Source organism: Ornithinimicrobium flavum (assembly GCF_004526345.1).
Classification (GTDB): domain Bacteria; phylum Actinomycetota; class Actinomycetes; order Actinomycetales; family Dermatophilaceae; genus Ornithinicoccus; species Ornithinicoccus flavus.
On sequence record NZ_CP038213.1, the window covers coordinates 1,982,796 to 2,093,059 of the forward strand.

113 protein-coding genes, 2 tRNA genes, 9 pseudogenes and 1 riboswitch (2 of these 125 cut by a window edge) are annotated in these 110,264 nt (G+C 72.6%); of the genes and pseudogenes, 26 read left to right on the forward strand and 98 right to left on the reverse strand.

Annotation, left to right across the window (positions count from 1 at the left end):
• Window positions 1–548: the start of a rhodanese-like domain-containing protein gene (locus tag E3Z34_RS09260; protein ID WP_134773358.1), read on the reverse strand. It extends 817 nt beyond the left edge of the window; the window shows 548 of its 1,365 coding nt (coding positions 1–548); its start codon is at window positions 546–548; its stop codon lies off the left edge, out of view.
• Between the two features lie 62 nt (window positions 549–610).
• Between E3Z34_RS09260 and E3Z34_RS09265 the strand changes: the two genes are divergently transcribed.
• Window positions 611–868: a metal-sensitive transcriptional regulator gene (locus E3Z34_RS09265; protein ID WP_134773359.1), complete on the forward strand. Its 258-nt coding sequence runs from the start codon at window positions 611–613 to the stop codon at window positions 866–868.
• A gap of 28 nt (window positions 869–896) precedes the next feature.
• Here E3Z34_RS09265 and E3Z34_RS09270 read toward each other — a convergent pair whose 3' ends face one another.
• From E3Z34_RS09270 to cmk, 22 genes and pseudogenes are all read right to left on the reverse strand, one after another.
• A complete protein-coding gene (locus tag E3Z34_RS09270; RefSeq protein WP_134773360.1) occupies window positions 897–1,517 on the reverse strand; it encodes an L-threonylcarbamoyladenylate synthase in 621 nt (206 codons plus the stop codon).
• A gap of 38 nt (window positions 1,518–1,555) precedes the next feature.
• A complete protein-coding gene (locus E3Z34_RS09275) occupies window positions 1,556–2,356 on the reverse strand; it encodes an alpha/beta fold hydrolase (protein WP_134773361.1) in 801 nt (266 codons plus the stop codon).
• On the reverse strand, window positions 2,353–3,330 hold the full coding sequence (locus E3Z34_RS09280; protein ID WP_134773362.1) for a GNAT family N-acetyltransferase: 978 nt from the start codon (window positions 3,328–3,330) through the stop codon (window positions 2,353–2,355). The genes E3Z34_RS09275 and E3Z34_RS09280 overlap by 4 nt, the downstream gene beginning before the upstream one ends.
• Window positions 3,331–3,344: 14 nt before the next feature.
• Window positions 3,345–4,181: an APC family permease gene (locus tag E3Z34_RS19795; RefSeq protein WP_338043702.1), complete on the reverse strand. Its 837-nt coding sequence runs from the start codon at window positions 4,179–4,181 to the stop codon at window positions 3,345–3,347.
• A 5-nt stretch (window positions 4,182–4,186) separates the two neighbouring features.
• A pseudogene (locus tag E3Z34_RS19800) lies at window positions 4,187–4,639 on the reverse strand (amino acid permease); the annotation flags it as partial.
• Window positions 4,639–5,067 carry an OsmC family protein gene (locus E3Z34_RS09290; RefSeq protein ID WP_134773363.1) on the reverse strand — a complete coding sequence of 143 codons (429 nt, stop codon included), beginning with the start codon at window positions 5,065–5,067 and terminating at the stop codon, window positions 4,639–4,641. The gene E3Z34_RS09290 and the pseudogene E3Z34_RS19800, both read right to left, overlap by 1 nt.
• A gap of 21 nt (window positions 5,068–5,088) precedes the next feature.
• The gene (locus E3Z34_RS09295; RefSeq protein ID WP_338043703.1) at window positions 5,089–6,624 is read right to left on the reverse strand and encodes a glutamate-cysteine ligase family protein; all 1,536 of its coding nucleotides are present in this window, start codon (window positions 6,622–6,624) and stop codon (window positions 5,089–5,091) included.
• Window positions 6,625–6,720: 96 nt separating this feature from the next.
• Window positions 6,721–9,665 (reverse strand): annotated as a pseudogene (gene gcvP / locus E3Z34_RS09300) (aminomethyl-transferring glycine dehydrogenase).
• Window positions 9,666–9,749: 84 nt separating this feature from the next.
• Window positions 9,750–9,845, reverse strand: a riboswitch (glycine riboswitch).
• A 68-nt stretch (window positions 9,846–9,913) separates the two neighbouring features.
• A complete protein-coding gene (locus tag E3Z34_RS09305) occupies window positions 9,914–10,519 on the reverse strand; it encodes a MerR family transcriptional regulator (protein WP_134773365.1) in 606 nt (201 codons plus the stop codon).
• Window positions 10,520–10,616: 97 nt separating this feature from the next.
• Window positions 10,617–11,099: a bifunctional nuclease family protein gene (locus E3Z34_RS09310; RefSeq protein WP_134773366.1), complete on the reverse strand. Its 483-nt coding sequence runs from the start codon at window positions 11,097–11,099 to the stop codon at window positions 10,617–10,619.
• A 40-nt stretch (window positions 11,100–11,139) separates the two neighbouring features.
• A complete protein-coding gene (gene ftsR / locus E3Z34_RS09315) occupies window positions 11,140–11,976 on the reverse strand; it encodes a transcriptional regulator FtsR (protein WP_134773367.1) in 837 nt (278 codons plus the stop codon).
• A complete protein-coding gene (locus E3Z34_RS09320) occupies window positions 11,921–12,382 on the reverse strand; it encodes an FHA domain-containing protein (RefSeq protein ID WP_134773368.1) in 462 nt (153 codons plus the stop codon). Before E3Z34_RS09320 ends, ftsR begins: the two co-directional genes overlap by 56 nt.
• Window positions 12,383–12,497: 115 nt before the next feature.
• On the reverse strand, window positions 12,498–12,887 hold the full coding sequence (gene gcvH / locus E3Z34_RS09325; protein ID WP_134773369.1) for a glycine cleavage system protein GcvH: 390 nt from the start codon (window positions 12,885–12,887) through the stop codon (window positions 12,498–12,500).
• A 76-nt stretch (window positions 12,888–12,963) separates the two neighbouring features.
• Window positions 12,964–13,755 (reverse strand): DUF881 domain-containing protein, encoded by a 792-nt coding sequence (locus tag E3Z34_RS09330; protein WP_238695479.1) that lies wholly within the window; start codon window positions 13,753–13,755, stop codon window positions 12,964–12,966.
• Window positions 13,755–14,087 carry a small basic family protein gene (locus E3Z34_RS09335; protein WP_134773371.1) on the reverse strand — a complete coding sequence of 111 codons (333 nt, stop codon included), beginning with the start codon at window positions 14,085–14,087 and terminating at the stop codon, window positions 13,755–13,757. Before E3Z34_RS09335 ends, E3Z34_RS09330 begins: the two co-directional genes overlap by 1 nt.
• Window positions 14,084–15,028: a DUF881 domain-containing protein gene (locus E3Z34_RS09340; RefSeq protein WP_134773372.1), complete on the reverse strand. Its 945-nt coding sequence runs from the start codon at window positions 15,026–15,028 to the stop codon at window positions 14,084–14,086. The genes E3Z34_RS09335 and E3Z34_RS09340 overlap by 4 nt, the downstream gene beginning before the upstream one ends.
• Window positions 15,025–15,651: a CDP-alcohol phosphatidyltransferase family protein gene (locus E3Z34_RS09345; protein ID WP_134773373.1), complete on the reverse strand. Its 627-nt coding sequence runs from the start codon at window positions 15,649–15,651 to the stop codon at window positions 15,025–15,027. The genes E3Z34_RS09340 and E3Z34_RS09345 overlap by 4 nt, the downstream gene beginning before the upstream one ends.
• Window positions 15,652–15,803: 152 nt before the next feature.
• A tRNA-Pro gene (locus E3Z34_RS09350) sits at window positions 15,804–15,877 on the reverse strand.
• A 77-nt stretch (window positions 15,878–15,954) separates the two neighbouring features.
• The gene (der, locus tag E3Z34_RS09355; protein WP_134773374.1) at window positions 15,955–17,523 is read right to left on the reverse strand and encodes a ribosome biogenesis GTPase Der; all 1,569 of its coding nucleotides are present in this window, start codon (window positions 17,521–17,523) and stop codon (window positions 15,955–15,957) included.
• Window positions 17,520–17,998, reverse strand: a pseudogene (locus tag E3Z34_RS09360) (SufE family protein). Before E3Z34_RS09360 ends, der begins: the two are co-directional and overlap by 4 nt.
• Window positions 17,999–18,001: 3 nt before the next feature.
• The gene (locus tag E3Z34_RS09365) at window positions 18,002–18,859 is read right to left on the reverse strand and encodes a sulfurtransferase (RefSeq protein ID WP_134773375.1); all 858 of its coding nucleotides are present in this window, start codon (window positions 18,857–18,859) and stop codon (window positions 18,002–18,004) included.
• Window positions 18,856–19,623, reverse strand: a complete 768-nt coding sequence (cmk, locus tag E3Z34_RS09370; RefSeq protein WP_134773376.1) for a (d)CMP kinase — start codon at window positions 19,621–19,623, stop codon at window positions 18,856–18,858. Before cmk ends, E3Z34_RS09365 begins: the two co-directional genes overlap by 4 nt.
• Before the next feature lie 136 nt (window positions 19,624–19,759).
• Between cmk and E3Z34_RS09375 the strand changes: the two genes are divergently transcribed.
• Window positions 19,760–21,190 (forward strand): cell wall-binding repeat-containing protein, encoded by a 1,431-nt coding sequence (locus tag E3Z34_RS09375; protein WP_134773377.1) that lies wholly within the window; start codon window positions 19,760–19,762, stop codon window positions 21,188–21,190.
• A gap of 93 nt (window positions 21,191–21,283) precedes the next feature.
• Here E3Z34_RS09375 and E3Z34_RS09380 read toward each other — a convergent pair whose 3' ends face one another.
• The 6 genes from E3Z34_RS09380 to E3Z34_RS09405 form a co-directional block, all read right to left on the reverse strand.
• Window positions 21,284–22,213: a pseudouridine synthase gene (locus E3Z34_RS09380; protein WP_134773378.1), complete on the reverse strand. Its 930-nt coding sequence runs from the start codon at window positions 22,211–22,213 to the stop codon at window positions 21,284–21,286.
• Entirely contained in the window at window positions 22,210–22,887 is a 678-nt protein-coding gene (scpB, locus tag E3Z34_RS09385; RefSeq protein WP_134773379.1) for an SMC-Scp complex subunit ScpB, read from the reverse strand. Before scpB ends, E3Z34_RS09380 begins: the two co-directional genes overlap by 4 nt.
• Entirely contained in the window at window positions 22,884–23,750 is an 867-nt protein-coding gene (locus E3Z34_RS09390; protein WP_134773380.1) for a segregation and condensation protein A, read from the reverse strand. The genes scpB and E3Z34_RS09390 overlap by 4 nt, the downstream gene beginning before the upstream one ends.
• A gap of 2 nt (window positions 23,751–23,752) precedes the next feature.
• Window positions 23,753–24,655: a ParA family protein gene (locus E3Z34_RS09395; protein ID WP_134773381.1), complete on the reverse strand. Its 903-nt coding sequence runs from the start codon at window positions 24,653–24,655 to the stop codon at window positions 23,753–23,755.
• 112 nt (window positions 24,656–24,767) lie between these two features.
• Entirely contained in the window at window positions 24,768–25,763 is a 996-nt protein-coding gene (locus E3Z34_RS09400) for a site-specific tyrosine recombinase XerD (protein WP_134773382.1), read from the reverse strand.
• A complete protein-coding gene (locus E3Z34_RS09405) occupies window positions 25,760–26,413 on the reverse strand; it encodes a hypothetical protein (protein ID WP_134773383.1) in 654 nt (217 codons plus the stop codon). Before E3Z34_RS09405 ends, E3Z34_RS09400 begins: the two co-directional genes overlap by 4 nt.
• 73 nt (window positions 26,414–26,486) lie before the next feature.
• On the opposite strand from E3Z34_RS09405, the gene E3Z34_RS09410 reads away from it, so the two are divergent.
• Window positions 26,487–27,098, forward strand: coding sequence for a hypothetical protein (locus E3Z34_RS09410; protein WP_134773384.1), 612 nt, complete (start codon window positions 26,487–26,489; stop codon window positions 27,096–27,098).
• A 4-nt stretch (window positions 27,099–27,102) separates the two neighbouring features.
• On the opposite strand, the gene hisIE is transcribed toward E3Z34_RS09410, so the two are convergent.
• From hisIE to E3Z34_RS09455, 10 genes are read right to left on the reverse strand one after another with little or no spacing between them, the layout of a single operon-like run.
• On the reverse strand, window positions 27,103–27,738 hold the full coding sequence (hisIE, locus tag E3Z34_RS09415) for a bifunctional phosphoribosyl-AMP cyclohydrolase/phosphoribosyl-ATP diphosphatase HisIE (RefSeq protein WP_134773385.1): 636 nt from the start codon (window positions 27,736–27,738) through the stop codon (window positions 27,103–27,105).
• Window positions 27,735–28,109: a HisA/HisF-related TIM barrel protein gene (locus E3Z34_RS20440; RefSeq protein ID WP_275106655.1), complete on the reverse strand. Its 375-nt coding sequence runs from the start codon at window positions 28,107–28,109 to the stop codon at window positions 27,735–27,737. Before E3Z34_RS20440 ends, hisIE begins: the two co-directional genes overlap by 4 nt.
• Window positions 28,055–28,525, reverse strand: a complete 471-nt coding sequence (gene hisF, locus E3Z34_RS20445) for an imidazole glycerol phosphate synthase subunit HisF (protein ID WP_275106656.1) — start codon at window positions 28,523–28,525, stop codon at window positions 28,055–28,057. Before hisF ends, E3Z34_RS20440 begins: the two co-directional genes overlap by 55 nt.
• A complete protein-coding gene (gene hisA, locus E3Z34_RS09425) occupies window positions 28,522–29,277 on the reverse strand; it encodes a 1-(5-phosphoribosyl)-5-[(5-phosphoribosylamino)methylideneamino]imidazole-4-carboxamide isomerase (protein WP_238695096.1) in 756 nt (251 codons plus the stop codon). Before hisA ends, hisF begins: the two co-directional genes overlap by 4 nt.
• 35 nt (window positions 29,278–29,312) lie before the next feature.
• Window positions 29,313–29,921 (reverse strand): imidazole glycerol phosphate synthase subunit HisH, encoded by a 609-nt coding sequence (hisH, locus tag E3Z34_RS09430; RefSeq protein WP_238695097.1) that lies wholly within the window; start codon window positions 29,919–29,921, stop codon window positions 29,313–29,315.
• Window positions 29,918–31,039 (reverse strand): bifunctional histidinol-phosphatase/imidazoleglycerol-phosphate dehydratase HisB, encoded by a 1,122-nt coding sequence (gene hisB, locus E3Z34_RS09435; protein WP_134773387.1) that lies wholly within the window; start codon window positions 31,037–31,039, stop codon window positions 29,918–29,920. Before hisB ends, hisH begins: the two co-directional genes overlap by 4 nt.
• Window positions 31,036–32,253: a histidinol-phosphate transaminase gene (gene hisC, locus E3Z34_RS09440; protein WP_238695098.1), complete on the reverse strand. Its 1,218-nt coding sequence runs from the start codon at window positions 32,251–32,253 to the stop codon at window positions 31,036–31,038. The genes hisB and hisC overlap by 4 nt, the downstream gene beginning before the upstream one ends.
• Complete coding sequence (hisD, locus tag E3Z34_RS09445) at window positions 32,250–33,560, reverse strand: histidinol dehydrogenase (RefSeq protein WP_134773388.1); 1,311 nt, start codon at window positions 33,558–33,560, stop codon at window positions 32,250–32,252. The genes hisC and hisD overlap by 4 nt, the downstream gene beginning before the upstream one ends.
• Complete coding sequence (hisG, locus tag E3Z34_RS09450) at window positions 33,557–34,462, reverse strand: ATP phosphoribosyltransferase (RefSeq protein ID WP_134773389.1); 906 nt, start codon at window positions 34,460–34,462, stop codon at window positions 33,557–33,559. The genes hisD and hisG overlap by 4 nt, the downstream gene beginning before the upstream one ends.
• A gap of 57 nt (window positions 34,463–34,519) precedes the next feature.
• Window positions 34,520–34,828 carry a YerC/YecD family TrpR-related protein gene (locus tag E3Z34_RS09455; protein ID WP_134773390.1) on the reverse strand — a complete coding sequence of 103 codons (309 nt, stop codon included), beginning with the start codon at window positions 34,826–34,828 and terminating at the stop codon, window positions 34,520–34,522.
• An 87-nt stretch (window positions 34,829–34,915) separates the two neighbouring features.
• Between E3Z34_RS09455 and E3Z34_RS09460 the strand changes: the two genes are divergently transcribed.
• Window positions 34,916–35,620 (forward strand): peptidylprolyl isomerase, encoded by a 705-nt coding sequence (locus E3Z34_RS09460; RefSeq protein WP_134773391.1) that lies wholly within the window; start codon window positions 34,916–34,918, stop codon window positions 35,618–35,620.
• Window positions 35,621–35,626: 6 nt separating this feature from the next.
• Here the strand turns inward: E3Z34_RS09460 and E3Z34_RS18900 are convergent, their stop codons facing one another.
• From E3Z34_RS18900 to E3Z34_RS09470, 3 genes and pseudogenes are all read right to left on the reverse strand, one after another.
• Window positions 35,627–36,007, reverse strand: coding sequence for a His/Gly/Thr/Pro-type tRNA ligase C-terminal domain-containing protein (locus E3Z34_RS18900; protein WP_238695099.1), 381 nt, complete (start codon window positions 36,005–36,007; stop codon window positions 35,627–35,629).
• A gap of 103 nt (window positions 36,008–36,110) precedes the next feature.
• Window positions 36,111–36,722: pseudogene (locus E3Z34_RS20270) on the reverse strand (ATP phosphoribosyltransferase regulatory subunit); the annotation flags it as partial.
• A gap of 346 nt (window positions 36,723–37,068) precedes the next feature.
• A complete protein-coding gene (locus E3Z34_RS09470; protein WP_134773392.1) occupies window positions 37,069–37,767 on the reverse strand; it encodes an MBL fold metallo-hydrolase in 699 nt (232 codons plus the stop codon).
• Between the two features lie 119 nt (window positions 37,768–37,886).
• Here E3Z34_RS09470 and E3Z34_RS09475 point away from each other — a divergent pair, with 119 nt between their 5' ends.
• On the forward strand, window positions 37,887–39,743 hold the full coding sequence (locus E3Z34_RS09475; protein ID WP_238695101.1) for a DUF349 domain-containing protein: 1,857 nt from the start codon (window positions 37,887–37,889) through the stop codon (window positions 39,741–39,743).
• A complete protein-coding gene (locus tag E3Z34_RS09480; RefSeq protein ID WP_134773393.1) occupies window positions 39,743–41,089 on the forward strand; it encodes a M18 family aminopeptidase in 1,347 nt (448 codons plus the stop codon). Before E3Z34_RS09475 ends, E3Z34_RS09480 begins: the two co-directional genes overlap by 1 nt.
• Window positions 41,090–41,099: 10 nt before the next feature.
• Here E3Z34_RS09480 and E3Z34_RS09485 read toward each other — a convergent pair.
• From E3Z34_RS09485 to E3Z34_RS09540, 12 genes and pseudogenes are all read right to left on the reverse strand, one after another.
• Window positions 41,100–43,418, reverse strand: a pseudogene (locus E3Z34_RS09485) (RelA/SpoT family protein).
• Window positions 43,419–43,484: 66 nt separating this feature from the next.
• A complete protein-coding gene (locus E3Z34_RS09490; RefSeq protein WP_338043705.1) occupies window positions 43,485–44,012 on the reverse strand; it encodes an adenine phosphoribosyltransferase in 528 nt (175 codons plus the stop codon).
• Window positions 44,013–44,024: 12 nt separating this feature from the next.
• Entirely contained in the window at window positions 44,025–45,230 is a 1,206-nt protein-coding gene (gene secF, locus E3Z34_RS09495; protein WP_134773395.1) for a protein translocase subunit SecF, read from the reverse strand.
• Entirely contained in the window at window positions 45,230–47,206 is a 1,977-nt protein-coding gene (secD, locus tag E3Z34_RS09500; protein WP_134773396.1) for a protein translocase subunit SecD, read from the reverse strand. Before secD ends, secF begins: the two co-directional genes overlap by 1 nt.
• Complete coding sequence (yajC, locus tag E3Z34_RS09505; protein WP_134773397.1) at window positions 47,203–47,526, reverse strand: preprotein translocase subunit YajC; 324 nt, start codon at window positions 47,524–47,526, stop codon at window positions 47,203–47,205. Before yajC ends, secD begins: the two co-directional genes overlap by 4 nt.
• Window positions 47,527–47,675: 149 nt before the next feature.
• Window positions 47,676–48,770, reverse strand: coding sequence for a Holliday junction branch migration DNA helicase RuvB (ruvB, locus tag E3Z34_RS09510; protein ID WP_238695480.1), 1,095 nt, complete (start codon window positions 48,768–48,770; stop codon window positions 47,676–47,678).
• Between the two features lie 92 nt (window positions 48,771–48,862).
• Window positions 48,863–49,469 (reverse strand): annotated as a pseudogene (gene ruvA / locus E3Z34_RS09515) (Holliday junction branch migration protein RuvA).
• Entirely contained in the window at window positions 49,466–50,143 is a 678-nt protein-coding gene (ruvC, locus tag E3Z34_RS09520; protein WP_134773398.1) for a crossover junction endodeoxyribonuclease RuvC, read from the reverse strand. Before ruvC ends, ruvA begins: the two are co-directional and overlap by 4 nt.
• 188 nt (window positions 50,144–50,331) lie before the next feature.
• Complete coding sequence (locus tag E3Z34_RS09525) at window positions 50,332–51,099, reverse strand: YebC/PmpR family DNA-binding transcriptional regulator (RefSeq protein ID WP_134773399.1); 768 nt, start codon at window positions 51,097–51,099, stop codon at window positions 50,332–50,334.
• A gap of 34 nt (window positions 51,100–51,133) precedes the next feature.
• Entirely contained in the window at window positions 51,134–51,778 is a 645-nt protein-coding gene (gene pdxT, locus E3Z34_RS09530) for a pyridoxal 5'-phosphate synthase glutaminase subunit PdxT (protein WP_134773400.1), read from the reverse strand.
• A 25-nt stretch (window positions 51,779–51,803) separates the two neighbouring features.
• Window positions 51,804–52,709, reverse strand: coding sequence for a pyridoxal 5'-phosphate synthase lyase subunit PdxS (pdxS, locus tag E3Z34_RS09535; protein WP_134773401.1), 906 nt, complete (start codon window positions 52,707–52,709; stop codon window positions 51,804–51,806).
• Window positions 52,710–52,851: 142 nt separating this feature from the next.
• Window positions 52,852–53,388: an HIT family protein gene (locus tag E3Z34_RS09540; protein ID WP_134773402.1), complete on the reverse strand. Its 537-nt coding sequence runs from the start codon at window positions 53,386–53,388 to the stop codon at window positions 52,852–52,854.
• 219 nt (window positions 53,389–53,607) lie between these two features.
• Here E3Z34_RS09540 and E3Z34_RS09545 point away from each other — a divergent pair, with 219 nt between their 5' ends.
• The gene (locus tag E3Z34_RS09545; RefSeq protein ID WP_338043706.1) at window positions 53,608–53,958 is read left to right on the forward strand and encodes a nitroreductase family deazaflavin-dependent oxidoreductase; all 351 of its coding nucleotides are present in this window, start codon (window positions 53,608–53,610) and stop codon (window positions 53,956–53,958) included.
• 12 nt (window positions 53,959–53,970) lie between these two features.
• Here E3Z34_RS09545 and E3Z34_RS09550 read toward each other — a convergent pair whose 3' ends face one another.
• Both E3Z34_RS09550 and thrS read right to left on the reverse strand, forming a co-directional pair.
• The gene (locus E3Z34_RS09550) at window positions 53,971–54,462 is read right to left on the reverse strand and encodes a hypothetical protein (RefSeq protein WP_134773403.1); all 492 of its coding nucleotides are present in this window, start codon (window positions 54,460–54,462) and stop codon (window positions 53,971–53,973) included.
• Window positions 54,463–54,494: 32 nt separating this feature from the next.
• Window positions 54,495–56,486, reverse strand: a complete 1,992-nt coding sequence (gene thrS, locus E3Z34_RS09555; RefSeq protein WP_134773404.1) for a threonine--tRNA ligase — start codon at window positions 56,484–56,486, stop codon at window positions 54,495–54,497.
• 117 nt (window positions 56,487–56,603) lie between these two features.
• Between thrS and E3Z34_RS09560 the strand changes: the two genes are divergently transcribed.
• A complete protein-coding gene (locus E3Z34_RS09560) occupies window positions 56,604–57,104 on the forward strand; it encodes an NUDIX hydrolase (RefSeq protein WP_202976936.1) in 501 nt (166 codons plus the stop codon).
• Window positions 57,105–57,265: 161 nt separating this feature from the next.
• Complete coding sequence (locus E3Z34_RS09565) at window positions 57,266–58,048, forward strand: RecB family exonuclease (protein ID WP_238695481.1); 783 nt, start codon at window positions 57,266–57,268, stop codon at window positions 58,046–58,048.
• 13 nt (window positions 58,049–58,061) lie between these two features.
• On the opposite strand, the gene E3Z34_RS09570 is transcribed toward E3Z34_RS09565, so the two are convergent.
• Window positions 58,062–58,910 carry a PAC2 family protein gene (locus tag E3Z34_RS09570; RefSeq protein ID WP_134773406.1) on the reverse strand — a complete coding sequence of 283 codons (849 nt, stop codon included), beginning with the start codon at window positions 58,908–58,910 and terminating at the stop codon, window positions 58,062–58,064.
• A gap of 85 nt (window positions 58,911–58,995) precedes the next feature.
• Between E3Z34_RS09570 and E3Z34_RS09575 the strand changes: the two genes are divergently transcribed.
• On the forward strand, window positions 58,996–59,685 hold the full coding sequence (locus tag E3Z34_RS09575; RefSeq protein ID WP_420818947.1) for an HAD family hydrolase: 690 nt from the start codon (window positions 58,996–58,998) through the stop codon (window positions 59,683–59,685).
• A gap of 10 nt (window positions 59,686–59,695) precedes the next feature.
• Here the strand turns inward: E3Z34_RS09575 and mshC are convergent, their stop codons facing one another.
• The 6 genes from mshC to E3Z34_RS17690 form a co-directional block, all read right to left on the reverse strand.
• Window positions 59,696–60,967: a cysteine--1-D-myo-inosityl 2-amino-2-deoxy-alpha-D-glucopyranoside ligase gene (gene mshC / locus E3Z34_RS09580; protein ID WP_134773408.1), complete on the reverse strand. Its 1,272-nt coding sequence runs from the start codon at window positions 60,965–60,967 to the stop codon at window positions 59,696–59,698.
• 74 nt (window positions 60,968–61,041) lie between these two features.
• On the reverse strand, window positions 61,042–61,923 hold the full coding sequence (locus E3Z34_RS09585; protein ID WP_170213001.1) for an SCO1664 family protein: 882 nt from the start codon (window positions 61,921–61,923) through the stop codon (window positions 61,042–61,044).
• Window position 61,924: 1 nt separating this feature from the next.
• Window positions 61,925–62,482, reverse strand: a complete 558-nt coding sequence (locus E3Z34_RS09590) for a DUF3090 family protein (RefSeq protein ID WP_134773409.1) — start codon at window positions 62,480–62,482, stop codon at window positions 61,925–61,927.
• Window positions 62,483–62,492: 10 nt separating this feature from the next.
• Window positions 62,493–63,233 carry an MSMEG_4193 family putative phosphomutase gene (locus tag E3Z34_RS09595; RefSeq protein WP_134773410.1) on the reverse strand — a complete coding sequence of 247 codons (741 nt, stop codon included), beginning with the start codon at window positions 63,231–63,233 and terminating at the stop codon, window positions 62,493–62,495.
• Complete coding sequence (locus E3Z34_RS09600) at window positions 63,233–64,291, reverse strand: LLM class F420-dependent oxidoreductase (protein ID WP_134773411.1); 1,059 nt, start codon at window positions 64,289–64,291, stop codon at window positions 63,233–63,235. The genes E3Z34_RS09595 and E3Z34_RS09600 overlap by 1 nt, the downstream gene beginning before the upstream one ends.
• Entirely contained in the window at window positions 64,276–64,713 is a 438-nt protein-coding gene (locus E3Z34_RS17690) for a hypothetical protein (RefSeq protein WP_158288653.1), read from the reverse strand. The genes E3Z34_RS09600 and E3Z34_RS17690 overlap by 16 nt, the downstream gene beginning before the upstream one ends.
• Window positions 64,714–64,794: 81 nt before the next feature.
• Here E3Z34_RS17690 and E3Z34_RS09610 point away from each other — a divergent pair, with 81 nt between their 5' ends.
• Window positions 64,795–64,980, forward strand: a complete 186-nt coding sequence (locus E3Z34_RS09610) for a DUF5703 family protein (RefSeq protein ID WP_134773412.1) — start codon at window positions 64,795–64,797, stop codon at window positions 64,978–64,980.
• 6 nt (window positions 64,981–64,986) lie between these two features.
• Here the strand turns inward: E3Z34_RS09610 and E3Z34_RS09615 are convergent, their stop codons facing one another.
• From E3Z34_RS09615 to E3Z34_RS09660, 13 genes and pseudogenes are all read right to left on the reverse strand, one after another.
• Window positions 64,987–66,330, reverse strand: coding sequence for a M20/M25/M40 family metallo-hydrolase (locus tag E3Z34_RS09615; RefSeq protein ID WP_134773413.1), 1,344 nt, complete (start codon window positions 66,328–66,330; stop codon window positions 64,987–64,989).
• Window positions 66,331–66,428: 98 nt separating this feature from the next.
• Entirely contained in the window at window positions 66,429–66,755 is a 327-nt protein-coding gene (locus E3Z34_RS09620; RefSeq protein WP_134773414.1) for a hypothetical protein, read from the reverse strand.
• The gene (locus E3Z34_RS09625; RefSeq protein WP_238695102.1) at window positions 66,752–67,210 is read right to left on the reverse strand and encodes an SRPBCC family protein; all 459 of its coding nucleotides are present in this window, start codon (window positions 67,208–67,210) and stop codon (window positions 66,752–66,754) included. The genes E3Z34_RS09620 and E3Z34_RS09625 overlap by 4 nt, the downstream gene beginning before the upstream one ends.
• A gap of 5 nt (window positions 67,211–67,215) precedes the next feature.
• On the reverse strand, window positions 67,216–68,076 hold the full coding sequence (locus E3Z34_RS09630) for an FAD binding domain-containing protein (protein WP_134773415.1): 861 nt from the start codon (window positions 68,074–68,076) through the stop codon (window positions 67,216–67,218).
• A complete protein-coding gene (locus E3Z34_RS19805) occupies window positions 68,073–68,759 on the reverse strand; it encodes a molybdopterin cofactor-binding domain-containing protein (RefSeq protein WP_338043708.1) in 687 nt (228 codons plus the stop codon). The genes E3Z34_RS09630 and E3Z34_RS19805 overlap by 4 nt, the downstream gene beginning before the upstream one ends.
• On the reverse strand, window positions 68,660–70,264 hold the full coding sequence (locus E3Z34_RS19810) for a xanthine dehydrogenase family protein molybdopterin-binding subunit (RefSeq protein WP_338043709.1): 1,605 nt from the start codon (window positions 70,262–70,264) through the stop codon (window positions 68,660–68,662). Before E3Z34_RS19810 ends, E3Z34_RS19805 begins: the two co-directional genes overlap by 100 nt.
• Window positions 70,265–70,398: 134 nt before the next feature.
• Window positions 70,399–70,467 (reverse strand): annotated as a pseudogene (locus E3Z34_RS19815) (hypothetical protein); the annotation flags it as partial.
• A gap of 170 nt (window positions 70,468–70,637) precedes the next feature.
• Window positions 70,638–71,117 (reverse strand): (2Fe-2S)-binding protein, encoded by a 480-nt coding sequence (locus E3Z34_RS09640; protein ID WP_134773416.1) that lies wholly within the window; start codon window positions 71,115–71,117, stop codon window positions 70,638–70,640.
• 113 nt (window positions 71,118–71,230) lie between these two features.
• Entirely contained in the window at window positions 71,231–72,370 is a 1,140-nt protein-coding gene (locus tag E3Z34_RS09645; RefSeq protein WP_134773417.1) for an XdhC family protein, read from the reverse strand.
• A gap of 50 nt (window positions 72,371–72,420) precedes the next feature.
• The gene (locus E3Z34_RS09650) at window positions 72,421–73,578 is read right to left on the reverse strand and encodes a vWA domain-containing protein (protein WP_134773418.1); all 1,158 of its coding nucleotides are present in this window, start codon (window positions 73,576–73,578) and stop codon (window positions 72,421–72,423) included.
• Between the two features lie 13 nt (window positions 73,579–73,591).
• Window positions 73,592–74,500: an AAA family ATPase gene (locus E3Z34_RS09655; protein ID WP_134773419.1), complete on the reverse strand. Its 909-nt coding sequence runs from the start codon at window positions 74,498–74,500 to the stop codon at window positions 73,592–73,594.
• A 16-nt stretch (window positions 74,501–74,516) separates the two neighbouring features.
• Window positions 74,517–74,654, reverse strand: coding sequence for a hypothetical protein (locus E3Z34_RS17695; protein ID WP_158288654.1), 138 nt, complete (start codon window positions 74,652–74,654; stop codon window positions 74,517–74,519).
• Window positions 74,655–74,704: 50 nt separating this feature from the next.
• Window positions 74,705–75,352, reverse strand: coding sequence for a nucleotidyltransferase family protein (locus tag E3Z34_RS09660; RefSeq protein ID WP_238695103.1), 648 nt, complete (start codon window positions 75,350–75,352; stop codon window positions 74,705–74,707).
• Window positions 75,353–75,423: 71 nt separating this feature from the next.
• Here E3Z34_RS09660 and E3Z34_RS09665 point away from each other — a divergent pair, with 71 nt between their 5' ends.
• Together E3Z34_RS09665 and E3Z34_RS09670 are read left to right on the forward strand one after the other, a co-directional pair.
• Window positions 75,424–75,792, forward strand: coding sequence for a pyridoxamine 5'-phosphate oxidase family protein (locus E3Z34_RS09665; protein WP_134773420.1), 369 nt, complete (start codon window positions 75,424–75,426; stop codon window positions 75,790–75,792).
• Window positions 75,789–76,400, forward strand: coding sequence for a pentapeptide repeat-containing protein (locus E3Z34_RS09670; RefSeq protein ID WP_134773421.1), 612 nt, complete (start codon window positions 75,789–75,791; stop codon window positions 76,398–76,400). The genes E3Z34_RS09665 and E3Z34_RS09670 overlap by 4 nt, the downstream gene beginning before the upstream one ends.
• On the opposite strand, the gene E3Z34_RS09675 is transcribed toward E3Z34_RS09670, so the two are convergent.
• Window positions 76,393–77,403, reverse strand: coding sequence for a lactonase family protein (locus tag E3Z34_RS09675; protein ID WP_134773422.1), 1,011 nt, complete (start codon window positions 77,401–77,403; stop codon window positions 76,393–76,395). The genes E3Z34_RS09670 and E3Z34_RS09675 overlap by 8 nt on opposite strands.
• Before the next feature lie 90 nt (window positions 77,404–77,493).
• Here E3Z34_RS09675 and E3Z34_RS18915 point away from each other — a divergent pair, with 90 nt between their 5' ends.
• Window positions 77,494–78,600 (forward strand): aromatic acid exporter family protein, encoded by a 1,107-nt coding sequence (locus E3Z34_RS18915; RefSeq protein ID WP_134773423.1) that lies wholly within the window; start codon window positions 77,494–77,496, stop codon window positions 78,598–78,600.
• Between the two features lie 11 nt (window positions 78,601–78,611).
• Window positions 78,612–79,205 (forward strand): annotated as a pseudogene (locus tag E3Z34_RS20450) (DUF4389 domain-containing protein); the annotation flags it as partial.
• 850 nt (window positions 79,206–80,055) lie between these two features.
• Here the strand turns inward: E3Z34_RS20450 and E3Z34_RS09690 are convergent.
• Complete coding sequence (locus tag E3Z34_RS09690; RefSeq protein WP_202976938.1) at window positions 80,056–80,691, reverse strand: alpha/beta hydrolase; 636 nt, start codon at window positions 80,689–80,691, stop codon at window positions 80,056–80,058.
• Window positions 80,688–81,656, reverse strand: coding sequence for a ring-cleaving dioxygenase (locus E3Z34_RS09695; protein ID WP_134773424.1), 969 nt, complete (start codon window positions 81,654–81,656; stop codon window positions 80,688–80,690). Before E3Z34_RS09695 ends, E3Z34_RS09690 begins: the two co-directional genes overlap by 4 nt.
• A gap of 133 nt (window positions 81,657–81,789) precedes the next feature.
• Between E3Z34_RS09695 and E3Z34_RS09700 the strand changes: the two genes are divergently transcribed.
• Complete coding sequence (locus E3Z34_RS09700; protein WP_134773425.1) at window positions 81,790–82,245, forward strand: MarR family winged helix-turn-helix transcriptional regulator; 456 nt, start codon at window positions 81,790–81,792, stop codon at window positions 82,243–82,245.
• Window positions 82,246–83,219: 974 nt separating this feature from the next.
• On the opposite strand, the gene E3Z34_RS09705 is transcribed toward E3Z34_RS09700, so the two are convergent.
• The 4 genes from E3Z34_RS09705 to merA form a co-directional block, all read right to left on the reverse strand.
• Window positions 83,220–84,476, reverse strand: coding sequence for an IS256 family transposase (locus tag E3Z34_RS09705; protein WP_134773426.1), 1,257 nt, complete (start codon window positions 84,474–84,476; stop codon window positions 83,220–83,222).
• A 189-nt stretch (window positions 84,477–84,665) separates the two neighbouring features.
• A complete protein-coding gene (locus E3Z34_RS09710; protein ID WP_134773427.1) occupies window positions 84,666–86,015 on the reverse strand; it encodes a dihydrolipoyl dehydrogenase family protein in 1,350 nt (449 codons plus the stop codon).
• Between the two features lie 76 nt (window positions 86,016–86,091).
• Window positions 86,092–86,598 carry a DUF1440 domain-containing protein gene (locus tag E3Z34_RS09715; protein WP_134773428.1) on the reverse strand — a complete coding sequence of 169 codons (507 nt, stop codon included), beginning with the start codon at window positions 86,596–86,598 and terminating at the stop codon, window positions 86,092–86,094.
• A gap of 215 nt (window positions 86,599–86,813) precedes the next feature.
• Complete coding sequence (gene merA / locus E3Z34_RS09720) at window positions 86,814–88,217, reverse strand: mercury(II) reductase (protein ID WP_134773429.1); 1,404 nt, start codon at window positions 88,215–88,217, stop codon at window positions 86,814–86,816.
• A gap of 104 nt (window positions 88,218–88,321) precedes the next feature.
• On the opposite strand from merA, the gene E3Z34_RS09725 reads away from it, so the two are divergent.
• Together E3Z34_RS09725 and E3Z34_RS09730 are read left to right on the forward strand one after the other, a co-directional pair.
• A complete protein-coding gene (locus tag E3Z34_RS09725) occupies window positions 88,322–88,711 on the forward strand; it encodes a heavy metal-responsive transcriptional regulator (protein ID WP_134773430.1) in 390 nt (129 codons plus the stop codon).
• A 196-nt stretch (window positions 88,712–88,907) separates the two neighbouring features.
• Window positions 88,908–89,390 carry a nucleotidyltransferase domain-containing protein gene (locus tag E3Z34_RS09730; protein WP_134773431.1) on the forward strand — a complete coding sequence of 161 codons (483 nt, stop codon included), beginning with the start codon at window positions 88,908–88,910 and terminating at the stop codon, window positions 89,388–89,390.
• Between the two features lie 33 nt (window positions 89,391–89,423).
• Here the strand turns inward: E3Z34_RS09730 and E3Z34_RS09735 are convergent, their stop codons facing one another.
• From E3Z34_RS09735 to E3Z34_RS09745, 3 genes are all read right to left on the reverse strand, one after another.
• A complete protein-coding gene (locus tag E3Z34_RS09735) occupies window positions 89,424–90,641 on the reverse strand; it encodes a hypothetical protein (RefSeq protein ID WP_134773432.1) in 1,218 nt (405 codons plus the stop codon).
• Window positions 90,642–90,872: 231 nt separating this feature from the next.
• Window positions 90,873–91,493: a hypothetical protein gene (locus E3Z34_RS09740; RefSeq protein ID WP_134773433.1), complete on the reverse strand. Its 621-nt coding sequence runs from the start codon at window positions 91,491–91,493 to the stop codon at window positions 90,873–90,875.
• Between the two features lie 30 nt (window positions 91,494–91,523).
• Complete coding sequence (locus E3Z34_RS09745; RefSeq protein ID WP_134773434.1) at window positions 91,524–92,708, reverse strand: IS110 family RNA-guided transposase; 1,185 nt, start codon at window positions 92,706–92,708, stop codon at window positions 91,524–91,526.
• A gap of 367 nt (window positions 92,709–93,075) precedes the next feature.
• Here E3Z34_RS09745 and E3Z34_RS09750 point away from each other — a divergent pair, with 367 nt between their 5' ends.
• Window positions 93,076–93,276: a DUF6191 domain-containing protein gene (locus E3Z34_RS09750; protein ID WP_134773435.1), complete on the forward strand. Its 201-nt coding sequence runs from the start codon at window positions 93,076–93,078 to the stop codon at window positions 93,274–93,276.
• A gap of 251 nt (window positions 93,277–93,527) precedes the next feature.
• Window positions 93,528–93,998, forward strand: coding sequence for a DUF2500 domain-containing protein (locus E3Z34_RS09755; RefSeq protein WP_202976939.1), 471 nt, complete (start codon window positions 93,528–93,530; stop codon window positions 93,996–93,998).
• 600 nt (window positions 93,999–94,598) lie between these two features.
• Here E3Z34_RS09755 and E3Z34_RS09760 read toward each other — a convergent pair.
• Window positions 94,599–95,528, reverse strand: a complete 930-nt coding sequence (locus tag E3Z34_RS09760) for a transposase (RefSeq protein ID WP_238695104.1) — start codon at window positions 95,526–95,528, stop codon at window positions 94,599–94,601.
• Between the two features lie 766 nt (window positions 95,529–96,294).
• Between E3Z34_RS09760 and E3Z34_RS09765 the strand changes: the two genes are divergently transcribed.
• From E3Z34_RS09765 to E3Z34_RS09775, 3 genes are all read left to right on the forward strand, one after another.
• The gene (locus tag E3Z34_RS09765; RefSeq protein WP_134773436.1) at window positions 96,295–96,816 is read left to right on the forward strand and encodes a SigE family RNA polymerase sigma factor; all 522 of its coding nucleotides are present in this window, start codon (window positions 96,295–96,297) and stop codon (window positions 96,814–96,816) included.
• Window positions 96,806–97,912, forward strand: coding sequence for a hypothetical protein (locus E3Z34_RS09770; protein ID WP_134773437.1), 1,107 nt, complete (start codon window positions 96,806–96,808; stop codon window positions 97,910–97,912). The genes E3Z34_RS09765 and E3Z34_RS09770 overlap by 11 nt, the downstream gene beginning before the upstream one ends.
• Window positions 97,913–98,309: 397 nt before the next feature.
• Window positions 98,310–99,395, forward strand: a complete 1,086-nt coding sequence (locus E3Z34_RS09775) for an IS110 family RNA-guided transposase (protein WP_134773438.1) — start codon at window positions 98,310–98,312, stop codon at window positions 99,393–99,395.
• A 194-nt stretch (window positions 99,396–99,589) separates the two neighbouring features.
• Here the strand turns inward: E3Z34_RS09775 and E3Z34_RS09780 are convergent, their stop codons facing one another.
• The 4 genes from E3Z34_RS09780 to E3Z34_RS09795 form a co-directional block, all read right to left on the reverse strand.
• Entirely contained in the window at window positions 99,590–99,886 is a 297-nt protein-coding gene (locus E3Z34_RS09780) for a hypothetical protein (protein ID WP_134773439.1), read from the reverse strand.
• A gap of 211 nt (window positions 99,887–100,097) precedes the next feature.
• Window positions 100,098–100,340: a YlcI/YnfO family protein gene (locus E3Z34_RS09785; RefSeq protein WP_134773440.1), complete on the reverse strand. Its 243-nt coding sequence runs from the start codon at window positions 100,338–100,340 to the stop codon at window positions 100,098–100,100.
• Window positions 100,330–100,644, reverse strand: coding sequence for a hypothetical protein (locus E3Z34_RS09790; RefSeq protein WP_134773441.1), 315 nt, complete (start codon window positions 100,642–100,644; stop codon window positions 100,330–100,332). Before E3Z34_RS09790 ends, E3Z34_RS09785 begins: the two co-directional genes overlap by 11 nt.
• A gap of 56 nt (window positions 100,645–100,700) precedes the next feature.
• Window positions 100,701–101,591: an alpha/beta fold hydrolase gene (locus E3Z34_RS09795; protein ID WP_202976940.1), complete on the reverse strand. Its 891-nt coding sequence runs from the start codon at window positions 101,589–101,591 to the stop codon at window positions 100,701–100,703.
• A 186-nt stretch (window positions 101,592–101,777) separates the two neighbouring features.
• On the opposite strand from E3Z34_RS09795, the pseudogene E3Z34_RS09800 reads away from it, so the two are divergent.
• Window positions 101,778–103,176: pseudogene (locus tag E3Z34_RS09800) on the forward strand (IS1380 family transposase).
• A gap of 673 nt (window positions 103,177–103,849) precedes the next feature.
• On the opposite strand, the gene E3Z34_RS09805 reads toward E3Z34_RS09800, so the two are convergent.
• Both E3Z34_RS09805 and E3Z34_RS09810 read right to left on the reverse strand, forming a co-directional pair.
• A tRNA-Leu gene (locus E3Z34_RS09805) sits at window positions 103,850–103,933 on the reverse strand.
• 44 nt (window positions 103,934–103,977) lie between these two features.
• The gene (locus E3Z34_RS09810; protein WP_238695105.1) at window positions 103,978–105,387 is read right to left on the reverse strand and encodes a DNA polymerase IV; all 1,410 of its coding nucleotides are present in this window, start codon (window positions 105,385–105,387) and stop codon (window positions 103,978–103,980) included.
• A 101-nt stretch (window positions 105,388–105,488) separates the two neighbouring features.
• Here E3Z34_RS09810 and E3Z34_RS09815 point away from each other — a divergent pair, with 101 nt between their 5' ends.
• Together E3Z34_RS09815 and E3Z34_RS09820 are read left to right on the forward strand one after the other, a co-directional pair.
• Window positions 105,489–106,016, forward strand: a complete 528-nt coding sequence (locus tag E3Z34_RS09815; RefSeq protein ID WP_134773443.1) for a YbhB/YbcL family Raf kinase inhibitor-like protein — start codon at window positions 105,489–105,491, stop codon at window positions 106,014–106,016.
• Window positions 106,013–106,549: a YbaK/EbsC family protein gene (locus E3Z34_RS09820; RefSeq protein WP_238695106.1), complete on the forward strand. Its 537-nt coding sequence runs from the start codon at window positions 106,013–106,015 to the stop codon at window positions 106,547–106,549. The genes E3Z34_RS09815 and E3Z34_RS09820 overlap by 4 nt, the downstream gene beginning before the upstream one ends.
• A 6-nt stretch (window positions 106,550–106,555) precedes the next feature.
• Here E3Z34_RS09820 and E3Z34_RS18260 read toward each other — a convergent pair whose 3' ends face one another.
• The 5 genes from E3Z34_RS18260 to glgA form a co-directional block, all read right to left on the reverse strand.
• Window positions 106,556–107,377 carry a TrmH family RNA methyltransferase gene (locus E3Z34_RS18260; protein ID WP_202977099.1) on the reverse strand — a complete coding sequence of 274 codons (822 nt, stop codon included), beginning with the start codon at window positions 107,375–107,377 and terminating at the stop codon, window positions 106,556–106,558.
• 41 nt (window positions 107,378–107,418) lie between these two features.
• Window positions 107,419–108,180, reverse strand: a complete 762-nt coding sequence (locus E3Z34_RS18265) for a sulfite exporter TauE/SafE family protein (RefSeq protein ID WP_202976941.1) — start codon at window positions 108,178–108,180, stop codon at window positions 107,419–107,421.
• Window positions 108,177–109,013, reverse strand: coding sequence for an ABC transporter ATP-binding protein (locus E3Z34_RS09830; RefSeq protein WP_134773444.1), 837 nt, complete (start codon window positions 109,011–109,013; stop codon window positions 108,177–108,179). The genes E3Z34_RS18265 and E3Z34_RS09830 overlap by 4 nt, the downstream gene beginning before the upstream one ends.
• A gap of 76 nt (window positions 109,014–109,089) precedes the next feature.
• Window positions 109,090–109,866 (reverse strand): hypothetical protein, encoded by a 777-nt coding sequence (locus E3Z34_RS09835; protein WP_134773445.1) that lies wholly within the window; start codon window positions 109,864–109,866, stop codon window positions 109,090–109,092.
• A protein-coding gene (gene glgA, locus E3Z34_RS09840; protein WP_134773446.1) for a glycogen synthase crosses the window boundary here: on the reverse strand, window positions 109,863–110,264 show its end. Its footprint extends 849 nt past the window's final position; only the last 402 of its 1,251 coding nucleotides appear in the window; its start codon lies off the right edge, out of view; its stop codon occupies window positions 109,863–109,865. Before glgA ends, E3Z34_RS09835 begins: the two co-directional genes overlap by 4 nt.

The following is a 110,264-nucleotide window of genomic DNA, read 5'->3' on the forward strand; positions in this document are numbered from 1 at the left end:
CCGTGGGTGGGCATGATGCGGGTCCGGTCGGGCAGCTCCTCGGTGAGCCGGTGGGCGGAGGCGTGCTGGTGGCGTGCCAGGGTCTCCGCGTGGTCCTGGCCCAGCAGGTCGGGCCGGCCGGTGGAGCCGAACAGCAGCGACCCGCCGGTGAAGACGTAGGGGTGCTCCCCCTCGAGGGCGTAGGACAGGTGGGTGAAGGTGTGGCCCGGGGTGTGGATCACCCGCACCCGAAGGGTGTCGGACACCTCGACCCGGTCGCCGTCGCGCACCCCCACCCGGTCGAAGCTGACGTCGTCGTCGGCGTTGACGACGTACTCCGCCCCCGTCTCCTGCGCCAGGGCGTACCCACCGGTGACGTAGTCGTTGTGCAGGTGCGTCTCGAGCACGTGGGTGATCCGCACCCCCGCCCGACGAGCCAGCTCGGTGACCCGGTCGGTGTCGCGCTGAGGGTCCACCACGAAGGCCACGCTCCCGTCGTGGACGAGGTAGCTCCGGTCGCCCAGGGACGTGGTCTGGATGGACAGGACGGTGGGGGCGGTGCCGGTCATGGTTCTCCTTCGTCGCCTCGTCGGACGCGTCCAGACTATCCCCCCGGGGGTACCATGGTGGGGTGGAACTCGCACCCGACGCCGTCAAGCCCGCCATCACCCGTCTGCGCAGGGCGCACGGCCAGCTGGCCGCGGTGATCAGGATGCTCGAGGAGGGGCGGGACTGCAAGGACGTGGTCACCCAGCTCGCCGCCGTCTCCAAGGCCCTGGACCGCGCCGGCTACACCATCATCGCCTCCGGCTTGCGGGAGTGCATGACGCGCGAGGACGGCGACGTCGACGTGGCCAAGATGGAGAAACTCTTCCTCTCCCTCGCCTGACCCCCGGTCCGCCGCGTCAGAGGGCGGCTCAGCCGAACGGCGAGGGGTCCCCCGAGCCCACCCGCACCACCTCGGCATACCCGCTGGAGAGGTCGACGACGGTGGTCGGCTCGCACCCGGTCTGGTCGCCGTCCACGACCACGTCGACCACGTGGTCCAGCCGTTCCTTGACCTCCCACCCGAAGGCGAGGGGCTCCTCGTCGCCGGGGAGCAGCAGCGAGCTGGTCAGCAGCGGCTCTCCCATGGCGGCGAGCAGGGCCTGGCAGAACGGGTGGTCGGGGATGCGCACGCCCACGGTCTTCTTCTTGGGGTGCATCAGCCGGCGCGGCACCTCCCGCGTGGCGGGCAGGATGAAGGTGTAGCGACCGGGCGTGGCCGCCTTCACCGCCCGGAAGACCGCGTTGTCGAGCTGCACCAGCTGCCCGAGCTGGGAGAAGTCCGCGCACATGAGGGTGAAGTGGTGCCGCTCGTCGACGTGCCGGATCTCGCGGATGCGCTCCTTGGCGTCCGGGTCACCCAGACGGGCACCGAGGGTGTAGCAGGCGTCGGTCGGGAAGGCCGCCAGCCCACCCCCGTCCAGCACGTCCACGACCTGCTGGACCAGCCGGGGCTGCGGGTCGACCGGGTGGATGTCGAGGAATCGGGCCACGTCGGCACCCTACGCCCGGGGCGGGCGGTCCCGCCCGCTCACTGGTGCAGGAAGTGCCGGACGGCCGCCGTGAAGGTCTCGGGCTGCTGGGAGTGCACCCAGTGCCCGGCGCCCTTGACCGTCAGCAGCACCGTCCTCGGGAAGAGCCTGCGCATGGTCGGCGACTGCTCCGCGGTGACGTAGGGCGAGTCGGCGCCGGCGACCCAGAGCACCGGACCCTCGAAGGGCACCGTCTCCTCCCCAGCCGCGGAGGGTATGTCGTCGGTGACGGTGCCGAGGTCGCGCAGGAGCAGCTCCAGGTTGGGCTGCCAGCCGAAGGCCCGGGTCGTGCGGTCCCGGCGCAGGTTCTGCAGCAGGAAACCCCGCAGCGAGGGCTGGGGCACGTCCCGGGCCAGCTGCCGGTCGGCCTCGCCGAGGCTGGCCAGGCCCTCCAGGTCGATCCGGCGCAGAGAGGTCAGCAGGTGCTCGAACTCGCTCACCTCGCCGGACCCCGTCGGGCTGATGTCGACGACCACGAGTCGGTCGACGAGGTCGGGGTGGGTGAGGGCGAGCTCCATCGCGATCTTGCCGCCCATGGAGTGGCCCACCACGTGGACCGGACCGTCGGCGGCCACCCCCGCGCGCAGGTGGTCGGCCACGAGACCCGCCGCGGTGGCGTAGTCGAAGCGGTCGGTCCAGACCGACCCGCCGTGGTCGGGCATGTCCAGCAGCAGCGAGCGGAAGTCGGGCCGCAGCGCCTTGGCGATCGAGGAGAAGTTACGGCCTCGCCCGAAGAGGCCGTGGCAGAACACCACGACCGGGCCGTCGTCCCCGACGAGGGTCCCGGAGAGGTCGCTCACCCGCCCGGGACCGTCCGCCGCATGGAGGCGGTCTGGTGCTTGAGAGTGAAGCCCACCTTCTCGTAGAGGCGGGTGGCCCCGGTCGGGCTGTCGCTGTCGACGTCGAGCTCGATGAGGTCGTAGCGGCCCGAGCGGGCCGCCAGGCCCAGGGTCCGCGAGAGCGCCGCAGCCGCGACGCCCCGGCCCCGGGCGTGCGGAACGGTGCCGACGAGGTTGACGTAGGCCTGCCGGTCCACCCACTGGCCGACCATGATGTAGGCCAGCACCTCACCCTCGCGCCAGCCGTCCACCTCACCACCGCGCGCGACGGCGATCGTCGACACCTCGGGGCGGGCGCTGCGGGAGGTCCAGTGGTCGTGCCAGCCCTCGGGCGTCGTGGGTCCGGAGCCGTAGTGGTCCTGGAAGGCGAGGTTGTGCGCCAGCAGCACCGCCTCCTCGTGCTCGGGCCCAGGGCTGATCAGCTCGATCCCGTCGAGGTCGGGGACCGCGGGCTCGTCCCCCACCGGCCGGCTGAGCAGGTTCCAGTACCGGTCCAGGGAGAACCCCCGGTCGGTCAGCAGCTCCCGGGCGGAGGACCCCTCCAGCCCGCCCCCGGCCGAGAGGTAGGCGGACCGACCCGGGTGACGCTCGCCGAGCAGGGCCAGGGCACGGTCCTCCAGGCGGTCGAGCAGCTCCGTGCCCAGCCCCCGGCCCCGGTGGTCCTGGTGCACCCCTCCCCCGAGGTAGCCGCGCCCCTTCCCCTCGTGGTCGGGGGTGACGGGCACGAACGCGGCACCGAAACCGACCATCTGCCCGCCGTCCCAGACCGCCCAGGTGTCGATCGCCGGGTCGTGGTGCGGAGCGGCCAGCTCCTCCGCGAGGTCCTCCGCCGACAGGAACTCCTCCGTGCCGTCCACGACGGCCAGGTGGTTGCACAGGTCGCTCCAGGCGGGGGTGTCCTCGGGGGTCAGCCGGGCCCAGCGGTAGTCGGTCATGGGACTAGCCTGCCTCACCGGGGCGGCTCGCCACGACTCGATTTCCCCGACCGGCTGCCGGGCCCGGTCCGGGAACGCAGGAGGTGGACCGCCAGACCGGCGCCGACCACGCCGAGACCGCTCAGCACCGCACCCGCGGGGAGGCTGGCGGCCAGGGCCAGACAGCCCGCCAGCCCCAGGACGGGGACGACGGGCGCCCCGCCCCAGTCCCCCCGCAGCGTCAGGGCGGCCGCGTTGGCCACCGCGTAGTAGAGGAGGACCCCGAAGCTGGAGAAGCCGATCGCCGACCGCAGGTCCCCCACGAGCACCACCACCAGGACGACGACCCCGACGGTGATCTCGGCCGTGCGGGGCACCGAGGACGGGCCCGCGAGGCTGGCCAGCCGACGGGGCAGATGACCGTCCCGGGCCATCGCCACCCCGGTGCGGGAGATGCCCAGGACCAGGTTGAGCAGGGCGCCGAGCGCGGCCAGCCCCGCCGCCACCCTCACCACCCAGGCCCAGCCCGCGCCCCAAACCGCGGTGGCGGCCTGTGCGACCGGGGCGTCCGAGGCGGCGGTGGCCGCGGGGCCGAGCACCCCGAGGACGACCACCCCCACCACGAGGTAGAGGACCAGCACCGTGCCCAGCGCGAGGACGACCGCCCGGGGGATGGTCCGTCGCGGGTCCCGCACCTCCTCCCCCAGGGTCGCGATCCGCGCGTACCCCGCGAAGGCGAAGAAGAGCAGCCCGGCGGCCTGCAGGACCCCAGGGCGGTGCCGCCTCCGGCCGTCAGCACCTGGTCGGGACGCAGGACCGCGCCACCCGCGCGGGGCCAGACCGCCGCGACGGCCACCCCCAGCAGCGCGCACCCGACCACGGACAGGATGACCCGGGAGGCGGAGACCGAGCGCTGCACGCCGACGACGTTGAGCGCGGTGACCAGGACGACGGCCGCCACCGCACCCACCCGCTCGGCGCCCGGGGTGAGGTAGGCCGCCACCGTCAGCGCCATCGCCGCGCACGACGCGGTCTTCCCCACGACGAAGCACCACCCGGCCAGGTAGCCCCATACCTCGCCCAGCCGTTCCCGGCCGTAGACGTAGGTGCCCCCTGCGGAGGGGTGGCGGGCCGCGAGCGCGGCTGATGACAGCGCGTTGCAGGTGGCCACCACGGCGGCGATCCCCAGGGACAGCAGCACCAGACCTCCGGCGGCACCCGCCGCGGGGGCCCAGACCGCGAAGACGCCCGCCCCCACCATCGCCCCGAGGCCGACGGTGACGGCGTCGCCCAGGCCCAGGACGCGGCGCAGCCGGGCGGGCCCGCCCATCACCCGGTCGTGAAGGAGACCGGGGTGGGCAGCAGGACCGTGCGGGACACGGTGCACAGGCGGTCCCTCGAGAGGTCCACCGCCTCCGGCAGCCGCGTGCGGGCGGCGTCCCCCTCCTCCCCCGGCGGGAAGGTGACGGACACGGTGACCGTCACCGGACCCAGGTGGTTGCCCTGCTCGTCCCGGACCTTGGTCGCGGCCGCCGAGACCTCGAAGGACTCCGGCTCGGCCAGCCGCGAGGTGAGCATGTCCACGTCGATGCCCGAGCACCCGGCGACCGCGGCGAGCAGGAGCTCGACGGGCGAGAAGTGGTTGCTCCCGTCGGTGGGTGACCCCAGGACGAGCTCGCCACCCCGCGCGTTGCGGGCGACGAAGGTCGAGGGGCCGGTGCGGGTCAGGGTCACGCTGCGCAGCGCGTCGTCAGCCATGCGCCGTAGTCTGCCAGCCCCTCAGGCGACGTCGGTGACCTCCACGCCGTCGGCGGGCTCGATGGAGGGGACGTCCCAGGTGTGGACCGGCGTGTTGTCGTCGGACCGCTCCGCGTAGTCGGCCAGCATCCGCCGCAGCGCCTCCTCCCGGGAGTGGCCCGCCGCCTCGTAGGCCTCGGTGACCGCCACCTGCCAGCTGGCCCCGTTGGTGCGGGTCCGGCACCGACCCTCGATGACGGACAGGAAGTGGTTGCGCACCTCCCGACGCAGACCCAGGGCCGCCAGACCGTCGTCGGCGACCGGGAGCAGGTGGTCGGCGATGAGGTCAACGGCCGGGACCCGGCCGACACCCGGCCAGGCCTGGGTGGCCGAGATGCCGAACTTGGCGGCGTCCAGGAAGTTCTTGCTCACGTCCGAGAACGCCATCTTGGTCCAGATGGGTCGCCCGCTGCTCGTGAACGACTCGAGCAGGCCGTAGTAGAAGCAGGCGTTGGCGACCATGTCGACGACGGTGGGACCGGCCGGGAGCACGCGGTTCTCCACCCGCAGGTGAGGCACGCCCTGGCTGGTGTCGTAGATGGGGCGGTTCCACCGCCAGACCGTGCCGTTGTGCAGCTTGAGGTCGCGCAGCTGGGGCACGCCGCGGGCGGCGAGCACGGCCTGGGAGTCCTCCTCCGAGGACTCGGGCAGCAGGGCGGGGAAGGAGCGGACGTTCTCCTCGAAGAGGTCGAAGATCGAGGTGATCCAGGACCGCCCGAAGTAGGCGCGCGGTCGCACGCCCTGGTGCTTGAGCTCGACCGAGCGGGTGTCGGTCATCTGGGTGAAGAGCGGGATCCGCGTCTCGGCCCAGAGCCGGCGGCCGAACAGGTAGGGGGAGTTGGCGCCGATCGCGACCTGGAGGGAGGAGATGACCGTCGCGGCGTTCCAGAAGACGGGGAAGTCCTGGGGGGTGACCTGCTGGTGCAGCTGGACGGAGGTGCAGCCCGACAGCGGACCGATGGTGTCGAAGTACTGGCAGACCCGCTCCCCGGTCGGACCCTCGATGTCCAGCTCGAACCCCTCGCCGCGCTCGCGCATGAGCGAGTCGTTGAGGGCCTTGTAGCGCACGCCGTCCGAGAGCCACGGGCGCTCGAAGAGGTCGGCCTTGAGGGTGGGCAGGATGCCGACGGCCACGACCCTGGCCTGGTGGGGCCGGGCGGCGTCCCCGGCACGACGCAGCGACTGCGCCAGCCAGCGCTCGAGTCGCACCGCCTGGTCCCCGGCCATCGGCCGGGGCGGCACGTTCATCTCGATGTTGTAGCGCCCGACCTCGGTCTGGAAGTCGTCGTCCCCGAGCTCGGCCAGGACGTCGTGGTTGCGCAGGGCCGGCTCGAAGGTCTCGGAGTCAGCGAGGTTCAGCTCGATCTCCAGCCCCATCTGCGGGCGGGTGAAGTCGAACCGGCTGCCCTCGAGCATCTGCTCGAAGACGTCCAGGTCGGTGAGCACCCTCTCCCGGAACGAGAGCCGCTGCTCCCGTGTGAACTCGCTGTGGCTGACCTCTTGACCCATGCTGGGCATCCTCGCACCTCACGGCCCGCATCACCAGGGATGGGAGGGGTATGGCGCCTCCCACCTGCTGGTGATGCGGCCGCGACGTGCGTCGGCCGGCCGGGCTCAGGCCTGCTCGGAGCCTTCCGGCGGCGGGCAGACGGTCACCAGGTTGCGGTCGCCGTAGACCCCGTCGATGCGGCGCACCGGGGGCCAGTACTTGCGTGCGGGGTCCACGCCCTGCGGGTAGGCCGCCGTCATCCGGTCGTAGGGGTGGTCCCAGTCGCCGGCGAGGGACAGGGCGGTGTGCGGGGCGTTGCGCAGCACGCTGCCCTCGACGTCCCCGGCGACCTCGTCCATCTCCCGCCGGATGGCGATCATCGCCTCCACGAAGCGGTCCAGCTCGCCCTTGTCCTCGGACTCGGTCGGCTCCACCATGAGGGTGCCGGCGACCGGGAAGGACATCGTCGGGGCGTGGAAGCCGTAGTCGATGAGCCGCTTGGCCACGTCGTCGACCGTGACGCCCGTCTCCTTGGTGAGCCCGCGCAGGTCCAGGATGCACTCGTGCGCCACCAGGTCGGCGGCGCCGGTGTAGAGCACCGGGAAGAAGTCGTTCAGCCGGGCCGCGACGTAGTTGGCGTTGAGCACCGCGACCTGGGAGGACCGGGTCAGGCCCGCCCCGCCCACCAGCCGGATGTAGGCCCACGAGATCGGCAGGATGCTTGCCGAGCCGAAGGGCGCCGCGGAGATCGCCCCCACCCCGCTGTCCGGGCCCGCACCCTCGACCACCGGGTGGTTGGGGAGGTAGGCGCGAGGTGGGACCGCACGCCGATGGGGCCCACCCCGGGGCCGCCGCCCCCGTGGGGGATGGTGAAGGTCTTGTGCAGGTTGAGGTGCGACACGTCGCTGCCGAACTCGCCCGGCTTGGCGATGCCCATCATCGCGTTGAGGTTGGCGCCGTCCAGGTAGACCTGGCCGCCGGCCTCGTGCACCAGCTCGCACAGCTCGGTGATCGTGTCCTCGTAGACGCCGTGCGTCGAGGGGTAGGTGATCATGATCGCCGCGAGCTCGTCCCGGTGCTGGTCGACCTTGCCCCGCAGGTCCTCCAGGTCGATCTCGCCCTCGGAGGTGCTCTTGACCACCACGACCTTCAGGCCGGCCATGACCGCACTGGCGGCGTTGGTGCCGTGGGCGCTGGAGGGGATGAGACAGACCGTGCGCCGGTCCTCACCCTGGGCCTGGTGGTACTTGCGGATCGCCAGCAGCCCGGCGAACTCGCCCTGGGAGCCCGCGTTGGGCTGGAGGGACACCTCGTCGTAGCCGGTGATCTCGCACAGCCACCCGGTGAGCTGCCGGACCAGCTCGGCGGTCCCCTCGCTCTGGTCGGCGGGCGCGAACGGGTGCAGGGCCCCGAACTCCGGCCACGTGACCGGCTCCATCTCGGTGGTGGCGTTGAGCTTCATCGTGCACGAGCCCAGCGGGATCATGCCCCGGTCGAGCGCGAAGTCCTTGTCGGACAGGCTGCGGATGTAGCGCAGCATCGCCGTCTCGCTGCGGTAGGTGTTGAACACCGGGTGGGTGAGGTAGGCCTGCTCCGGGGTGCGGGTGAGCCCACCCCAGTCGGGGGCGTCCAGGGCCGGCACCTCCTCGGGCGCCGGCACGCCGAAGGCGGCCGCGACCGCCTGCAGGTCCGCGAGGGTCGTCAGCTCGTCGGTCGAGAGCAGCACGGTGTCACCGTCGACCCGCCACAGGTTGATGCCCTTCTCGAGCGCGGCGGCCAGGACCTCGTCCGCCCGCCCCGGGACGGCGACGCTCAGCGTGTCGAAGTACCGGTCGCCCGTGAGCTCCAGCCCCCCGGCGGTGAGGGCACCGGCCAGGGCACGGGCCTTGGCGTGGGTCTCCAGCGCGATGCGGCGCAGCCCGTCCGGGCCGTGCCACACGGCATACATGCCGGCCATCACGGCCAGCAGCACCTGCGCGGTGGTGATGTTCGAGGTCGCCTTCTCGCGCCGGATGTGCTGCTCGCGCGTCTGCAGGGCCAGGCGGTAGGCGGTGTTGCCGTCGGCGTCGCGACTGACCCCGACGAGCCGACCGGGCAGCGACCGCTCCAGGCCGGCCCGGATGCTGAGGTAGCCCGCGTGGGGCCCGCCGAAGCCCATCGGGACGCCGAAGCGCTGGGTGGTGCCCACGGCGACGTCCGCGCCCCACTCCCCGGGGGGTGTCAGCAGCGTCAGGGCCAGCAGGTCGGCGGCGACGGTGACCAGCGCCCCGGCCTCGTGGGCCGCGTCGGCCAGCGGCGCCCAGTCGCGGATCTGACCGTCGGCACCGGGGTACTGCACGAGCACCCCGAAGACCTCCCGGTCACCCGCGGCGGCGCGCAGACCGGCCGCGTCGGAGACCTGCTCCAGGTCGGCGGGCACGACGTCGATGCCCAGGGGGGTGGCGCGGGTGGTCACCACGCCGAGGGTCTGCGGCAGCAGGTGGCGGTCGACGAGCAGGACCGCGTCCTGGGGGGCCTTGCCGTTGCGCCGCATCAGCGCGACGGCCTCCGCCGCCGCCGTGCCCTCGTCCAGCAACGAGGCACCGGCGATGGGCAGGCCGGTGAGGTCGCTGACCATGGTCTGGAAGTTGAGCAGCGCCTCCAGCCGGCCCTGGGAGATCTCGGGCTGGTACGGGGTGTAGGCGGTGTACCAGGCGGGGTTCTCGAGGATGTTGCGCTTGACCACCGGCGGGGTCTGGGTGCCGTAGTAGCCCAGGCCGATCATCGAGGTGAGCACCCGGTTGCGGGACGCGATCTCGCGCAGCTCGGCCAGGACGGCCTGCTCGCTCGGGGAGGCGGGCATGGACAGCGGCGCGGCGGCCCGGATGCCGGGCGGCACGGCCGCGTCGACCAGCGCCTCGAGGCTGTCGTAGCCGAGGGTGGTCAGCATGTCGGCGACGTCGGTCTCCCGCGGCCCGACGTGCCGTGCGACGAAGTCGGACAGCGTCTTGGGCTCCAGGGGGGCGGCGTCGTCGGTCACGACGGCGGCCGACTCCGAGGCGGGGGTGGGGGTGGTATCGCTCGTGCTCATGAGGAGCTCCTTGTCGAAGGGCAGGGGCAGGACGCACCGCTCCCCCTCTGTCCGACCCGGCCGGAGCCGGTCGTTCCAGAGTGCCTCGGTCACGCGGTCCGGGCGCCTGAGAGCTTGACGGGGAAGTTGCCCCTTCGGCGCCTCACCCGAAGATGGTGAGGACTCTCCCGCATGACGTTGACGGCGAGGCCAAATCTAGCAGCCGAGCGACCCGTGCGGGCGCTCGGCGGCCGGCGGGTCCGGGTGCCTCAGGAGGTCTTGCGCGCGCGACGACGGGCGGACAGCTCGTCGGCGGGGTGGTCCCCGGGCAGCTCGTCCGCGCGCTCGCTGGGCAGCTCGGCGAGCTGACCCTCCACCTCGCGCCAGACGCTGCCGACGGCGATGCCGAAGACGCCCTGCCCCCCGCGGACCAGGTCGATCACCTCGTCGTCGCTGGTGCACTCGTAGACGCTCGCGCCGTCGCTCATGAGGGTGATCCGGGCGAGGTCCTGCACCCCCCGCTCGCGCAGCGCGGTCACGGCGACCCGGATCTGCTGCAGCGACACCCCGGTGTCGAGCAGCCGCTTGATGATCTTGAGCACGAGGATGTCTCGGAAGCTGTAGAGCCGCTGGGTGCCCGACCCGGAGGGGTTGCGGACCGAGGGCTGCACCAGGCCGGTGCGTGCCCAGTAGTCGAGCTGGCGGTAGGTGACCCCGGCCGCGCCGCACGCCGTGGGGCCGCGGTAGCCGATCGAGTCGTCCAGGGCCGGCGTGTCCTGCGTGAAGAGCATCCCCTGGGACGGCGGCTGCTCCTGCACCGGCCCGCCAGGTGCGTCTGCGCCAGCGTTCACCGGTCCTCCTCGCTCGTGTGACATCTGTGACTCCTGTGAGTCAGGAGCACACCCTGACGGTAGGCCGACGACGGGGGCAGGTCAACGGCGCCACGCCGGGAGGTGGGCCCGGCCGGACGGCTCATTCCTCGAAGTCCTCGGCGGAGACCGAGTCGAGGAACTCCCGGAAACGCTCCACCTCGTCCTCCTCCTCGACCGCCATGGTGACCCCGACCTCGTCGAGGAGCTCCTCGCTGGCCAGGATGGGGGCGGCCGACCTCAGCGCGAGCGCGATGGCGTCGGAGGGCCGGGAGGACAGGACCGTGCCGCCGTCGAAGACGAGCTCGGCGAAGAAGATGCCTCCCTCACCACCGGGCCGACGCTCCAGGCGGGTGATCCGGACCTGCTCCAGCTGGCGCCCCAGGGCCTGGATCATCGAGACCATGAGGTCGTGGGTGAGGGGACGGGGCGGCTCGACACCCTGCTGGGCGTAGGCGATCGCGGTGGCCTCGGGAGCACCGATCCAGATGGGGACGTAGCGCTGACCGTCCCGCTCCCGCAGGAGCACGATGGGGCTGTTCGTGGGCATCTCGACCCGGACGCCGAGGACGTCGAGCTCTTTCACCCTCCCACGGTACCCCTGCCGACGCCGGGGCGTCAGCCGGTCATCGTCCCTGGGCCAGCCCGGAACGGACCAGGGCGATGTGCAGGGCCAGGCTGTGCGCGAGGAGCTGGGCCTCGACCTCCCCCGGGTCGGGCCCGGCCGCGCCGCGGGCGTGACGTCGGCGCAGGGGCTCCAGGATCTGCTCGGTCAGACCGATCTCCCGGTCGGCGGCCACGCGGAAGAGCCTCAGGTGGCGGGCCTCGAGGCCGTAGCCCGCCAGGGCCGCGGCCGCGGACGCCACGTCCAGGTCGTCGGCGTGGTGGCGGCCCGAGGAGTCGGTCCGGAGCAGGCCGAACGCCTTGAGCTGGCCGTAGGTGCCCTGGTCCAGGCCGGTGCGCTCCCGCAGCTCGGCCGGCGTCAGGCGCACGGTCCGTCGGCGGCGCAGTGCCGCGGCGCTCAGGTCACCCAGGGTCGCGCCGTGCGACGCGCCCTGGTGCGCCTCGGCGGAGGACGGTCCTGCCCCCTCGTCCTCACCCTGCTCCTGCGTCAGACCGGGGACGTCCAGCCCGCGGTCGAGCCGGTCCAGGGCGTCCTTGATGACCTTGTGCGGCCAGAAGCGGTCCCGCTGCGCGGTGAGGATGAAGCGCAGCCGGGCGATGTCGGCCTCGGTGAACAGCCGGTAGCCGGAGGCCCGGCGCTCCGGGCTGATGAGCCCCTCGGTCTCCAGGTAGCGGATCTTGGAGATCGTCAGGTCCGGGAAGTCGGGCTCGAGCCGGCGCAGGACGGCCCCGATCGACAGACCCCCGGCGAGCCGCCGGGGTGCTCCTGCCGTGCGGCCGAGCTCACGCGCGGCCGCGGTAGTAGACCAGCCGGAACTTGCCGATCTGCACCTCGTCACCCTGGGTGAGGACGGCCTCGTCGATGCGCTGCCTGTTGACGTAGGTGCCGTTGAGCGAGCCCACGTCCCTCACGAGGTAGCCGTCGCCCTCCTTGACGAACTGCGCGTGCTTGCGCGAGACGGTCACGTCGTCGAGGAAGATGTCGCTGTGGGGGTGCCGGCCGGAGGTCACCCGGTCCGCGTCGAGCAGGAAGCGTGCCCCCGTGTTCGGGCCCCGGAGCACGATGAGCAGCGCCGTGCCGGGTCGCAGGGCGTCGACGGTCCGCTGGTCCTCCGGGGAGAGCCTGGGCAGCTCGTCGTCGAAGGTGTACTCCGCCGCCGGCAGGTCCGCCCCGTGCGGGATCCGGGCCGTGGTCGGGTCGGTGCCGTAGTCGTGGTGCTCGCGGTCGCGGTCGCTCACGGTCAGACCTTCCTGGAGAGGGGTGGACGGGGGGCGGCGGCCTTCGGACGCGAGGGCCGGGTGCGCACCCCCGGGGTGGTCACCCGGCGCCCACTGTAGATCACGGGAGGGACGGACCTGCTCAGTCGAGCTGGGCCTGGTAGGCCTCCGCGTCCAGCAGGCTCTCCACGACCGAGGAGTCCTCGACCCGCAGCTCGTACATCCAGCCCTCGCCGTAGCTGTCGGTGTTGATGAGCTCGGGCGTGGCGTCCAGCGCCTCGTTGACCGCGGTCACCTCACCGGCGAGCGGGGAGTAGATGTCGCTGACGGACTTCGTGGACTCGATCTCCCCGCTGGAGTCGCCGGCGGCCAGGGTGTCGCCCACCGAGGGGAGCGAGACGTACACCACGTCGCCCATGGCGTCGGCGGCGTAGGCCGTGACCCCGATGCGCACCACACCGTCACCCTGGTCCCGGACCCACTCGTGGTCGTCGGTGTAGCGGAGGTCGTCAGGGTACTGAAGGTTGCTCATCGCTCTCCTCGAGGTCGTCGGCGACGCGGCTCCGCGCGGCCGGTGGACGTGCGTGACCCACCCTATCGACCCCGGCTCACGGCGTCGACGGGGACGGGACGGGCCGGGCGTACCGAGCCTCCCGGGGCTGGTGCAACGCCTCGATCCGGACCACGTCGGACTCCAGGACGGTGACCGTGGCGCCGGTCCCGCGCAGGCTGTCGGTGAAGCCGCCCGGGATCGCTATCGCCCCCGCGAGGGTGTGGGCGTCACCCACGGCCGTGATGGTGTAGGGCTGACGCAGCGGCACCCCGTCCAGGACGACGTCGCCCGCGGCGTCGGTGCCGACGTAGGTGGAGGCCACCACCCGCACGCTGCCGATCTGGATCGCCTCCGCCCCGGCGTCCCGCAGCTCCTGGATCCCGTCCAGCAGCATGGTCTGCGTGATGACCGCCCCCGGGTCGTCGACCCGGACCGTGATGCCGGGGCCCTGGACGGGGACGGTCCCGGCGAGGATCTGGTAGGACTCCAGCCGGTCCTGGGCCGCGGCGGCCGCGGCCTGGTCGCCCTGCCCGCCCTGCAACCGGCTGCGGTCGGCCTCCAGCTGCCGCACCTCCTCCCGCAGCGAGTCCGCGCGGGTGGTGACGTCGTCCAGCAGGGCGACGAGCTCGGTCTCGCGCAGCTCCCGCAGCCCGGCCTCGTCGGTGACCCGGACCTGCGCCATGAGGGCCACGCCGAGTAGGACGGTGAGCAGCGCGGTCAGCACGTGGCCTCGGGTTAGGTGCACGGTGCCCAGCGCCCGCCGGAGCCGGTTGCGGGCCTCCTGCGGGGTGGGCGGCTCCGGCCGCCGTCGTCGCGCGAACCGCGGTCGGGGTGCCTCCGCGGTCATCACGCCCCCAGCAGATGTCGCCTGATCGCGGCGACGTTGGAGAAGATGCGCAGCCCGAGCACCACGACGACACCGGTGGACAGCTGGGCACCGACACCGAGCTGGTTGCCCAGGAAGACGATCAGTGCGGCCACCACCACGTTCGAGGCGATCGAGATGACGAAGACGCGGTCGTTGAAGACGCCCTCCAGGGCCGCCCGGGTCGCGCCGAACACCGCGTCGAGGGCCGCGATCACCGCGATCGGCAGGTAGGGCTGCATCCAGACCGGCACCTCGGGGGTGAACACGAGGCCGATGAGGACGCCGGCCAGCAGGCCGAGGACGGGGATCATGGGGTGTCCTCCGGGGGATCGGTGGGCGTGGGGTCCTGCGTCGTGGGCGGTGCCCCGGGCGTCTGCTCCTGCTCGGGCGGCCCCACGACGGCCTCCCCCACCCGGGTGGCCAGCCGCCCCGCGGCGGGCACGACCAGGTCCGTGCCCTCGACCACAGCGGCCCGCAGACCGACCTGGGTGCCGAGCTCGGTGAGGTAGCTGCCGACGAACCCCGAGCTGGTCTCCCGTGCCAGGGCGACCGGGTCGCCCAGCGCGACGACCTCGTAGGGGGGCGCCAGGCTGCGGAAGTCCACGACGATCGCCTCACCGGCGAACCGGATCGCCGAGATGCTCGTGAGCCGGTGGCCGTTGACGGCCACGGCTTCCGCACCCGCGGCCCACAGGCCGTTGACGACGAGCTGCAGGTCGCGCGCGTTGACCCGCTCGCGGTCGACCGGCTCGCCGGGCGCGATGTCCGAGGGGAGCGGCGCGTCGTCGAGGGTGATGACCACACCGGGGCCGGTGACGGCCGAGGCCCCGGCACGCAGGCCGGCCGCCCCGATCTCGACCGCCGCGGCCGGCTCGTCGGGGCCGATCGCCGCCTGCTCCAGCTCGACGATCTCCGCGCGGAGCTCCTCGACCCGGTCGCGCTGGGCGTCCCCTGCGGACTCGGCCGCCTCGATCCGGGCGATGAGCTGGCTGCGCCCCTCCGCCGCGGCCGGGTCCGGCGCCCGCAGGGTGGTCGCGGCCACGGCGGCCAGCAGCCCGAGCAGGAAGCAGGCCGCGAGCATGAGCCAGGTCCTCGACCCCGACGAGGCCGGATGCCCGGCAGCGAGGCGGCGCTCGGCCGCGGAGTGGTAGCCGGGACCGACCGGCGGGTCCAGCACCTCCTCCAGGAGGGCCATCGAGGCGGCGGGGTCCTTCCCGCTGCCCGGGGGGACGCGCGGTGAGGGCCACCTCATCGGGCGCTCCCCCTGCGCTGGCGGACCATGTCGCGCACCTGCCAGGCGTAGACCACGCCGGCGGCCCAGTACAGCGCGGTCCCCCACCACACCAGGGCCCACCCGGCCGCGAGGCACAGCACCTGGAACGGGCTGTCCACGCTGCCGAGCAGGAGCAGCGGAAAACCTCCGAGCAGGTTGAAGGTGGCCGCCTTGCCGATGAAGTCGACGGGCGGGATGGGCAGCCGGAGCCGGCGGACGGTGGGGTACATCGTGAGGATGAGAGCGTCCCGGGCCACCAGCCCCAGCACCAGCCACCACGGGATGACGTCGACGGCGGCCAGTCCGATGAGGGTGGCCGCGATGTAGAGACGGTCGGCGATCGGGTCGAGCATCTGCCCCAGCCGGGTGACCAGGCCGTAGCGCCGGGCGATCTTGCCGTCGGCGTAGTCCGAGAGTCCGGCGACGACCAGCACCAGGCCGGCCCATCCCAGCTCCCGCGTCACGAGCAGCCAGATGAAGACCGGCACGAGGACCAGGCGCAGCAGGGACAGGACGTTGGGCACGTTCAGCACCTGACCGCCCTCCGGCGGCTCGTCTGACGAAGGACCCGTCACGACGTCCTCCCCCTGCCCGCTGCTCATGGGTGCAGTCTAGGTGGGCGCCCCTGCCGGACCGGCCAGGCACGGGTATGACGTCCCCGCCGGCTTCGGGTGCGGGTCGCTGGTCGAGGATTGGGAAGGGGCCCTGCCGGATCGCTCCGGCAGGGCCCCTTCCGCGGTGTGCCTCTTCTCGGTCGGGCTGACAGGATTTGAACCTGCGACCCCTTGACCCCCAGTCAAGTGCGCTACCAAGCTGCGCCACAGCCCGAGGTGGGTTGCTGCCCGAGGACAGCCCGGCAAGGTTACCTCATCCCGGGGGCAGGCTCCCAACCCGGTACCGGGACCTCAGCGCCGGGAACGCTTCTCGCGGACCCGGACCGAGATCTCGATCGGGCTGCCCTCGAAGCCGAACTCCTCACGCAGCCGCCGCTCCAGGAAGCGGCGGTAGCCGGCCTCGACGAAACCGGAGGCGAAGAGGACGAACTTCGGCGGTCGGGTGTCGGCCTGGGTGGCGAAGAGGATCCGTGGCTGCTTGCCCCCGCGGACGGGGTGCGGATGGGCGGCCGCGACCTCCCCGAGGAAGGCGTTGAGCCGGGCCGTGGGGATCCGCCGGTCCCACGAGGCCAGGGCGGTCTCCAGCGCGGGCACGAGCTTTTGGACGTGCCGCCCGGTCGTGGCGGAGATGTTGACCCGGGGGGCCCAGGTGATCTGCACCAGCTCCCGCTCGATCTCCCGCTCCAGGTAGTACTGCCGCTCCTCGTCCAGGACGTCCCACTTGTTGTAGGCCACGACGAGGGCGCGCCCGGCGTCGACGACCTGCTGCACCACCCGGATGTCCTGCTCGGCGATGGGCTCCGAGACGTCGATGAGGACGACGGCGACCTCAGCCTTCTCCAGGGCCGCCTGCGTGCGCAGCGAGGCGTAGAAGTCCGCACCACGCGTCTGGTGGACGCGACGCCGGATCCCGGCCGTGTCGACGAAGCGCCAGACCTTGCCCCCGAGCTCGATGAGCTCGTCGACCGGGTCGCGCGTGGTGCCGGCGACGTTGTCGACGACGACCCGCTCGCTGCCCGCGAGCTTGTTGAGCAGCGAGGACTTGCCGACGTTGGGCCGGCCCACCAGCGCCACGCGCCGGGGGCCCCCGCGGGGGTAGGCCCCGGCCACGGCGCTCGTGCTCGGCAGGACGTCCAGGAGGGCGTCCAGGGCGTCACCGGACCCGCGCCCGTGCAGGGCGGACACGGGCCACGGCTGCCCGAGGCCCAGACTCCACAGGGCCGCGGCGTCGGACTCCATCCGCTGGTCGTCGACCTTGTTGGCCACCAGCACGACCGGCCGTCCGGAGCGCCGCAGCAGACGCACCACCTGCTCGTCCGTGTCGGTGGCGCCCACAGTGGCGTCGACGACGAAGAGCACCGCGTCGGCGAGCTCCACCGCCACCTCCGCCTGCTCGGCGACCCGCAGGTGGATGCCCGTCGCGTCCACGTCCCAGCCGCCGGTGTCGACGACCGTGAAGCGCCGGCCGGCCCACTCAGCGTCGTAGGCGACGCGGTCCCGGGTGACTCCGGGCACGTCCTCGACCACGGCCTCCCTGCGACCCAGGATCCGGTTGACCAGGCTGGACTTGCCGACGTTGGGGCGACCCACGACGGCCACGACCGGGCGGGAGGCGGCGTCGTCGTCCTCGTCCTCGGCCAGCTCCCCGGTCTCGACGAGCGCGAGGTCCTCCTCGGAGAGCTCGAACTCGGTCAGGCCGGCCCGCAGGGCCGACTCCAGGGCCTCGTCGTCCTCGGAGAGCTGCCCGCTCCCGGCGTCCTCGGGCCCTGGCCCGTCCGGGTCCGGGCCCACGGTCCACTCGACCTCGACACCCTCGTCGTCGGGCCCCTGCGCAGGACCCGTGCCCTGCGGGGTGGTCATGCCGCTCCCCCGGCGTCGGCGGCCTCGGCGCGCAGCCGCACCTGCCGCTTGATCCGGGCCAGCATGCCCACCATGCCGCGCAGCCGCAGCGGTGACACGGCCTCGGCCAGGGCGAAGCGGTAGGGCGCGTCCTCCGGGACGGCCAGCACCTGCGCGGCCGGCAGCCCGTCCAGGCCCTCGTGGAGGATGCCCGCGAATCCGCGGGTCGTGGGCGCCTCGAGGGGCGCGTCGAAGAAGAGGCTCACGGTCCGGTCGGCATCGGGGGCGACCTCCACGGCCAGGAACAGCGGCGACTGGCACTCGTCGACGCGCTCCATCTTCTCCAGGTGCCCGGCGTAGCGCTCGGGGAGCGGGGCAGCTCCTGGGACAGCTCGAGCAGCAGCTGGAGGCGCTCACGCTGGCTCACCGCGTGGAAGTCCTCGGCCAGCTCGGCCAGGGCGTCGGGCAGGTCCGCGCCCGGGGGGGTGGACGTCATACCTCAGCGCTCCACCGGCACGCCCACGGCGTTGCCCCACTCGGTCCAGCTGCCGTCGTAGTTGCGCACCCGCTCGAACCCGAGCAGGTGGGTCAGGACGAACCAGGTGTGGCTCGAGCGCTCGCCGATCCGGCAGTAGGCGACCACGTCGTCGGAGGGCGCCAGGCCCTGCTCCTGCAGGTAGATGGCCTCCAGCTCCTCGCGGCTGCGGAAGGTGCCGTCGTCGTTCGCGGCCCGCGCCCACGGCACCGACCTGGCGCCGGGGATGTGCCCACCGCGCATGGCCCCCTCCTGCGGGTAGTCCGGCATGTGGAGCAGCTCGCCGGAGTACTCCCCCGGGCTGCGGACGTCGACCATCGGTCGTCCCAGGTGCTGCAGCACGTCGTCCTTAAAGGCCCGGACCGCGGAGTCGTCCCGGTCCACCACGGGGTAGTCGACCGGGTCCACCGTGGGGACCTCGGTGGTCATCTCGCGGCCCTCCGCGAGCCACTTGGCCCGGCCGCCGTCGAGCAGCCGCACGTCCTCGTGGCCGAAGAGCGTCATCACCCACAGGGCGTAGGCCGCCCACCAGTTGGACCGGTCGCCGTAGATCACCACGGTGGTGTCCCGCCCGATGCCCCGCTCGCCCATCACCTGGGCGAAGCGCTCCCCGTCCACGTAGTCCCGGGTCAGGGGGTCGTTGAGGTCCGTGTGCCAGTCGAGCTTGAGCGCCCCGGGGACGTGGCCCGTGTCGTAGAGCAGGACGTCCTCGTCGGACTCCAGCACCCGCACGCCGTCGTCGTGGAGGTGCTCGGCCAGCCACTGCGTGGTGACCAGCCGCTCCGGGTGGGCGTAGGCCTGGATCTTGTCGTCTGCGGTCATGAGAGCTCCTCGGGGTCGGCGGTCGGGGGGACGGGGTCGTCGGCGGGCGTCCCGACGGGCACCGGGGCGGGCCGGGTCCCGACCTCACCCCGCACCAGCGCCAGAACGGTCGACACGACCTCGTCGAAGGTCAGGTCGGAGGTGTCGACGGTCACGACACCGTCGGCCGCCTCCAGGAAGGCGCTGACGGTGGAGTCGTCACGGTCCCGTCGCACGATCTGGTCACGGGTCGAGGCCACCGCCTCGGCCGCGGCGGTGCCGTGCAGCTCGAGGGAGCGGCGGGCCAGCCGGGCCTGCTCGGAGGCCGTGAGGAGCAGCCGGTGCTCGGCGTCGGGGGCCACCACCGTCGTGATGTCACGTCCCTCGGCCACGACGCCGCCGTGCGCGGCGCGCTGCTCCTCGATGATCTCCCGCTGGCGGCGGCGCAGCTCGGCACGGACGTCGAGGTTGGTCGCGACCGCGGAGACCTGCTCGCTGATCCGGCTCTCGCGGATGGCCTCGGTCACGTCGGTGCCCCCCACGGACACCGCGGGGGCCTGCGGGTCGGTGGCGATCTCCAGCGGGAGGGTGCGCGCGAGCTCGGCCACGGCGGAGGCGTCCGACAGGTCGGTGCCGGCGTCCAGGCAGGCCCAGGTGAGCGCGCGGTACATCGCGCCGGTGTCGAGGTAGGCGAGGTCCAGCTCGCGGGCCACCGCACGGGAGACCGACGACTTCCCGGACCCGCTGGGTCCGTCGACGGCGACGGTGATCGGGGAGGGAGGCACCCGCTCAGCCTACCTGCCGCAAGATCCTCCCTCCGGCAGCGCAGATCATCCCTCCGACGGTATCCGGCGGCGCCGACCCGTCCTCATACTCGTGTCGCCGCCATCCCGGCGGCACCGACAGACCCGGAGGTCGCTCATGCACGATCGCAGCTCACGACACCCTGTCCCCGGAGGAACGGCGGCCGCCGCCCTCCTGGCCGCCGGCTCCCTCACCGCCCTGGCGGCCCTGCCGGCCGCCGCCGCGACGCTGGAGGACTACGAGATCACGGGGGTGCAGTTCATCAACGAGGACTGCTCCCGCAACGAGTATGTCGTCAACGGCACCGTGACCGGGACGACGGACGACGGAGGTGGCTTCGACCGCCTCTCCTTCCAGGTCTGGGACGACGGGGTGCTGAAGGACTCCCGCGAGCGGGAGGTCGCGGTGGGTTCGACGGTGGACCTGACCGCGTTCCTGTCCTTCGTCGGTCTCTACGGCACCGGGGCGCCCGGGGTCGGCATCATCATCGAGGACATCACCGCCAGCGGGAGCGACGGATACCTCGCCCTGGAGGACCCGTTCTTCCCCGAGGACGTGGACGGCCCGTGCACCTTCGACGTGGAACGGATCGGCGGGGCCGACCGGGTCGCCACCTCGGTGCTGCTGTCGCAGCAGAAGTTCGTCCGGGCCGACACGGTCATGATCGCCACCGCCGCCGACTACCCCGACGCGCTGACCGCCGCCCCCTGGGCGGCGCAGCAGGGTGCGCCGCTGCTGCTGAGCAGGCCCGACGGCCTGCCCGGGTCGGTCGTCACCGAGCTGCAGCGGCTCGCCCCGAGCAGGGTCGTGGTGCTCGGCGGGGCGGGGGCCCTGAGCGAGCAGGTCGTGACGGACGCCGAGGCCGCCCTCCCGTCCGCCACGGTGGACCGCGTCGGCGGGTCGACGCGCTACGCCACCGCCGGTCTCATCGCCCAGGAGGTGGTCCAGGACAGCTCGGCCGAGGTCTACGTGGCCTCGGGCGAGGACTTCCCGGACGCCCTGGTCCTCAGCGCCCTGGCAGCTCGTGAGCAGGCACCGCTGGTCCTGGTCAAGGAGACGGCGGTGCCCTCGGCGACGAGTGCCGCGCTCGCCGCGCTGGACTACGACTCCCTCGTCGCCGCCGGCGGCACGGGCGTCATCAGCGACGCGGTCCTCACCGAGGCCGCCGACGGGGTGCCCGTGACCCGGTACGCCGGGGCTGACCGGTACGCCACGGCCGAGCAGATCCTCGAGCAGTTCCCGGCCGAGGGCACGGTGCTGGTGGCCACCGGGCAGGAGTTCCCCGACTCCCTGACCGCGGTGCCGGTCGCGGCCCGGACCGACGCCGGTGTGGCGCTGACCCGGCCCGACTCCGTGCCCGCGGGGATCCTCGACGAGATCGACCGTCTGATCTCCGGCTCGGCCTTCCCGCTCATCACCATCGTCGGTGGCGAGGCGGCCGTGCACCCCTCGGTCCAGGCCCAGCTGGAGGCGCTCTTCGGCGGTGCCGCCGACCCGGCCGACCGCCCGGCGGGGACCTCGACGGAGAGCAACGTGCCCACCGAGTGACCCGCAGGTCAGGATGACGGCGGCGCGGCGACCCTCACGGTCGCCGCGCCGTCGCCCGTCCTCCTCGCCCCCGGGACGCAGGACGTGGCCCGCTCAGAGCCCGGCGGCGCGGTAGAGCTGGGCGACCTCCTCGGCGGACAGCGAGCGGTAGCGGCCCGGCCGCAGCTCGGCCAGCCGGATCGGTCCCACCTGGGTCCGGGCCAGCTTGACGACGGGATAGCCGACCTCGTCGAGCATCCGCCGCACGATGTGCTTGCGCCCCTCGTGCAGCACCACCTCCACGATGGAGTGCCCGGGGAGGGAGTCGACGACCTTGAACGAGTCGGCCCGGGCCGGGCCGTCCTCCAGCGCCACACCCTCGCGCAGCTGCCGGCCGACGTCCCTGCCCACCACGCCGTCGACCTGGGCCACGTAGGTCTTCGGCACGCCGTAGGCCGGGTGCTGGAGCCGGTGGGCCAGGTCGCCGTCGTTGGTGAGCAGCAGCAGCCCCTCGGTGTCCTGGTCGAGGCGACCCACGTGGAAGAGCCGCTGCGAGAGGTGGCCGACGTAGTCGGCCAGGCACGGGCGACCCTCCTCGTCCTGCATGGTCGAGAGCACCCCGGCCGGCTTGTTGAAGGCCAGGTAGACCTTGCCGGTGTCGACGACCACCCGGTCGCCGTCGACGCGGACGACCTGGCGGGTCGGGTCGACCCGGACCCCGAGCTCGGTCACGACCTGCTCGTCGACCTCGACCCGGCCGTCCTCGATGAGCTTCTCGCACGCTCGCCGGGAGCCGAACCCGGCGGTCGCCAGGAGCTTCTGCAGACGCACGCCGTCCGGGTCGTGGACGTCCACGTCGGGACGGTCCGCCGCAGGTCGCCGGCGGCGCGGAGGGCGTGAGCCCCCGGCCCGGCGCGGTCCCGCGGACCCGCCCTGGCCGGGAACGCTCCCGCGGCGCCGGGGGCCACCCACACCGGGCGCTCCGCGTCCCGACCCGCCGCCGCGTCCTGCGCCGCCCTTGCCGCCGCTCGTGCCGTTGCTCATGCCAGTCCTTCCGCCGCCAGCTCCTCGAGCACCTCTGCCGAGGGCAGGTAGGGCGCGAGGGCCGGCAGATCGTCGAGTGAGTCCAGCCCCATGCGCTGGAGGAAAAGGTCGGTCGTGCCGTAGAGGACGGCCCCGCCGGTCGGGTCCTGCCCGACCTCGGTGACCATGCCGCGGGCGAGCAGGGTGCGCACCACGCCGTCGACGTTGACGCCCCGGATCGCGCCGACGCGCGCCCGGCTGACGGGCTGACGGTAGGCGATGACCGCCAGGGTCTCCAAGGCGGCCTGGCTCAGCCGCGCCTGCTGACCCCCCATCAGGAAGCGCTCCACGACCGGCGCGTGCTCGGGCCGGGTGTAGACCCGCCAGCCCCCGCCCAGGCGCCGGAGCACGAAGCCACGCTCGGCCTCGGCATACTCCCGGGCCAGCTCGTCCAGCACCGCGCCCACGTCCTGGACGGGCAGTCCCAGCGCGTCGGCCAGGGCCTCCTCGGGGACCGGCTCGTCAACGACCATGAGGACCGCCTCGATCGCGGCGCGGGCCCCACCGGGGACGTGGTGGACGTCGTAGGCGACGTCGAGGTCCTGGGTGACATCGCCGTCGGGGGTGGCATCGAGACCCTCGGTGGCATCGCCGTCGGCGTGGCCGTCGTGCTCGTGCGCGGTCTGCTCGCTCATGCGTCGGTCTCCTCGTCCCGGTGGGACCCGTCCGGGTCATCCTCGTCGAACTCGTCCCCGACGTCGACGGTCCCGACCTCGGGGCCCGTCCAGCGCACGGTCAGCTCGGCCAGCGCCTCCGGCTGGTCCAGGGTGACGAGGGCGTCGCGGAAGAGCTCGAGCAGCGCCAGGAACCTCGCCACGACCACCAGCGTCGTCCCGGCGTCGCGCACGAGGTCGCGGAAGGTGGCGCTGCCCTGACCCCTCAGTCGGGCCACGAGGACCGAGGCCTGCTCGCGCACCGAGACGGTCGGTGCGTGCAGGTGGGCCACCCCGACGGTCGGGGGCGGGCGCGGGATCATGGCGCGGCCGGCGATCATCGCCAGCTCCTCGGGGGTCACCCCGAGGACGATCTCCGGCAGCAGGGAGGCGAAGCGCTCCTCCACCCCGACGTCGCGCGCGAAGATGCGGCCCGCCCCCTCCATCCGCAGACGCATCTCCTCCGCGACCTGCTTGAAGGCGCGGTACTGCAGCAGCCGGGCGAAGAGCAGGTCCCGGGCCTCGATGAGGGCGAGGTCCTCCTCGTCGTCCTCCCGGGCGCTGGGGAGCAGCCGGGCGGCCTTGAGGTCGAGCAGGGTGGCTGCCACGAGCACGAACTCGCTGGCCTGCGACAGGTCCCAGTCGACCTCGGCCTCCTGGGCCGTCCGCAGGTGCGCCATGAACTCGTCGGTGACCCTGGCCAGGGCGATCTCGGTGATGTCCAGCCTGTGCTTGGCGATGAGGCCCAGGAGCAGCTCGAAGGGCCCGGAGAAGACGTCGAGGTGAACCTCGAAACCACCCCGGTGGCCGGTGAGGATCCCGCCGGGGGTCGCCGGCCGGCTCACCTCTAGGGGGCGCCGCCGCGGGCGACGAGCTCCCGCGCCAGCTGCCGGTAGGCCTCGGCGCCCGAGTGGGTGCTGGCGTAGGTGGTGATGGGCTCGGCGGCCAGGGTGGCGTCGGGGAACTTCACGGTGCGGCTGATGACCGTGTGGAAGACGGTGTCCCGGAAGTGATCCACCACGCTGCGCACGACCTCGCGCGAGTGCAAGGTGCGCCCGTCGTACATCGTGGGCAGGATGCCGTCGACCTGCAGGCGCGGGTTGAGCCGGTCGGTGATCTTCTCGATGGTCTCGATGAGCAGCGCCACCCCGCGCATGGCGAAGAACTCGGTCTCCAGCGGGATGATGACGCCGTGGGCGGCGGTGAGGGCGTTGACCGTCAGCAGGCCGAGCGAGGGCTGGCAGTCGATGAAGATGACGTCGTAGTCGTCCAGGACCGGCCTCAGCACCCTGGCCAGGACCTGCTCGCGCGCGACCTCCCCGACGAGCTGCACCTCGGCCGCGGCCAGGTCGATGTTGGCCGGGAGGATGTCGATCCCGGGCACCCGGGTCGACTGGATGACGTCCCGGACGTCGTGGCCCCGCTCCACGAGCAGGTTGTAGACGGTGACGTCCAGGTCGTGGGCCCGCACCCCGAACCCGACCGACAGCGCGCCCTGGGGGTCGAAGTCGACCATGAGGATCCGGCGGCCGTACTCCGCCAGGGCCGCACCGAGGTTGATCGTGGTCGTGGTCTTGCCGACCCCGCCCTTCTGGTTGCACATGGCGATGATGCGCGCGGGCCCGTGGCTGCTCAGCGGTGCGGGGACCGGGAAGTCGGGCAGGGGTCGTCCGGTGGGCCCCTCCTGCCCCACCCCGGTCGCCTCGGTGCCGGGCAGCCGGTCGTAGGTGGCCTGTGCCTCACGGTTCACGCGTCGTCTCCAGCCTCGCTCGCTCGGGGTCGGCCTCCCGCCGATCAAGGTCGACCCTAACCGGTGGGCGCCCCGTCCCACCATCCTGCTGAACCTCGACCTGAGGTCGAGGTCAGGGTCGGGCCGGGCCCGGGGTGCGCGCCCGCGGGTGGGACTGGGCGTAGACCTCCCGCAGGTGCTGGGTGGAGACGTGGGTGTAGATCTGCGTGGTCGTCACCGACGCATGGCCGAGCAGCTCCTGCACCACCCGCACGTCGGCACCGCCGTCCAGGAGGTGGGTCGCGAAGGAGTGACGCAGCGTGTGCGGGGAGATCTCCCCCGTGAGCCCGGCCCGGTCGGCGGCACCCTTGATCGCGGTCCAGGCGGACTGGCGGGAGAGCCGGCCACCGCGGGCGTTGACGAACAGGGCGGGGGTGCCGGTGCCGGCCCGGACCATCCCCGGGCGGCCCCTCACCACCCAGGCGTCGACGGCCTCGCGGGCGTAGCGGCCGAGGGGCACGATCCGCTCCTTGCCCCCCTTGCCGAGCAGGCGGACCATCCCCCCTCCCCCACGGTCGTCGTCCGGTGCCGGCTCCAGGTCGTCGAAGTCCAGCCCGATGGCCTCGCTGACCCGGGCGCCGCTGCCGTAGAGAACCTCCAGGAGGGCCCGGTCGCGCAGCGCCGCGGGGGTGTCGCCCAGGGCGGCCGCCTGCAGCAGCCGCTCGACGTCGTGCACCGGGAGAGCCTTGGGCAGGCGCCGCGGTGGCGTGGGCGGGGAGACCTCCTGGGCCGGGTCCGACCCGCTCTCACCCTCCAGGGCCAGGAAGGTGTGCAGCCCCCGGACGGCCACGACGGCCCGGGCCGCCGATGTGGCGGCCAGCGGAGGATGCTCCTCGTCACCGGCCCGCAACGAGGCGAGGAAGCTGGTGACGTGCTCCTCCGTGACCTGGTCCGGGTCCTGGACGCCCCGGGCGGCGAGGAAGTCGAGGTAGCGGCCGGTGTCCCGCCGGTAGGCCCGCAGCGTGTGCTCGCTGCGGCCGCGCTCGACCCGCAGGTGGTCCAGCCAGCCGTCGACAGCGCGTCGTAGCGCGGTGCGCGGCGCGGGCGGTCGGGGGCCGGGGTCGCTCACCCCGGGATCATCGCAGCCCGGGTGGCGCGGGAGGCGTCCGGCTCGCGCGAGGCCCGCCACAGCACGACGAGGAACCAGATGCCCAGGACGATGCCCGCCACGAGAAGGACCACGGCGGGGACGGCCAAGGCCAGGGCGCCACCACCCAGGAGCGTCGAGGTCGGGACCGACAGGGTCGTGTCCTCGACCATGAGCACGGCCACCAGGCCGAGCAGGCCCCCGGCCAGGCTGACGGCGGGCAGCATCCAGCGCAGGACCCGGGCCGGCCCGAGCACCCCGGGGGCGCCGGAGCGGGCGAGCAGGGCCGTGCAGAGGGCGACCACGACCACCGCCTCCAGGACGGTGTCGGCGAGGCTGGTCCAGGGGCTCTCGACCACCGCCCCTGTGGAGGGGTCCACGTGCCGCAGGAGCAGCCCGACCGTCGACGTGACGACCCCGACGAGGGCGGCGCCACGGGCCCAGCCGAAACCCTGGTGCAGCGGCACGAGGGACCGGACCCCCGACGCCAGGACGAGGTAGCCGACCGGGTCCAGGAGCACGTCCAGCCGACCGATGTTCAGGTCGACCGCGACCAGGAGGATCCCGAGGACCACACGCCGCAGCGGAGCGAGCGGTTCCCGGGTCGGCCCGGGCGTCAGGTGGCGAGTCATGCCCTCATCCTGTCGGGCCATGAGTAGGTGTTGCACGCGGCGGGCCGCCGACCCGTCGGAGAGACTGGCACCCATGCACCTGTATGCCTCCTCCCCCGCCCGGCGCGCGCGTCAGGTCACCGCCGACCTCCTCGTCCTCGGGTGGGTCGTGGTGTGGGTCCTCGTCGGCCGCTGGGTCTTCGGGCTCGTGATGACGCTGGCCGCGCCTGCGGAGCCGCTGCGGGACGCGGGCACCGGCCTCAGCAGCCGGATGCGCGACATCGCCGACCGCATCGCCGGGGTCCCGCTCGTCGGCGAGGAGCTGGACGCCCCCTTCGTGGGGACGGCCGCGGTCGGGGACGACCTGGTCGCGGCCGGGGACCAGCTCGAGGCTGCCGTCCGCACCGTGGCCTGGGTCGTGTCGCTGCTGTCCGCGGGCACCCCCGTGCTCCTCGTCCTGCTGCTGTGGCTGCTGGTGCGCGGCACGTGGGTGCGCCGGGCCGCGAGGCTGGGGCGGGAGGTCGGGGACCGCGGGTCGCAGCAGCTGCTGGCCCTGCGCGCCCTGGTGCGTCAGGACCCGCGGCGGCTGCAGCGGCTCTACCCGGACCCGGTGGGCGCCTACGCCTCCGGCGACCCCGAGGTATGGCGTGCCCTCGCCGATCTCGAGCTGGCCGAGGTGGGGCTGCGCACCCGTCCCTCGCGATGACCCGTCAGCCGTGCCGCTCCCGCAGGACGCGCTCGACGTCCCGCAGACCCAGGCCCCGGGAGCGCAGCAGCACCAGCAGGTGGAAGACGAGGTCCGCCGACTCGCCCAGGAGGTCCTCGTCGTCCTGGGCGACCGCGGCGAGCGCCGTCTCCACGCCTTCCTCCCCCACCTTCTGGGCGACCTGGCGCACCCCGCCCTCCAGGAGCCGGGTGGTGTAGGAGCCCTCGGGCCGCTGCTCGTCCCGGTCGCGGACGACCTCGTCCAGCAGCGGCAGGAAGGATCCGCCGAGCGCCTCCGGCCCGAAGCACGTCGGGTCACCGGTGTGGCAGGTCGGCCCGGCCGGGACGGCGTGCAGCAGCAGCGTGTCGCGGTCGCAGTCGACCTCCACCGCCCGCACGGCCAGGGTGTGGCCGCTGCTCTCGCCCTTGGTCCAGCGGGAGGCCCGGGACCGGGACCAGAAGGTCGCCAGCCCGGTGCGCAGGGTGGTGCGCAGCGCGTCCTCGTCGAGGAAGCCCACCATGAGGACCTGCCCGGTCCGGGCGTCCTGCACGACCCCGGGCACCAGCCCGTCGAGCTTGGCGAAGTCCACGTCACCGACGTCCACGCCCGCGGGCAGCAGGGGCACGGGAGGGCTCGTCATGCCGGCACCTCCTCGGGGGCGCGGACCTCCAGGCCCGCCGCGGCGAGCGTGCGCTTGAGGTCCGGGATGGGGATGTGACCGGAGTGGAAGACGGTGGCGGCCAGGGCCCCGTCCACGTCCGCCTCCCGGAAGACCTCGACGAAGTGCTCGGGCTCCCCCGCCCCGCCGCTGGCGACCAGGGGCACCGTGCAGACCTCGCGGACGGCCGCCAGCTGCTCGACGTCATAGCCCTGGCGGACCCCGTCCGACCCCATGCAGTTGAGGACGATCTCGCCCGCGCCCAGCTCCTGCACCCGCCGCACCCAGTCCAGCGTGCTCACGGGCAGCGCCCGGGTGGCCTCGGGGTCACCGGTGAGTGGCGGATCCGCCACACCCCGTCCTCGTCGCGCAGGGAGTCGACGCCCACGACGACGCACTGCACGCCGAAGGCGTCGGCGAGCTCCCCCACCAGCTCGGGCCGCTGGGTCGCCGGGGTGTTGACCGACACCTTGTCGGCGCCGGCGTGGAGCACGTCCCGGGCCGTGGCGACCGACCGGATGCCACCGGCGACGCAGAAGGGGATGTCGATCGCCCGGGCGACCCGCTCCACCCAGCCCACGTCCACGCCGCGCCCCTGCGGGCTCGCCGTGATGTCGTAGAAGACCAGCTCGTCCGCGCCCTCGCGGGCGTACCGGGTGGCCAGCTCGACGATGTCGCCCATGTCGCGGTGGTCGCGGAACCGGGTGCCCTTGACGACCCGGCCCTCACGCACGTCCAGGCAGGGGATGATGCGGCGGGCCAGCGTCATACCGCCTCCTCCCGGACCGCGTCGGCGACGGTGAGCCGGCCCTCGAGGATGGCCTTGCCGAGGATGATGCCTCCGCACCCGGTGCGGCGTGCCGCCCGGACGTCCTCCACCGAGCGCGCACCGCCCGAGGCCTGGATCTCCAGCTCGGGGGCGGACCGGGTGAGCATGGTGTAGAGGTGGAAGTTGGGGCCGGACAGGGTGCCGTCCCGGCCGATGTCGGTGCAGAGCACGTGCCGCAGACCCGAGCCTTCGTAGGAGTGCAGGGTGGTGATGAGGTCCTGCTCCCCCACGGACGTCCAGCCCGCCGTGGGCAGCACCCAGGTGCCGTCGGGACCGATGCGCGTGTCGAGCGCGACCGTGATGCGCTCGGGGCCGAACCGCTCGATCCAGGACCGCACCGTGTGTGGCTCCCGCACCGCCAGGGAGCCGACGACGACCCGGGCCGCCCCCGCCTCCAGCAGCCGGTCGACGTCCTCCTCGCTGCGGACCCCGCCCCCGGTCTGGACCTGCAGGCCGGTGGCGTCCACGATCGCCCGGAGGGTGTCGTGCAGGGTGTAGCCGCCGGCGCGGGCGGCGTCGAGGTCCACCAGGTGCAGCCAGGCCGAGCCGCCGCGCGCGTAGTTCTCGGCCACGGCCAGCGGGTTGTCGGTGTAGCGGGTCTCCTGGTCGTAGTCACCCTTGTGCAGGCGCACGACGGCGCCGCCACGGACGTCGATCGCGGGGTAGACGGTGAACGGTCGGATGGTGTCCACAGGAATCTCTCCGGGTCGGGGGTGGGGGTCGGGCGTCATCGGTCGACCTCCACCACGAAGTTTCGCAGAAGCCGCGCGCCCAGCGACGCCGACCTCTCCGGGTGGAACTGCGCGCCCCAGCGCAGGCCGGAGCGGACCACCGCACTCAGGGGTGTGCCGTGGACCGTCGTGGCCAGCGTCGAGGGCCCCACCGGCGCGGCGTAGGAGTGCACGAAGTAGGCCCGCTGGCCAGGCTCGATCCCGGCCAGCAGCGGGTCGGCCACCAGGTCGGTCAGGGTGTTCCATCCCATGTGCGGCACCCGCACCCCCGGCGCGGCCGGGATGGGGTCGACCGGGCCGTGGATGAGCCCCAGCGTGTCGACGCCGCCATCCTCCGCCGAGCGGTCGAAGAGCAGCTGCATCCCCAGGCACACCCCGAGCAGCGGGGCCTGGACCTCGCGCAGGACGTCGGCGAGGCCGAGCTGGTCCAGCCGGGCCATCGCGGCCCGGGCCGCACCCACGCCCGGCAGGATCACCCGGTCCGCGGCGAGGATGTCCGCCGGGTCGGCCGTCAGGCGGGACGCGGCCCCCAAGCGCTCGAGGGCGTAGCTGACGGACCCGATGTTGGTGCCGCCGGAGTCGACGAGGGCGACCCGCACGCTCACAGGACGCCCTTGGTGGAGGGCAGCTCGGTGGCGTCGCCCTGCCGGGCCAGCGCCATCCGCAGCGCGCGGGCCACGGCCTTGAAGCCCACCTCGATCTGGTGGTGGGCGTTGCTGCCCTCCACCGACAGGTGCAGGGTGCACCGCAGGGCGTCGGCGAAGGAGCGCCAGAAGTGCTCGACCATCTCGGTGGAGAAGTCCCCGACGGTGGGCCGGTCGAAGCTGCCCCGGTAGGCGAAGAAGGGCCGTCCGGACAGGTCGATCGCGGCGCTGGCCTGCGCCTCGTCCATGGGCAGGGTGAAGCCGTAGCGACCGATGCCGCGCTTGTCCCCCAGTGCGGTGCGGATCGCCTCACCCACCGCCAGCGCCACGTCCTCGATCGTGTGGTGGTCGTCGATGTGCAGGTCCCCCCGGCAGCGCACGGTCATCGCGAAGCCGCCGTGCTTGGCCAGCTGGTCGAGCATGTGGTCGTAGAAGCCGATCCCGGTGTCCGCGTCCCCGCCGGGCGTCCCGTCCAGGTCGACGTCGACGGTGATCCGGGTCTCGGCCGTGTTCCGCTCCACCGAGGCGACCCGGGGACGGTCCGCGAGCTCGTGGGCGATCCGGTCCCAGGTCGTCGTCGCGCCGTCGCCGTCGTCGTCGTGGGGGTCGGTCGCGGTCCCGGCGGGGCCCGGGAGCAGGTAGGTCCGCACCCCCAGGTTGTCGCCGAACTCCCGGTCGGTGGGGCGGTCGCCGACCATGACCGAGCGCTCCCAGTCCACGGACCGGTCCTTGAGGAGGTGGACCACCATCCCGATGCCGGGCTTGCGCGTCCACGGCGCGTCCGGGCCGGCGGGGTGCGGGTCGACGAGCACCTCGCGGAAGCGGACCCCCTGGCTGGTGAGGACCTGCAGCACCAGCTGGTGGGGGCCGTCGAAGTCCTCCTGGGGAAAGGCCGCGGTGCCGAGGCCGTCCTGGTTGCTGACCATGACCAGGTCGAAGCCCGCGTCCTGGATGCGCAGCAGGGCGGGGATGACGCCCTCCACGAACCGGACCTTGGACAGGGAGTCGACCTGGAAGTCGTCGGGCTCCTCGATGATCGTGCCGTCGCGGTCGACGAAGCAGATCGGACGGGTGCTCATGCGGGGTTCTCCTCGGCGGGGGCTGACGGGTGGGGTACGGGTGTGGCGCCGCGGGCGGGCCCGGAGGCGGGTCCGGAGGCGGGCCCGGAGGGGGGCGCCGGGGTGCCCTCGGGGGTGGACAGGGCCTGCCGCAGGGCGGCCATCTCCGGCTCGGAGCCGACGGTGATGCGCAGGGCGTCCTCCAGGCCCGGGGAGGCGCGGAAGTCCCGCACGGCGATGCCGGCGGCGTCGAGCACCCGGAGCAGCCGCGCCGGGTCGTCGCTGCGCACGAGGAAGAAGTTGGCCTCCGAGGCGTAGACCGCCCGGACGCCGGGCAGGTCGCGCAGGAACCGGCCGAGCTCGTCGCGCAGCCGCAGGGTCAGGCCCACGCGCTGCCGGGTGGCCTCCAGGGCCCGGGGCGCGAGCGCGGCAAGGGCGAGGTCCCGCACCGGGACCGGCACGGGGTATGGCGCCTGCACCCGCCGCAGCACCGTGGCCAGGTCGGGGTGGGCGAGGGCGAACCCGACCCGTGCCCCGGCGAGGGCGTGCGCCTTGGACAGGGTGCGCAGGACCACGACGTTGGGGTGCTCCTCGAGCAGGGTGGCGGCCGAGCGCTGGGCGGCGAACTCGCCGTAGGCCTCGTCGACGACGAGCACCGCCTGCCGGGCGACGGCGTCCGCCAGCTCGGCGAGCTGCGCCAGCGGCACGACGGACCCCGTGGGGTTGCCCGGGGTCGCGACGAAGACGGCCCGAGACCCCGTGCGCAGGGTCGCCTCGGCCATCGCCCGCGTGTCGACCCGCCAGCGCAGGCCGTCCTCGGCCTGCGGGACGTCGGTGACGGGCACCCCGTGGAGCCGGGCGGACACGGCATACATCCCGAAGGTCGGGGAGGCGACGACGACCCCGTCCTGCCCGGGCCGGCAGACCGAGCGCACGACGAGCTCGATGAGCTCGTCGCTGCCCCGCCCGACCACCACGCGATCCTCGGTGGTGGACCACAGGTCCGCGAGGGCGGTGAGCAGCGGTGGTGGCTGGGGGTCCGGGTAGCGGCGGCTCGACCCCTCCGGGTCGGCGCCGCTGGCTCCGGCGGCCTCGTTGGCGTTGAGCCAGATCCGGGTCGGCGCGGCGGTGGTCGCCGGGGCGGACATCCTGGCCGAGGAGTAGCCGGTGAAGTTCTGCAGGTCGGGTCGCACCAGGCCGCGGGGGAAGTCCGCCGCGGCCGCGTCGGCCCTCACCAGGGCCCCGGAGCGAGGCGGTCCAGCCGGCGGGTCACGGCACGCTGGTGCGCGTGCAGCTGCTCGGCCTCGGCCAAGATGACCGCGCACGGCCCGACCTCCTGCAGCCCGGCCGGGGTGGCGCGCTGCACGGTCATCGCGATCTGGAAGGCCGCGACGTTGACCCCGCCGGTGTAGCGGGCGGCGCCCGCCGTCGGGAGCACGTGGTTGGTCCCCGAGCAGTAGTCGCCGAGCGTCTCCGGCGTGTGGTCGCCGAGGAAGACCGAGCCGGCGCGGTCCACCCGGTCGATCCAGGCCCGGGGGTCCCGCAGCGCCAGGATGAGGTGCTCGGGCGCGTAGTCGTTGGAGACCTCCAGGGCGGTCTCCAGGTCGGGGGTGACGATGAGCCGGGAGGCGGCGAGCGCCTTGCGGGCGATCGCGGCGCGCGGGAGGGTCTCCACCTGCTCCTGCACCTGCGCGGCGACGGCGTCGGCCAGCGCGGGGCTGTCGGTGAGCAGGATGACCTGGCTGTCGGGGCCGTGCTCGGCCTGGGAGAGCAGGTCGGCGGCGACGAACTCGGGGTCCGCCCCGGCGTCGGCGACGACCAGCACCTCGGAGGGGCCGGCGGGCAGGTCGATGCCGGGCCCGCCCTCCGCGGTGGACACCTGCCGCTTGGCCTCGGTGACCCAGGCGTTGCCGGGGCCGAAGATCTTGTCGCAGCGCGGGACGGTCGGCGTCCCGTAGGCCATGGCGGCGACCGCCTGCGCCCCGCCGACGAGGAAGACCTGGGTGATGCCGCACTCGGCCGCGGCGGCCAGCACGGCCGGGTCGGCCGTGCCGTCGGGACGCGGGGGCGTGCACAGGACGACCTCGGGGCACCCGGCGAGCTGGGCGGGGACGCCGAGCATGAGCGCGGTCGAAGGCAGCGGGGCCGAGCCCGCGGGCACGTAGAGACCGACGCGGCGGATGGGCCGCACCACCCGCTCGCACACGACACCGGGGGCCGTCTCCACGGCATACCCCTGCTGCCGGCCCGCCTCGTGGAAGACGCGGATCCGGCCCGCGGCCTCCGTGATCGCGTCGCGGAGGGCCGGGTCCAGGCCGGCGACGGCGGCGGCCCGGGCGTCGGCGGGGACCTCGATCGTCGCCGGCTCCGCCCCGTCCAGGCGTGCGGTGAGCTCGCGGAGCGCGTCGTCGCCGCGGGTCCGCACCTCGCGCAGGATCTCCGCCACGCCAGCGGTGACCTCGGGCCCCGCGGCCGCGGTGCCGCGCCGCAGCGCCTCGGCGCGACCGGCCTCGTCGAGCTCGGTCCAGGTCAGGACGTTCATGCCAGCATCCCCTCGACGGGCAGGACCATGAGGTTGTGCGCGCCGGCCTGCTTGAGCTGCTCGAGCTTGGCCCAGGACACCGACCCGTGCACCAGCACCTGCACCGAGACCTCCGTGCGGTCGTCCACCTGCAGCACGGTCGGCTCGTGACCGGCCGGCAGCAGCGGCAGCAGGTCGGTCAGGGTCTCCCGGGCGGCGCGCAGCATGAGCAGACGGGACTCCTTGAGCTGCACCGCCCCGTCCAGGCGCCGCATCAGCAGGTCGGCGATCTCCTGGCGCCCGTCGTCCAGCGTGGAGTCGGGCCCGGCGATGACCGCCTCGGAGTGCAGGATGGTGGTGACGGGCCGCAGCTGGTTGGCACGCAGGGTCCCGCCGGTGGAGACCAGGTCGCAGACCACGTCGGCCTGGCCCAGGCGCGGGGCGATCTCGACGGAGCCGTTGAGGACCACCGGCTCGGCGCGCACGTCGTGGTCGCGCAGCCAGCGGGTGAGCGTGTGCGGGTAGGAGGTCGCGATCCGCAGCCCGGCCAGCTGCTCGGGGCCGGTCCACTCCTGCCCCTCGTCGATGGCGACGTCCAGCCGGCAGGTGCCCCAGCCCAGCTGCCGCCACTCGGTCAGCCCGGAGGGGCGGCCCTCCTCCTCCCGGCCCAGGCTGTGCTCCACGAGGACGTTGCGGCCCACGATGCCGAGGTCGCACACCCCGTCGGCGATGAGGCCGGGGATGTCGTCGTCGCGGACCAGCAGCAGGTCCACGGGCAGCGACTCGCCGTAGAGGAAGAGCTTGTCCCGGCTCTCACGCCAGGTGAGACCGCAGGAGGCGAGCAGCTCGCGGGCCGGGTCGCCGAGGCGGCCGGACTTCTGGATGGCCACGCGCAGACGGTCGCGCGGCGCGGGCGGGGTCATGACGACCTTCCGGACGAGGAGGGAGAAGGGGACCTGTGGCGCGGCGGGAGCAGGTGGCTACCGCCGCGACGGATGGTGCGGGAGCGCCGCGAGGTATCCCCCGGCCCCGCCGTCCAGGCAGCGGGCGATGCGCCCGACGGTGGTTACGCTGACGCCGGTCACCTCGTGGATGCGACGGTACGGCATCCCGTCGGCGAGCAGCGGCACGACCGACCACCGGTCGGCCAGGGCCTCCACCTCCGCCGGGGTGCACAGGTCGTCGAGGAAGGCATCCACCTCGGCGGGGTCGTCGAGACCGGCGAGCGTGGCGGCGAGCTCGGCGCGCACGAGCCCGGCCCGCTGCGCACCACCCTGTCGCTGCTTCATCCTGGTCCTTCCACGGGAACGCGCCGGCCGTGTGCCAGCGCGCTATTACGCTAGCACGCCTCCGGGGCGGTCCTAGAATCCTGCGTCATGCGTCGTCCCCTGGTCCCCGCCCTCGCCCTGGCCACCACCCTCGCCCTCGCCGCGTGCGGCAGCGGCTCCCCGATGTTCGGGGCCGACGACGCCCCGTCCGCGTCGGGCGACGCGCCGGGGACCGAGGTGGAGTGCGCCGAGCCCCCGGCCCCGCCCTCCTCGCCCCCGCAGTTCTCCCAGGACGACCTTCCGGCACCGCACCCGGGCGACCCGGCCACTGTGACGGCCACCCTGGGGACGAGCTGCGGCGACATCGTCGTGGAGCTCTTCGCCGACCGGGCCCCGCAGACCGTGGCGTCCTTCGTCCTCCTGGCCCAGGAGGGCTACTGGGACGACAGCCCCTGCCACCGGCTCACCACCCAGGGGATCTACGTGCTGCAGTGCGGCGACCCCACCGGGACCGGTCGCGGCAACCCGGGCTACGCCTACGGGATCGAGAACGCCCCGAGCGACGGGATCTACCCGCCGGGCACGCTGGCGATGGCCCGCACCCAGGACCCGAACAGCAACGGCGGCCAGTTCTTCGTGGTCCACGAGACGACCCAGCTCCCCGTCGACGGAGGCGGCTACAGCATCTTCGGGCAGGTGACTGAGGGCCTGGACATCGTCGAGGCGGTCGCCGCCCAGGGCGGGCAGGGCGGCACCCCGGACGGGGCCCCCGCCCAGCCGATCAGCATCCTCACGGTGGACGTCGAGGACTGACGCCGCTCAGACCTGGGGCTGGGCCAGCTCGACCCGCAGGGCGGAGACCACCTCGGCCCGCGGGACGGTGAACTGGTCCTGCCGGCACAGGTCCTTGATGGTGACCGTGTCGTCCGACACCTCCTGCTCGCCGAGCAGGGCGACGAACCGGATGCCGGCGCGGTCGGCATACCGGAGCTGCTTGCCGAGCTTGCCCCCGTCGAGGACGGCCTCGGTGTTGATGCCGCCGTGGCGCAGCTGGGAGGCGAGGGCCAGCTGCTGGTCCAGCAGGTCGGCATCCAGCTGGGGGACGAGGACCTGGACGGTCGACCGGCCGCTGGACTCCTCGAGCAGGCCCGCCTCCCGCAGCTGCCAGAAGAGCCGGGAGAGGCCGATCGAGATCCCCACGCCGGGGAGCCGGGACCGGGTGTACTGCCCCGCGAGGTTGTCGGCGGCCGCCGGAGCAGATGGAGCCGATCTCCGGGTGCTCGTCCAGGGTTGTCTCGTAGACCGTGCCGGTGTAGTAGTCCAGCCCGCGGGCGATCGAGAAGTTGAGGCAGTAGTCGGCCTCGGGGACGCCCATCGCCCGGACCAGGGTCAGCACCTCCCGCAGCTCGGACACGCCGGTGGCCAGGGCCGGGCTGCCGGCCGACCCCGCCTCCACCTCGGCCAACCGGGCCAGGGCGTCGTCGTGGCCGCGGGACCGGACCTGGACGAAGGCGAGGATCCGCTCGACGACCTCCTGGGCGAGGTCGAAGCCGGGGCCGGTGAGGGTCTCGGTGAGGTAGGCCGGTCCCCGCTTGTCCAGCTTGTCCACCTCGCGCAGGACGGCGGCCTGGGAGTCAGGGTCGGTGATGCCCAGGTCATCGTAGAAACCCCGGAGCAGCTTGCGGTTGTTGATCTGGATGGTGAAGGGGCCGATGGCCAGGTCGGTGAAGATGCTGTGGATGATCGCCGGCGCCTCGGCGTCGTGCCGCACGGAGAGCTCGTCCTTGCCGATGATGTCCACGTCGCACTGGTAGAACTCGCGGAACCGGCCCCGCTGCGGGCGCTCGCCGCGGTAGACGCGCTGCATCTGGTAGCGGCGGAAGGGGAAGGTGAGCTGGTGCTCGTGCTCGGCCACGTAGCGCGCCAGGGGGACGGTGAGGTCGAACCGGAGGGCGAGCTCGGGGAGCGTCCCTCCTCCCCCGCGGCCTGCCCCTCCCGCGTCTTCTCCAGGGCCCCGGTCGACTGCACGAAGTAGACCTGACGTTCGGTCTCCCCGCCGGTCTTGGTCAGCAGCACGTCGGAGCGCTCGAAGACGGGGGTCTCCACGGGCAGGAAGCCGAACCGCTCATAGCCGGCACGGATCTGGTCGAGCATCCGCTGGAAGGCCACCTGGTCGGGCGGCAGCAGCTCGAGGACGCCGGAAGGGGTGCGGGGGGTGATCACCGGGCGAGTCTACCGAGGCGGGTATGCCGCTCCGGGCCTCAGCCGGCGACGTCGAGCAGGTAGGGGTTGGTCGCCCGCTCGCGGGCGATCGTGGTGGCCGGCCCGTGGCCGGGCAGGACCAGGGTGGGGTCGGGCTGGGTCAGGACGACCTCGCGCAGGGAGCGCTGCATCGCCGCCGGGTCCCCGCCGGGCAGGTCGGTGCGTCCGATCGAGCCGGCGAAGAGCACGTCACCGGACAGCACGGTGCGCTCGAGCTCGTCGGTCGGGATGCCCTGCGGCACCCCCGCCAGCGAGAACAGGACCGAGCCCTCCGTGTGGCCCGGGGCGTGGGCCACCTCGATGCTGAGCCCCGCGATCCGCAGCACCTCCCGGTCGACGATCTCGACGACCTCCTCCGGCTCGGTCCAGGTCGCCCTCCGGCCGAACTGCTGCTCGAGCGCGGGCAGCAGACCCGGCCCGAGGCTGGCCAGCGGGTCGACCAGGCGGTAGCGGTCGTCGGTGTGGATGTGCGCGGCCACGGTGCCGGCGCAGACCGGGGTGACGGCATATACGTGGTCGAGGTGACCGTGGGTGAGCAGGACCGCGGCGGGCCGCAGCCGGTGCTCGCGGAGGATCTCCTGCACCCGCCCCTCCACCCCGATGCCGGGGTCGACGATGATGCACTCCTCCCCCTCGGCGGGCGCCACGACGTAGCAGTTGGTCCCGAAGGCGTCGGCCACGACGCTGCGCACGAACATGCTGCGAGGTTATCCCTGCGGGCGGCAGGGGGGTCGTTAGGTAGGGTCGGACCACCCACGCCATGTCGTGCACGACCCCGATGGTCGCGCGCGCGGTCCTCACAGATAGGCCACCACCAGTGTCCGAGCAGACCCACCAGCCCGAGCAGGTCCCCGAGTCGGACCCGACCCCCGCGGTCGAGGCGCCGACGACGGAGACGCCCGACAGCGACGTGCCCGTGAGCGAGGACACCGGGGCGGAGGTCTCCGAGCCCGAGTCGGCCGGGGAGTCCGAGCCCGAGACGGTCGAGGCCTCCGAGGTCTCCGAGCCCGAGACGGCCGAGGCCTCCGAGCCCGAGACGGCCGGGGAGTCCGAAGCCACCGAGCCCGAGGCTGCCGAGCCTGAGGCTGCCGAGCCCGAGGCCGCCGAGCCCGACGCTGCCGAGGTCTCTGCGGACGCTACGACCCAGGACGGCCCAGTCGAGGCACCCGTGGAGGAGGCGCCCCCGGGTGCCGAGGTCCCCGCCGAGGAGACGCCGGCCGAGCCGGACGCGCCCTCTCCCGCCCCCGCGCAGGACGCGCCGGTGGCACCGCGGCCCGCTCCCCCGACGCCGGCGATGTTCGCCGCGCGTCGGCCGGCGGCACCCCGCCCCGCACCCGCCGTCCCCGCGGCCTCCGGGGCCGACTCCGGTGCCGCCGACGTGGAGAGCGGGGCCACCAGCCAGCTGCCCCCTACGCCCTCCACCCCCAGCGAGTCGATGAAGCACGGCCGTGTCGGGGACGACGGCACCGTCTACGTCGTCGCCGCCGACGGATCGGAGAGAGCGGTCGGCTCCTACCCCGACGCCACGCCGGAGGAGGCCCTGGCCTACTTCGCCCGCAAGTACGACGAGCTCGCCGCCGCCGCGGACCTGCTACGCGCCCGGCTCGCCGGCACGGAGGTCAGCGCGCACGACGCCCGCCAGTCCCTGGCGCACCTGAAGGAGCAGATCGGGGACGCCCACGTGGTGGGCGACCTGGCCGCCCTGGAGGCCGTGGTGGGCCACCTGGAGGAGGCCGTGGCCACCAAGGCCGCCCAGGAGGCCGAGCTGCGGGCCGCCGCCAAGGCGAAGGCGGCCGTGGAGCGCGAGGCGATCGTGGCCGAGGCCGAGCAGCTGGCGGCGACCGACCCGGCCCGGATGCAGTGGAAGCAGAGCAGCAGCAGGGTGCGGGAGCTGCTGGACGAGTGGAAGTCCCACCAGCGCTCAGGCCCCCGCCTGGACAAGGACGTCGAGGGCGCCCTGTGGCAGCGCTTCAGCGGGGCCCGGTCGAGCTTCGACAAGGCCCGCAAGGCCTGGTTCGCCCAGCTCGACGACCAGCACGCCGAGGCCCGGAGGGCCAAGGAGAAGCTCGTCGCCGAGGCCGAGGCGCTCGCCTCCAGCAAGGACTGGGGGCCCACCGCGAGCGCCTTCAAGCGCCTCATGCAGGACTGGAAGCGGGCCGGTCGGGCCGCCCGGGCCGACGACGACGCGCTGTGGTCCCGGTTCAAGGCGGCCCAGGACTCCTTCTTCAACGCCAAGGACGAGGTGGTGGCCGCCGAGGAGGCGGAGTACGCCGAGAACCTCAAGGTCAAGGAGGCGCTGCTCGCGGAGGCGGAGGCGATCACGGTGGACCTGGCCCACCTGGACCAGGCCAAGGAGCAGCTGCGGCGCATCCAGGACCGGTGGGACGCCGCGGGCAAGGTGCCGCGGGCCGACATCCATCGGGTCGAGGGGCGTCTGCGCGCCGTCGAGCAGGCCGTGCGGGACCTGGAGGAGTCCCAGTGGAAGCGATCGGACCCCGAGCTGACCGCCCGCGCTCGGTCGATGGTCGACCAGCTCGAGCGGCAGGTCCAGGGTCTGGAGTCCGACCTGGCGGCCGCCCGCGCCGCCGGTGACGAGCGACGTGTCGCCGGCATCGAGACCGAGCTGGCCACGAAGAAGGTGTGGCTGGAGTCCGCCCGCGGCGGACTCGGCTGATGGCCGCCGCCGACCTCGCCACCCGCGTCACCGAGGTGGCGGAGGGTCTGTGCCGCTACCTCGACGCCTCCCCGTCCCCGTTCCACGCCGTCGGGTCGGCCGCCGACCTGCTGGCCGAGCAGGGGTTCGTCGAGGTGACCGAGACAGACGTCACGCCCACCCGGCCCGGGTCCTACCTCGTGCGGCGGGGCGGCTCGTTGCTGGCCTGGTCGACCGCCCACCTCGCGGGCCCGGACGGGTATGCCGCGTCCACCCCCTACCGCGTCGTGGGGGCCCACACCGACTCCCCCAACCTGCGCGTCAAGCCGCACCCGGACTGGAGCCGGGCCGGCTGGCAGATGCTGGGGGTCGAGATCTACGGCGGGGCCCTGACCAACTCCTGGCTGGACCGTGACCTGGGCCTGTCCGGACGGGTCACCGTCCGCGACGCGGACGCGCCGGACGGCTTCACCGCCCGGCTGTGGCGCTGCGACGACCCGCTGCTGCGGGTCTCCCAGCTCGCGATCCACCTGGACCGGACGGTCCGCACCGAGGGCCTGCAGCTCAACGACCAGCAGCACCTCGCCCCGCACTGGGCCCTGGGCCACGCCGACGGGAGCCGGACCTTCCGCGGCTGGCTGGCCGACCAGGTCGGGGTGGCCCCCGAGGACGTCCTGGCCTACGACGCCATGACCCACGACCTCACCCCCGCCCGGCGCATCGGGCTCGACGGCGAGCTCCTCGCCTCGGCCCGGCTCGACAACCTGGCGACCTCCTACGCCGCCGTCCTCGCGCTCCTGGAGGCGGTGCAGGAGCCGGCCGCCCGGCCCAGCATCCCGATGATCGTGCTCTTCGACCACGAGGAGGTGGGGAGCATGTCCGAGCGGGGCGCCCAGTCCACCTTCCTGCCCTCGTGGCTGGAGCGTCTGGTCCAGGCCGCCGGCGGCACGCGCGAGGACTACTGGCGGGCGCTCGCCGGGTCGGTCATCGCCTCGGGCGACATGGCGCACGCCACGCACCCCAACTACGCCGAGCGGCACGAGCCCGAGCACCCGATCCTCATGAACGGCGGACCGGTGCTGAAGGTCAACGCCAACCTGCGCTACGCCACGGACTCCCTGGGGGCCAGCGCCTTCGCCCTGGCCTGCGAGCAGGCGGGTGTTCCGATGCAGACCTTCGTCACCCGCACCGACCTGCCGTGCGGCTCCACCGTGGGACCGATGACCTCGGCCCTGACGGGGGCGACGACGGTCGACTTCGGCGCTCCGGTGCTCTCCATGCACTCCACGAGAGAGATCTGCGGCACGCTGGACCAGGCCGGGTATGCCGCGGCCCTGGGCGCGTTCCTGGCCCCCCGGGCCGGTTGAGCCGGGGGCGTCAGGCCGGACGGCGCCGGTGCGGGTCGGTCCGGGCCGTGCCGGTGACCCGGTAGGCGTCGAGGACCGCCGGGATCCGGCGCACCGCCCGGATGACCGAGTCCAGGTGCGAGGGGTCTGCCATCTCGAAGGTGAACTTCGACAGCGCGACCCGGTCGCTGCTGGTCTGGACCGACGCCGACAGGATGTTGACGTGCTGCTCCGACAGGGCGCGGGTGATGTCGGACAGCAGGCCCGCCCGGTCCAGCGCCTCGACCTGGAGGTTGACGAGGAAGAGGCTGGAGGAGGTGGGTGCCCACGCCACGGAGATGAGGCGCTCGGGGTGCCGCTGCAGCTGCTCGGCGTTGGTGCAGTCGGTCCGGTGCACCGACACCCCTTGCCGTGGGTGACGAAGCCCAGGATCGGGTCGCCGGGCACGGGCGTGCAGCACTTGGCGAGCTTGACCCACACGTCGTCGGCCCCGACGACCGTGACCCCCGGGTCGCCCTGCAGCACCCGTCCCCGTCGCGGGCGGACCCCCTCGGCGAGGTCCTCCTCCGCCGCGTCCTCCCCACCCAGGGTCGCGACCAGCTGCCGGACCACGTGCTGCGCCGAGACGTGGCCCTCCCCCACCGCGGCGAAGAGCCCCTCGAGGTCCTTGTAGCTGAGGTCCTGCGCCACCGCCGTCAGGGTGTCGTGGCTCATGAGCCGCTGGACCGGGGCGTTCTGCTTGCGGATGACCTTGGCGATCTCGTCCTTGCCGGACTCGACCATCTCGTCGCGGCGCTCACGGGTGAACCACTGGCGGATCTTGTTGCGGGCCCGGGCGCTCTTGACGAAGCTGAGCCAGTCCCGGCTCGGGCCGGCGTCCTGGGCCTTGCTCGTGATGATCTCGCACACGTCACCGTTGGCGAGCTCGGAGTCCACGCGGGACCAGCTTGCCGTTGACCCGGCCGCCGACGCACCGGTGGCCCACCTCCGTGTGCACGGCGTAGGCGAAGTCGACGGGCGTCGCCCCGGCGGGCAGCGCCATGACGTCGCCGCCCGGGGTGAAGACGTAGACCTCCGCCGCACCGACCTCGAAGCGCAGGGAGTCGAGGAACTCCCCCGGGTCGCTCGTCTCCCGCTGCCACTCCAGCAGCTGGCTGAGCCACTGCATACCCTCCAGCGCCCCGGGGGCGCCGTCGCTGCCGGTGCCGGCCCGGGTGCCGTCGGGCCCACCCTCCTTGTACTTCCAGTGCGCCGCGACGCCGTACTCGGCCCGGCGGTGCATCTGGTACGTGCGGATCTGGATCTCGACCGGCTTGCCCTCGGGGCCGATCACCGTCGTGTGCAACGACTGGTACATGTTGAACTTCGGCATCGCGATGTAGTCCTTGAACCGCCCGGGCACCGGGTTCCAGCGGTTGTGGATCGCGCCGAGCACGGCGTAGCAGTCCTGGATGGAGTCGACCAGGACCCGCACGCCCATGAGGTCGTAGATCTTGTCGAAGTCGGTCCCGCGCACGATCATCTTCTGGTAGACCGAGTAGTAGTGCTTGGGGCGGCCGGTCACGGTGGCCCTGACCTTGGCGTCCTTGAGCTCCTCCTTGATCTGGGCCCGGACCTTGGAGAGCATCTCCTCCCTCGCGGGGGCCCTGTCGGCGACCATGCGGACGATCTCGTCGTAGACCTTGGGGTAGAGCTGGGCGAAGGCCAGGTCCTCGAGCTCCCACTTGATGGTGTTCATCCCCAGCCGGTGGGCGAGGGGGGCGTAGATCTCCAGCGTCTCGGACGCCTTGCGGGCCGCGCTCTCCGGGGAGACGTAGCGCCAGGTGCGGGCGTTGTGCACCCGGTCCGCGAGCTTGATGACCAGCACCCGGATGTCCCGGGCCATGGCCACGACCATCTTGCGGACGGTCTCGGCCTGGGCCGCCTCGCCGTAGGTCACCTTGTCGAGCTTGGTGACCCCGTCGACCAGCATGGCGATCTCCTCGCCGAAGTCCTTGCGCAGCTGCTGGAGCGAGTAGGAGGTGTCCTCCACCGTGTCGTGCAGGAGGGCGGCCGCGATCGTGGACGGCGTCATGCCCAGCTCGGCCAGGATGCTGGCCACCGCGAGGGGGTGGGTGATGTAGGCGTCCCCGCTCTTGCGGGTCTGGCCCCGGTGGGCCTCCTCGGCCGTGGCGTAGGCCCGTTCGATCAGCGACAGGTCGGCCCGCGGGTGGGTGGCCCGGACGGCGCGCAGCAGCGGCTCGAGGGCCGGGTTCGTCGGGGCACGTGTGCCGCCGAGTCGCGCCCAGCGGGGCCGCAGCCCGCCGCCGGAGCGGCTGGCCGGCGCAGAGCTGGGCGGCTGCTCGGTCATGGACCGATCATAGGTCCCGGCAGGGGCGCCCAGCCCCGCCGCCTCCGCGGTGGGCCCACCACCACCTCAGATGGTGACCTGGCAGTGCAGGTCGTAGCCGGAGAGCTTCGCAGCACCCCCGAGAGCGCCGATCTCCAGGACGATCTCGATCGCGGCGACGCTGGCCCCGCACCGCTCGATGAGCTCGCAGGTGGCCGCCAGCGTGCCACCGGTCGCCAGCACGTCGTCCACGACCAGCACGCGCTCGTGGTGGGAGACCGCGTCCTGGTGGATCTCCAGGGTCGCCGTGCCGTACTCCAACGAGTAGGACTCGGAGTGGACGGGGGCCGGGAGCTTGCCCTCCTTGCGGACCGGGACGAAGCCCACGCCGAGCTCGTGGGCGATCATCGACCCCAGGATGAAACCTCGGGCCTCGATGCCGGCCACGACGTCCACCTGTCCCCGGCGCCGCTCGACGGTGTCCCGCACGATGAGGTCACGGAGGTCGGGGTCGAGCAGGATGGGGGTGAAGTCCTTGAAGACCACCCCGGCCTCCGGGAAGTCGGGGATGTCCCGCATGGCCGCCGCCACGCGGGCGGCCAGCTGCTGGTCCACCGGGGCCACCGGTCAGCTCCGGTTCTTGCGCTTGGGCTGGTTGCGCGGCCCGCGCTGGGCGTAGGGGTGGAGCTGGCGCCCCGGCACCGAGACACCCGTGGCCGGGGAGGCCGTGCCGGGGGTCGGAGCGGTCGCGGTCCGACGACCGGCGGGCACCAGGTCATCCTCGCCGTCCGCCAGGTCCTGCTCGGGCTCCAGCTCCGGGACGGCGCTCTCGCCGCGGCCCGAGCGGGCCAGCGCCCGCTGGCGACGCTTGGTGACCTGGGCGTCCTGCTTGCGGATCTCCAGCTCGCCGGAGCGCATGTCGACCAGCAGGGGGGTGGCGATGAAGATCGAGGAGAAGGTGCCCACCGCGATGCCGATGAACAGCGCCCACGCCAGGTCCACCAGGGTGCCCGGTCCGATGAGGGTGATGCCGACGAGCAGGATGACGCCCACGGGCAGCAGCGCCACGATCGAGGTGTTGATCGAGCGCACGAAGGTCTGGTTGACCGCGGTGTTCGCCGCCTCGGCGAAGGTCTGCCGCTTGGTGTCGGCGGCGTGCTCGGTGTTCTCCCGGACCTTGTCGAAGACGACGATCGTGTCGTAGATGGAGTAGCCCAGGATGGTGAGGAAGCCGATGACCGACGCCGGCGACACCTCGATCCCCAGCAGCGCGTAGACACCGATGGTGAACAGCACGTCGTGGACGAGCGCGACCATCGCCGCCGCGGCCATCTTCCACGTGGAGAAGTAGAGGGTGAGCACCACCGTGACCAGGGCCAGGAACACCGCCAGCGCGATCGCGGCACGCTGGGTCACGGTCTCGCCCCAGGACGGGCCGACCAGGGAGCTGGCTACGTCGGCGACCTCGACGTCGAACTCCTCGGCGAGCTGGGCCCGTGCCGTCTCGGCCTGCGCGCTCTCGAGCTCACCGGTCTGGATCCGGACGGTGTCGTCCCCGATCCGGGTCACGGTCGTCGTGCTGCCGGGCGACAGCTCCTCGACGATGGCCCCGGCCCGACCCTCGTAACCCTGCATGTCCTGGACCTGGCTGACCCGCAGCTCCGAGCCGCCGCGGAACTCGATGCCGAAGTTCAGTCCACGCCCCACCAGCCCGGCGAGGGACAGCAGGATGAGCACCGCGGTCACGGCATACCAGACCTTGCGTCGGCCGACGATGTCGAAGACTCGCTTGCCGCTGTAGAGGTCGTTGCCGAACTGGGAGAAACGCGACATCAGACCACACCACCTTCCAGCTCTTCGCGGGTATGCCGTCTGCGGCCCGGGGCGAGCACCTCGGGCTCACGCACCTGCCCGCGTCCGAGGTAGGCCGACCGCTTGGCGCCCAGCCGCTCGGGCTCCATGCCCGACCACTTGCGCCCCTCGCCGAAGAACCGGGTGTTGGCCAGGATGCTCACGACAGGGTGGGTGAACATGAAGACGACCAGCAGGTCGATGACGGTGGTCAGGCCCAGGGCGAACGCGAACGCCTTGACCCCGGCCTCGGAGAGGAAGTAGAGCACGGCGGCGGCGATGAGGTTGACCACGTCGGAGATGATCAGCGTGCGGCGGGCACGCTCCCACCCGGTGTCGACGGCGTAGCGCAACGGGCGACCGGAGCGCACCTCGTCGCGGATCCGCTCGAAGTAGACGATGAAGCTGTCGGCCGTGATGCCGATCGCCACGATGAGACCGGTGACCCCGGCCATGGTGAGCCGGAAGTTGTTGGCCCACCCGAGCAGCGTGACCGAGCCGTAGGCCAGCAGCGCCGCGATGATCAGCGAGGCGATGGCCACCAGCCCGAGCGCGTGGTACTGGACCAGCATGAAGACGAAGACGAGCAGGAGGCCGATCGCCCCGGCGATGACGCCGTAGCGCAGCTGCTCCCCACCGAGGGTGGGGCTGATCTGCTCGGAGGTCTGCACGTCGAAGCTGAGCGGCAGGGCGCCGAACTTCAGCTGGTTGGCCAGCGTCTGGGCGGTCTCCGGGGTGAAGGTGCCGCTGATGGTCGCGGTGCCGCCGGAGATGACGTCGTTGACGGTCGGCGCAGAGATGACCTCGCCGTCGAGCACCATCGCGAACCGGTTCTGCGCGGACCCCTGCGGGTAGCCGAACAGGCGCTGGGTCACCTGGGTGAACGCCTCGCGGCCCTCGTCGTCGAAGGTGAGGTTGACGACCCAGCGGCCGCTCACCGCCCCACCCTGCAGTTGCTCCGGCGCGGCGACCGCGTCGGTGAGGTTGCCGCCGGAGAGCTCGGCGGGACCGAGGATGTACTTCTCGTCACCCTCGCTGCTGCAGGCGACGATCGGCTGGTTCGCGGGGGCCGAGGCCACCGTGTCCTGCAGCTGCGGGTCGGCGCAGTCGGCGGCGGTGAAGGCCGCCTGCAGCTCGGGCGTGATCTGCGCCAGGTCCGAGGGGTTGGTGGCCGGGGGTGCGGGGGCGGGCTCCTGCGTCGGGGTGGCCTCGTCGTCGGCGGGGACACCCGGCGCGATGGTCTCGACCGCGGCGTCGGCGCTGCTCGGCAGCCGCTCCCCGCCGCGGTTCTCGTCGGTCTGCTCCGCCTCGTCCCCGGGGGGTGCCGACTCCTCGGCCTCCTGCTCCTCCAGGAGCTCCTCGAGCTGGCGCTGCTGGTCCTCCAGCTGCTCCTGCAGCACGGAGGGCGGCAGCGGCAGGGTCCGCTGCGTCGGCTGCTCCTCGCCCGGGGCCAGGACGGGCTGGGCCACCAGGACGGGACGGAAACGCATCTGGGACGATCGGCTCAGGGCCTCGAGCTGCTCGGGGGTCGGGTTCCCGGGGATGGCGACGGAGATGTTGCCGCCCAGCCGGGAGACTTCGGCCTCGGCGACGCCACCGCCGTCGATGCGGCGACGGATGATGTCGATGGCCTGGTCGAGCTCCGAGGCGCCGATCACCTCCCCCTCGTCGGTGACCGGGGCCATGACGATCTGCCGGCCGCCGGCCAGGTCCAGGCCCAGCAGCGGGGTGAGCTCGCCACGCGGGCTCCCCCACAGGTGCGCAGCCCCGATGCCGCTGAAGAGCGCCAGCATGAGGGCGAGCAGGGCCAGGAGCGTCCGCCGGGGGCCACGGGTGCGGGGGTTGCGGCGCGGCCGGGTGCGCCGGCTGCCTGCGGACCGTCCCTGCCGGCGTCCTGAGTCCGCGCCCGATCCCGGAAGGTCCTCGTCCCGCCGGGACGCCGGGGTCGAGGTGCTCATGCGGCCGGACCCTGCCCGGAGGGGCGACCCGGCGCCATGCTCAACGGGACGATCGCGCGACGGTCGTGGCGGACCACGACACCGTCCGCGATGCGCAGGTGGACCACGTCGTTCTCCAGGCCCTGGATCACTCCGTGCATCCCGGCGGTGGTCATCACCTCCTGGCCGACCTGCAGGCCTTGCTGCGCCTGGGTCATCGCCCGGGCGCGGCGGCGCTGGGTGACCATGAGGTAGATGAGCAGCAGGATCGGCAGCGCCAGCAGGAGCAGCGACATCGTGCCGCTTCCCTGGGCAGCGGCCGCGCCGGTCGCCAGTGTCATTGAATGGAACCCTTCACAAGATGTCCGTGGGTGGCGCCGCAGGGGAGCCGGGTGCTCGAGCGACGCCGCGTGGTCGCGGCAACAGGCACCCGGGGAAGTCTAGGTGAGTGGCCCGGCGCCACCAAAGAGGCGGGTCTCCCGTGTCGGCCCTACTCCGGCTCCAGGGGAAGGGTCTGCTGCCGTGCCGCCTCGGCGGGCGTACGCCCGAGCCGGCTTGGGCCGAGGTCCACCGGGCCGCTCCCGGAGGGGCGGTCACCCGCGGTGGGCGGGACCAGCCCCAGGTGCTCCCAGGCGGCAGGACTGGCGGCGCGGCCCCGCGGGGTCCGCACCAGGAAGCCCTCCCGCACGAGGTAGGGCTCGGCCACCGTCTCGACGGTGTCCGGCTCCTCCCCCACGGCGACGGCGAGCGTGGACAGACCCACCGGACCGCCACCGAAACGCGTGCACAGCACCTCGAGCACCGACCGGTCGAGGCGGTCCAGACCGATCTCGTCCACGTCGAAGAGGGCGAGGGCGGACCGTGCGGCCGGCTCGTCCACGACCCCCTCGCCGTGCACCTGCGCCCAGTCACGCACCCGCCGCAGCAGGCGGTTGGCGATGCGGGGGGTGCCGCGGGACCGGGAGGCGACCTGGTGGACCCCTGCCTCGTCCGCCTCGATCCCGAGCAGGGCCGCGTTGCGGTGCAGGATGGTGACGAGGTCCTCGGTGGCGTAGTAGTCCAGGTGCCCCGTGAAGCCGAACCGGTCGCGCAACGGCGCGGGCAGCAGCCCCGAGCGGGTCGTGGCGCCGACCACCGTGAACGGCGGGAGCTCGAGCGGGATCGCAGTCGCGCCGGGCCCCTTGCCGACGATGACGTCGACCCGGAAGTCCTCCATCGCGAGGTAGAGCATCTCCTCAGCCGGTCGGCTCATGCGGTGGATCTCGTCGAGGAAGAGGACCTCTCCCTCGACCAGGGAGGACAGGACCGCCGCCAGGTCGCCCGCGTGCTGGATGGCCGGGCCGCTGGTGATCCGCAGCGGCTGCTCCAGCTCCCCGGCGATGATCATGGCCAGGGTCGTCTTACCGAGCCCGGGCGGGCCGGAGAGCAGCACGTGGTCCGGCGGTGAGACGCGTCGACGGGCGGCCTCGAGCACCAGACCCAGCTGGTCGCGCACCCGCTGCTGGCCGGGGAAGTCGGCGAGCCGGCGTGGCCGCAGCGCGGCCTCGATGCGCCGCTCCTCGTCCCCACCCCCGGGGTCGACGATCCGCCCGACGCCGGGGTCCTCCCCGGCCCCGAAGTCGGGCTCGACCTCTCGCGACCCGTCCCCCCAGGGGCTCGGGTCGAGCTCCGAGGCGCTCACCGGCCCAGCTCCCGGAGGGCCGCGCGCAGCAGGTCGGAGACCTCGGTCGGGGCGTCCGGGTCCCGGGCGATCGCGGACAGGGCGCCGTCCGCCTGCTTGGCGCTCCACCCCAGACCCTCCAGCGCCTCGCGCACCTGGCCCACCACGGCCTCCTCCCCGGCCCGGCCCGAGGTGGTCGCGGGCTGGGAGGCAGGGTCCACCCCGACGGCCAGCATCTTGTCCTTGAGCTCGAGCACCAGGCGCTCGGCGGACTTCCTGCCGATGCCCGGCACCTTGGTGAGCGCGACCAGGTCGCCCTGCGCAGCGCCCGGCGGACCTCCTCGGGGCTGTGGACGGACAGCATGGCGAGCGCCAGCCGGGGGCCGACGCCGCTGACGGTCTGCACCTGCTCGAACAGCGCCCTGGCCTCCGGTGCGGCGAACCCGTAGAGGGTCAGCGACTCCTCGCGCACCACCAGCGTGGTCTCGAGGAGGACCTCCTGCCCGGAGCGGGCCTCGGCGGCGGTGGCCGGGGTGGTGTGGACCAGCAGGCCCACCCCCCGACCTCGACGACGAGGTGGTCGAGCCCGACGTGCCGCACGGGGCCGCGGACGGAAGCGATCACGGGATGGTCCTCCTGCTGGTCATGGATGTGCCGCCGCGGGTGCCGCCACGGCCTGAGGCTCGGGCGGCGGCGGCGCGGGCCGCGGTGCGGTGCTGGGCGTGCAGCTCGGCCAGTCTGTTGGTCGGCGTGCCCGCGCGAGCAGCCTGCTCCTGGGCCTCCTGGAGCCGGTTGGGCCCCGCCGGGTCTCCTGAGAGGCCCGGTGCGCCGCCACGCCACAGGTGGCAGATCGCCAGGGCGAGGGCGTCGGCGGCGTCGGCGGGCCGGGGCGTCTGCGCCAGGCCGAGGATGCGGGTGACCATGTGCCCCACCTGCGCCTTGTCGGCGCGGCCGTTGCCGGTGACGGCCGCCTTGACCTCCGACGGGGTGTGCATGGCCAGCGGGAGTCCGAGGCGGGCAGCCGCCAGCATGGGGACCGCGGAGGCCTGCGCCGTGCCCATGATCCCCCGGATGTTGGCCCGGGCGAAGACCCGCTCCACCGCCACCGCGTCGGGCGTCGTGCGGGCCAGCCACTCGTCCAGCTCGGTCTGCAGCGTCAGCAGCCGCTCCGCCGGGTCGTCGCCCACGGGCGTGCGCACGACGCCGACCTCGACCAGCCGTAGCCGGCGACCCGGCAGCCCCTCGACCACGCCGAGACCGCACCGGGTGAGACCCGGATCGACTCCGAGCACGCGCACGGGCTCACCTCCGGGCCGGTCGGTCATGTGGACAGATGTTCGCACTCGCGACGTTACCCGCGAGCGGCCCCGCCCGGGGCACCGACACGCTGAGAGGGGCGCCCGCGCGGGTGACGCGCCCTCCCCGCGGCGTCGCCCGCCCGCCGGAGGGCAGGGGCCGGACGGGGCGGCCGGAGGGGTCCGGGTGGTCAGTCCTCCTGGAGCTGGGCGAGGACCTCGTCGGAGATGTCGGCGTTGGAGTAGACGTTCTGGACGTCGTCGCAGTCCTCGAGGGCGTCGATGACCCGCATCACCTTGCGGGCGCCGTCCGCGTCGAGCGGCACCTCCATGCTCGGCACGAAGGTCGCCTCGGCCGAGTCGTAGTCGAGACCGGCCTCCTGCAGCGCGGTCCGCACCGCCACGACGTCACCGGCGTCGGAGAGGACCTCGAAGCTGTCGCCCAGGTCCTCGATCTCCTCCGCACCGGCCTCCAGCAGGACGTCGAGGAGCGCGTCCTCGCTCGTGGCGCCGCCCTCCTGCTCCTTGGGGACGACGACCTGGCCCTTGCGCTCGAAGAGGTAGGCGACCGAGCCGCTGTCGGCCATCGACCCGCCGTTGCGGGAGAGCGCGGTGCGGACCTCCATGACGGCCCGGTTCTTGTTGTCGGTCAGGCACTCGATGTAGAGCGCCACCCCGCCGGGTGCGTAGCCCTCGTAGACCAGCGCCTCGTAGCTCGCCCCTCCGGCCTCGGCACCGGAGCCGCGCTTGACCGCGCGGTCGATGTTGTCGTTGGGGACCGAGCTCTTCTTGGCCTTCTGGATGGCGTCGTAGAGCGTCGGGTTGCCGGCCGGGTCCCCTCCGCCCATCCGGGCAGCGACCTCGATGTTCTTGATGAGCTTGGCGAACAGCTTGCCGCGCTTGGCGTCGATCGCGGCCTTCTTGTGCTTGGTCGTCGCCCACTTGGAGTGACCCGACATCTGCGTCTCCTGCTTCCCTCGTCCGGCTCGGAACTCAGCGCCCGATGCTACCTGCCGGGGGCACCGTCCCCGGTGCCCGACCGGCCTGCGCCTCGCGGCACATCCGCACGAACAGCTCGTGGACCCGGTGGTCGCCGCCGACCTCGGGGTGGAAGGAGGTCGCCAGCAGCCGCCCCTGCCGGACCGCCACGGGGTGTCCCTCGACGCGGGCGAGCACCTCGACGTCCGGGCCGGTCCGCTCCACCCAGGGCGCCCGGATGAAGACGGCCCGCACCGGACGGGTGGGGTCCGTCAGGCCGGCCACCTCCAGGTCCGTCTCGAAGGACTCGACCTGACGGCCGAAGGCGTTGCGGCGCACCGTCATGTCGATGCCGCCGAAGGACTGCTGCTCCCGGTGCCCGTCCAGGATCTCCTGCGCCAGCTGGATCATCCCGGCGCAGGACCCGTAGACGGGAAGTCCCTCCGCGATCAGCCGACGGATGGGCTCGTGCAGCCCGAACACCCTGGCCAGCCGGTCGATGGTGGTCGACTCACCGCCCGGCACCACGAGCCCGGCCAGGCCCTCCAGCTCGGCCGGCCGCCGCACCCGCCGGGGCTCGGCCCCCGCGGCGCGTAGGGCCGCCTCGTGCTCGCGGACGTCGCCCTGGACGGCCAGGACACCGATGAGCGGCGCGCTCACCGGGGCGCCCCGTCGCCGCCCGGTCTCACCACCCGCGCTCGGCGAGGCGGTGGGGCTGGGCGATCTCGTCCACGTTGATGCCCACCATGGCCTCGCCCAGCCCGCGGGAGACCTCGGCGATGGTGTCGGGGTCGTCGTGGAAGGTCGTCGCCTTGACGATCGCGGCCGCGCGCTGCGCCGGGTTGCCGGACTTGAAGATGCCCGACCCGACGAACACCCCCTCCGCGCCCAGCTGCATCATCATGGCCGCGTCGGCGGGCGTGGCGATCCCTCCGGCGGTGAAGAGCACCACCGGCAGCTTGCCCGCCCGGGCGACCTCCTTGACCAGGTCGTAGGGCGCCTGCAGCTCCTTGGCCGCGACGTAGAGCTCGTCCTCGGCCATCCCCTGGAGGCGGCGCATCTCCGCCCGGATGGTGCGCATGTGGGTGGTGGCGTTCGAGACATCGCCGGTGCCCGCCTCCCCCTTGGACCGGATCATGGCGGCACCCTCGGTGATGCGGCGCAGCGCCTCACCCAGGTTGGTCGCGCCGCACACGAAGGGCACGGTGAAGGCCCACTTGTCGATGTGGTTGGCGTAGTCGGCCGGGGTGAGCACCTCCGACTCGTCCACGTAGTCCACGCCCAGGCTCTGCAGGACCTGCGCCTCGACGAAGTGACCGATCCGGGCCTTGGCCATGACCGGGATGGAGACGGCCTCGATGATCCCGTCGATCATGTCCGGGTCGCTCATCCGGGAGACCCCGCCCTGGGCCCGGATGTCGGCGGGCACCCGCTCCAGGGCCATGACGGCCACCGCGCCGGCGTCCTCGGCGATCTTGGCCTGGTCGGGGGTGACGACATCCATGATCACGCCGCCCTTGAGCATGTCGGCCATGCCGCGCTTGACGCGGGTCGTGCCGGTGGCGTGGTCGGTCTGCGTGGGCTCGCTCATGCGGGTCTCTCTTCGGGGGGAGGGTATGAGGCGGACGCTGCGGGGGGAGGCCAAGGCGTCGCACCGGCCATTCTACGACCTCGCTCGTGGCCTCCGACCGCGGTGCCGGGACGACCCCGGGCACCGTGCAGGACCGGTCGGGCTACTCCTGCGGCCAGGCCGCCACGAGCTGGCGTCGGACGTCGTCGAGGAGCTGGGGAAGGGCCTTGGTGCGGCCCACGATCGGCAGGAAGTTGGCGTCACCGCCCCAGCGCGGGACGACGTGCTGGTGCAGGTGGGCCGCGACCCCGGCCCCGGCGACCTCGCCCTGGTTCATCCCCAGGTTGAAGCCGTGAGGGCCGCTGGCCGCCTGCACGGCGCGCATGGCGGACTTGGTCAGCCGGGTGAACTCCTCGGTCTCCTCCTCCGTGAGGTCTAGGTAGAGCGGGACGTGCCGGTAGGGGCAGATGAGCAGGTGGCCGGGGTTGTAGGGGAAGAGGTTGAGCACGACGTAGCAGGAGACGCCGCGGTGCACGATGAGGCCCTCGGCGTCCTCCTTCCCGGGCGCCGCGCAGAAGGGGCATCCCTGCCCTGCCGACTCGCTGGGCCGCTCCCCCCTCACGTAGGCCATCCGGTGAGGCGTCCACAGCCGCTCGAACCCGTCGGGGGAACCAGCCAGGTCAGCGGCGTCCTCGGTCATGGGGCCGATCCTAGACGGGAACACCCGCGCCGCCGGGTCGGTTGCCGCACCCATGAACGAGGATCTGCACGTCCTGGCCGACGGAGCCGCCGACGAGGCCCGGCCCCCGGCCTACCTGCCGAGCGGCAGAGCGGTGTCGCCCGGCAGCTGGCGGACATCGACCGGGCCGGCACCACCGACGCCGCCCAGATCCAGGGGCGGCCGATCGTGGTGGTGACGATGCGGGGCGCCCGCAGCGGGATGCTCCGGCGCGTCCCCCTCATGCGGGTCGAGCACGAGGGCAGCTACCTCGCCGTCGCGAGCAAGGGTGGCGCCCCGGAGCACCCGCACTGGTTCCACAACGTGGTGGCCCACCCCGACGTCCTGGTCCAGGATGGCTCCCGCCAGCACCCCCTGCGTGCCCGGCTCCTCCAGGACGGTCCCGAGCGCGACACCTGGTGGGAGCGCGCCGTGGCGGCGTTCCCGCCGTACGCCGACTACCAGGCGGGTACCACGCGGCAGATCCCGCTCTTCCTGCTGGCTCCGCCCCGCGGGCCCCACACGGGCCGGCGCGACCACGGCGACGGCTGACGCGCCGGCGCCTCAGGGGCTGGTCGGCAGACTGACGCGCCGGAGCGGCAGGACGTCCGCGCGGGCCCCGTCCAGGACGGCGGTCGGCAGCCGGACGTCGTGCGCCACCTCCACCGCCGGGTAGCCCTCCCGCCGGGCCCAGGAGACGATCCCCCGGACCAGGGCCAGGGTCACCGCCTCCGCCCGGGGCTCCTCCTCGACCAGGGCCTCGAGCAGGACCAGCTCGGGGGTCCCGGGTCCCACGCGGGGCAGGAGCGGCACGCGGCAGATCGTCATCCCCACGTGCTCCCCGTCCGCCTCCGCGACCCAGGCCGGCAGGTCGAGGGACCGCTGCTGCCAGGACCGGGCGAAGGCCTGGACGTGCGAGGGGCCGCCGGGCCGGGCTGCGGGTGTCCGGCCACGACGGCGCAGGGACTGCAGGTGCAGGGCGCCCAGCAGGAGAGCCTCGTCGTCGGGCACGGTCCGCACGCGCACCGCGGCGGCCGACTCACCCAGCGACGGCATACCCCTGGCCCTCCGACACGCGGCCCGCCCGCTCAGACCTGCACGCGGCTGCGCACGGCGGCGGTGATCTCCGCGACCGCATCCGCGACCGGCACGCCGTTCTTCTGCGAGCCGTCCCGGTAGCGGAAGGACACCGCGCCGGCCTCGCGGTCCTCGCCCCCGGCGATGAGGATGAAGGGGGCCTTGCTCCTGCTGGCGTTGCGGATCTTCTTCGGGAAACGGTCGTCGGAGAGGTCCAGCTCCACGCGGATGCCCTCGGCCCGCAGCTGCCCCTCGACGTCGCGCAGGTAGTCGTCGAAGTCCTCGGCGACCGGGACCCCGACCACCTGCACGGGGGCCAGCCAGGGCGGGAACATGCCGGCGTAGTGCTCGATGAGCACCCCCATGAACCGCTCGATGGCACCGAACTTGGCCGAGTGGATCATCACCGGCTGCTGGCGCGAGCCGTCCGCGGCGGAGTACTCGAGCCCGAAGCGCTCGGGCTGGTTGAAGTCGTACTGGATGGTCGACATCTGCCAGCTACGCCCGATCGCGTCGCGGGCCTGGACGGAGATCTTCGGGCCGTAGTAGGCCGCACCCCCCGGGTCCGCGACGAGCTCGATGCCGGACTCGACGGCGACCTGCTCCAGCACGGCCGTCGCCTCCGCCCACTGCTCGTCGGAGCCGATGAACTTGTCCTTCTTCTCCCCGGTCTCGTCCCGGGTCGACAGCTCCAGGTAGTAGTCGTCCAGGCCGAAGTCGCGCAGCAGCCCCAGGACGAAGTCCAGCAGGTGCTTGATCTCCCCGGGTGCCTGCTCCTTGGTGACGTAGGAGTGGCTGTCGTCCTGGGTGATCATCCGCACGCGGGTCAGCCCCTGCAGCACGCCGGACTTCTCGTTGCGGTAGACCGTGCCGAACTCGAAGTAGCGCAGCGGGAGGTCCCGGTAGGACCGCTGCTGGGACCGGTAGATGAGGTTGTGCATCGGGCAGTTCATCGCCTTGATGCGGTAGGCCTGACCGTCGTCGTCCAGCGGCGGCATCATGCCGTCGGCGTAGTAGGGCAGGTGCCCGGAGGTGTGGAACAGCCCCTCCTTGGACAGGTGCGGGGTGGTGACGTAGGAGAAGCCGGCTTTCACGTGCGCCTGCCAGACGTAGTCCTCCATGGTGCGCCGCAGAATCGCGCCCTTGGGGTGGAACACCGGCAGGCCGGGGCCGACCTCCTCCGGGAAGGAGAAGAGATCCATCTCCGCCCCGAGCCTGCGGTGGTCGCGGCGCTCGGCCTCGGCGAGCCGCTCGAGGTAGGCCTTGAGGTCGTCCTTCGTCGCCCACGCGGTGCCGTAGATCCGCTGCAGCTGCGGGTTCTTCTCCGAGCCGCGCCAGTAGGCGGCCGCGCTGCGCATGAGCTTGAAGCCGTTGGCGATGAGCTTGGTCGTCGGCACGTGCGGGCCGCGGCACAGGTCGCCCCAGACGACCTCACCGGTCCGGTCGAGGTTGTCGTAGATGGTCAGCTGGGAGCCGCCGACCTCCACGCTCGCGCCCTCCGCCGCATCGTCGGCGGCACCGCCCTTGAGGCCGATGAGCTCCAGCTTGTAGGGCTCGTCGGCCAGCTCCTGCCGCGCCTGCTCGTCGGAGACCTCGCGCCGGGCGAAGGTCTGCCCGCTGTTGATGATCTTCTGCATCGAGCGCTCGAGCGCCTTGAGGTCGTCCGGGGTGAACGGCTCGGCGACGTCGAAGTCGTAGTAGAAGCCGTCGCGGATCGGCGGGCCGATCCCGAGCTTCGCCTCCGGGAAGGCCTGCTGCACGGCCTGCGCGAGCACGTGGGCGCAGGAGTGGCGCAGCACGGCCAGCCCCTCGTCCTCGGTGACCAGGACCGGCTCCAAGACGTCACCGTCCTGGAGCACGTGGGCCAGGTCGCGCAGCTCGCCGGCCACGCGCGCCACGACGACCTGACGGTCGTCGGCGAAGAGGTCACCCGCGGTGGTGCCCTGCTCCACCGTGCGCTCGCTCCCTGCGACGACGACACTGACGGGGATCTGGCTGGGCACGGGTGCGCTCCTCGGTGGTGGGCGGGTGGGGCGGTGCACCGGCGGGTCGGGCCGCGCCGGTGCCCTGCAAACCCTACCGCCAGCGCCACGGCACACCCGCACGGTTATCGTCGCCCGGTGGGACACGTCGAGGACCGGGAGCCCCCGGACGGGATCGTCAAGCACTTCACGGTGGCGGTCTTCGTCGTCAGCGCCGGCCACGTGCTGCTGCACCCCCACCCGAAGGTCGGTCTGTGGCTCCCGCCCGGCGGCCACATCGAGCCGCACGAGCTGCCCGACGACGCGGCGACGCGGGAGACGACGGAGGAGACGGGACTGACGGTGCGCCTGGTCGGTGCCGCGGGCATCGAGCACGACGCCCCGGGCTCACCCCGCCAGCTGCTCCGGCCGGAGGGCGTCCAGGTGGAGGACATCTCCCCCGGGCACCAGCACATCGACCTCATCTACTTCGCGGTGCCGGACCCGGACGTCCCGCTCCCGAGGGTCCAGGAGGACGAGGGTATGCGGTGGGTCGACCGGTCCGCCCTGGGGGCGCTGCCGGTCACGGCCGAGGTCGCGCAGTGGGTCGACCTGGCGCTCCGGGAGGTCCCGCGGCGGCTGGGCACGGCCGCCCGCTGAGCGCACCGGGTCGGTGGGTGCCCGCGGTTAGGGTGAGCCGCATGCAGGGTGCACCGGCGGGCGTGGACGGGCCGGCGGCCGGGGCGCCGTCGCCCTCCCGGGCGTCGTCGCCCTCCCGTGCGCTGTCCCCCTCCCGGGCCGCGGACTTCATGCAGTGCCCGATGCTCTACCGCTTCCGGGTCGTCGACCAGCTCCCGGAGCCCGTCAGCGCCGCCGCGGCGCGCGGGACCCTGGTCCACGCCGTCCTCGAGCACCTCTTCGACCTGCCGGCCGCCGAGCGCACCCCGGAGGCCGCCCTGTCCCTCGTCCCCTCCGAGTGGGCCCGCCTGCTGGACGAGCGACCGGAGCTGTCACAGCTGGACGAGGAGCTGCCCGGCGAGGAGACGAGCCACCTGCTGCGGCGCTGGTTCGACCTGGAGGACCCCACCGGCCTGGAGCCCGCGGAGCGGGAGCTCTACGTCGAGGCCGATCTGGGCGACCTCGTCATCCGGGGCTACGTCGACCGGCTCGACGCCGCGCCGGACGGTCGGCTCCGGGTCGTCGACTACAAGACCGGTCGGGCCCCCTCTGAGGCCTTCGAGGGACGGGCCCTGTTCCAGCTCAAGTTCTACGCCCTGGCCCTGTGGCGCAGCACCGGCGTCCTGCCGAGCCGTCTCCAGCTGGTCTACCCCCGCGACCGCACCGTGCTGTGGATCGACCCGACCGAGGCCGAGCTGCTGGCCACCGAGCGCAAGGTGCGGGCCCTGTGGTCAGCGATCGAGGACGTGGCCACACAGGGCTCGTGGCGCCCCCGCCGGGGGCCGGCGTGCTCCTGGTGCGCGCACCGGGCCCTCTGCCCGGCGTGGGGCGGCACTCCTCCACCGCTGCCTCCGTACGCGCGGGCCCGCGCCCTGGACCCCCGCGCCGCGGGACTCACCGGCCCGCGGGCCGAGGACACGGAGTAGCCGCCGGGCGCGCCTACCCGGAGTCGTCGCGACGCCGGAGGTAGCGCTCGAACTCCTTGGCGATCGCGTCGCCCGAGGCCTCCGGCAGGTCGGCCGTGTCCTGGGCCTCCTCCAGCTGGCGGACGTAGTCGGCGACCTCCTCGTCGCTCGCCGCGAGCTCGTCCACCCCCCGCTCCCAGGCCCGGGCCGCCTCCTGGATCGCGCTGTCGTCCAGGACGCAGTCGAGCAGCTCCTCGATCTGGCCGAGCAGCGCCAGCGACGCCTTCGGGGAGGGCGCACCCCCGGCGTAGTGCGGGACGGCCGCCCAGCAGGAGAGCGCCGGCAGCTCGTGCTGCCGGGCCTCCTCGGTGAGCACGCCCACGATGCCGGTGGGCCCCTCGTAGCTGCTGCGCTCGACGTCCTCGCCGCTGGCGAGCAGGCTGTCGTCCTCGGTCGTGAGGCTCACCGGGATGGGCCGCGTGTGGGGCACGTCCGCGAGCAGACCCCCCAGCACCACCACCAGCTCGGACCCCTGGTCCAGCAGGTAGGACAGCAGGTCGAGGGCGAAGGTGCGCCACCGCACCGACGGCTCGATGCCGTGGACGAGGAGCACGTCGCGGCCGACCGGGGTGTCGCGGGCCAGCAGCACCCGGGTCGTGGGCCAGCGCACGGTCCGCCGACCGTCGACGTTGACGACCTGGGGACGGTTGACCTGGAAGTCGTAGTAGTCCTCCGGGTCGACGGCGGCCACGACCTCGGCCTTCCACATCGTCGCGAGATGCTTGACCACGGCCGAGGCGCACTCCCCGGCGTCGTTCCACCCCTCGAAGGCGGCGATGACGATCGGGTCCCTCAGCTCACCGACGTCCTGCAGCTCGATCATGGGCACCTTCCGAACGCTCGACGAGGGCCGGGGCCAACCAGCCTCCGACCACCCTAATCTCCTCGGGCGGCTAGCGTGGTCGCCCGTGACACCTCCCCCGCCCGCCCTGCCCGCAGCCGTCCTGTGGGACATGGACGGCACCATCATCGACACCGAGCCCTACTGGATCGCCGAGGAGCACCTGCTCGTCGAGGCCGCCGGAGGGGTGTGGTCGGAGGCCGACGCGCACGACCTGGTCGGCCAGGACCTGCTGCACTCCGCGAGGATCATCCTGGAGCGCACGCCGGTCACGGGCACCCCCGAGGACGTGGTGCACCGGCTGCTCCACGCCGTCGCGCGCCGCACGCGCGAGCGCCTCCCCTGGCGTCCGGGGGCGCGCGAGCTGCTGGCCGAGCTCGGGGACCGGGGGGTCCCCTGCGCGCTGGTGACCATGTCCTGGACGACCCTCGCGGAGGTGCTGGTCGACCGGCTGCCGGAGGGCACGTTCGCCGCGGTCGTCACCGGTGAGCAGGTCGCTCACGGCAAGCCGCACCCCGAGCCCTACCTGGAGGCCGCGCGCCGGCTGGGGGTGGACCCCGCGGCGTGCGTGGCGCTCGAGGACTCCCCCACCGGGGCGGCGTCCGCGACGGCTGCCGGGGTGCCCACCCTGGTGGTCCCCCACGTCGTGGCGGTCCCGGAGATGGCGGGGGCCGTGCACGTCGCGAGCCTGGCCGGCGTGGGCGCCGAGGACCTGCTCCGGCTGGTGCGGGCTGCCGGCCCGGCGCCCAGCGCCTGACGCGCGGCGCTCAGAGCCTGACGCCGAGGAGGGCGTCGACCGCAGGGGGGACCACACCCCCGTGACCGCCCGCCTGCAGCGCCGTGCGGGCCCACGCGTCGACCACCTCGAGGGCGGCGGGGGCGTCCAGGTCCTCGGCGAGGAGGCCGCGCACCTCGGTCACGACGGCCTCGTCCCCCACCCCGGCGCCCTCGCCGAGGGCGGCGGCGGAACGCCATACCTCCAGCCGCTCCTGGGCACGGTGCAGCAGCCCGTCGGTCCACTCCCAGGCGCTCCGGTAGTGCTGGGCGAGCAGCACCAGGCGCACGGCCATGGGGTCCGCACCGGCAGCGCGCAGCCGGGAGACGAGCACGAGGTTGCCCCTCGACTTGCTCATCTTCTCCCCGTCCAGGCCGACCATCGCCTGGTGGACGTAGGCGCGGGCGAACTGGCGTCCGCCGGTCATGGCGGCCGTCTCGACGGAGGTCATCTCGTGGTGCGGGAAGATGAGGTCGCTGCCCCCGCCCTGCACGTCCAGGCCGACCCCGAGGTAGCGCTGCGCGATCGTCGAGCACTCGATGTGCCAGCCCGGCCGACCACGGCCCAGGGTCTCCCCGTCCCAGTGCGGCTCCCCCACCCGTCCCGCGCGCCACAGCAGCGGGTCCAGCGGGTCGCGCTTGCCCACGCGCTCGGGGTCACCGCCACGCTCGGCGCTGACCGCCATCATCTCCTCCCGGGTCCACCCGCTCACGTGGCCGAAGGTGTCCTGGGTCGCGAGGTCGAGGTAGAGGTCGACGCGCCCGGCACCCTCGACGGTGCGCTCCTCCTCCGGGACGGGCACGGGGTATGCGACGCCGGTGCCCAGCAGCTGCCGGACGGCGGCGACGTCGTCGGGGATCCCCTCGACCGCGCCGACGTAGTGGTCCGGGGGCAGCACCCGCAGGGCCTCCATGTCGGAGAAGAACAGGTCGATCTCCCGACGCGCCAGCTCCTCCCAGGGCACACCGTCGCGTTCGGCCCGCTCCAGGAGCGGCTCGTCCACGTCGGTGACGTTCTGGACGTAGGTCACGTCGTAACCCGCGTCGCGCCAGACGCGGTGGAGCAGGTCGAAGGTGACGTAGGTCGCGGCGTGGCCCATGTGGGTGGCGTCGTAGGGCGTGATGCCGCAGACGTACAGCCGGGCGGTGCCGTCCGCGCTCCCCACCGGGACCACCTCTCCACGGGCCGTGTCGTGCACGCGGACCGGGTGACCGGGGTGCGACGACGGGACGGGAGGGACGGGGACGGCGGACCAGGACTTCACAGCGGGAGCCTAACCGCCGCCCGACCCTGCCCCGGCGCGACCCCGGGCTGCGCCGGACCGGCGGGCGGGGGCTCTCACCACAGGGGCCAGGGCAGGGGGTACCGGTCCTGCGGCGGGGCGGGAAAGGTCCGGCTCGCGAGCAGGCCGGCGACCCGGGCACCCAGCGCCTCCCGCTCCTGCGGGTGGAGCAGGGGCTCCAGGCCGGCTCCGCCGCCGGCCGCCAGGGCATCGGCGAGCCGCTCCAGCGCGTCGACCTCGGGCGGGGCCAGCGGTGCCCCGGCCCAGCCCCACAGCACCGTCCGCAGCTTGTCCTGCACGTGCAGGCACAGCCCGTGGTCGAAGCCGCGCAACCGTCCGAGGGGGTCGAGGGTGAGGTGCGCCGCCTTGCGGTCGGCGTTGTTGAGGACGACGTCGAGCACCGCCATCAGCCGCAGCCGAGGGTCGTCGGCGTGCGCGACCACGACCTCCTCACCCTCCTCGGTCCGGGCGTCCACCACGGGGAGCCACCGCTCGTCCAGACCGGTGGCCGGCAGGATCTCGACGAGCCCGCCGGCGGGGTCCGCGAGGCGCTCGGGGGTCTGGTCGACCCACCACTGCACCGAGCCCGGACCCAGCGGTCCGTCCCGCAGGACCGTGGGCGGCACCAGATCCAGACCGGCGGCCGCGGAGACGAGGTAGGAGGCGACCTCCCGGGAGGCCAGGGTGCCGTGCGGGAAGTCCGCCAGCGGGCGCTCCCCCCGGCGGGGCTTGTAGACGGCGCGATGGCCCGTGAGGTCCCCCGCCGCGTCGTGCAGCTCCACGAGCAGCGTCAGGTTGGAGGCGGCGGTCAGCACGCCCACGGGCTCGAGGCGGGCTCCGGTGAGGATCTCGACGGCATCGTCGTCGGTCAGCTCCGGCGTGCGGACCGGCAGGTCGTCACCGGCCCCGGTCGACCCCGCGGCCACCCCGTCCGCCACGTCAGCGACGGTAGCCGTTGGCCCGGGGGCAGATGTGCCCCGAGGGGTCCAGCGGCTGCCCGCAGAACGGGCAGGAGGGCCGGCCGCCCTCGAGCGAGCTCGCGCAGCGGGAGGCGAAGGCGCGGGCGGGGCCGGGGGCCAGGACCACCCGCAGCGACTGGGGAGGCATGCCCGACCAGGGGAACTCCGCGTCGTCGTCCGGCTCGAGCTCCAGCAGGTCGCTCGCCTCCGGCCGGTCGAAGGCCTCGATCACGACGCGCCGCCGCTCACCCTCCCACGCGACCGACAGCCGCTGCACCCGGAAGTCGTCCTCGATGGGGGTGTCGAGGGGGGCGGTGTCGGCATACCTCTCCCCGCTCCCGGACGACCCCTCCTCCCCCCCGACCTCGTCGAGCAGCTCGGCGAGGGACTCACCGAGCAGCCGCACCTGCTCCTTCTCCAGGGACACGCTCACCACCCGGCCGCCCCCGCCGGCCTGCAGGAAGAACGTCCGCTGACCTGGGGGGCCGACGCTGCCGGCGACGCACCGCTCCGGCGGGTCGAAGACGTGCTGGACCATGGGGGTCAGCCTACGTCCCCGCCGGCGGGAGGCCCGCTCCCCCGCCGACGTCCGCATCGCCGTTGGCCCCCTCGCGGACGAGGGAGGCCACCAGGCCGGAGAGGTCCACCGGGTCGGTGCCGGTGTCGTTGGTCCGCAGGACGAAGGGACGACCCGGTGTCCGGTGCACGATGCTCACCGAGGCCGGGTCCACGACGATGCGCTGGAAATGGTCCAGCGGGGTCGCGAGGGCGTCGGCGAGCACCGCCTTGATGACGTCCCCGTGGCTGACCGCCACCCACACCGCGCCCGGCCCGTGCTCCTGCTCCAGCCGGGCGTCCCACGCGCGGACAGCAGCCACCGCGCGCTCCTGCATGGCCGACATCGCCTCGTGCTCGAAGCTGGGGCTGGCCGGGAAGGTGACGCGCGAGGGGGCGTCCTGCACGGTCCGCCAGAGGGGCTCCTTGGCCAGCTCCGCGAGCGGGCGCCCGGTCCAGGCGCCGTACCGGGCCTCCCCCAGCCCCGGCTCGGTGGACCGGGAGACCTCATGCCCGGCGGGCTGCGCCGCGCTGATGGCCGCCGCCGTCTCCTGGCAGCGTTGCAGCGGGCTTGCGACGACGGCCACCAGCCCGGTGGCGGCCAGCCGCTCCCCGACCCGCTGGGCCTGGTCCCTCCCGGTGTCGTCCAGCCCCACCCCGGGGGTCCACCCGGCCAGGGTGCCGTCGGCGTTGGAGCGCGTGCGTCCGTGCCTGACCAGCAGGCAGATCGCCATCAGCCGGCGGCCCCGTCGTCGCCGAGCCGGGAGTGCGCCTCCACGGCCGCCTCCAGGGCCGCCACCCGGGCGTCGAGGTCGGCACCCCAGGGGGCCACGGAGATCGTGCTCATCCCGGCGTCCCGGTAGCGGCGCATCCGCTCGGTGATGCGGTCCACGTCGCCCAGCAGCGAGGTGTCGTCGACGAACTGGGGCGGCAGGGCCGCCGCGGCGCCCCGGTGGTCCTTGGCGAGGTAGAGCTCCTGCACCCGCTCGGCCTCCCGCTCGTAGCCCATGCGGCACGCGAGCTGGTTGTAGAAGTTGTGCTCCCGGCTGCCCATGCCGCCGACGTAGAGCGCGGCGTACGGGCTGACGGTCCGGGCGCACGCCTCGAGGTCCTCCCCCACGGCCAGGGCCACCGTCCCGTCCAGCTCGAACGGCCGGGGCGGAGGGGTATGCCGTCTGGCCAGGCCGGCGTCCAGGTGCGCCTTCTGCTCGGCGATGAAGTCGGGTGCGACGAAGACACCGAGCCACCCGTCGGCGATCTCCCCCGCCAGCTCGAGGTTGCGGGGGCCGACGGCCGCCAGGTAGAGCGGGATGTCGGGACGGTGGGTGTGCGTCAGGCGCAGGGCCTTGCCGGGTCCGTCCGGCAGCGGCAGGGTGAAGAACTCCCCGTCGTAGGCCACCGGCCGGCGCTCCAGGGCGGTGCGCACGATGTCGACGTACTCCCGGGTGCGTGCCAGCGGCTTGCGGAAGCGCACGCCGTGCCACCCCTCGGACACCTGCGGCCCGCTCACGCCCAGCCCGAGGCGGAAGCGGCCACCGGACAGGCTGTCCAGGCTCACGCTCGCCATCGCGGTGGCGGCCGGGGTGCGTGCGGGGATCTGGAGCACGCCGGCGCCCAGCCCGATCCGGCGGGTCCGCGCGGCGAGGTAGGACAGGATGCTCACGGCGTCCGGGCCGTAGGCCTCGGCCACCCAGACCACGTCGACGCCCAGCGCGTCGGCCCGCTCCACCAGGGCGATGTTCTCCTCGTCGCGGCCCTGCCCCCAGAAGCCGCAGCTCAGTCCCAGACGCACCGGTCAGCCCCGGGGGTCCGTGTCGACGTCGTACTCCTCGTCGTCCAGCCCCTGGTAGGTCTGGTCGTCGTCCTCCTCGTCGTCGTCGTCGAAGGTGTCGTCACCCTCGTCGTCGTCGTCACCGCACCGTCGTCATCATCGTCACCGTCGTCGTCGCCCTCGTCGTCGTCCTCGTCACCCTCGTCCTCGAAGTCGTCGTCGTCCTCGTCGGCGGCGAGGTCCTCGTCGAAGAGCACCAGGGGGGTGACCTCGCGGTAGGCGTCGTGCAGGGCGTCCTCGTAGGCGGTGAACGCCTCGGCGACCCGCTCGTAGGCCGCCACCACGGAGGGGTCGTCCTTGCCCCGGCGGACCGCGGCCGTCTCCAGGTGCGTCTCGAGCGCGGCGACGAAGACGGACAGGGCGGAACGAGGGTCGGCGGTCATGGGTCAGACGGTAGCGAAGATCGGCGTGGCGTGGGGCTCGGTGCACGCGCCCCCGGGCGTCCTGCCTATGCTGGCGCCACCATGGTGGAGTACGAGTTCCGGGAGCTCACCTTCGGTCGGGACACCGGCCGCGCGGAGGTGCGGCAGGCCCTGACCGAGCACGCCGAGTACGGCAGCTGGGAGCTCTTCCGCGTCCGGGTATTCTGGGGCGGCGTCCGCAAGGTCGTGCTGCGGCGCAGGATCATCCGGGTGCGCCGCACCGCCTGAGCCCGCTCAGCAGTCCGCGATGAGCTGGGCCAGCACCCGGGTCCCGAAGCGGATCGCGTCGACGGGCACCCGCTCGTCGACGCCGTGGAACATCCCCACGAAGTCGAGGTCCTCCGGCAGCCGCAGCGGGGCGAAGCCGTAGCCCGTGATCCCCAGCCGCGACAGGTGCTTGTTGTCGGTGCCGCCGGACAGGCAGTACGGCAGCACGTGGGCGCCCGGGTCCTCCTTGAGCAGCGCCCGCTTCATCGAGTCCACGAGCTCACCGCTGGTCGGCGCCTCGAGCGCGACGTCCAGGTGCTCGATCTCGACCTCCACGTGCTCCCCCGCCAGCTCGCGCACGGTGGCCAGGAGGTCCTCCTCGTGGCCCGGGAGGAAGCGGCAGTCCAGGGAGGCCGACGCGGTCTGCGGGATGACGTTCATCTTGTAGCCCGAGCGCAGCATGGAGAAGTTGGAGGTGTCCCGCAGCGTCCCCTCGACGAAGCGCCGCGCGCCGCCCAGCCGACCCAGCAGGTCCTCGACGGACTCCTCGTCCCACGGCTCGCCCGTGATCCCGGCGACCCCGTCGAAGAGCTCGCGGACGGAGGCGATGTAGGTGCGAGGCCAGTCGTGGGCGTCGATCCGGGCGATGGCCTCGGCCAGCCGCACGATGGCGTTCTGCGGGTTCGGCACCGAGCCGTGCCCGGCCCGCCCGCGGGCGTGGAGCCGCAACCAGGCGATGCCCTTCTCGGCCGTCTGCAGCAGGTAGGCACGGGTCGGTGCCCCCGTGGCATGGTCGGGCAGGGTGACGGAGAAGCCGCCGACCTCGCTGATCGCCTCGGTGCACCCCTCGAAGAGCTCCGGGCGCGTGGCCACGACGTGACCGGCCCCCTTCAGACCCCCCGCCTCCTCGTCGGCGAAGAAGGCCCAGACGATGTCGCGAGGGGGCTTCTCGCCCGAGCGGGCGACCTGGCGCAGCGTCGCCAGGAGCATCGCCACCATGTCCTTCATGTCGACCGCGCCACGGCCCCAGATCATCCCGTCCTTGATCTCGGCGCCGAAGGGGTCGACCGACCAGTCCGCGGCCTCGGCCGGCACGACGTCCAGGTGCCCGTGCAGCACCAGCCCGGGCCGGGAGCGGTCCCGGCCCTCGGTGCGGACGACGACGCTGGCCCGGCCCGGGTCGGACTCGATGAGCTCCGGCTCCAGGCCCACCTCCTGCAGCAGCCCCACGACGTACTCGGCCGCCGCCCGCTCCCCGGGGCCGCTCCCGTCCCCGTAGTTGCTGGTGTCGATGCGGATCAGCTCCTGGCAGATCCGGACCGCCTCCTCCTCGGCGGTCGTGGACATGATCAGCTCGGCGTCGGTGCTCATGACGCCAGGGTATGCCGGGGGCCGTCCCCGGGTCCCGTCGCCGGGGGCCGGGCCCGGGTGGTCGAGGGTCGGGGCCGGCGGCCCGGCAGGGTGCGACGCTAGTCGCGCTCCTCGGCGAAGAGCTCCAGGTGGCGGCACTCCCGGCACCGGAAGGCGCGGACGAGGAACTTGTCGGCGCCCATGCTGGAGAAGCTGCCAAAGAGGCTGGTGTCGCGGGGTGCGCCGACCCAGCGGACGTAGCCCTTGGCACTCTCCCCGGTGTCGGCCAGATAGCCCTCGTGGAGCAGTCCCTCGCTGCCGCAGGCGGTGCACCGGGAGCGCGCCTGCTGCCACAGGTCGGCACCCCGGCCGCCGAGAGGCGTCATCCCCGGGGTGCCGAGGCCCGGGTCGGGCGACATCGGCCCGGGCGCGGGCGGCTGACTCACCCGGGCTCCTCGGCGAGCCTGGACTCCAGGCAGGCGACGAACTGGCCGAGCAGCTTGTCCGAGACCGACTGCATGACCCCGCGGCCGAACTGCGCCGGCTTGCCGGTGATCGACAGGTCGGTGACGACGTCGACCTTGGTGCCGCTCTCGTGGGGCGCCAGGTCGATCGTGGCCAGGGCGGTGGCGTTGCCGAGGCCGCGCAGGCCACGCCCCAGCCCCTCGATCTTGGCGTGGTGGGACCCGTCGTCGCGCTCGAGGAACCTGCCCTTGCCCTGGTAGGTCACCGCGATCGGACCGAGCTTGACCTTGACCTCCCCCTCGAACTTCTCCTCGTCGGCCGAGGTGACGGTCGCACCCGGGAAGCAGCCGCCGACCTGTTCCAGGTCGGTCAGCAACGCCCACGTGCGCGGCGGGTCGGCGGACACGGTGAACGAGTGGACCAACTCCATCCCCATCCCGGTCAGCCCCCCGCCGCGGCCAGCACGGCCCGTCGGGTGAGGACGCCGGCGACGTGCCGGCGGTAGTCCGCCTGCCCGTTGAGGTCCGACGGCGGGTCCGTGCCCTCCCCGACCTGAGCGCAGATCTCCGCGACGGCCTCCTCGGTGGCCGGCCGGCCGACCAGCGCCTGCTCGACCACGGTGGCGCGCAGCGGGGTCGAGCCCATGTTGGTCAGCCCGACCCTGGCCTCGGCGATGGTCCCGCCCTCGCTGCGGACCGCGGCGGCGACACCGACGATGGCCCACTGGTGGGAGACCCGGACGAACTTCTCGTAGTGGCTGCCCCATCCCGTGTGCTTGGGGATGGTCACCGCGGTGAGCAGCTCACCCTCGCCGACGGCCGTCTCGAAGAGGTCGACGAAGAACTCGGTGGCCGGCACCCGGCGGGGGCCGACGACCCCACGACCCTGGATCTCCATCACCGCGTCGAGGGCCAGCACCGGGGCACCCACGTCCCCGGCGGGATCGGCGTGGGCCAACGCGCCGCACACCGTCCCACGGTGGCGGATCTGCGGGTCCGCGACCGTCTCCACGGCCTGGTGCAGCAGTCGGAGGTGCTCCCTCACCAGGTCCGAGTCGAGCACGTCCTGGTAGGTGGCGCCGGCTCCGATCCGGATGGCGTCCCCCTCGTCGGTGATGCCCCTGAGCTCCTCCAGCCCCGAGATGTCGATGATGAGACCGGGGGCGTTGAGGCGCATCCTCAGGACCGGGAGGAGCGACTGGCCTCCGGCCATGATCTTGGCCTCGTCACCGTGCTCACCCAAGAGCTCGAGGGCCTCCTGGACGGACTGCGGTGCGGCGTAGTCGAACTGGGCGGGGATCACAGGACGCTCCCGTCGGTCGTGGTGGAGTGGTCGGCGACGCCGGACCCACCGGGTGGGTCCTGGTTGGGCGCGCCCTCGGCGAACCTGGGGTCGGCGGAGTCCTCGGTGGGGGTCGCACCGCCCTGCCCGCTGTCGTGGATGGCGCGCCAGACCCGTTCCGGGGTGCAGGGCATGGTGATGTCGTCGACGCCGAGGTGGCGGACCGCGTCGACGACCGCATTGACCACCGCGGGGGTCGAGGCGATGCACCCCGCCTCGCCGACACCCTTGGCACCCAGGTCGTTCGAGGTGGCCGGGGAGACGGTGCGGTCGGTGACGAAGCTGATCGTGTCGGCGCTGGTGGGGAGGGTGTAGTCGACGAAGGAACCGGTCACCAGCGTGCCCTGCTCGTCGTAGACCGCCTCCTCCCACAGCGCCTGGGCGATGCCCTGCACCAGGCCGCCGTGCACCTGTCCCTCCACGATCATCGGGTTCACGACGTTGCCCACGTCGTCGACGCAGACGTAGGACCGGATCTGGGAGGCTCCCGTCTCGGTGTCGATCTCGATGGCGCACAGGTGGGTGCCGTGCGGGAAGGAGAAGTTCACCGGGTCGAAGGTGGCGTCGGCGTCCAGGGTCGGCTCCATGCCGTCGGGCAGGTCGTGGGCGGCGAATACGGCCAGGGCCAGCTGGGCCAGGCCCACGCCCTCCTGCCCTCACCGGCGCCGCGGACCTGGAACTTCCCGTCGGTCCACTCCAGGTCGTCCGGGTTGGCCTCGAGCACGTGCGCCGCCAGCGGGCGGGCCTTCTCGATGACCTTCTGGGCGGCCTTCACGACCGCCTGGCCACCGACCACCAGCGAGCGCGAGCCGTAGGTGTCCAGGCCCTTGTGGCTGATCTGGGTGTCGCCGTGGAGCACCTCGATGTCCTCGAAGGGTACGCCCAGCTGGTCGGCGACGATCTGGCTCCACGCCGTCTCGTGACCCTGCCCGTGGGCGGAGGAACCGGTGATGACCTCGACCTTGCCGCTGGGCAGCATCCGGACGGAGGCGGTCTCCCAGCCGCCGGCACCGTAGCTGAGCGAACCGAGGACCCGGGAGGGTGCCAGGCCGCACATCTCGGTGAAGGTCGAGATGCCCAGGCCCAGCTGCACGCGGTCGCCGCTCTCGCGGCGCCGGGCCTGCTCGGCCCGCAGCTCGTCATACCCGAACAGCTCCTTGGCGCGCTCCGTGGCCGCCTCGTAGTTGCCGGAGTCGTACTCCAGGCCGCACACGGTGGTGAACGGGAACTCCTCGTGCCGGATCCAGTTCTGCTCACGGACCTCCAGCGGGTCCCGGCCGAGCTCGACCGCCAGCTCGTCCATGAGCCGCTCGATGGCGAAGGTCGCCTCCGGGCGGCCGGCGCCGCGGTAGGCGTCGGTCCACGTCTTGTTGGTGAAGACGTTGGTGCAGGAGAAGTGGTAGGCGGGGAACTTGTAGATGGAGTTGAACATGAAGGCGCCGAGGATCGGCACACCGGGCGTGACCAGGCCCAGGTACGCACCCATGTCGGCGAGCAGCTCGACCTTGAGGCCGGTCACGGTGCCGTCCTTGCGGGCGGCCAGCGTCAGCTTCTGCCACTGGTCGCGGCCGTGGTGGGCGGCCAGGAGCGACTCGCTGCGGGTCTCGGTCCACTTGCACGGCTTCCCGGTGTGCCGGGCCACGAGGAAGGTGATGATCTCCTCCGGCGTGACCTGCAGCTTGCCGCCGAAGCCGCCCCCCACGTCGGGGGCGATGACGCGGACCTTGTGCTCGGGCACCCCGAGGGTCAGCGCGAGCATGAGCCGCAGGATGTGCGGCACCTGCGTCGCCGAGGTCATGACGAACTGCTCGCCGGTGGGGTCGACCACCACGCTGCGCGGCTCCATGAAGGAGGGGATCAGGCGCTGCTGGCGGTACTCCCGCTCGATGACGATGCCGTCCTCCCGGGCGGCGATCGCCGCGTCGGCGCTCTCGCCGGTGCCCGCCTCCGCGGAGTCGAAGACCCAGGTGGCCGAGCGGTTGGTGCCCAGCTCGGGGTGGGCCAGCACGCCGTCCTGGTCCGCGGCCGCGGCACGCAGGTCCAGGGCTGCGGGCAGCTCCTCGTAGTCCACCTCCACCAGCTCGGCGGCGTCCCGGGCAGCGGCGGTCCGGGCGGCCACCACCGCGACGACCTCGCCGGAGAAGGCCACCCGGTCCACGGCGATGGCCGGGTGGGGCGGGACTTCTGGTCCTCGGTGATGGGCCAGGCGCAGGGCAGGCTGCCCTGCAGGTCCTTGACGTCCTCGCCGGTGATGACGGTCACGACGCCGTCGGACTCCCTGGCCGCGGTGGTGTCGATGCCGGTGATCCGGGCGTGGGCGTAGGGGCTGCGCACCATGGACAGGTGCAGCATGCCGGGGAGCACGAGGTTGTCCGTCCACCGCGTGCGGCCGGTGATCAGACGCTGGTCCTCCTTGCGGCGACGGTCGCGACCCACCTCCCTGGCGCTTCCTGACGCGTCCGGCCCGTTCTCGATGTCGGTGCGGTCCTCGACGATGTCCTCGACGGCCTCGGGGCTGACGGTCACGACTGCTCACCTCCCTTGCCGGCGCCGGCGGCCTGCAGGACCGCCTTGACGATGTTGTGGTAGCCGGTGCACCGGCACAGGTTGCCCTCCATGCCGACCCGGACCTCCTCCTCGGTGGGATGCGGCTTCTCCTGCAGCAGATCGGTGGCCTGCATGATCATGCCCGGCGTGCAGAAGCCGCACTGCAGGGCGTGACAGTCGCGGAAGGCCTCCTGGACGGGGCTGAGGCGCTCACCGTCCGCGATGCCCTCGATCGTGGTCACCTCGTGCCCGTCGGCCTGGACGGCCAGGACGTTGCAGGACTTCACGCTGCGTCCGTCCAGGTGCACAGTGCAGGCCCCGCAGCTGCTGGTGTCGCAGCCGACCACCGTCCCGGTCTTCCCCAGCTGTTCTCGCAGGTAGTGGACGAGCAGGGTGCGGGGCTCGACCTCGTCGGTGTAACTGGTGCCGTCGACCTTCACGGTGATCTTCGTCATGGCTCTCCTAGCCGCAGGGGTGGACGTCGTCGTCCTGCCCGATCCTGCCGTGACACAGGTTCCCACCGCAAGGGGTGAGGTCCGTCACGGCGGGTCGTGCCCGGCGAGGTCGGTCAGGCGTGCCCGGTGTGGATCGGCCCCTCCGTCACCGACAGCGGCTCGCCCCGTCCCCCCCACCGGTCCGCGATGATCTCGGCGGCGATGGAGACGGCCGTCTCCTCCGGCGTCCGGGCCCCGAGGTCGAGGCCCACGGGGCTGCGCAGGCGCGCGAGCTGCGCGTCGGTGAGGCCGGCCTCCCGCAACCGGGCGATCCGGTCCTCGTGGGTGCGCCGGGAGCCCATGGCCCCCACGTAGGCGAGGTCAGGGGCGTCCGGGCCCAGCAGCGTCGCCAGCAGGGGCACGTCGAACTTCGGGTCGTGGGTCAGGACGCACGCCACCGTCCGCGGGTCGAGCGCGTCCTCGGCGACCTGCTGCTGCACGTAGCGGTGCGGCCAGGACACGACGACCTCGTCCGCCTCGGGGAAGCGGCTCCGCGTGGCGAACACCGGCCGGGCGTCGCACACCGTCACGCGGTAGCCGAGGAAGGACCCGATCCTGGCGACGGCGGCGGCGAAGTCGATCGCGCCGAAGACCAGCATCCGCGGCCGCGGGGCGTAGCTGGCGACGAAGACCCTCATACCCTCGCCGCGCCGTTCGCCGGCGGGGCCGTACTCGATCGTCGCGGTGCGGCCTTGGGCGAGCATGCCGCGCGCGTCGTCCAGCACGGAGTGGTCGAGGCGGTCCGTCCCCAGGGTCCCCGCACTGGCGTGCTCCCCCTCGGGACGGACGACGAGATGGCGGCCGAGGTAGGCCGGGTCCGGGTGGGCGACCACGGTGGCGACCGCCACCGGACGACCCTCGGCGATGTCGGTGGCCACCTCCGCCAGCTCGGGGAAGTCCTGGCGGCTGACCCGCTCGACGAAGACGTCGAGGATGCCCCCGCACGTGAGCCCCACCCCCATGGCCTCGTCGTCGGAGACGCCATACCGTTGCAGCACAGGAGATCCGGAGGCGATCACCTGCTGGCCCAGCTCGTAGACCGCGCCCTCGACGCACCCGCCGCTCACCGACCCGACGGCCTCACCCTCCGCCCCGACCAGCATCGCGGCGCCGGGCTGGCGCGGCGCCGACCGCCAGGTGCCGACGACGGTGGCCAGGGCGACCTCGTCACCCTGCTGCCACCAGCCCAGCAGCTCCTCGAGCACCTCACGCATGGCACCAGCATGCCACCGCACAATGGGTCACCATCCTGCGGTCGGGAGGGTCAGCCGCGCGGTGGACTCCCCGCCGCGTGCTGGTCCACGACCGCCAGCATCTCCTCGAAGGCGGCCAGCGAGTGCCCGGCGACGAAGTCGTCGACGTGCGGGAGGCACGCCACGATCCCCGCCTGGACGGGCAGGTAGCCCGCCTTGCCGCGGTGGGGGTTGACCCACACCACCCGGTGCGCCAGGGATCGGAGACGTCTCACCTGCTCCCCCAGCTGCTCGGGGTCCTGCCGCTCCCAGCCGTCGCTGAGGACCACCACGACCGCCCCCCGGGCCATGCCGCGGCGCCCCCACCGCCGCAGGAAGACCCCGACCGCCTGCCCCAGGCGGGTGCCCCCGGACCAGTCGGGGACCACCTCACCCGCCGCGAGCAGGGCCCGGTCGGGGTCGCGCTCCCGCAGGGCACGGGTCACGTGCGTCAGACGCGTGCCGACCGTGAAGACCTCGGTGGTGCGCGGGGCGGCCTGGACCATCACGTGCGCGAGGCGCAGGAGGGCGTCGGCGTAGGCGCTCATCGAGCCGCTGACGTCCACGAGCAGGACGACCCGACGGGGGCGGACCGCCCGGCGCCGGTAGCGGATCCGCTCGGGCTCGCCGAGGTTGCGCAGGTGGGCCCGGACCGTCGCGCGACCGTCGACGGCCCCGGTGCGGGAGGGGGTGTGCCGCCGGGCGGGGCGGGTGGGCGGCCGCGGGGTGAGCGTGGCGAACTGGCGCCGTAGCGCGGCCCGGTCCGCCGGGGACAGGCCGGCCACGTCGCGGTGCCGCAGGACCTCCTCGGCCGAGGCCGCGGCGCGCAGGAGCTCGCCGGGGCCGGCATCCCCCTCCCCCTCGGGCAGCTCCTCCAGCGACGCCTGGACGGTCGAGGTCCGCGGCGTGTCCTGCCGCGCCACGCCGTGCATGGGACGACCGCCGAACCATCCCGCGAAGACGCGGTCGTAGGGCTCGACGTCGGCGGGTGACGCCGTGAGGGTGGCTCGCCCGGCCCAGTAGACGGCTCGCCGCTCGCCCAGCCCGGTGGCGGCGCAGGCCGACAGGAAGGTCCGCTCCCGGTCGGCCGTCACCGGCAGCCCCGCCGCGCGGCAGGCGCGCGCGAACCCCGCGAGGGTCTGCCCGACGTCCCAGCCGTCGACGGGGGCGGGGGAAGGGGCTGCGGTCACGGCATACCGTCGGTCAGCGTGTCAGCATCCGGTCCAGCGCGACCCGGACCCGCTCGGTGTCGTCGCGGTCCTTGACCGCGGCGCCGAGGGTGGCCGCGGCCACCTCGGGGTCGAGACGGCTGGTGCCCAGGGCGTGCAGGGCGCGGGCCCAGTCCAGGGTCTCCGCCACCCCCGGCGGCTTGACGAGGTCCTCGTCCGACCGCAGCCGCTGGACGAGGCCCACGATCTCGGCGGCGAGGGCCTGGTCCACCTCGGGGAGCCGAGCGCGGACGATAGCCAGCTCGCGCTTTAGACCCGGGTGCTCGATCCAGTGGTAGAGGCAGCGCCGCTTGAGGGCGTCGTGCAGCTCGCGCGTGCGGTTGGAGGTGAGCACGACGTAGGGGGCCACCGCCGCGCGGACCGTCCCCAGCTCGGGGATGGAGACCGACCAGGTGGAGAGCACCTCCAGCAGGAAGGCCTCGAACTCGTCGTCGGCCCGGTCCACCTCGTCCACCAGCAGGACGCAGGGTGCCTCCCGCAGGGCACGCAGGACGGGCCGGGCCTGCAGGAAGCGCTCGTCGAAGAGCTCGGCCTCGAGCTCGGCGGCACCGCCCTGCTCGCGGCCGAGCGCCTCGACCGCCCGCAGGTGGAGGATCTGGCGTGGGAAGTCCCAGTCGTAGAGGGCCTGGCTCGCCTCGATGCCCTCGTAGCACTGCAGCCGGATGAGCGGGACGTCGAGCAGGGACGCGACCGCCTCGGCGAGCGCCGTCTTCCCCGTCCCGGGCTCGCCCTCGAGCAGCAGGGGCCGCTGCAGCGCGTGCGCCAGCCACGCCACCGTGGCCAGGCCCTCGTCAGCGAGGTATGAGGTGTCGGCCAGCGCGTCGGCGAGCGCCTGCGGGTCGGCGAGCGCCTGCGGGTCGGCGAGCGCGGCGGGAGGCTGCATGACGGGGAGTCTAGGCTCAGGCGTCCTCGGGCTCGTCGGTCGCCTCGGGCTCCTCCTCCGGCTCGAAGGTGTTCGGCTCGTCGTCCATCCCGAGCCCGGCCCCCTCGGGGTTGAGCTCCTCGCCCTGGGTCTCCCGGTCCGGCTGTCCGCTCATGCTGCCTCCTGCTGGTGGGACCGCGCGTGCCGCGGTCGTCGGAAGCAGTCTCACCCCGGCGGCGTGCCCCGTCCACGCGGAACGTCGGGGGCGTGCGCCGGGGCGACGTCGACGTCGACACCGGTCGCGAGGTCACCGCACTCGACCAGCAGCGGCCGGGTCGTGCGCAGGTAGGACCGCGCCCCGGTGTCACCCCTGGCCCCGTCGAGCACCGCCTGCCAGTGCTGTTGGCCCAGGAGCACCGGATGGCCGGGCACCCCCTGGTAGGCGGCGCGCGCCAGGACGGCGTCGGGCGTGATCGCCGTCGGTGCGGCGCCCAGGACCCTGGCCACGACCTCGGCGTCGACATCGAGAAGGTCCACCAGGTGAACCAGCGCCTGGGAGGGCACCGTGCGGCCGCGCGTCGCCAGGATCGTCAGGCCCGCCCTCAGGGACTCCCCCATCCCGGCCTGCCAGGTGCCGCACCGGATGCTGCCCACCCGCGGGTCCCCGAGGGCCAGGACGAGCTCCTCCACCTCCTCGGCCGCCGCCCCGGTGACGACCAGGACGTCCTGGCACCCACCGTCCAGCAGGGCGCGGGCGGCCCGGTGCAGCCACGGGCCGCGACCGTCCTGCACCAGCGCCTTCGGCCCGCCGAACCGGCGCCCGGCACCCGCGGCCAGGAGCAGACCGGTCACGCGGGCGGACGACATACCCATGGGTGCCAGTGTGCCGGACCACCCCGGACGGCCCTGCCCCCGGCACCGGGCCCCGGGGCAGAATGGACGCCATGAGCATCCTCGTCGACCTCTCCGCGCTGGCCGAGGCCGTCGCGAAGCACCCGACCGCCTACCTGCTCGTGGCCGGGGACGAGCGACCGCACGTCGGCGAGGTCCGGGTCGAGGTCCGCGACGACCTGCTCGTGGTGCTCGCACCCGGGCGGACGGCCTGCCGGGTGGTCCCGGACCGTCCTGCCGTCACGGTGCTCCTGCCCCCGGCGGAGACGGACGGCTACAGCCTGGTCGTGGACGGCCGCGCCGCCGTCGTGGACGGGGAGATCCACGTGGCGCCCAGCCACGCCGTCCTGCACCGGCGACCCCGCCCCGACTCGGTGCCGTCTCCGACGGGGTGCGAGGGCGACTGCCGGCCCCTGGCATGACGACGCCCGTGGAGGGCCGGCGCTACGTCGAGGAGGACTGGTACGCCGAGGAGCTGACGTCCAGGGTCTTCCGGGACTGCGTCTTCGTCGACGTCGACCTCACGGAGGCGACCACCCAGGGATGCCGCTTCGAGGGCTGCTCCTTCGACCGGGTCCGGTGGAACGCCTCGGTGCACCGTCAGTCCTCCTTCTCCGCCTGCACGTTCTCGGCGACCTCCTTCTTCGGCGCGACGCTGCAGGGGTGCCGGCTCGACGGCAGCGTCTTCCTGGGCTGCAGCCTCACCCCGCTGACGGTCGAGGGCGGCTCCTGGTGGGGTGTGACGCTCGTGCGCGCCGACCTGCGCGCCCTGGTGCTGCGTGACCTGCGCCTGGTCGACGCCGACCTCTCGGAGGCGGACCTGCGCGGGGCGGACCTGCGGGGCAGCGACCTGTCCGGGGCCGTGCTGCGCTCGGCGCGGCTGGACCGCGCGGACCTGCGCGGGTCCGTCCTGACCGGGGCCGACCTCGGCGGGGCGTCGGTCCGGGGCACCCGGCTGGACCTGCTGGGCTCGGTGGCCCTCAGCACCTCCCTCGGGGCGGTCGTCGAGGAGGACCTGAGCCTCAGCTGACGAACCGCACCCAGTTGGCACCCGTGCCGACGCCCGCGGACCCCCGGCGGGTCAGGGCGCCGTCCCGCCCCACCTCCAGCAGAGCCGCCTCCGTCGAGCGTTCACCGACGACCACGACGTAGCGGCCGTCGTCACTGACCCGGAAGCCACGCGGCTGCTCGGGCACCGGGGTGAACCCCACGGGGCGACCCACCTCGCCGTCGCGCAGCGGCAGGGACGCGAGCAGCGACGACGTGCGCTCCGAGGCCAGCACGTGCTCCCCGGCCACACCGACGTCGGCGCCCCAGACGAGGTGCTCCTCGCGCGGGTCGGCGCCCATCCGGCTGCGCGACAGCCCCTGCGAGGGGTCGACGAAGCTCACCGACCCGTGCGGCTCGAGCGTGCCGTCGTCCGCGACGGTCAGCCGGAAGAGCTCCCCGGAGAACTCGGTGACGAGGTAGCCCGCCGGGCCGTCCAGGACGAGGTGGCGCGGCCCCGACCCCTGCGGCAGCGCGACGGTGGGCGGGTCCATCGGCGTCAACGACCCGTCCGGAGCCAGGTCGTGCTGGGAGACGAGGTCGTCCCCGAGGGAGACGAACCAGGCGTGACCGTCCCGGGCGACCACGCAGTGCAGGTTGGCGTGCTCGACCCGGGCGGTCGGGGGCGCCAGGGTGTCCTGGTCGACCGGCCACACCAGACCCACCCCGCCGCCGTAGGAGGCACCCAGCAGCAGCTGCCCGCCCGAGGTGAGCTCGAGGTAGGTCATGGAGTCCTCGACCTCGGTGCGCGAGAGCTCGGTGAGCTCGCCGCTTCCGCGGTCCAGCCGGAGGACGGCGATCCCGGCCTGCTCCCCCTTGTAGGCGGCATACACCCGGTCGCGGTCCCGGTCGACGGCGAAGGTGCCGCAGCCCTCGAGCCCCCCTGTGGTGGCGAGCGCCTCCAGGCGCGGGTCGTCGCCCCGGTGCAGGCGCAGGGTGCTGATGGTGCCGTCGCCGGAGTTGGCGACCAGGACGAGCTCGGTCATGGCTCCACCCTAGGCGGGCGGGTGTCGGCTCTCATCCGGGAGACGACCACCTGCGTGAAGCACTCGGCGCCCCCGGCGTACGGTGACCGTATGTCGACGCTGTCCGGCCTCCTGCGCCGGCGTTCGGTGGTGACGGCTCTCAAGGCGGCCGTCGCCTGCGGCGTCGCCTTCTGGCTGGGGTCCTTGCTCCCCGACCCGCTGGAGCAGTACAAGTACTACGCGGCGCTGGGGGCCTTCACCGTGGTCGGTCTGGTGGTGCTCGACTCGGTCAAGGAGTCGCTGCAGGTCCTCGGCGCCGTGGCCGTGGGTGTGGGGGTCGCCGTCCTGGTGCAGACCCTGTCCTGGACCAACCCCCTCACGGTCGCGGTCACAGTCGCGGCCGGGGTCCTGCTGGGAGCGAGCCGGATGTTCGGGGTCCAGCGCACGTGGGCGCCGCTCGCCGGACTCTTCGTCCTGGCCACCGGCGGCCCCGACCCGGCCCCGATGGCGCTCGGGTATGTGGTGCAGGTGCCGCTCGGCGCCCTCGTGGGGATCGTGGTCAACGCCCTGGTCCTCGCCCCGCTCGGCGACGACGACCTCGAGTCGGCCTCCCGGGCCGTGCTACGCACGTTGTCGCAGCAGATGACCACCTATGCCGACATCCTGCAGGCGCAGGTGCGGGACGGGAGGGACGACCCGGACGCCGCGGCCCGGCGGGGCGAGGTCGTCCACGACGCCGTGGTGGAGCTGGAGACGACCCAGTCCCGGCTCCGCTCCGCCATGACCCAGGCCGGCCGGGCCCGGAGGGCCAACCCTCGGGTGCGCCTGCACCCCGCCCGGCTCGCGGCTGAGCTGGACCGCGCCGAGGCGACCAGCCGGTGCGCGGCCACCCTGCTGGCGGTGGGCGTCGTCCTGGAGCAGTCCTCCCCCGCCACGGCCGACGAGGGGCTGGCCCTGCGTCGGCTGTCGGCGACGGCGTTGGAGCAGGCGGCCCCGGTGATCGCCGACCCCGAGGCTGCACGCACCAAGCCGGAGCGGCTCGCCGAGAGTCTGGAGAGCGTCCAGCGGATGCGCGAGCAGGCCCGGAGCCTGTCCCCCGAGGACGGCCTCGACCACATCCTCTTCGGTGCCCTGGCCCTGGCGACGCAGGACTGCCTCGAGACCTTCGCCCGGCACGTCGCCGGCGCGGAGCTCCCGGAGATCGACCCCCGGGACTGACGCCGACGTCCTTGGTGATCCCGCATGTCATCGTGCTGGGGCTGCTGTGGGCCGCCTTCGTGGTCCTCAGCATGGTCGCCCTCGTCGCGATCCTGGCCACCGGCAGGTACCCGCGGACGATCTTCGACTTCAACGTCGGCGTCCTGCGGTGGAGCTGGCGGGTCGCCTACTACGCCTACGGGGCGCTCGGGACCGACCGGTACCCGCCGTTCACGCTGGCCGACGTCCCGGACTACCCCGCCCGCCTGCACGTCGACCCTCCCGAGCAGCTGTCCCGAGGCCTCGCGCTGGTCAAGTGGTGGCTCCTGGCCCTCCCCCACTACCTGATCGTCGCGGTGCTCACGAGCAACGGGCTGCGCCGGGTGAGCGAGACCGTGCCGGCCGGCTGGAGCTGGGAGACCGCCGACGGCGCCGCCTGGGCCTGGCAGGGCGGGGGCCTGATCGCCCTGCTTGTCCTCGTGGCCGGGCTGGCGCTGCTGTTCACCGGCCGCTACCCGCAGGGGCTCTACGACCTGCTGATCGGGCTGAACCGCTGGGTGCTGCGCGTCGCCGCCTACGCCGGGCTCATGACCGACACCTATCCCCCGTTCCGGCTGGAACAGGGCGGTCGCGAGCCGCTCGTCGACTCCGCACCCTCCACCACGCTCCACGGCGGGAGCCGGCTCGGCGAGCCCCCCGACCTCACCCGCACCGGCACCGCATACCCGACCTCCGGCTGGAGCAACGGGAGCACCTTCGCCGTCGTCGCCGGCTCCCTGGCGGTCCTGCTGGGCCTGGGCCTGGCCGGGGGCGGCGGAGCACTGATGGCCTCGCGCGAGGACGGCTGGGTGACCAGTCCCACCCGCACGGTGCAGACCGACGGGTATGCCGTGTCGACCCGCGCCGCCGTGCTCGAGGGCGGTGGCCTGGAGCTGGGCCTCGGCGAGATCCGGGTCCGGGCCCAGGACGCCGACGGCGGTGAGGTCTTCGTCGGTATCGCCCGGGCGTCCGACGCCGCCGGCTACCTCGCGGGGGTGGAGCACACCGTGCTCACCGGACCGCTCGACACCAACGTGCGGACTGTCCCCGGCGAGGCGCCGGACACCCCTCCGGCGCAGTCCGACGTGTGGCTGACCAGCGCGTCCGGTCCCGGTCTCCAGACACTGGTGTCGACCGCCCGATCCGGCTCCTGGGTCGTCGTGGTCATGCCCGCCGACGGCAGCGCCGGGCTCCGGGCGCAGATCGACGTCGCGGCCACCCTCCCCTGGCTCGCACCCGCGGGAGGCGCCGTGCTCACCCTCGGGCTCGCGCTCGTCCTGGGCGGCCTGGTGACGATCGGACTGGCCGTGCGCACGGCGGGCCGCCTCTCGTCGCCGGCCCGCTGGGACACGCCGTCCTCCCTCGCGCCGCACGACACGCTCTGAACGCAGGCCGTCGCCGCGGGCCCGGGCCCGCGGAGCTCGCGTTCCCGGGGAGTCAGCCGGCCCGACGGACGGCGTCCGCCGCGGTCGCCAGGTCCTCGGGCGCGATGCCGTGACCCCCCGGGCGCACGTGCTGGTCGACCTGCGCGCCCTTCTCGCGCAGGACGGCGACCAGGTGATCCACGCTGGAAAGGGGCGCCATCGGGTCCTCGCTGCCGTTGAGCGTGGTGACCCTCACGCCGTCCAGGTCCCCGGCCTCGTCCCGGTCCCCGAAGGGATACATGCCCGAGAGCGCGACGACACGGGACAGGGCGTCGGGGTGCAGCATCGCGGTGGCCAGCGCGATGTTGGCCCCGTTGGAGAAGCCGACGGCGACCAGCGGCCGCGCCCCCAGGTCGTAGTGCTCGCGGGCCGCCCGGAGGAAACCGGCCAGCTCACCGGCCCGGGTGAGGACGTCGTCGACGTCGAAAACCCCTTCGCCCAGCCGACGGAACCAGCGCGGCATACCGTTCTCGCGGACCAGGCCGCGGGGGGACAGCACGCCGGCCCGCGGGTCCAGCCGCGACGCCAGGGTGGCGATCTCGCGCTCGTTGCTGCCGGTCCCGTGCAGCGTGAGCAGGACGGGCGCGTCCTCGGCCTCTGCGGGGTGGAACAGGTGCGGCCAGTCCGCCAGGGCGGGCGCGGTGCTCACCGGTCCACCACGGCGGGGTTGTTCTCCTGCGGCAGCGTGATCCGCTGCACCGAGTGCTCGATGTCCTCGCGGGTCGGCTCCAACCACGGCGGCAGCTTGAGGGAACGTCCGAGCTCCAGCAGAGGCTCGTCGACGTCGAAGCCGGGGGCGTCGGTGGCGATCTCGAAGAGCACGCCGCCGGGCTCGCGGAAGTAGATGGAGGTGAAGTACTGGCGGTCCAGGATCGCGGTCACGGTGTGGCCACGCTCCACCAGCTCACGCCGCCACTGCTCCTGGGTCGCCTGGTCGGGGACGCGGAAAGCGATGTGGTGCACGGTGCCGCCGGCGGTCAGGCCCCGCTGCGCGCGTGGGTCCGCGACCACGTCGATGATCCGTCCCGGGCCTCCCTCACCCGCCGCCACCCGGGTGCGTCCACCGCTCTGCGACACCGGCGTCATACCGAGGTCCTCGATGAGCACCCGCAGCGTGCTCTCGGCGTCGGCGACGGTGAGCACCGAGGAGTGCTGCCCCCGGACGGCGTGCTCGGCCGGGACCGAGGCGGAGTCCCAGGGGTCACGTGGGTCCTCGGTGGAGGAGGCGACCAGCTCGAGCACGAGACCGTCGGGGTCACGCACCACCAGTCGGTCCTCGCCGTCCGCGGAGGTGATGCTCGGCTCGACCCCGAGGGCACCGAAGTGGTCCTTCCACCACCCCAGGCTGTCCTGCGGCACCGAGAACGCCGTCGAGGTGGACTGGCCGGCACCCACCCGCCCCGCCGGGACGCCCCTCCAGGGGAAGAAAGTCATCAGCGTGCCCGGTCGCCCGGCCTCGTCGCCGTAGTAGAGGTGGTATGTCGAGGGGTCGTCGAAGTTGACGGTCCGCTTGACCAGCCGGAGGCCGAGGCCCTGGATGTAGAAGTCGATGTTGCGCTGCGGGTCTCCGGCGATCGCGGTGACGTGGTGCAGGCCGCTGGTGCGTGCGGTCATGCCGCCTCCTTCGGGTATGCGGTCCGGCGACCTTCGCCGGGCTGGCTGACGGGTTAACGGGCGGGCTCCTGATATTATTTCCTCGGAAACCGTTTCTCGGCGAAAGACCGGGCGGTGCGAGGGAGGAGGCGTCGTGGCGCGGGACATCAGCACCGACCCGGTGTCGTTGTGGGGTCACGTCATCGAGGGCTTTCAGCGGACCAACCGGCACCTGCACCGCACCGTTGAGCAGGAGTTCTCCCTCGCCGCCGCCGAGACCGAGGCTCTGCTGCGGCTGGGCCGGAGCGCGGAGGGCCGGTTGCCCATGACCGAGCTCGCCGGGCAGGTGGCCTTCAGCACGGGCGGGGTCAGCAAGGTCGCCGACCGGCTGGCGCGCCGGTCCCTCGCCCTGCGCGTTCCTTCCCGGACCGACCGGCGTGTCATCTACCTGGCCCTGACGCCGGAGGGCGCCGCGGTGGCGGCAGCCCTGCAGGAGCGGGTCGCCGACATCGTCCAGCGCACCGTCGTCGACGTGCTGGGCCCTGGGGAGGCCGTGCGGGTGGCCCGGGCCATGGCCGCTCTGGCCGATGCTGACGACGTGAGGACCTGAGAGCGGCAGGTCGCCCCTCCACGCGGTTGGAGTCGAGCACGATGAGACGCACGGGTCCGACCTGCGGCTCTGGACCTTATCGGGCGTCGCCGTCCTGGTAGGTCAGGTCACCCAGCAGGAACAGCGCGCCGTAGGGGTCCCTGGGGGCTGGTGCGTCATCTGCCCGGCGCTCAAGGCAACGGGATCATCCCCCGCCGACGCGCGGGGGCCGGCGCCCGCGGACGTCGCGACAGCCGTATCCCCGGAAGGAGGCCCACCCTGGAGCAAGGGTGGGCCAGAGATCGCACCCAGGAGCGCGACCAGGCCCGCCAGCACCGCTACCGCCACGGTCGGCGCCCGAGCCAGCACTGCCAGAGTTGGGCCCCGCGTCAGCCACCAGGGTGACACGCGCACCTGATGGGACTGCTGGGCCTGCGCCGCCACGACGCCTGGTCGTGACGGCGGTGCCGGCCGTACGGTGGGGTCTGGTCGCCGCTGCGGCAAGCCGGCTGCGTCGGAACGTCATGCCGCGATCGATGTGGCGGCGGCCCGCCGGGCCCCACGACCCTCAACGTCTCTCAACTTACCCGTTGAGGTGCGTGACAGACCGGATCCGCCGAATTGAGGGCGGTCGGCATGCTGCATACCCATACGAAGACTCGCATCGACATACGGAGGTATCTGGGCGCGCTCCTGGAGGTCGGGTCTGCGTGCACCGATCAGGGGAGGCATCGAGAACCCGTGTTGCATAAGAGGTGCCTGCTCGGGATTCTTCACCGGGCGGGTGTTACGGGACGATCGACCGCGAGTGCGCACGTCGAGTTGCCTCGTTCCCGTATGAGGTTCGACTTATGGTGCACCGAGGGATCCGACGACGTCAGTTGGGTTGAGACAGACATGGCCCGACGTGGTCTTTGCAGTCGATACCTTGTTGGCGTCGGCGCAGGTCAAGTCCAGTGGAGTGGTGTACGACGGTGATCCCTCGATGGGGTTGATCAGGTCGTCAGTGCGGGAACGGTAGCAGTGATCTCCTCGGGGTCGGTGGTGGTGGGGATCAGGGCGTGTCGGCACCGAGTGAGGGCGTCCAGTCCGATGTAGCGCCGTTGCTCGGCCCAGGCGTCGTGCTGCTCGGCCAGGACGGCTCCGACGAGGCGGGTGACGGCCTCGCGGTGGGGGAAGATGCCGACGACGTCGGTGCGCCTGCGGATCTCGCGGTTGAGCCGTTCCTGGGGGTTGTTGGACCAGATCTGGCGCCAGACCTCCTTGGGGAAGGTGGTGAAGGCCAGGATGTCGGCCCGGGCGCTCTCGAGGTGTTCGGCGACGGCGGGCAGCTTGTCGGTGAGCGTGTCGATGACCCTGTCGAACTGGGCGTGCACGGCCTCGGCGTCGGGTTGGTCGTACACCGAGTGCAGCAGCGTCTTGACCCACGGCCATGAGGACTTGGGGGTCGCGGACATGAGGTTGGCGGCGTAGTGGGTGCGGCACCGCTGCCAGGACGTGCCGGGCAGGGTGGCACCGATGGCCTCCACGAGGCCGGCGTGGGCGTCGGAGGTGACCAGCCCGACCGGCCCGGCACTGGTGAGGCCGCGCGCGACCAGGTCGCGGAAGAACGCCAGCCAGGACGCGGTCGTCTCGCCGGTGGCGACCTGTAGGCCCAGGATTTCCCGGTAGCCCTCGGCGTTGACGCCGGTCGCGACCAGGGCGGACACCTTGACCACGCGCCCGCCCTCACGCACCTTGAGCACCAGGGCGTCGACGGCCACGAAGGTGTAGGGCCCTTCGTCCAGGGGGCGGGTGCGGAAGGACTCCACCTGCTCGTCCAGCTCGGTCGCCATCACCGAGACCTGGGACTTGGACAGGCCGGTGATGCCCAGCGCCGTCACCAGCTTGTCCATGCGCCGGGTGGAGACCCCGAGCAGGTAGCAGGTCGCCACCACCGTGGTCAGCGCGGCCTCGGCCCGCTTACGCCGCTCCAGCAGCCACTCGGGGAAGAACGTCCCCTCGCGCAGCTTGGGGATCGCCACGTCCAGGGTGCCGACGCGAGTGTCCAGGTCCCGGTGCCGGTACCCGTTGCGCCGGTTGGTCCGCTCGGTGCTGCGGGTGCCGTAGTCCGCGCCGCACACGGCATCGGCCTGCGCGGACAGCAGGCTGTTGATAAAGGTTTGCAGCAGGTGACGCATCAGGTCCGGGCTCGCCTGCGCGAGCTCCTCGTGCAGGAACTGCTCAGGGTCGATAATGGGGGAAGCGGTCATCGGTGGTGCTCCTCTTCGAGAGTACTTTGGAAGGTTCACTCGAAGGATCACACCGGTGGCCGCGCCTACCTGTGCAGGACACGCTCACCGGGTGCCGTCGTACACCACTCTGGTGGACTCCACTCCGATCTCGCGCTCGTAGACCGTTCCCCATATGGGCTGCCGGAGGCAGGCCGTCCGGGATGAGCGCTACAGGTCCAAGGCATCCAGGGCGGCGAGGTAGCCCTCGGTGTAGGTCGGAAACTGCGCCACCTGGTCGAGCAGGGTGTCGAGGGGAATGCCAGCGCGGATGGCTAGGGAGGCCTGGTGGATCCACTCACCGGCCTGGGGCGCCACGGCCCAGGCTCCGACGAGGACGCGGCGGTCGACGTCGGCCAGTAGGCCCAGGTGACCCCGGGGGTCCTGCTCGAAGGTCCACGGCCTGGCGATCGACGCGGCCAGGTCGACCTCGGCGGCCGCGGTGCGCAGCCCTTGGGCATCGGCTTGGGCCTGGGTCAGACCCGCCGCGGCGATCTCGGGGTCGGCGAAGACCACCCGCGGGATGCCGTCGTAGCGGGCGGGACGGGCCCGCCCGAGGATGGCATCGGCGACGATGCGGCCCTGGTACTTGGCCACATGGGTGAAGGGCAGAACACCGGTGACGTCGCCCACAGCCCAGATCCCGTCTGCGGCTCGGCAGTGCTCGTCGATGAGGACCTCACCGTGCTCGCCCAAGCTCACTCCGACCTCTTCCAGGCCGAGACCGTCGCTGCGCGGGGCGCGGCCGGTGGCCATGATCACCACGTCGCCGCGTACGGAGGTCCCGTCGTCGAGCTCGACGACCTGATCGGGGCCCTCACGCCGCGCCCGCGCCGGGGTGGTGCCGGCGCGGACCTGGACGCCGGCTCCTTCCAGCGCGGTCCGCGCCAGGTCCGCCACCCGGGGATCCTCCCGGCTGAGCAGCCGCTCGCTGCGCTGGACCAGCGTGACGGCCGTGCCGAAGCGCGTCAGGAACAACGCTGTCTCCACGCCCACGGCGCTGCCGCCGATGACCACCGCTCGGGCCGGGAGGTCGGTAGCGGTGTAGGTCTCGCGGTTGGTCCACACCGTGACCTCGTCCAGGCCCTCGATGGGCGGGATCACGGCCGTAGAACCGGTGGCGATGACGACGTGGTCGCCGCCCAGCAGGCGCCCGTCGACGTCGACCACGCCGGGCACACTCAGGCGGGCCACGCCCTTGACCACCAGGGCGCCTTGGTCGGCGTAGCTGTCGACCTGGGCTGAGTCGTCCAGGTGGCGGGCCATGTAGTCGCGGTAGTCCCGCGCGGCTGGCCAGTCCATCTGGGCGCCGCCGACCCCGGCGGCCCGGTCCACCTGCCCACCTGCCTCAGGTGGGCGCAGCACAGTCTTGGACGGGATGCAGGCCCAGTAGGCGCATTCCCCCCCGATCAGCTCGCGTTCGACGACGGCGACGGACTTGCCTGCGCTCAGCAGCCTGCTGGCGGCGACCTCCCCGCCAGGGCCCATGCCGATCACGATGACGTCGAAGTGCTCCCTCATTGGTGCTCCTGCTCCGCGGTCGTGGTCGGTGGTCGGTGGTCGTGCCGTCTGTGCGGTTGTGATCGGTCAGCGCGCGTCACCGCCTGGTCCGGGTCAGCACCCAGCCGATCTCGAAGACGGCCGCCACGGCGAGGCCAAACACCAGGTGCGCGGCCACCCCGCGGGCGTGGGTGACCAGCGGGTAGTCCAGGTTGGGAGCCGAGAACCCGAACGCCGGGGTCATCAGTTCATCGGCGACCACGCTCATCGCTGCTCCGGTAACCAGCCCGGCGGCCACCGGACCGATGCTCGTGCGTCGGCGCAGCAGCGGGTACAGCGGTGCCCACTGGACAGCCAGGCCGTAGTGCAAGACCAGGCTGAGGCGGTCCAGCTGCTTCTCGCTCAGCTCGAGGCCGGCCAGCGTGGACAGCTTCTGCGCGGCGATCCGGTAGGGCGGGCCCGGACGCACCGCGTCCTCTCGGGCGCGGGCAGCAGCGGGCTCCAGGTCGTAGAGCTTCATGCTCACTGGTTCCATGGCCTTGGTCCCCAGGTAGCCGCCAACAGCGGACAGGCCGGCGTCGACCAGGGTCCGGGTCAGCTTCATGGCAGATTCCTTCCAGCCGGATCGGTCCGGCTCATCGAGTCAATGCAGCCCAGGCCGATGCGCTGGCGCCGGCGGAGTAGTCGCAGGGATGCCAGTGCTCCGGTCACCGCCAGGGCTATCGCGGCGATGGTGAGCATCGCGGTGGTGTCGGTGAGAGCCGGCCTCCCCGGCGCTCTGGCCGGGCCTGGGGTTGGGGTCGCTGGATGCGAGGGGTCTCAGGCACAGCAGGACGTCGGCATCTGGTTGCGGAAGAGGCCGGCGACGATGCGCAGGCTCTCGGCCATGGTCAGGTACGGCGCCCAGGTGTCGGCCAGGTCGTCAACGGTCATGCCGGCCTTGATGGCGTAGGTGGCCGCCAGCATGATCTCCCCGGCGCCGTCGGCCAGTGCGTGCACGCCCAGGACCTTGCCGGTGGTGGCGTCGGCGACGAGCTTCACCGCGCCCCTGGTGTCGTGCTGGACCAGCGCCCGGGGGACGTCGGACAGATCCAGGACCCGGCAGTCGCACTCGTGACCGCGGGCGAGGGCCTCTTCCTCGGTCAGTCCCGCCGAGGCCAGCTGGGGGCGGGTGAACACGACGGCAGGCAAACCGGTGTAGTCCACCCGTGCTGCCGGGGCGCTGCCGCCGTCGGCCAGGGCGTTGAGCGCGGCGGCCCGACCGCCGGCGGCGGCGACGTAGACGTACTGGGCAGCCCCCGAGACGTCACCGGCGGCGTAGACGCGCGGGTTGGTGGTGCGCTGGGTCTCGTCGACCACGACGAAGCCCCGCTCGCCCACGTCCACCCCGGCAGCGGCCAGGTCCAGCCCGTCGGTGCGCGCGACGCGCCCGGTGGCCAGCAACAGCCGTGCTCCGCGCACCTGCGCGCCGGAGGCGGTGCTCACCACGACTCCCTGTGCTGAAGGGCCGGCGTCGGTGGCCACCGCGGTGGCATGCTCCTCGACCACGGTGATGCCGTCGTCGGCGAAGACGCCGCGCAGCCCCTGGGTGAGCTCCGGCTCGGCGTGAGGCGCCAGACGCCCGACCACCGACACCCGGGCGCCGAGGTGGGCGAACAGCTGGGCCTGCTCCATCCCGACGTAGCCACCACCGACGACGACCAGGGACTCGGGCAGCTCGGTCAGCTCCATCGCCGTGGTCGAGGTCAGCCAGTCCACGGAGTCCAGGCCCGCCACGTCCGGGACGGCGGGTTCGGAGCCGGTGGCCACCAGGTAGGCCCGGGCCCGCACCACCTCGCCGTCGACGGCCAGGGTGTCCTCGTCCACGAAGGTGGCCTGGCCCGGGCGGACCTCGAAGCCGTAGGCGGCGGCCACGTCGGCGTACTTCGCCTCGCGCAGGCGCTCGATCAGGGCGTCCTTCTGGGCCACCAGGGTGCCCAGATCCACCGGCCCGGCGGAGGTTGGAGCGCCTCCGAAGGGGTTGGTCAGCGCGGCGTGCCGCGCTCCGGCGGCCGCCAGGAGCGTCTTGGACGGCACACAGCCGATGTTCACGCACGTGCCGCCGAGGACGCCGCGCTCGATCAGCACCACGCTCTTGCCGGCCTGGCTGGCCGCGATAGCCGCGGACATGGCCGCACCCCCGGAGCCGATCACGGCCAGATCGACGTCGTAGTCCTCACCCATCTCACACCATCCTTCGCGTTGCACGTCTCCAGAGGCCACAATGGACCTTCCAGTACAGGGGAAGGTCAAGGTGAACATCGAAAAGGATCGAGCAAGGGGTCACTGTGCGGATCGGTGAGTTGGCCGAGGCCAGCGGCACCACGACCAAGACGCTGCGGTTCTACGAAGAAGCAGGGCTCCTGCCCGCACCCGAGCGCACCCCCAGCGGGTACCGGGACTACGCCCCGCAGACTCTGGCGCGCCTGGACTTCATCCGCCGCAGCCGCACCGCTGGGCTCACTCTGGCCCAGATCCGCGAGGTCCTCGACATCCGCGACACCGGCGTCGCGCCCTGCCAGCACGTGCAAGACCTGCTCGAGGCCCGCCTGGGCGACCTGGACCGCCAGATCGCCGACCTACAGGCGCTACGGCACACCGTCGCCCGCCTCCGCGACGATGCCGCCACGGTCGACCCCACCAACTGCGACGCCACGACCGTCTGCCGCTACCTGTGATCCGCACGGGCCCGGCACCCCTGCGGCAGTGCCCACGCTTGGCGCCGAAGAGTGGCCCGGTGACCTATGGGGCAGAGGACCAACGACAGAGTCCCCGGTCCACTGCATAAATATGCAAGCTCGAGCGCCGCTGCAACGCACGCAACTGCCGCCGGTCGCAAGGTCCCGCTGGACCCACACGGGAGAGACTTCACCCATGGAGCTCTCCTCCCAGATGACCGCCGCCGAGGTGGTGCAGATCGTGGCCTGGCTTGACGCCAATGGTGTGGTCTATCAGGTCAACGGCGGATGGGGTGTCGATGCGCTGGTGGGACGACAGACTCGCCCCCATCAAGATCTCGACGTGTTCATCGACGACGATCAGGAGGCCGAGTTCATGGCCTGGCTCACCTCCCGCGGCTATCGGGTCACCGAGGATTGGCGACCAGTCCGCGTGCAGCTATCGAGTCACTCAGGGCAAGTAGACGTCCACGCAATGCGCTTGGACCCGGCCGGCAACGGGGTTCAGGAAGGTCTGGACGGCGAGGTGTACCTCCACCCTTCTGAGCAGAGAGTCACGGGCTTCATAGACGGCCAAGCGGTCGTCGTGGCCAGCGCGGAGCGAGCCCGAGAGCTTCGAAGTGGCTATCCCCCGCGCGCCGTGGACCTCCACGACCTCGCTGTCCTCGACGAACTGTAGGCATCCTGTTCTGCCGCATACATAGCTGAGCTGTTAAGGGCAAGTGGCTTCCGGCAGGCGCACGAAGAGCCAGTCCATCTGCGGGGCGGAGGCGATGATCTCGCTGTCAGATCCGCCCAGTGGGTGGAGCGTGAGCTCATCTCCGTCCTGGACGTCCCAGGCTGCCTCCTCGTCGGCCAGTCGCCAGATGGATCCGTCGAGCGGACCTAGAACCGGGGTGTCGCAGTCTGGATCGTCACGGTAGATGTAGCGCACCGGCTGGTCGTTCGGCAGATCGTCTCCGTCGGTGACCAGGGCAGGCTCAAGGGGCACCGCCAGTGACGCGTCTGCGTGCACCTGCTCGTTGGTGGCAGTGCTGCCCGGCGATCTCAGGTCCACATCCACGACGGTGCGTTCCTCCGGTGCCCCCGGGTAGGGGTCACGCGCCTCCAGTTGCACCCGGAACGGGCCTTCGGGCAGGACAGCCCTGGAAACCGCGACCACGAAGGCGTGCGGGTTGGCATCGGCATTGCAGCCGTACACCTCACCGGGGACGACGAGATCGGCGTAGAGCAGGTCACCCTCGACGAGGACACCGTCCATCCGCACGGGGCAGCCCGAGCCGTAGACCGCGCCGAACCACACCGCGATCTCGCCGTCCCAGTCCACCCGCGGCGCCTCCCCCTCCAGTCCCGCGGCCTCCCACAGGTCCTGCAGCTGGTCATCGGTGGTGGCCACCGACGTCCGGTAGGACTCACCGCTCAACCCCTCACCCAGCAGACGCCACCCCTCCCCGGCTGTTGCCTGGCTCCTCTCCTCAGGCGCCTGATCCTCAGGGATCCCCTCCACGCACAACGGCCGGCCGGTGAAGCCGGCAAGCACCGCCTCGGCCTCGGGGGTGATCACCCCGAGGTGGATCTCGACCACACCGCGGTGCGGGGAGAGCGCGGACCCGCCGCTGCGAACACCAGCCTCCCGCAGCGCGGCGTCCACCTCGGTCAGCACGGCCTCGAGCTCCCCGGCGGTCCAGGGCACCTCCACCACCACGATCCCTTCCCCCGGCCACTCCCGGGCGACCTCCTGCTGCAGCGCGCCGGCGTCGGCGTCCTTGACCCACACGGTGATCCACCCGTTGCGTTCCCGGTCCAGCCCCAGCTCGACAAACCCGGGTTGCCGGACCGCCCACGCGTGCACCTCGCTGAGCAGCTCTTCGGCGTTGCCGTACAGCGGCTCATCGCGGTACAGCGCCTCGTCCGCGCGGATCTGCGGCACGTCCGCGCACGACGGGAACCCCGCTACGCCCCCTGAGGACGCCCCAGATGCGCCACCGGAACTCCCTCCGACCGTCCCGCACGCTGTCAGGAGCAACGCGGCCATGACGGTGCCCACCGGCACCGGACCTGTCCACGGGTTACGCCATGACCTTTGCAAGCCTCTCACCTCCCAAGAGCAGTCTGCCCGCTCGACGCCACGAGACGCCCCATTGCCGCCGGTCGAAACTTCCTATCTCGTCGTGCTCTCGCGCCACGCTGTGGCGGTTTGCTCGTCGTAGTACCGGCTGAAGCCACAACCCCACGCGATCGGTGAGTCCAGCGGGGCGCCTCCCCAACGAGGTTCACCGCTCACCAGCAGACGCGTCCCGACCTGGAAGGGCAGATCTTCCTCCGCGGTCCCTTCGCCGACGCTTTGCAGGTCGACAGTGACTTCATCCGCGTCACCGCCCACGAACCACTCGCGGACCTCGAACGTGATGCCCGCCAGGTTCAGGTCACCGTCGTCACCCCGGTCGGAAACGGACGGTCCCAGACGGATGACGATCCCATCGAAAGCGAAGGCGCGTTTCTGGAGTGTCTCGGGCGAGTACGACTCGACGCAAGAGACTGCGCCACCATCTGGCAGCGGACCGCCTTCGTTGTCCGGCGCGGGCTCGCTGCCAGCGGAGGCGACAGGAGATCCATCCGAACTTTGACGGCTCGCGGTGCTCTCCGCATCGCCGCTGCAGGACGTCAGGATCAGGGCAAGGCCAAGCAGGGTCCCAGTGACGGTATGGATCTGCATCGTCTGCTCCAGGTGAACGTCGGCTCCACCTGAGACGCCGACCCAGCCGTCAGCGTTCCACACCATCCGCACATCCTGTATTGGCACCCCTCTATGTCAAGACGCCGTCGGGAGTGTCGTTCTAGGCTCGGTGGTGGCGGGTCCGGGAAGTGGCTTGTCCGAAGAGCCGGTGTCGGGTTGTGAGCCGGTCGCGCTGGAGTCAGAGTCGTCGCCCAGGTGCCCTCCCGGGCCCGTCGCCGTGTGCCCGGCAAGGTCGTTGAGCATCTGCTTGTACACCAGGTCGGACAGGCGTCGTTTCAGGCAGCGCAGCGCTTCCATGGACGTCTTGCCGGCGGCTTTCTTCCGGTCGTAGTAGGCCCGGCCCTCGGTGGTTCTGGTGCGCAGCTGAACGATGGCCATGATGTGCAGCACCCGGTTGATCTGACGGTTCCCGCCCCGGGAGAGGCGGTGACGGACGTGCTCGCCGGAGGAGGCGTCGATCGGGGCGGTGCCGGTCCAGGACGCGAAGTGGTTGCGGTCGGGGAAGCGGGTGATGTCGCCGACCTCCACTAGGAGTCGGGCGGCGCCGGAGGGTCCGATGCCGTGCAGGCCGAGCAGCGAGGACCCGGTCGCCTCCACCAGCGTCTTCAGCTCCTTGTCGGCAGCCTTGGTTCGGGCGTAGATCGTGGCCAGGTCAGCTGTCAGCTCCAGGGCGTGGGCCTTGCGGACCTTACCGGCCGCCGTGGTGGGGCGGACCTTCTTGAGCAGCTCCTTGGCCTGGGCCGCGGACAGGAACGTCTTGGCCCCGCCGGGGATGAGCTCGAGCAGGAGCTTGTGCAGCTGGCAGACCTTGCGGGTGTGCTCCTCGCCCAGGGACCGGCGCCGGTCCACGCACATCCGCAGCACCTCCAGCTGCTCGTCGTTGATGACCGGGCGCAGCCCGGACATGCGTACCCCGACCAGGGCGATGGAGTGGGCGTCGGTGACGTCGGTCTTACGCCCCTGCCCGGTGGTGAAGATCCGCACCCGCGCCGACATCTTCGCCGGCACGTCCACGACGTCCTCACCGTCGGCGACCAGCCGGTCGGCCACGTGCTTGCCGATGCCGGCGCAACCCTCGACCGCCCAGACCCGCTCAGGCCACTGGCGGGCGTAGGCCAGCAGCCGTCCGTACCCGTCGGCGTCGGTGGGAAACCGGCCCCCGCCGACGATGCTCTCGTCGGCGGTCATGACTTCGATCGTGACGCTGCGCTTGTGCGGGTCCATCCCGATCACGACCCGCGGTGACTCCTGCTCGTCCATGCTCTGCTCCCTTGCTCGTGCCAACCCTGGTGGTGTCGAGCTGGGAGGGCACCGCTACGTACGGCTGGGCATACCCCTCTTGAGCCTCTCGCAGCCCTGGCGGTGACCGGGACGACGCACGCCAATTGTGAGCCTCACACCCGGGGTGTGGGCAGCCGCAAAGAGAACGACCGTCCCGGTCACCTAGAACCGAGCCGGGCCGGCCCAATCCTGACGTCAATGAAACACGTAGCCGCCGGTTGGTTGACCGGTCACAGGAGAGGGTGTTCCGCGGAACACTCCCCGCGGCTGCGGTGGCTTGCTCTTGGTCACCTAACCCCGCTTTCGGCGTCCGACGCTAGGGTCAGGGCCAGGAAGGGGTGGCGCCATGAGCTGGGACGACCTGATCGAGTTGTTCAACCCGGGCCATAAGCACTTGGCCGAAGAGCGTGATCGGAAGCGGATCGAGGCTCAGCTTCCCGGTTCGGAGGCGGATGACGATCCTCATGCTGCTGGGGTCGATCTCGAGCGCGGGATCATCTTCTTGCCAAAGGCTGAAGAGCACGCCGAGGACGACTCCTCCCAGTAGCCGCTGCCGCGATCGTTGCAGCCATCCCACGGGCGGTCGTCCATCCGGTCATCAGCGTGAGGCGTTGTACCCCTGGGGACCTGAACGCGTTCCTGGCCCGATCGGGCGTGCTGCCCGGGGGAACCTGCGACCAGACGGTAGCGTCCGACCCGAGCCGAGTTGATCTTGGCACTCATCGAGGAGGTGGGCCATGACGATCCCGACGGTTTTGGCGGCCGCTGTGAGCGGGCGCGATCGGATCGGGCCTTCCCATGGATCCTGACGTGCTGTTCGATCCGGAGGTGACCCCCGACCCGTTTGCTGGACCTGGCGACGGGTTGTTCTCCGCTGTGCCGGTGCTCATGGGCATCTTCTTCATCATCTTCGTGATCGTGGTCGTCGTGAAGCTAGTTCAAGCCGGGCAGACCTACGCCAACAATTCCGCGTTGCCCGAGCGAACCGTCGCCGCGCGGGTGGTCGGAAAGCGGACCCACACCGAGGGCGGAGCGGGCGACAGTGCGGTGCAGACCGCATACTTCGCCACGTTCGAGGTCACGGGTGGTGATCGCATCGAGGTCAAGATCCCCCAACGCGAGTACGGCCAGCTTGCGGAAGGAGATCAGGGGCAACTCACCCATCAGGGCACGTGGTACCGGGGGTTCGAGCGCAGGCGCGTCATCCCCACGGACGGTTCGTGGGAAGCACCCGGCGGTCCCTCCCTGCAGCCGCCGAGCACGACCTGAGACCGAACCGCGCAGGTCTCCCTGAACCGCTCCAGCGGCCCGCCTTGTGCCATCCGCTCATGCCGCCTGTCGCGCGCCCGTTCCTCCGTGGCTGTGAGGCAACATCATCACCGTGACGAGCAGGGAGAATCAGGCGCAGTTCTACTGGCAGTCCAGCGCCGCAGGCTTGTTGCTTGGCATCGCCCTGGGCGGGCTGACCGGGATCGGGGTCGCGCTATACCTCGGCACTGGACCGTCTGCGGAGTACACGTCCGCGTCCGTGCTGGTTGCCCTGCCACTGCTCGGGGTATTGGTGGGCGCAGTCTGCGGTGGCGCAGCCGGAGTGGCGGGCTCGATGTATACCTCCCACTGGGGTCGGCTCCCGCACTTCCTCCTCACTGCGGCCGTAGCGCTGACATCGGCTGTTGCTCTGGGTGCCTTGTTCACGGCGTTCTCCCGCACAGGTTGGGCCTACTCGGCGGCGATCGCTCTTCCCGCCTCCGTCGCCCTCGGTCTAGCCCTCCCGAGGGCGGCCGAACAGCTCTGTCGGCCACGGTCCACCCGCGCTGACGAGAACGAGTAGCGTCTCGGACGAACGTCCGGATCTGGCACCCCTCTGTGTCAAGACGCTGCTGGGAGGGTGGTTCTAGGCTTGGTGGTGGCGGGTCCGGGAAGTGGCTTGTCCGAAGAGCCGGCAGCGGGTTGTGAGCCGGTCGCGCTGGAGTCAGAGTCGTCACCCGAGTGCCCTCCCGGGCCCGTCGTCGCGTGCTCGGCGAGGTCGTCGAGCAGCGCCTTGTAGACCAGGTCGGACAGGCGGCGTTTGAGGCAGCGCATCGCTTCCATGGAGGTCTTCCCGGCGGCTTTCTTGAGGTCGTAGTAGACCCGGCCCTCGGTGGCGTTGCGCAACTGGACGACGGCCATGATGTGCAGCACCCGGTTGATCGCTCGGTTGCCCTTGCGGGAGAGCCGGTGGCGGGTGTGGTCCCCGGAGGAGGCGTCGATCGGGGCGGTGCCGTTCCAGGAGGCGAAGTGGTTGCGGTCGGGGAAGCGGGTGACGTCACCGACCTCGGCGAGCAGCCTGGCGGCGCCGGAGGGACCGATGCCGTGCAGGTCGAGCAAGGTGGTGCCGGTCGTCTTCACCAGCGCCTTCAGTTCCTTGTCCGCGGCCTTGCTGCGCGCGTAGATCGTGGCCAGGTCGGCCACGAGTTCGGCGGCGTGAGCTTTGCGGACCTTGCCCACCGTCGTGGTCGGGCGGACCGTCTTCAGCAGTTCCTTGGCCGGCGCCGCCGACAGCGACCGCTTGGCCCCGCCAGGGATGAGCTCGAGCAGGAGTCTGTGCAGCTGGCAGACCTTGCGGGTGTGCTCGCGGCCCAGCGAGGCGCGCCGGTCCACGCACATCCGCAGCAGCTCGGCCTGCTCGTCGGCGAGGACCGGGCGCAGCCCGGCCATCCGCACCCCGACCAGGGCGATGGAATGGGCGTCGGTGGCGTCGGTCTTGCGACCCTGCCCGGTGGCGAAGACCCGCACCCGTGCCGACATCTTCGCCGGCACGTCGACCACCATCTCACGTCGGCGACGAGGCGGTCGGCGACGTGCTTGCCGATCCCGGCGCAGCCCTCGACCGCCCACACCCGCTGCGGCCAGGACCGGGCGTAGTCCAGCAGGCGGGCGTACCCCTCTGCGTCGGTGGCGAACCGCCCGCCGCCGACGATGCTCTCATCAGCGGTCATCACCTCGATCGTGACGCTGCGCTTGTGCGGGTCCATCCCGATCACGACCTGGCCGATCTGCTCATCCATGCCCTTGCTCCCTTGCTCGTGCCAACAGGTGGTGTCGAGCTGGGAGGGCACCGCTACGTTCGGCTGGGCATACCCCTCTTGAGCCTCTCCCGGCCCTGGCGGTGACCGGGGCAGCGCAGGCCAAATGTGAGCCTCACACCAACGGCGTGGGCAGCCGCACTGAGAGCGGCAACCCCGGTCACCTAGGACCGAGCCTGGCCGGGCCTGATCCTGACGTCAATGAAACACGTAGCCGCACTCTGGGCGAAGCGTCCGTGATGCTGTACGGGGTGTGCTTTCCTTGTCGGGTTGACTCCTTTTCGTGGATATCGGTCAAGCGGCTTGTGTGACGGCGCTTGGCCTGCCGCTGGGGATAAGACGGTGCTCGAAGGCTATCGGGTTGATCTGGCTGTGGCCGAGCGCGGAGTGGCGCAAATCCCCCCACTGAGCCGCGCTGTGTACGTGCTCGCTGTCAGTTCCCCGCCGGTGCCAACCTTGGGCTACTCCGGGAGCGTTACCGGGGCAGGAAAGGAGGTCGGATGCGCAGGGAGCAGGAGGACGACTTCGCCGCTTGGGCGAGATCGCGCCAGGGAGCTTTGCTGCGTGCTGCCGTGCTGCTGACGGGAGACGAGGCATCAGCTAAGGACCTGGTTCAGGAGGCGCTGATCAAGGTGGCCGACCGGTGGACGCGCCTGCGGGATGACCGGCCGGAGGCCTACGCCCGACGCATCATCTATCGCGACTCCATCTCTGCCTGGCGCCGCACACGCCGCATCGAGGTCCGCGCCCAGACCCCGGAGCAGGCCCTGCACGACCCCGCCGGCGACTGGGTCGCCGGCGCCGACGTGCGCGAGGCGCTCCTGAGGCTGACGCAAAAGCAGCGGGCCGTGCTCGTGCTGCGCTACTACGAGGACCTGCCCGAGGCCGAGATCGCTCAGGCGCTCGGGGTCGGTGCCCGCACCGTGAAGAGCCAGGCCCACGTCGGGTTGCGCCGGCTGCGTGAGGCGCTCGAGGCTCAGCGCGTTACAGCAGATCAGGCAGGTGTGCACGGTGGACGATGACATCCGTGACCTCATGCGGCGAGCGGCTTCGCAGGTCGAGGAGGTAGACCTGGTTCCTGACGCCCTGGCGGGTGCCACGACCCGGCGCCGCCGGAGGGTGGTGGTCCGGATCGGGGGCCTGGCTGCCGCGGCGGTGACCGGTACTGCTCTGGTCCTGGCTTTGAATGGGCCGGACCATCTGGCCGGCCCGTCGGTGGACCCGGCGGGCGTGAGCCGGGATCCGAGCCAGCACTCCCCATCGACCGAGCCGGAGGACCAGACCGAGGAGGCGCCGGCACCCAGAGTCGATCTCCCGGACCCGCTAGACCCGCAGGTGCACGCCACGGCCGAGTCGATCGCGGCCCTGATGGAGCAGGAAACGTGGATCGATGACGCCGCCTGCCAGGCCAGAGTTCTGCGGACCGAGGACGACACCTCCTGGGCATGGGTGCGGTGCACCGGGGAACCACTGGAGGCCCCGGACGGGGAGGCTCGCGAGCAGTCGGGGCCCGTCCGGTTCGACGGTGGGACCCTTGACGTCCCTAGTGAGCCGCCGGACAGCGCCTACGCGGAAGATGTCCGTGCACTCTTCCCCGACGACCTGGCCGACCTGATCCTCGAGTACGACGAGACAGAACTGTTGCCTGACGTCGTCACCGGTGAGGAGCTGGGTGCGGCTCGGCTGCTCATAGCTACGGCCGACGACGGGACGATCGACGCCTCGGTGCTGCCCCTGGCCCCGACCGTCCGGCTCGCGCTGGGTCCCGAGGACATCAAGAGCGTCCCCGCCAGTCAGCTGACCGACCCGAAGACCTGGCAGCTGGATCATCCGGACGGTCACTTCCGCGCCTACGTCGGCCCGTTCAGCGCACTGGATCTGCTCGCGCCGCGCCCCGGGTGGGCGCAGACGGAGAACCCCTTCGTCATCACCGCCGGCCCGCACCCCCACTGCGCGAGCCCGCCCGTACCACCCCCGACAGGCACCGAAGGTCTGCGGCAGGTATCCATCCGACCGGGCCCCGGTGTCGTCGACTCATGCCTCGCCTGGTCCACCGTCGACCTCTACCTCGACGACGGGCTGATCCAGGTCATCAGCCTCGACCTCTACGAACCATAAGTCCTCGCACGAGCCTTGCTTTTCAAGCCAAGGCCGCACCTGGAGCGGATGTCGAGATTCGATCGCGAGATTTCGGGCCGTAAGTCCTCAAGATGGCTCCCATGGCCATTGGATGACGGAGCCCGCCGGCGAGGTGGTAGAGATCGTCGACTGATTGGTCGCCCCGGGTGCGACCTACCAGATCAAACGGAGGTGGACTGCAGACGCACTGCTCTTTCGTGAGACCCGAGAGCACCGAGACCTTGGCCTCTTCGTCGACTCGACCACTCCGTCTAGACCGTATGGAGTGACCGCCGCGCCGTGCGGGGGTTGCGGGCCGAGGCCTCCAATACACATGCTCGTGGGTTACCGAGCAGGAGGTGCCTGCCCGGCCTTTCCACAGGTGTAGGAGGCCCCGGTGTTCACAGAGCGTACGAGTGTCGGCCTGGACGTGCACGCGCGGTCGGTCGCGGCTGCGGCGATCGACGGCGTGACCGGCGAGGTGTTCAAGGCGAGGCTGGTCCCTGACCAGCAGGTCGTGCTGGAGTGGCTGGGTGGCCTGCCCGGGCCGGTCGCGACGGCCTACGAGGCCGGGCCCACCGGTTACGGCCTGGCGCGGGCGTTGCGGGCGGCAGGGGTGCGGTGCGAGGTGGTGGCGCCCTCGAAGCTGGCCCGCCCTTCCGGGGACCGGGTCAAGACCGATGCCCGGGACGCGATGCACCTGGCCCGGCTGCTTCGGCTGGATGAGTACACGCCGGTGCGGGTGCCTACCGAGGCCCAGGAGTCGGCCCGCGACCTGGTCCGTGCCCGGGAGGCCGCCCGGGGCGACCTGATGCGGGCCCGGCACCGGGTGTCCAAGCTGCTGCTGCGCCACGGGATCGTCTACTCCGGCGGGGCTGCCTGGACCGCCAAGCACGACGCGTGGCTGCTGGGCCAGCGTTTCGAGCTGCCCGGGACCCGGACCGCGTTCGAGGACGCCTACGAGAGCGCCGTGCTGGCCAGCGGCCGACGGGACCGCCTGGACGAGCAGGTCGCCGTCCTGGCGACCGAGGGCGAGTACGTGCCCGTGGCGTCCCGGCTGGCGTGCCTGCGCGGGATCTCCACGCTGACCTCGGTCGCCCTGGCCGTGGAGATCGGCGACTGGGACCGGTTCACCGGCTCCAGCATCGGCGCCTACCTCGGCCTGGTCCCCACCGAGTCCTCCTCGGGGACCAGACGCTCCCAGGGCTCGATCACCAAGACCGGCAACACCCATGTGCGCCGGCTGCTGGTCGAGGCGGCCTGGCACCACCGCAAGCCCTACCGACCCACCGCGATCCTGCGCCGCCGCTGGGAGCGCGCCACGCCCGCAGCGGTCGCCCGCGCCCAGGCCGGCAACCACCGGCTGCACCGGCGCTGGGTCGGCTACGCCGAGCGCAGGAAGCGCCCCGTCCTGGCCAACGTCGCCGTCGCCCGCGAGCTGGCCGGCTGGTGCTGGTCCCTGGCCGTGCTGCCCGACCAGTAGCGCGCCACCCACAAGCTGACCGTGGGGGTCAGCGACCTGGGCCCGAGCAGCGTGAGGAGCGACCCGCGACGAGGCTATGAGCAGGCACGAGGACCGTCCCAGCGGGACGGGTCGCCTCGGGCCCACGCTCGATCTCTAGACCGCGGTCCCGCTCCCGCCGAACACACGGCCCTGCGGTAACCAACCCGCGCATATCAGCTTTGACCACGCGTCGCCAACGACACGCTGACCAGGCGCAGACCCCCACGGTCACCCCGACCCGGTAACCTCACGCACAAAGAGCCGAACGCGAGGCTGATCCGGCGCGCCCACTTGACAAACAGACCCTCCATATCAGCCTCGGCGAACGCGGGTACCAGCTCATCGTGGATTGGCGCCCCATCCGGGTGGAACTGGCCGGCGAGCGTGGCCGTGTCGACGGGCATTCCATGAAGCTTCGCGCCAACGGTGACGGCATCCAGCAGGGCTTCGGTGAGGAGGTCTTCGTCCACTCGGCTCGGGACCGCGCACACCTGGTGTCATCGGTGGCCGCGAGCTCGTTGTGGCGTGTGCCGCTCGGCTGCGTCGGCTTCGGACCGGCTACGAAGCAGGGTCGTTCGACGTGCATGACCTGGACGTCTGTACCGCCTGTGACTCTCCGAAGCCCCTCAGTCAGACTCTCGGTCATGCCGCTGCCCGCGTGCTGGGCTCAGGCTCAGGGGGTCAGGCGGGGCGAGACAGCTCGTGCTCGACGGCTCGGCGGATCCAGGCTGAGACTGAACGGTCGTCAGCTGCGGCAGCGCGCTTCACTTCCTCGAGCAGGTCCGCTGGGAAGCGCACCGGCACGGGCGTGCTCAGTGGACGCTTGCGACGACGCGGAGGTCCCTGGGGCTCCTGATTGCGCGGGTCGGCGTAGAAGTGGTACTCCTGCTCCGGCGTCATCGGCCGGCTGTCCTCAGTGCTCATCACGGTCCCTCCGGTACGTAGCGGCGAGGCCCGAAGACGCCTCGTAGCAGCCGATCGGTCGGCACTTGCTCGGATCGCCCGATCGAGATGGAGCCAGCGGCACGATGAGTACTCGCCCACTGACTTCCGCGAGCATCAGCCAATGAGCGGGCGGCTTGGCCGGGTAGAACAGCGGGTCGCTGCTCCACGCATCGATCACGTCGTCCATCCCCAGGTGCGGATGCTTGAACAGGTGAGCGGCTTGCTTGTCGATCTCGAAGGGCTCGATGTCATCGAGCGCTTCCAGGTCGAACGGTTCGCTCATACTCAAGTGTATTACAGGCGACTACGCACGCACATGCCGCGACGGGGGATCCGGGCTCAGCGCGAGTTGGGAGGGCTGCCCGTCGCGCGCTCGATTGCCGTCTCGATGTCCGGTGCCAGGCCTGTGAGTCTGCCTAGGAGGCTGGAGAGTCCGGGCTCTTCTATGGGGAAGTGGCCGCAGCCACGCAGCCTGACCAGTTCGGTCGGACCTGCAATTCTTTGGAACCATCGGATGCTCACCTCCAGGGGCGTCCAGGCATCCTTGTCCGGGTGCGCGAGAATGACGGGGGTGCGCATCTGCTCGGGCTGGACGTGTTGGTACGTCATGTAGGAGGCGAGAAAGCCAAGAGGCACGTGTGCCCCTCCGCCCCGGGGGTCGCTGGCGCAGAGCTTCGACAGTCCGGCGTTGCGGCTCATCTTGTCCAGCGCGGCTACCCACGACATGGGCACCCGCAGCCCCGACAGCCTGTCAGGAAGCCGCCTCGCTAAAGGCCCGGCGAGCACACCTGCAGGGCCGAACCTGGTCAGCACCCGCTGGACACGCCGGTCGCGAGGGTCGAGCAGGCATGTGGCCACGACGACCGCAACACGCCCGCAGCGTGCGGCGACCTCATAGGCGAGCATGGCTCCCACGCTGGCGCCCAGAAGGAGCAGCGGTCTCCCGTCGTCCTCAGCAGCCACGAAGTCACAGAGCATGTCGACCCAGTGCTGGTACCGCACCGAGGACGGGTCCGGCGATACCGTCTTGCCGTACAGGGGCAGATCCACGGCTGACAGGTCGAACTGCTCCGGCGGCAGTAGAGAGGCAATGGGCCACAAGGCGCTGCTGTTTCCTCCGGCACCATGCACGACGATGACCCGGACCCGCGCTTCGGGGCTGCGGCGGCGGTAGACGTGAACGTCGTGGCCGTGCCATTCCCACCGGTCCTGCTCGGGAGCGTAATCCACCCGCTCACCCCAAGCGGCGGGCAGGAAGGCGGCATAGTCCACAACCTCAGGAACTCGCACGCCTAGCCCGGATCGTTCACGGGGTGGTGGTGTGATCGGCGTGTAGAAGCACCGAAGTGCTCCCTGATCAGGGAAGACTTGGACTTGTCTAAGGTCCCAGGTCGCCCAGCAGGAAGCACTCGGTAAGTGAAGCGTACGTCGTGGTCGTCGGGGTTGTCCGTCTCTGCTGATGGTGTCGGCGTGGTGGCCCACGCGGGCAGTGTGGGGCTGCGCCTGCTGGCCGAGCGCACCGGCCTGACCGGGGAGCTGTCCGCGGCGATGGCCCGCCGTTCGTTCGTGCCGGTCCACGACCGCGGCCAGGTGCTGAGCGACGTGGCGGTGATGCTCGCCGACGGCGGGGAGGCGATCGCCGACATTGACGTGCTGCGCCACCAGGGCGGCGTGCTCGGGCCGGTCGCCTCACCACCGACGGTGTGGCGTGCTCTGGACGAGGTCACACCGGCCCGGGCCAGGAAGATCGCCGCCGCGAGGGCCAGGGTCCGGCGCCGCGTTTGGTCCCTGATCCCCGGTGGGTTGCCGGCCAGCAAGGTCGCCGGGAGCGACCTGGGACAGGTCGTCGTGCTCGATGTGGATGCCACGATCGTGATCGCGCACAGCGAGAAGGAACAGGCGGCGCCGACCTTCAAGCGGACCTTCGGGTTCCACCCCCTGGGCGTGTGGTGCGACAACACGAGTGAGTTTCTGGCCGCGAAGCTGCGCACCGGTCGTGCCGGGTCGAACACGGCCGTCGATCACATCGAGGTCCTGGCTGCGGCGATCGCCCAGGTCCCCGGCACCCACCGCAAGGACCTGCTGGTCCGCTCCGACGGGGCCGGTGCCTCGCACGACCTGCTGGACTGGCTCACCGCCCAGGGCAAGGTCCGCGGCCGCCGGGTGGAGTACTCCGTCGGGTTCGCGCTCACCGAGCAGGTCCGCGGCGCGATCGTCCTGGTGCCCAAGCAGACCTGGACCCCGGCGTGGACGCCGACGGTGGTGTGCGCGAAGGCGGGCACGTCGCCGAGCTGACCGGCCTCATCGACGCGGACCTGCTCGCGACGTGGCCCGAGGGGATGCGGGTCATCGTGCGCCGTGAGCGGCCCCACCCCGGTGCGCAGCTGTCCCTGTTCGAGGAGGCCGACGGGTGGCGTTACCAGGCGTTCGTCACCAACACTGCCGTCGGGCAGCTGGCGTTCCTGGAGGCCCGCCACCGCGCCCATGCCCGCGTGGAGGACCGCATCCGGCACGCAAGGATTCCGGCCTGGGACGCTTTCCCTCACGAGAGTTCGGCATCAACCAGACCTGGCTGCTGCTGACCGGCATCGCCGCCGACCTCATCGCCTGGACCCGTCTGCTGGCCCTGACCGGTGAGGCCAAACCCCTGGCCGCGTGCGAGCCCAAGGCGCTGCGCTACCGGTTCCTGCACGTCCCCGCCCGGCTCACCCACGCCGCCCGTCGCCGACGGCTGCGGATCCCGAGGTCCTGGCCCTGGGCGGCAGCGATCGTCGCGGTCTTCGCGAACATCGCCGCCATCCCCCGACACCCCTGACCGCCCCGTCCGCTCACGACCAGGAACCCGGAGAACCGCAGCCCGGCAGCGCCAGCCGGCGCTACCCCACGTCCACGCGCCGAATCCGAAAGGCGATGACCATCACGCTCGCGCCGAGCCAACCAGCCCGACCTCATGAAAGACCGGGGCTAGCACCATACTTACCGACGGCCAACGGCTGACCCCCAAGGCCGCACCCGTCTCACTCTCATGCCGCCGGTCGGTTGACCGGTCACAGCCGAGAGTGCTCCGCGGGACACTCCCCGCCGCTGCGGTGGCGTGCTCTCGCGCCCCGGCGGAGCTCTCGGCGTCCGACGCTAGGGTCAAGGCCAGGAAGGGGTGGCGCCATGAGCCGGGACGAGATTCTCAACCCTGACCATGAGCATCTGGCCGAAGAGCGAGATCGGAAGCGGATCGAGGCTCAGCTTCGCGGTTCGGAGGCGGATGCTGATCCGCAGGTGCTCGGGTCGATCTCGAGCGGGGGATCATCTTCTTGCCACAGGCTGAAGAGGACCCCGAGGACGAGTCCTGCGCGTAACCGCTGCCGCGATCGTTGCAGCCACCCCACAGCGGGCACGGCGCGTTCGTCAGCACGGCGGATCTGACCAGCGCGACGGAGTTCAAGTCGCCGACGTCAAAATGGACGCGTTTCCGCAGGTCAGAGCATGCCTTGTGTCCGGAGGGGGACTTGAACCCCCACGCCCGTTAAGGGCACTAGCACCTCAAGCTAGCGCGTCTGCCATTCCGCCACCCGGACAGGTGGTGCTGCTCGCTCGGGGGAGCGGGCAACGACGGACAAGATTAGCACGCCTGCACGGGTGCCCCGCGCCAGTCCGGGGGACCCGCGAGGTGAAGGGCGGGGTCGCTGTCCCGGAAGGAGCGGACCGGTCCGGGACCGGTCGTCGGCCCCTCGAACCGGACCGTCACCACCCCCCGGCCGCTGCCCCATACCCAGCCTGGGCCGTGCTTGTCGTGCCGGACGTCCTGCCCCGTGCGCCAGCCCGCACCGGGACGGGCCAGCAGGTCGCCGGGCGTCACCGGGTCCCCGGTCGACGGCGACCCGCCGGGATCGGTCGGCCCGCCGACCGCGTCCGGGAGCCCCATCCCGTCCGGCCGCGGATAGACGGTGTCCAGGGCCAGCTCCTCCTGAGCGTGCCCCGTCAGCCCGGCCACCCCGAGCCCCAGCAGCCGAAGTCCCCCGCTCACGTCGAGGGACCCCAGCAGGCGCCGCCCCTCCCGCAGGATCACCGCCCGGTCCCCCGTCGCGAACGGCAGCGTGCCCGACCGCGTGTGCGTGGTGAAGTCGTGCTCCCGGGCCTTCACGGTGATCGTCCGGGCGAAGACCTCCGAGGCCCCCAGCCGGGCGGCGAGCCGGGTCGCCATCCGTCCGAGCTCGGCCTCCAGGACGGCCCGGTCGGTGATGTCCGACGCGAAGGTCTCCTCCACCGAGATCGACTTCGCCTCCCGCTCGGACACGACGGCCCGGTCGTCCTCCGCCCTCGCCAGGCGGTGCAGCGCCGTCCCCTGCGCCGTGCCGAAGATCGCCACGAGGTCGGTCTCGGTCACCCGCGCGAGGTCGGCCACGGTGTCGACGCCGAAGCCGTGCAGCCTGGAGGCGGTCGCGGGACCGATGCCGGGGATGGCCCGGACGCTCAGCGGGTGCAGGACGGTCAGCTCCTCCCCCGGCCGGACGATCGTCGTCCCCGCGGGCTTGTCCATCTCGCTGGCCAGCTTGGCCATCATCTTGCTGGTCGCCACCCCCACGCTGGCCGTCAGACCACCGGTCTGCGCCGCGATCTCCTCCAGCAGGCGGGCGCACCATGCCTCCAGCCGGCCTTCCTCCCAACCGGGTGGGTCCGGCGCCGCCGTGAGGTCGACGTACGCCTCGTCGACGGAGACCTGCTCCACCAGCGGGGAGCGCCCGCGCAGCAGGTCCATGACCACCCCGGAGCTCGTGCGGTAGGCCTCGAAGCGCACCGTGAGGAAGGCGGTGCCCGCCGGGCAGCGGCGGCGGGCGTCCATCATCGGCATCGCCGAACGGGCGCCGTAGCGACGCGCCTCGTAGGACGCCGTCGACACCACGCCGCGGGGGCCGAGCCCGCCGACGACGACCGGGCGGCCCCGCAGGGAGGGCTTGTCACGTTGCTCGACCGCGGCGAAGAAGGCGTCGAGGTCCAGGTGCAGGATGCACCGTCGATCGTCCGCCGCCACACCCATCACTCTGCCACGCTCCCGCCCGGCCACCGCCCGCCACCGCCGGTCGTGCAGCCCCTGCCGTGCGGAAGGCCTGCGCGTTGGCTAGGTTCGGGGTCATGAACCTGGAGCGCACCTTCCCCCCCGACCCCCTGGACCACCTCCCCGCCGCCCCGGCCGAGCTGCAGGTGACCAGCGAGGACTTCGCCGACCAGGGACCGCTGCCGCGCAACGCCGGCTTCGGCTTCGGCAACGTCTCTCCGCAACTGTCGTGGAGCGGCGCTCCCGAGGGCACGAAGTCCTACCTGCTGGTCTGCCACGACCCGGACGCACCGGTGCTGGGCGGCTTCCACCACTGGGCGGTCCTGGGCATCCCGGCCGAGGTGACCTCGCTCCCCTCCGGCGCCGGCGAGGTCGGTGTCGGCCCCGGCGGGGCGGTCACGCTGGCCAACGACTACGGCACCAAGGACTGGGGCGGGGCCGCGCCGCCGGAGGGCGACCCGGCCCACCGCTACATCTTCACGGTCTGGGCCCTCGACACCGACTCGACCGGGTTGGACGCCTCCGCCTCCGTCGCCAAAGCGCAGTTCACCGTGCTCGGCAACGTCCTGGCCCGCGGGTCCATCACCGGCACCTACCAGCTGTGACCCTGGCCTGGGGCCCCGCCCTGGGACGTCCGGACCTGCTCGCGGAGCCCGTGCGCCGCGCGCTGGAGGGTATGCCGCCCGCGCTCGCCGAGCGCGTCGAGGTCGCCGAGATCCATCCCGACCACGCCGACACCGCCGTCCTGGTGCGCGAGACCGGCATGGACTTGCAGGACATGGCCAACTGCATCGTCGTGTCGGGAGCCCGGGCCGGTGAGGAGCGGGTGTGCGCGGCCCTGGTCCTGGGGCACACCCGGGCCGACGTCAACCGGACGGTGCGCAGGGCGCTGGACGTGCGCAAGTGCTCCTTCATGGCCATGGACGAGGCGGTGGGGCGGACCGGTATGGAGCACGGCGGCATCACGCCCCTGGGCCTGCCCGCCGGGTGGCGGGTGCTCGTGGACGCCGCGGTGACCGGGAGGGAGCGGATCGTCGTCGGATCCGGTCTGCGGCGCTCCAAGCTGCGCCTGCCCGGGTCGCTGGCCGCGCAGCTGCCTGCGGCCGACGTCGTCGAGGGCCTCGGGCTGGAGCTCTGACCGGTCTCAGCCCGGGGGCCGCAGCGCCCAGAAGGCCACGGCTGAGGCGGCGGCGACGTTGAGGCTGTCCACTCCCCCGCCCATGGGGATGCGCACGACGAGGTCGGCGGCCTCCACCGTGCGTCGGCCCAGACCGTCGCCCTCGGTCCCCAGGACCAGGGCCAGTCGCTCGGGCGGGGCGGCCTGGAGGTCGTCCAGGCTCACCGCGTCATCGGCGAGGGCCAGCGCGGCGACGGTGAACCCGCCCTCGTGCAGCAGGTCGATCCCGCCGGGCCAGGGGTCGATCCGCGTCCAGGGCACCTGGAAGACCGTGCCCATCGACACGCGCACGGAGCGGCGGTAGAGGGGGTCGGCGCAGCGCGGCGTGACGAGCACGGCGTCGACCCCGAGCGCCGCGGCCGAGCGGAAGGCCGCCCCCACGTTGGTGTGGTCGACGACGTCCTCCAGCACCGCCACGCGCCGGGCACCGGCCACCACGGAGGCCACCGACGGCAGCTCGGGACGGTGCATGGCGGCCAGGACCCCCCGGTGCAGGTGGAAGCCGGTGAGTTCCTCCGCCACCCGCGGCGAGGCGACGTAGACCGGCGCGTCCTGCTCCTGCGCGGTGCGCAGCAGGTCCGGCCACTCCTGCACCCAGCGCGGGGTCATCAGCAGGGAGCGCAACCGGTGCCCCGCACCGAGGGCGCGCCGGATGACCTTCTCGGACTCGGCCATGTAGAGGCCCCGCTCGGGTTCGACCACCCGCCGCAGGGCGACGTCGGTCAGCGACACGTAGTCGCGCAGCCGCTCCTGGGTGGGGTCGTCCACCCACGTGCAGCCGGGGGGCAGCACGGGCGGGATGCCCGGCTGCGCAGCGTCCACCGGGCCGCTCACAGGACCAGGTTGAGGATCGCGACGGTGCCGATGACGACGATGACCGCCCGCAGCAGCCAGGGAGGCATGGCGCGTCCGACGCGGGCGCCGACGACCCCGCCGAGCAGCGAGCCGATGGAGATGAGCAGGACGATGGTCCAGTTCACGTGCTCGGGCGCCACCACGAGGAAGACCATCGCGGCGACGAAGTTGACGATCATGCCCAGGACGTTCTTGATGCCGTTCATCTGCTGGAGCCGCAGCGGCAGCAAGATGCTCATGATCCCGAGCAGGAGCACGCCCTGGGCGGCACCGAAGTAGCCGCCGTACATCCCGGCGACCAGGACGCCCAGCAGGAGGACGACCCAGCGGCCAGGGGTGATGCGCTCGGCGTGGTGGGCGGCCGCCCAGCGCTGCAGCCGGGGCCCGAGGATCACCAGGAGCAGCGCCAGGGCGATGAGGACCGGCACGATCGCCTCGAAGGCGGCAGGGGGCAGGACGAGCAGCAGCAGGGCACCAAGGACGGACCCGAGGAGCGAGGCGGGGGCCAGCCGCCGCAGCATGGGGCCCAGCGAGCGCAGCTCGTGCCGGTAGCCCCAGGCCCCGGTCAGGCCACCGGGCACCAGTCCGAGGCTGTTGGAGATGTTCGCCGAGACCGGCGGGTAGCCGAAGAAGAGCAGGGTCGGGAAGGTGACCAGGGTGCCGGACCCGACGATGGTGTTGATGGTCCCGGCCGCGAGGCCGGCGAGGATGATCGCCAGGACCTCCCAGACGCTCACCCGGTGGTCTCGGCGCCGGCCGGTACGGCCGACGGGTCATCCTGCCCCGGCTGGGCGGCCCGCGCCGCCCAGCGCTCGCCGTGCCGGTCGACGACGAGGGGTATGCCGAAGGCCGCGGAGAGGTTGTCGGCGGTGAGGGTGAGCTCCAGCGGGCCGGCGGCGACGACCTCGCCGTCGCGCAGCAGCAGGATGTCGGTGAACCCGGGCGGGATCTCCTCGACGTGGTGGGTGACCAGGACCAGGGCGGGTGCCTCCAGATCCTGGGCGAGCAGGCTGAGCCGGCCGACGAGGTCCTCCCGGCCCCTCAGGTCCAGGCCCGCGGCGGGCTCGTCGAGCAGCATGAGCTCGGGGTCGGTCATCAGGGCGCGGGCGATCTGCACCCGTTTGCGCTCGCCCTCGGACAGGGTGCCGAACCGGCGCTGGGCCAGGTGCGCGACCCCCAGGGCCTGGAGCAGCTCGGCGGCGCGCTGCTCGTCGGACACGTCATACTCCTCTCGCCAGCGGCCCAGGACGCCGTAGGCCGCGGTGACGACCACGTCGCTCACCCGCTCCTCGTCCGGGATGCGGTCGGCGACCGCGGCGCTGGAGACGCCGATGCGCGGACGCAGGTCGAAGACGTCGACCGTCCCCAGCACCTCGCCCAGGACGCCGGCCACGCCCGTCGTCGGGTGCATGCGGGCGGCCGCCAGCTGCAGCAACGTGGTCTTGCCGGCGCCGTTAGGCCCCAGGACGACCCAGCGCTCGCCCTCCTCGACCGACCAGTCCACCCCCTTGAGCAGGTCGGTCGTGCCGCGGCGCACGCCGACCCCGGCAAATTCGAGGACATCGCTCATGGCGGCCCACTCTAGTTCGTCCGTGCCGCTCCCCCGCCGCCCGGGCGCGGCCTGTCGGTGGACTGATGGGGCCGGGTCAGCGCCAGCCGGCCAGCGCGAGGGCGGCGGCGTTGGTGGCGTCGGCGAGCGCGCGGGTGGCGGCGGCCTGGAGGTCCCGCAGCGCCCGGGTGCGGGTCGTGGTGGTCCCGGCGTCCAGCGACTGGGCGCCGTCGTCAAGGCCCGCGTCGGCCAGCTCGAGGACCGTGCCCGCGAGGTCGACGACGCGGGCGGCCCGCGGCGGCACGCCGTCCGGCAGGCCCCAGGACCCTCCGAGCGTACCGGTGCGCACGGCCGCCCGTGCCCGGGCCGACGACGTCTCGGCGCCCCCGCCGAAGGGCACTCCCCCGACCGCGGTCAGGACCGCCGTCTGCTCGGCGAGACCGGCGCGCAGCCCCAGCTCGACCTGACCGAGGTCCAGCGCCTCGACCCGGTGCGTGGGCAGCGGGTCCGCGGGGAAGGCCTCCCAGCGGACCGACCACCCCCGGTCCCCCGGGGGCCCGAACTGCTCCAGGTGCGGCACCAGGGCCCCGCCCAGACCGGGCACGAGGACGCACTCCTGCGCGCGCGTCGCCGCCGCCAGCAGGTCCGGACCCCCGCGCGGCAGCCCGGTCACGTCACCCGCACGCGGCAGGGCCACCAGGACGACCCGCTCGCCGAGGTCGCGCCACAGACCGAGCTGCTCGCGCAGCCCGGTGCAGGCGTCCAGGTCGGGCAGCGCCCGCTCCGGGACCTTCGCGACCGGCACCCTGCCGGCGAGCGCGGCCGTGCCCCACAGGGCCACCCGGACGCTGGCCGGCAGGACGTGCCCGCTCACCCGTCCTGGCCGGGGAGGTCGGGGGCCCGCCCCTCCTGCACGGCCCGGTAGACCTCCAGGGTCCGCTCGGCGATCGTCGACCACGAGAAGCTCTCCACCGCTCGCACCCGGCCCGCCTCCCCGCGACGACGTGCCTCCTCGGGGTCGGCGAGCGCCTCGACCAGGGCGTCACCGAGGTCGCGCACGAACGCGTCCTCGTCCACCGGTGTCCCCGTGCCGTCGGTGACCTGCTCGATCGGCACCAGCCAGCCCGTCCGCCCGTCGTCCACGACCTCCGGGATGCCGCCGGTCGCGGTGGCCACGACCGGCAGACCGCACGCCATCGCCTCCAGGTTGACGATGCCCAGCGGCTCGTAGACCGACGGGGTGACGAAGACGGTGGAGTGCGACAGGATCGC

What these genes read in the sequence shown, in the direction of transcription:
- E3Z34_RS09295 (WP_338043703.1), bottom strand. Translation starts at nt 6,624, where the DNA reads ATGCCCAGCATGGGTCAAGAGGTCAGCCACAGCGAGTTCACACGGGAG.
- E3Z34_RS09815 (WP_134773443.1), top strand. Translation starts at nt 105,489, where the DNA reads ATGAACCTGGAGCGCACCTTCCCCCCCGACCCCCTGGACCACCTCCCC.
- hisB (WP_134773387.1), bottom strand. Translation starts at nt 31,039, where the DNA reads ATGAGCACCCGTCCGATCTGCTTCGTCGACCGCGACGGCACGATCATC.
- E3Z34_RS09745 (WP_134773434.1), bottom strand. Translation starts at nt 92,708, where the DNA reads ATGGACGAGCAGGAGTCACCGCGGGTCGTGATCGGGATGGACCCGCAC.
- E3Z34_RS09365 (WP_134773375.1), bottom strand. Translation starts at nt 18,859, where the DNA reads ATGACCGCAGACGACAAGATCCAGGCCTACGCCCACCCGGAGCGGCTG.
- E3Z34_RS09785 (WP_134773440.1), bottom strand. Translation starts at nt 100,340, where the DNA reads ATGAGCACTGAGGACAGCCGGCCGATGACGCCGGAGCAGGAGTACCAC.
- E3Z34_RS09755 (WP_202976939.1), top strand. Translation starts at nt 93,528, where the DNA reads ATGGATCCTGACGTGCTGTTCGATCCGGAGGTGACCCCCGACCCGTTT.
- E3Z34_RS17695 (WP_158288654.1), bottom strand. Translation starts at nt 74,654, where the DNA reads ATGAGCGGACAGCCGGACCGGGAGACCCAGGGCGAGGAGCTCAACCCC.
- der (WP_134773374.1), bottom strand. Translation starts at nt 17,523, where the DNA reads ATGACCACCCCGCAGGGCACGGGTCCTGCGCAGGGGCCCGACGACGAG.
- E3Z34_RS09670 (WP_134773421.1), top strand. Translation starts at nt 75,789, where the DNA reads ATGACGACGCCCGTGGAGGGCCGGCGCTACGTCGAGGAGGACTGGTAC.
- E3Z34_RS09280 (WP_134773362.1), bottom strand. Translation starts at nt 3,330, where the DNA reads ATGACCGACTACCGCTGGGCCCGGCTGACCCCCGAGGACACCCCCGCC.
- E3Z34_RS09340 (WP_134773372.1), bottom strand. Translation starts at nt 15,028, where the DNA reads ATGAGGTGGCCCTCACCGCGCGTCCCCCCGGGCAGCGGGAAGGACCCC.
- hisF (WP_275106656.1), bottom strand. Translation starts at nt 28,525, where the DNA reads ATGACGCTGGCCCGCCGCATCATCCCCTGCCTGGACGTGCGTGAGGGC.
- E3Z34_RS09830 (WP_134773444.1), bottom strand. Translation starts at nt 109,013, where the DNA reads ATGAGCGATGTCCTCGAATTTGCCGGGGTCGGCGTGCGCCGCGGCACG.
- E3Z34_RS09290 (WP_134773363.1), bottom strand. Translation starts at nt 5,067, where the DNA reads ATGGCTGACGACGCGCTGCGCAGCGTGACCCTGACCCGCACCGGCCCC.
- E3Z34_RS18915 (WP_134773423.1), top strand. Translation starts at nt 77,494, where the DNA reads ATGTCGACGCTGTCCGGCCTCCTGCGCCGGCGTTCGGTGGTGACGGCT.
- gcvH (WP_134773369.1), bottom strand. Translation starts at nt 12,887, where the DNA reads ATGAGCAACCTTCAGTACCCTGACGACCTCCGCTACACCGACGACCAC.
- E3Z34_RS09565 (WP_238695481.1), top strand. Translation starts at nt 57,266, where the DNA reads ATGCTCTACCGCTTCCGGGTCGTCGACCAGCTCCCGGAGCCCGTCAGC.
- E3Z34_RS09405 (WP_134773383.1), bottom strand. Translation starts at nt 26,413, where the DNA reads ATGACTCGCCACCTGACGCCCGGGCCGACCCGGGAACCGCTCGCTCCG.
- E3Z34_RS09750 (WP_134773435.1), top strand. Translation starts at nt 93,076, where the DNA reads ATGAGCTGGGACGACCTGATCGAGTTGTTCAACCCGGGCCATAAGCAC.
- yajC (WP_134773397.1), bottom strand. Translation starts at nt 47,526, where the DNA reads ATGACACTGGCGACCGGCGCGGCCGCTGCCCAGGGAAGCGGCACGATG.
- E3Z34_RS09590 (WP_134773409.1), bottom strand. Translation starts at nt 62,482, where the DNA reads ATGGTCCAGCACGTCTTCGACCCGCCGGAGCGGTGCGTCGCCGGCAGC.
- E3Z34_RS09470 (WP_134773392.1), bottom strand. Translation starts at nt 37,767, where the DNA reads ATGTTCGTGCGCAGCGTCGTGGCCGACGCCTTCGGGACCAACTGCTAC.
- E3Z34_RS09480 (WP_134773393.1), top strand. Translation starts at nt 39,743, where the DNA reads ATGGCCGCCGCCGACCTCGCCACCCGCGTCACCGAGGTGGCGGAGGGT.
- E3Z34_RS09545 (WP_338043706.1), top strand. Translation starts at nt 53,608, where the DNA reads ATGCGGGGCGCCCGCAGCGGGATGCTCCGGCGCGTCCCCCTCATGCGG.
- E3Z34_RS09710 (WP_134773427.1), bottom strand. Translation starts at nt 86,015, where the DNA reads ATGAGGGAGCACTTCGACGTCATCGTGATCGGCATGGGCCCTGGCGGG.
- E3Z34_RS09455 (WP_134773390.1), bottom strand. Translation starts at nt 34,828, where the DNA reads ATGAAGCAGCGACAGGGTGGTGCGCAGCGGGCCGGGCTCGTGCGCGCC.
- E3Z34_RS09660 (WP_238695103.1), bottom strand. Translation starts at nt 75,352, where the DNA reads ATGGGTATGTCGTCCGCCCGCGTGACCGGTCTGCTCCTGGCCGCGGGT.
- E3Z34_RS17690 (WP_158288653.1), bottom strand. Translation starts at nt 64,713, where the DNA reads ATGACCGCCGACCCTCGTTCCGCCCTGTCCGTCTTCGTCGCCGCGCTC.
- hisD (WP_134773388.1), bottom strand. Translation starts at nt 33,560, where the DNA reads ATGAACGTCCTGACCTGGACCGAGCTCGACGAGGCCGGTCGCGCCGAG.
- E3Z34_RS09615 (WP_134773413.1), bottom strand. Translation starts at nt 66,330, where the DNA reads ATGAGCACCGACGCCGAGCTGATCATGTCCACGACCGCCGAGGAGGAG.
- E3Z34_RS09570 (WP_134773406.1), bottom strand. Translation starts at nt 58,910, where the DNA reads ATGATCGAGCTGCAGGACGTCGGTGAGCTGAGGGACCCGATCGTCATC.
- E3Z34_RS09675 (WP_134773422.1), bottom strand. Translation starts at nt 77,403, where the DNA reads ATGACCGAGCTCGTCCTGGTCGCCAACTCCGGCGACGGCACCATCAGC.
- secF (WP_134773395.1), bottom strand. Translation starts at nt 45,230, where the DNA reads ATGTCGCGTTTCTCCCAGTTCGGCAACGACCTCTACAGCGGCAAGCGA.
- E3Z34_RS09640 (WP_134773416.1), bottom strand. Translation starts at nt 71,117, where the DNA reads ATGACGAAGATCACCGTGAAGGTCGACGGCACCAGTTACACCGACGAG.
- pdxS (WP_134773401.1), bottom strand. Translation starts at nt 52,709, where the DNA reads ATGAGCGAGCCCACGCAGACCGACCACGCCACCGGCACGACCCGCGTC.
- E3Z34_RS09695 (WP_134773424.1), bottom strand. Translation starts at nt 81,656, where the DNA reads ATGACCGCACGCACCAGCGGCCTGCACCACGTCACCGCGATCGCCGGA.
- hisIE (WP_134773385.1), bottom strand. Translation starts at nt 27,738, where the DNA reads ATGACGAGCCCTCCCGTGCCCCTGCTGCCCGCGGGCGTGGACGTCGGT.
- E3Z34_RS09790 (WP_134773441.1), bottom strand. Translation starts at nt 100,644, where the DNA reads ATGAGCGAACCGTTCGACCTGGAAGCGCTCGATGACATCGAGCCCTTC.
- E3Z34_RS09645 (WP_134773417.1), bottom strand. Translation starts at nt 72,370, where the DNA reads ATGCGTGAGGTGCTCGAGGAGCTGCTGGGCTGGTGGCAGCAGGGTGAC.
- E3Z34_RS09740 (WP_134773433.1), bottom strand. Translation starts at nt 91,493, where the DNA reads ATGGTGTGGAACGCTGACGGCTGGGTCGGCGTCTCAGGTGGAGCCGAC.
- E3Z34_RS09765 (WP_134773436.1), top strand. Translation starts at nt 96,295, where the DNA reads ATGCGCAGGGAGCAGGAGGACGACTTCGCCGCTTGGGCGAGATCGCGC.
- E3Z34_RS09665 (WP_134773420.1), top strand. Translation starts at nt 75,424, where the DNA reads ATGAGCATCCTCGTCGACCTCTCCGCGCTGGCCGAGGCCGTCGCGAAG.
- E3Z34_RS09595 (WP_134773410.1), bottom strand. Translation starts at nt 63,233, where the DNA reads ATGGCGATCTGCCTGCTGGTCAGGCACGGACGCACGCGCTCCAACGCC.
- E3Z34_RS09655 (WP_134773419.1), bottom strand. Translation starts at nt 74,500, where the DNA reads ATGCAGCCTCCCGCCGCGCTCGCCGACCCGCAGGCGCTCGCCGACCCG.
- E3Z34_RS09380 (WP_134773378.1), bottom strand. Translation starts at nt 22,213, where the DNA reads ATGAGCAACGGCACGAGCGGCGGCAAGGGCGGCGCAGGACGCGGCGGC.
- E3Z34_RS09550 (WP_134773403.1), bottom strand. Translation starts at nt 54,462, where the DNA reads ATGCCGTCGCTGGGTGAGTCGGCCGCCGCGGTGCGCGTGCGGACCGTG.
- E3Z34_RS09410 (WP_134773384.1), top strand. Translation starts at nt 26,487, where the DNA reads ATGCACCTGTATGCCTCCTCCCCCGCCCGGCGCGCGCGTCAGGTCACC.
- E3Z34_RS09305 (WP_134773365.1), bottom strand. Translation starts at nt 10,519, where the DNA reads ATGTCACACGAGCGAGGAGGACCGGTGAACGCTGGCGCAGACGCACCT.
- scpB (WP_134773379.1), bottom strand. Translation starts at nt 22,887, where the DNA reads ATGAGCGAGCAGACCGCGCACGAGCACGACGGCCACGCCGACGGCGAT.
- E3Z34_RS09345 (WP_134773373.1), bottom strand. Translation starts at nt 15,651, where the DNA reads ATGAGCAGCGGGCAGGGGGAGGACGTCGTGACGGGTCCTTCGTCAGAC.
- E3Z34_RS09525 (WP_134773399.1), bottom strand. Translation starts at nt 51,099, where the DNA reads ATGTCGGGTCACTCCAAGTGGGCGACGACCAAGCACAAGAAGGCCGCG.
- E3Z34_RS09375 (WP_134773377.1), top strand. Translation starts at nt 19,760, where the DNA reads ATGCACGATCGCAGCTCACGACACCCTGTCCCCGGAGGAACGGCGGCC.
- E3Z34_RS09625 (WP_238695102.1), bottom strand. Translation starts at nt 67,210, where the DNA reads ATGGGGATGGAGTTGGTCCACTCGTTCACCGTGTCCGCCGACCCGCCG.
- E3Z34_RS09460 (WP_134773391.1), top strand. Translation starts at nt 34,916, where the DNA reads ATGCGTCGTCCCCTGGTCCCCGCCCTCGCCCTGGCCACCACCCTCGCC.
- merA (WP_134773429.1), bottom strand. Translation starts at nt 88,217, where the DNA reads ATGGGTGAGGACTACGACGTCGATCTGGCCGTGATCGGCTCCGGGGGT.
- hisG (WP_134773389.1), bottom strand. Translation starts at nt 34,462, where the DNA reads ATGACCCCGCCCGCGCCGCGCGACCGTCTGCGCGTGGCCATCCAGAAG.
- E3Z34_RS09330 (WP_238695479.1), bottom strand. Translation starts at nt 13,755, where the DNA reads ATGACCGCGGAGGCACCCCGACCGCGGTTCGCGCGACGACGGCGGCCG.
- E3Z34_RS09730 (WP_134773431.1), top strand. Translation starts at nt 88,908, where the DNA reads ATGGAGCTCTCCTCCCAGATGACCGCCGCCGAGGTGGTGCAGATCGTG.
- E3Z34_RS09610 (WP_134773412.1), top strand. Translation starts at nt 64,795, where the DNA reads ATGGTGGAGTACGAGTTCCGGGAGCTCACCTTCGGTCGGGACACCGGC.
- secD (WP_134773396.1), bottom strand. Translation starts at nt 47,206, where the DNA reads ATGAGCACCTCGACCCCGGCGTCCCGGCGGGACGAGGACCTTCCGGGA.
- E3Z34_RS09715 (WP_134773428.1), bottom strand. Translation starts at nt 86,598, where the DNA reads ATGAAGCTGACCCGGACCCTGGTCGACGCCGGCCTGTCCGCTGTTGGC.
- E3Z34_RS09540 (WP_134773402.1), bottom strand. Translation starts at nt 53,388, where the DNA reads ATGACCGAGGACGCCGCTGACCTGGCTGGTTCCCCCGACGGGTTCGAG.
- E3Z34_RS09705 (WP_134773426.1), bottom strand. Translation starts at nt 84,476, where the DNA reads ATGACCGCTTCCCCCATTATCGACCCTGAGCAGTTCCTGCACGAGGAG.
- E3Z34_RS09335 (WP_134773371.1), bottom strand. Translation starts at nt 14,087, where the DNA reads ATGATCCCCGTCCTCGGCCTGCTGGCCGGCGTCCTCATCGGCCTCGTG.